The following is a 110,154-nucleotide window of genomic DNA, read 5'->3' as shown; positions in this document are numbered from 1 at the left end:
TGACATGCTGGGCCGCGGCTTCGGTCATGGTGATAGCCATCGACAAACCTCCTTAGAGCAGGCCTTTCTTCTCGCGATAGTCGCGCACGGCGGCCTTGATCGCGTCTTCGGCAAGTACCGAGCAGTGAATCTTCACTGGCGGCAGCGCCAGCTCTTCGGCGAGCTGGGTGTTCTTGATGGTTTCTGCCTCCTCCAGCGTCTTGCCCTTCATCCACTCGGTAGCGAGGGAGCTGGAGGCAATGGCCGAACCACAGCCATAGGTCTTGAACTTGGCGTCTTCGATGATGCCCTGCTCGTTGACCTTGATCTGCAACCGCATCACGTCGCCGCATGCCGGCGCACCGACCATGCCGGTGCCGATGTTCGGATCTTCGGCGTCGAACTTGCCGACGTTACGCGGATTTTCGTAGTGGTCGATGACCTTTTCACTGTAAGCCATGATGCAATCCTCTCTGAATCAAGCGTTGCGGAGCCGACGGCTCAGTGGGCCTGCCACTCGACCTTGGAAATGTCGACACCGTCTTTGAACATGTCCCACAGGGGAGACAGCTCACGCAATTTGGTTACCGCTTCGCTGACCTTCTGCGCTGCGTAATCGACCTCTTCCTCCGTGGTGAAACGTCCGAAGGTGAAGCGAATCGAGCTGTGCGCCAGTTCGTCGTTGCGCCCCAGGGCGCGCAGCACGTAAGAGGGCTCGAGCGAGGCGGAGGTACAGGCTGAACCGGAGGAAACCGCCAGGTCCTTGAGCGCCATGATCAGCGACTCGCCTTCTACATAGTTGAAGCTGAGGTTGAGGTTGTGCGGCACCCGCGCGGTCATGCTGCCATTCACATACAGCTCCTCCAGGTGCTCGACCTGCCTAAAGAAGCGGTCGCGCAAGGCGCGAATATGCTCGCGCTCCTGAACCATCTCCTCCTTGGCAATCCGGAAGGCTTCGCCCATCCCGACCAGCTGATGGGTCGCCAGCGTACCGGAACGCATGCCGCGCTCATGTCCACCACCATGCATCTGCGCCTCGAGACGCACACGCGGCTTGCGACGCACATAAAGCGCACCCACACCCTTCGGCCCATAGGTCTTGTGTGCCGAGAACGACATCAGATCGACCTTCATCGCCTCCAGATCGATCTCGACCTTACCAGTGGACTGCGCGGCATCGACATGGAACAGCACGCCGCGGGCACGGGTCAGCTCGCCGATGGCGGCGATATCGTTAATGGTGCCAATCTCGTTATTCACATGCATCACCGACACCAGGATGGTGTCCTCGCGCAACGCTGCTTCAACCATCGCCGGCGTGATGATGCCGTCCTCGCCCGGCTCGATGTAGGTCACCTCGAAGCCTTCGCGCTCGAGCTGGCGAGTGGTATCCAGAACTGCCTTGTGCTCGATCTTGGTGGTGACGATGTGCTTGCCCTTGCTGGCATAGAAATGCGCCACACCCTTGATCGCAAGGTTGTCGGACTCGGTAGCACCGGAGGTCCAGACGATTTCACGGGGATCGGCATTCACCAGCTCCGCCACCTGGCGACGAGCATTCTCCACCGCCTCTTCGGCGCGCCAGCCGAAGGCATGCGATCGGGAAGCCGGGTTACCGAAATTGCCGTCGATAGTCAGGCACTCGATCATCTTCGCGGCAACACGGGGATCAACTGGAGTGGTGGCGGAATAATCCAGGTAAATCGGCAGTTTCATTCGCTTGTCTCCTAATCAGGCGGTCGTCCGGCTCATTCGATGGCGGACGCTTCGATCTTATCCAGCTGCGGTGAGCCACCGTTGGCGCGCCGCATGTCCTGGCGCAACGCAACCTGCTGCACATCCTGGCGCTTGACCAGATCAGCCAGGCTGATGCTGCTTAGAAATTCATGTATCTGCTGACTCAGATCGCACCATAGGTGGTGAGTCAGACAGGTATCCCCGGAATGACAGCCTCCGAGCCCCTGGCAGCGAGTGGCATCAACCGACTCATTAACGGCATCGATTACCTGAGCGACCTGGATACCCGCCATGTCGCGCGAGAGCTGATAGCCGCCACCAGGTCCACGCACACTGGTGACCAGGCTGCCACGCCGCAACTTGGCGAACAGCTGTTCAAGATAGGAAAGCGAAATGCCCTGCCGCTCCGAAATATCGGCGAGGGAAACCGGTCCATGCTGCGCATGTAGCGCCAGATCGAGCATGGCGGTCACTGCATAACGGCCTTTAGTGGTCAATCGCATCGGCTTGCACCAAGCATCACGGTTTGGATGCGATTATGCTATTTCCGAGTATTTAGGTCAACTATATGCCCCATTAAATTACTCAGGAATTGGTTCTACGATCCGAGCGCGCGAAAAGTGGACCGAGCAGTCACGCCGGAAAGGCCGGCATGATAGCAGCTGCCCACCGGCGCACGCATCAAGAGCGCGGGACATCCTCTTCGGCCGCCTTGACCTCGGTGAAGTCCTCTTCGCGCAACTGCGGCAGGTCCTCAGCGCAATAGTCGCTCCCCAGCGCCTTAAGCGCCCCGCACATGCCTTCCAGGCGGTCTTCCACTGCCTGAACGTGATCGAGCAGCTGCCCGATCGCACGCGCAACAGGATCCGGCATGTCGCCGCTGACACCGTACGCATCGAAGCCGATTTTTTCCGCTATTGCCTTGCGCTTGGCTTCTTGCTCGTCATCCGACTTCACGATGATGCGGCCCGGAATGCCCACCGCGGTCGCCCCGGCCGGCACTGCCCGAGTTACCACGGCATTCGAGCCGATCTTGGCGCCAGCGCCCACCGTAAATGGCCCGAGAATCTTGGCGCCAGCACCGACGATCACCCCATCCTCCAACGTCGGATGGCGCTTGCCCTTGTTCCAGCTGGTACCACCTAGCGTGACGCCGTGATAGAGCGTGACATCGTCGCCGATCTCGGCTGTCTCGCCGATCACGATCCCCATGCCGTGATCAATGAAGAAGCGCCGACCGATACGTGCCCCCGGATGAATCTCGATGCCGGTCAGCCAACGCCCCAGGTTCGAGCTCATACGCGCCAGCAGCTTCCATTCGCGCACCCAAAGCCAGTGCGAAAAGCGGTGGATCCAGATCGCGTGCAGGCCCGGATAGCAGGTAACGACCTCCAGCGAGTTACGCGCAGCCGGGTCGCGATGAAATACGCTCTGGATGTCTTCGCGCATGCGTTCGAACATTTATTCCTGCCTCCGCTTGTGGGGCTCGCCGCGAACAGCCTTCTGTGTCTCGGTGAGAATACCGCGCAGAATATTCATTTCCAGCTTGCTGATGCCACTGCGCCCGTAAAGCCGACGCAGACGCGGCATCAGATGGCGAGGCTTGGCAGGGTCGAGGAAGCCGATCTCGATTAACGTCTGCTCTAGGTGACCGAAATAGTGCTCAAGCTCGTCCGCCGTTACAGGCTGGACATCGAGCATCGCCGTGGTTTCGAGCTTTTCCATCTTGGTGGGCTGCCCCTGCGCGGCGAGCCATGCCATGCGCACTTCATAGGTCAGCACCTGCACCGCGGCAGCCAGGTTCAGCGAGCTGAATTCCGGACTGGAGGGAATGTGCACATGGAAATGGCAGCGCTGCAGCTCCTCGTTGGTGAGCCCGGCATATTCACGACCGAATACCAGAGCCACCTCACCACCCCGCTCAGCCTGCTCAAGACTTGCTGTTGCGCATTCGCGCGGATCAAGCAGCGGCCAGGGGATACGGCGGTCGCGGGCGCTCGTTCCAAGCACCAGCGTACAGCCTACCAGCGCCTCCTCGAGTGTCGCCACGACCTGGGCGCCATCGAGGATGTCAGTAGCACCGGAGGCCCGGGCCACCGCATCCGAGCTGGGAAAATCCTCCGGATCGACCAGCACCAGACGTGACAGGCCCATGTTCTTCATGGCGCGAGCCGCACCCCCGATGTTGCCGGCATGACTGGTGTTGACCAGCACCACACGGATATTTTGCAGCGACACTGTGGTTTCTCGGCGCGAAAAAACGGACTCAAAGCTTACCGCAGCACGGCGCCAGCCATCCAGCAAACGCAGTACATCGCCCGCTACATGCGCGACGGCTTTCCTGATAGAATTTCCGGCTTTCTTTAAACGACCAGGTATTGATCCATGCAGCCCATGCTGAATATCGCGCTGCGCGCCGCCCGCAGCGCCGGCGAACTCATTGTCCGTTCCACCGAGCGCCTGGACGTCATTTCGGTCAGCGAAAAGGACAGCAAGGATTACGTCAGCGAGATCGATCGCGCTGCCGAACAGGTGATCGTCAATGCGCTGCGCAAGGCCTACCCGAACCACGGCATTCTCGCCGAAGAAAGCGGGCTGCTCGAAGGCAGCGGCGACGGCAGCGACTACCTGTGGATCGTCGATCCGCTGGACGGCACTACCAACTTCCTGCGCGGCGTTCCCCACTACGCCGTGAGCATCGCCTGCAAATACCGCGGGCGCTTGGAGCATGCCGTGGTGCTCGACCCGGTACGCCAGGAAGAATTCACCGCCAGCCGTGGCCGCGGCGCAGCACTCAATGGTCGCCGCCTGCGTGTCAGTTCGCGCAAAAGCCTGGAGGGCGCGCTGCTCGGAACCGGCTTTCCGTTCCGTGACGGCCAACTGGACAATATCGACAGCTACCTGAACATGTTCCGCAGCCTGGTCGGACAGACCGCCGGCCTGCGCCGCGCAGGTGCTGCAAGCCTGGACCTGGCCTATGTGGCGGCCGGCCGTTACGACGCGTTCTGGGAATTCGGTCTTTCCGAGTGGGACATGGCAGCCGGAGCCCTGCTGATCCAGGAAGCCGGCGGACTGGTCAGCGACTTCGCCGGCGGTCACGAATTCCTGGAAAAGGGCCAGATCGTGGCAGGCAACACCAAGTGCTTCAAGGCGGTACTGACCGCCATCCAGCCTCACCTGACGCCGTCGCTCAAACGCTGAGACGAATAAAAAACGCCCCGATTGGGGCGTTTTTTATTTCGGGCTAAACCTGAAATTACTGTTGCGACAATACCAACTGGCCATCGCGTACCGGGATGGTGTCGCCCGGCTCTCGATCCATACGGATCTGCCCCACCTCACCCGCCAGATCGTACTTAACGTCGTAGCCAACGATACGATCTTCAACGTCGGTCACGGTGTCGCAGCGCGTTTCAGTCGTCGTATAGGTGTCGCCAGCCTGCATGTTGCCCTGAATCTTGTTGCCTGCATAACCGCCGGCGGCCGCGCCAGCCACGGTGGCGATCTTCTTGCCATTGCCACCACCAATCTGGTTGCCCAGCAGACCACCAGCCACCGCACCGATTACCGTACCGGCGATCTTGTGCTGGTCCTGAACAGGGCGCTGCCGTGTCACCGCAACGTCCTTACAGACCTCGCGGGGTGTCTTGATGGACTCCGTTACAGCCTTGACCGCCAGGACCTTAGCAAACTCCGGCTCACGATCGACCAGACTATAGGTCGCTAACGCCCCACCCGCAGTCGCCACAACCGCACCCAGAATCGCCCCTGTCACCATTGACTTGTTCACTTCTTGCTCTCCTTCTGCAGAGCGCAGCCTGCCTGTGCCGATCAGACAGGCTGGAGCGCAAAAAGTTTCCTCAATGCAGGCGCGCTGCGTGCCGGATGCGTGGCGCGATCAGGGGCGCTCATCTATCTCGCTGGCAGCCGGTGGCATGAGGTCGGCGGCAGTCAGCTTCAGCCATACCAACACCGTTGCCCCGATATAAACAGACGAGTAGGTACCCACCACCACGCCGATCAGCAGGGCCAGCGCGAAGTTGGCGAGCGTGTCCCCACCGAAGACCAGCAACGCGATGAGCGCGAGCGCCGTGGAGAAAGAGGTCGCCATCGTCCGCAACAGCGTCTGGGTAACCGAGATATCGATGTTCTCGATCAGATCCGCCTTGCGCAGTACACGGAAATTCTCGCGAATCCGATCGTAAATGATGATCGTGTCGTTGAGCGAATAACCGATCATTGCCAGGACCGCCGCCAAAACCGTCAGGTCAAACGGAATCTCGAAAAACGCGAGAATACCCAAAGTCAGAATGGTGTCGTGCGCCAGCGAGGCGATCGCCCCGACCCCGAACTTCCATTGGAAGCGGAATGCGAGATAAACCATGATCCCGCCCAGTGCCAGGAGCATCGCCAGGCCACCCTGATCGCGCAGCTCCTCACCGACTTGGGGGCCGACGAATTCGACACGCTTTACCTCAAAACGGGCCGAAGGATCGATGGTCTTCAACGCCGCACTGATCTTGCTGCCCAGCTGCGGATCATCGCCGGCCAGGCGGATCAGTACATCTGTGGTCGCACCGAAACTCTGAACCACCGCATCGGCATACCCCGCCTGGCCCAGTTCACGCTTGATCACTTCCAAATCGGCCGGCTGCTCATACTGCAGCTCGATCAACGTACCGCCGGTAAAATCCAGGCCGAAGTTGAGGCCCTTGCCGATAAGCGCCACCAGGCCGACGACAGTCAGCAGTAGCGTGATGGCGAACGCGATATTGCGGATCGCCATGAAACGAATGGTGTTCTTGATCATGGCCGTGCCCTCAGATCCACAACTTCTTGACGTTACGACCGCCGAAAATCAGGTTGACCATACCCCGGGTAAACATGATGGCGGTGAACAGGGAGGTCAGAATCCCCAGCGACATCGTCACCGCAAAACCCTTGATCGGCCCCGAGCCCAGCGCAAACAGAATCCCGCCGACCAGCAGAGTGGTCAGGTTACTGTCGAGAATCGCCGAGTAGGCGCGGTCGAAGCCTTCATGAATGGCGCGCTGAACCGAGAGGCCATTTTTCAGCTCCTCGCGAATACGCGAGAAGATGAGCACGTTCGCATCCACCGCCATGCCAAGCGTCAGCACGATACCGGCGATACCAGGCAGCGTGAGCGTGGCGCCGATGATCGACATCAGACCGACCAGCAGCACCAGGTTGAACGCCAGTGCGACAGTCGCCAGCACACCGAAGAACTTGTAGATAAGGATGACGAAAATCGATACGAAGATCAGCGCCCACCACGTCGATTCGATACCCTTGTCGATGTTCTCGGCGCCCAGGCTCGGGCCGATGGTCCGCTCTTCGGCGAAATACATCGGCGCCGCGAGGCCACCGGCGCGCAGCAATAGCGCCAGTTCGGAGGATTCGCCCTGGCCATCCAGTCCGGTAATCCGGAACTGGCTGCCCAGCGGCGACTGGATAGTCGCCAGACTGATGATCTGCTTCTCTTCCTGGAAGCTCTGCAGCATGACTTCCTGCTCCACGCCGTCGACGTTCTGTCGTACATAGCGGGTAACCGGCTTCTGCTCGATAAAAATGACCGCCATGCTGCGCCCGACGTTATTGCGGGTGGCGCGGTTCATCAGATCACCGCCGTGACCATCAAGACGAATATTGACCTGAGGTCGGCCGTTTTCGTCATAGCTGGCCTGAGCGTCAGTCACCTGATCACCGGTAATGATCAGGCTGCGCTCAAGCGCTACCGCCGGGCGACCTGGCTCACGAAACTCGAAGGACTCGGTGGTCGCGCGCGGAGCGTCGGGCTCGGCGGCGAGACGAAATTCGAGGCTGGCCGTCTTGCCGAGGATGCGCTTGGCTTCGGCGGTATCCTGAACACCAGGCAGCTCGACCACGATTCGGTTAGCACCCTGACGCTGAACCAGCGGCTCGGACACGCCCAGTTCGTTGACCCTGTTGCGTACGGTCGTCAGGTTCTGCTTGATCGAATACTCGCGAATTTCTGCCAGCTTGGCCTGGGTCAACGCAACGTTCAGAACCTGCTGTCCGCTACGCTCGGTGCTGGTCAATTCGAAATCTGTGAAGTTCTTGCGTACCAGCGCCTGAACGCGCCCCAGGGTTTCGCTATCGGCGAAGCCCAACTGGAAGGCGTCGCCACGCAACGGCAGGCTGCGATAACGAATCCGCTCCTTGCGCAGCAGTGCTTTGACCTCGCCCTCATAGACCTGCATGCGAGCGGCAACGGCCTTCTCCATGTCAACTTCGAGGAGGAAATGCACGCCGCCGGACAGATCAAGCCCGAGCTTCATCGGACTGGCGCCCAGATTACGCAGCCACTGCGGAGTCGTCGGGGCCAGGTTCAGAGCGACCACGTAGTCGTCTCCCATGACCCGACGCACGGCTTCCTTGGCCGGCAGCTGATCCGACAGTCGTTCAAGACGCAGCAAGCCGCCGTTCTCGGCGACTTCGGCAGCTTTCACCGCAATGCCAGCCTGCTTCAACGCACCAACCGCACGGTCGAGCGCGGGCTGGTCAACCTTCAGCGTCGTGCTGGCGCCGGTAAGCTGAATTGCCGGGTCGTCGGGATAGAGATTAGGTGCGGAATAGACCAGGCCAATAGCCAGCACTGCCAGGATCAGCAGATATTTCCACAGGGGATACTTGTTCAGCATGATGCCGCCCACTTAAAGACGCGGGGCGCCTTGCGCGCCCCGTCGTGGTATTGAATGAAGTCAGCTCAGATGGCCTTCAGCGTGCCTTTTGGCAACGTCGCGGCGATCGCCACTTTCTGGAACTTCAGTTCGACATTATCAGACACCTCGACCACCACGAAGTCATCGGCAACCTTGGTGACCTTGCCAGCGATGCCACCGGAAGTGACAACTTCGTCACCCTTCTGCAGACCGCCAATCAAGTTCTTGTGCTCTTTGGCGCGCTTGGCCTGGGGACGCCAGATCATCAGATAGAAGATGACCAGAAAACCGACCAGGAAAACCCATTCGAAACCAGTACCGGCAGGACCAGCAGCAGCCTCCTGGGCATGGGCGACGGGGATCAGAAAGCTCATGTAGCACTCCTGTTGCTTAAGATGGATTCGAGGAAATTTGTCATGCAACCGGCGGCGTTGGCATACCGCGTCGGGCATAGAAGGCGTCGACAAAGGCCGCCAATGTACCTTGTTGAATAGCGTCGCGTAAACCAGCCATCAGCCGCTGATAATGTCGCAAATTGTGGATTGTATTCAGCATGCTACCGAGCATTTCACCGCACTTGTCCAGGTGATGCAGATAGGCGCGGGAGAAGTGCTGGCAGGTATAGCAATCACAACCGGCGTCCAGTGGCGAGTTGTCGTGCCGGTGGATCGCATTGCGAATCTTGATCACGCCCGTATCGGTAAAAAGATGACCATTGCGCGCGTTGCGGGTCGGCATCACGCAGTCGAACATATCGACACCACGACGAACGCCTTCGACGAGGTCCTCCGGCTTGCCGACCCCCATCAGGTAACGTGGCTTGTCGGCGGGCATGCGCGGCGGGAGGAAATCGAGCACGCGAATCATCTCTTCCTTCGGCTCGCCCACCGACAAACCACCGATCGCCAGGCCGTCGAAGCCGATTTCGCAAAGACCTTCCAGAGAACGCATGCGCAGCGATTCATGCATGCCACCCTGGACAATGCCGAACAACGCCGCCGGACTATCGCCATGAGCGGCTTTCGAACGCTTGGCCCAGCGCAGCGAAAGCTCCATTGACCGCCGCGCTGTTTCCTCGTCGGCCGGATACGGAGTGCACTCGTCAAAGATCATGACGATATCCGATCCCAATTCACGCTGGACCTGCATCGACTCTTCCGGCCCCATGAACACCTTGGCGCCATCGACAGGAGATGCGAAGTACACGCCCTCCTCCTTGATCTTGCGCATCGCCCCCAGGCTGAATACCTGAAAGCCACCGGAATCGGTCAGAATCGGCCCCTGCCATTGCATGAAATCGTGCAGATCGCCGTGCTGCCTGATCACTTCAGTGCCAGGACGCAGCCAGAGGTGAAACGTGTTGCCGAGTATGATCTGCGCGCCGATACCTTCGATGTCACGCGGCAGCATGCCCTTGACCGTGCCGTAGGTACCCACCGGCATAAACGCCGGCGTTTCAACCGTTCCGCGGGGAAACGTCAGTCGACCCCGACGCGCCTTGCCGTCGGTGGCAAGCAACTCGAACGACATGTGACAGATGCGATTCATTGGTTTTCCTCGGGTCCGCGCGCAGCCTTGTTGCGCGTTATGAACATGGCATCGCCGTAACTGAAGAAGCGATAGCCCTCCCGCACTGCCTCGGCATAGGCCGCCATCGTTTCGGGATAACCGGCAAAAGCCGCCACGAGCATCAGCAGTGTCGACTCTGGCAGGTGAAAATTGGTTACCAGCGCGTCCACGACATGAAAGGACTTGCCGGGATAAATGAAGATATCGGTGTCGCCACTGAACGGCCGCAGCTCGCCATCGCGCGCAGCCGTTTCCAGCGAACGCACGCTGGTGGTCCCAACCGCTATGACTCTGCCACCGCGCGCGCGACAGGCAGCCACCGCATCGACCACCGCCTGACTCACCTCCAGCCATTCCTGGTGCATGTGGTGATCTTCGATTCGCTCGACACGCACCGGCTGAAAGGTGCCTGCACCGACGTGCAGGGTGACGAACGCGGTTTGCACGCCCTTTTCCTGCAGCGCCGCCAGCAGCGCCGCATCAAAATGCAGACCGGCCGTAGGTGCGGCAACAGCTCCGGCGTGCTGTGCGTAAACGGTCTGGTAACGCTCCCGATCCGCCTGCTCATCGGCACGATCTATATAAGGAGGCAACGGCATGTGCCCAATCCGTTCGAGCAACGGCAACACTTCTTCACTGAAGCGCAGCTCGAACAGCGAATCATGTCGCGCCATCATCACCGCTTCGCCGCCACCGTCGAGAACGATAACGCCACCGACCTTGGGAGATTTGCTGGCCCGCACATGCGCGAGCACACGATGGCTGTCGAGCACGCGCTCGACGAGAATCTCGAGCTTGCCGCCAGTTGCCTTGCGCCCAAACAAACGGGCAGCAATCACCCGAGTATTGTTGAACACCATCAGATCGCCGGACTGCACATACTCGAGCAGATCGATAAAGCGGCGATGCGCCAGCTCACCCGTCTCTCCATCGAGCACCAGCAGGCGACTCGCGCGACGCTCCGCCAGCGGATGGCGCGCGATCAGAGAGTCCGGGAGTTGAAAAGAGAAATCAGAGACTTGCATGGTTTTGGCGGGATATTGGCGGGGCGCAAAGCTTAGCGGAAAGACCATCCAATCGCCACGTCGGCGATTGACCGCTCAACCGCTCATCCCTATACTGCGCCGCCACTGTGCCTCGATGGCGGAATCGGTAGACGCAGCGGATTCAAAATCCGCCGCTGGCGACAGCGTGAGAGTTCGAGTCTCTCTCGGGGCACCATTCATTGCCAACGACCGCGGGTCCTCGGCAGCATCATGTCATTCTGATCAACGGCAAGGCTTCTCGATAAGCGAACCAGCTGCATCGGAGGCAGAATGACAGCAAAACGATCGTTACGATCTGCATAGCTTCATCCGGACAGTAATACTGATCCGAAGCGTCACAAGTCGGCATTCACTCATGCTCTTCACACGCCAGATCCAGGCAAGATTGAAGGCAACAGCGCCGACTTGGCATCACTCTACAACGCATGAATATGCATCGCCGAAGAGGCACTTTCACATGACTTCGAGGGGTTGGCATTCCCCGACGAGTTATCGTAGAGTGTGCCCACTGTGTTTGCATGGGTCGCTGTTGAATCGTGACCTGGTGCAGTAGATCTTCAGATCCGCTCTCCGCTCGACTCTCTTACTCTTTGCAACCAGTTCCAGCTTTCCTGCGCCATGCAGGGGGCAATTCTACTTTTGAGTTTCAAGGATACAAAGACATGTCGAATCGTCAGAACGGTACCGTCAAGTGGTTTAACGACGAGAAAGGTTTTGGTTTCATCACTCCCGAGAGCGGTCCGGATCTGTTCGTGCACTTCCGCGCGATCGAAGGCAACGGCTTCAAGAGCCTGAAAGAAGGCCAGAAAGTCAGCTTCATCGCCGTGCAAGGTCAAAAGGGCATGCAGGCTGATCAGGTCCAGATTCTGGGCTGAGTCACCGCTCCGAAAAGCCCCTGATGGCAACATCAGGGGCTTTTTTATGCACGCAATTCCGTAGAATGCGCGCCTTGTACCAACCACCAGGATTCGAGATGAGCCGACACCTGCTCAGCCCGCAGGGCCAGTTCCCCGCTGCCAGTCTGATACGCCGCCTCGCCGCCATGTTCTACGACAGCCTGCTGTGCATCGCACTGATGATGGTGGTGACCCTGTTCTACCAACAGGTGCTGCTGCGAATGTTCTATGGCAGCCAACAGCTGAAGGCAGTGGCCGACGCCGGTGGCCTGGATATCGACCCGCTGCTTTCGACGCTGCTGATGTTCAGCCTGTTCGCCTTCTTCGCCAAGTTCTGGACTCACAACGGCCAGACACTCGGCATGCAGGTCTGGGGTATTCGCATTCAGAACAAGGACGGCACGGCCATCGACCTGTGGCAGGCGCTGCTGCGCTTCCTGATCGCGATCATGTCCTGGCTGAGCCTGGGACTGGGGCACCTATGGATGCTGTGGGATAAGGACAAACGCACCTGGCAGGACATTTACTCGGAAAGCCAGGCCGTACAATTGCCGAAAAATACCCACAAGAAGTAAGCAGAAGGCGGAAGAGGCTTCGACAGGTGTCGCCCTGCCGAAGCGAGCGGTTCCAAGCGGCGGAATCGCTCTGGTCATCAGCCCCATGCGCCGCAGCTTGAAACCGTTATCAACCCCTTATCCCGCCCGGCGCAACAGCCAGACACCGATCAGCGCACAGATTCCCGCCGGCAGCGCGACCGCCAGCAATGGCGAGAAGCCGAACACCTGACTCGCCGGCCCGAGCAGATCCTGAATGATGCGGAAGACGAATCCGACCACCACGCCGGTGAAGATGCGCTGACCCAGCGTCACCGAGCGCAACGGGCCGAAGATGAACGAAATTGCGAGCAGCACCAGTGCGACAGTCACGGCGGGCTGCAGCACCTTCGTCCAGAACGCCAGCCAGTAACGGCCGTTGTTGAGACCCTGATCCGCCAGGTAATGGATGTAGCGCCACAAACCAGTGATCGACAGCGACTCCGGCGCCACCACCACAATCCCCAGCAACTGCGGCGTCAGCTGGACATCCCAGCGTTCTTCGCTCGCCTGCGCTACTTCGGTGTGATCGCCGCGAAAATGCGTGGTCGCGATGTTGCTCAGCAACCAGTGATCATTCTGGTAGCTGGCGCGCTTGGCGAAACTGGCCGACAGCAACCGCCGCTCATCGTCGAAGCGGTAGCGCGTCACCCCAACCAGCACGCCTCCTGGCTGCACGGCGTTGACGTGCACAAACTCGTTTTCCTGCCGATGCCAAAGGCCGCGCTTGCTGCTCTGCGCCTCGCCCGCACCCTGCGCCAGCGAACGGCGGGCCTGGGCAATATCCTCGGCCCAAGGCGCCGCGTATTCACCGATCAGCACGCCGACCAGCAGTAGCACGAGTGTCGGCTTCATCACCGCCACGACGATGCGGCCGAGCGAAATACCGGCAGCGCGCATCACGGTCAACTCGCTGCTGCTGGCCAGCGTACCCAGACCGATCAGGCAGCCGATCAGCGCCGCCATCGGCAGCATCTCGTAGAGCCGCCGCGGTGATGTCAGCAGCACATATTCCAGCGCATCCGCCAGGCCGTACCCGCCCTCGACATCGCCCAACTCGTCGATGAAGGCGAACAGCAGGGCCAGGCCGACGATGATGCCCAGAACGGTCAGGATCGCCAGAAAGACATGGATCGCGATGTATCGATCGAGCTTAACCATGCGCCACCCCCGGCGCCGCGCGACGCTTCTTCAACCTCAGCATCAACGGCTCCCAGTACAACATCAGCAGACCTATCGCGAAAAACAGCCCGTGCACCCACCACAAACCGAGCGCCATCGGAATCCGTCCCTTGTCGAGCGCGCCGCGCACAGCGATGAGCAACGCCAGATATGTCATGTAAAGCAGGATCGCCGGCAGCAGCTTGAGGAAACGCCCCTGACGCGGATTGACGCGAGCCAGCGGCACAGCGAGCAGGGTCACGACAAACACCAGCACCGGCATGGACAGGCGCCACTGCAGTTCGGACCGATGACGCAGGTTGTCGCTGCCAAGCAGCTCCCGCGTCGGCATTGCCTCGCGCTCGCTCAGCTCGACGGCCACCTGCGGCTTGGGCAGCAGCACGCCGTAGGTGTCGTACTGGATGGCGCGGTAGTCGGCCTGGCCGGGATTGCCGTCGTAACGGAAGCCATTCTCCAGGATCAGGTAGCGACTGCCGTCAGGCTGGATCTCCTGTCGCCCACTTTCGGCCACCAGCACGGAAACCCCACGCGCCTTGCCGGAACGGGCCGATGTGTTGGTCTCGGAAATGAACACCCCTGCCAGCTCGCTGCGATCGGCCGAAAGCTCACGTGTATAGGTCACCCGTGAACCATCGCGCAGGTTCTGAAAGCGCCCCGGCACCAGCGTGTCGAACTCGGTCAGCGAATCCTGTTGATTAAGGATGCGGTCCACTTCGGCAATGCCCTGCGGTGCAAGTCCGAGGCTCAGCCAGCCGACCAGCGCAGCCACCAGGGCCGCTGGCGCGAGGCTGTAGAGCAGTAGACGACGCTGGCTCATCCCAGTGGCCGAGAGCACCGTCATCTCGCTATCGAGATACAGCCTTCCATAGGCCAACAGTATGCCGAGGAACAGGCCGAGCGGCAGAATCAACTGCAGGAAGCCTGGCAGACGGAATCCCATGATCAACAGCAGCACGCCCGGATCGAGCAACCCCTGCGCAGCCTGGGCCAGGTACTTGATGAAGCGCCCACTCATGATGATCACCAGCAGCACGGCGCTGACTGCGCTCACGGTGACCAAAAGCTCGCGGGACAGATAACGAAAGACGATCAAACCGGACACTCCAGGGTTGTCAGGCTCCGACGGCTACGCTCAAACTAGCCGCCAGTTGCCGGTTCGCCGAGCTAGACCATTGAAATGGCAGCACATCCGCCGTCAACAGCCGGCAGGCGAACCACCGGAAAAATTGGCCTGGCATTATCCTGCAAACCCAACTCTTTGTCTTGGGGACTCCCGTCATGGAATTCGTTGTAAAGACCGCGAAAGCATCCGCGCTGAAAACCGCCACGCTGGTTCTGCCAGTCGGTGAAGGGCGTACCCTCGGCGAAACGGCCCAAGCCGTCGATATCGCCAGTGGCGGTGTCATCGGCTCGATCCTCAAGCGCGGCGATCTCGACGGCAAGATCGGACAGACTCTGCTGCTCCACAGCCTGCCCAATCTGAAGGCCGAACGCGTGCTGCTGCTCGGCGTCGGCAAGAACAACGAGCTGGATACCCGCCAGTGGCGCAAGGCGCTCGGTGCCGCAGCCGGCGCACTGAATAGCCTCGGCGGTTCCGATGCCGCGTTCGCCGTGCAGGATGTGCAGGTCAAGGGCCGCGACACCTATGCCAAAGTTCGCCTGCTGGCGGAGCTGCTCGCTGACAGCGCCTATGTGTTCGAACGCTTCAAGAGCAAGAAAGCCGACCCGCGCGCACTGAAGAAAGTCGTCCTGCTCTGCGACAAGTCGCAGCAGGACGACATCGAGCGCGCCGTCCGTCACGCCTCGGCCATCGCCTCAGGCATGGCGTTGACCCGCGACCTCGGCAACCTGCCGCCGAATCTGTGCCACCCGAGCTTCATGGCCGAGCAGGCGCGACAGCTCGGCAAATCCTTCAAGGGCCTGAAGGTGGACGTGCTCGATGAGAAGAAGCTGCGGGACCTGGGCGCCGGTGCGTTCCTCGCCGTAGCCCAAGGCAGCGAGCAGCCGGGCTGCATCGTGGTCATGCAGTACAACGGCGGCGCCAAGGGCGAGCAGCCCTATGCGCTGGTCGGCAAGGGCATCACCTTCGACACCGGCGGCATCAGCCTCAAGCCGGGCCTGGGCATGGACGAGATGAAGTACGACATGTGCGGTGCCGCCAGCGTGCTCGGCACCTTCCGCGCAGTGCTCGAACTGCAGCTGCCGATCAACCTCGTCGGCCTGCTCGCCTGCGCCGAGAACATGCCCAGCGGCAAGGCCACCCGTCCCGGCGATATCGTCACCACCCTGAGCGGTCAGACCGTCGAGATCCTCAACACCGACGCCGAAGGCCGCCTGGTGCTGTGCGATACGCTGACCTATGCCGAGCGCTTCAAGCCGCGCGCGGTGATCGATGTCGCCACCCTCACCGGTGCCTGCATCGTCGCGCTTGGCAGCCATACCTCGGGCCTGCTCGGCAACGATCAGGAACTGGCGCAGCAGCTGCTCGGCGCCGGCGAACAGGCCGGCGACCGCGCCTGGCAGCTGCCGTTGTTCGACGAGTATCAGGAGCAGCTGGACAGCCCCTTCGCCGACATCGCCAACATCGGCGGGCCGAAGGCCGGCACCGTCACCGCGGCCTGCTTCCTGTCGCGCTTCACCAAGCAGTATCCCTGGGCGCATCTGGACATCGCCGGCACCGCCTGGATCAGCGGTGGCAAGGAAAAGGGCGCAACCGGCCGCCCGGTCCCGCTGCTGACGCAGTACCTGCTGGACAGGACCCTCTGAAATGCCCTGCCGCCCGCGTACGTCCACCTGCCGGAGCGGCTCGCCGCGCGCCGGCAGTGACGGAACGCGCCGATGACCCGCATCGAGTTCTACGTGCTGCCCGACGACAATCCGCTCGGGCGCCTGCGCGCGGCCTGCCAGCTGGCCGCCAAGGGCTGGCAGCACGGCCTGCCGGTGTTCATCCGCTGTCACGACGCCGCACAATGCCAGCAGCTCGACGAGCTGCTATGGAGTTTTCGCACGGAGCGCTTCATCCCTCACGAGCACTACGCGGACGATCCCCAGGCACCGGTGGTCCTCGGCCTCGAGCAGGCGCCGGCGCAGCCGCAAAGCCTGTTGATCAACCTGGCGACGACGCTGTCGCCGCACGTCGATCAGTTCAGCCGAATCATTGAGATCGTCAATCAGGAACCGGACCTGCTGACGGCCTGCCGGGACAACTTCCGCCTCTACCGACGGCACGGTTACGACCCCAGGCGGGTCGAACTGTAGACCGCTGGAAGCTCAAGCCCGGAATTCGCCATGACGCCCAAATCCCCCGACAAACCCGCTCAGTTACTCGACGACCTGGAGTCCATCCGCGCCCTGCTCGGCGACCAGGATCCGCCCCTGCTGACCGAACAGCTCGACCCAGCCAGCATTCCCTTGCTCTCGGATGTCGTAGCCCCCCCACCTGCACCTCAGCCTGTCACCGCGCCGCAGCCCGAACGGCGCGAACCGGCGGCACGGGCCGCGTTCCGCTCGCTGGCCGAACGACACCTAGACCACGAGTTGCGCATGGCGGCTAATCTCATTCTGCAGGAGGTGATCGACGATTTCGTCCCGCAGATCGAGGCCGAACTGAAGCGCCGCCTCGAACGTCGCGTGGACGAACTGGTGCGCACGCCCAAGAACTAGCGCGCGCCACGCCGCAACGATTCCTGCGCTGACGCCTAGCCCGGACGCGATTTGGCTTTATACTCGCCCGTTTTTCCGATCAGCCGTTCTAAGGGTCCCGCCGCATGGACAAGACCTACCAGCCGCACGCCATCGAGACTTCCTGGTACCAGACCTGGGAATCGAACAACTATTTCGCGCCGCAGGGTTCCGGCGAGCCCTACACCATCATGATCCCGCCGCCGAACGTCACCGGCAGCCTGCACATGGGGCACGGTTTCAACAACGCGATCATGGACGCGCTGATCCGCTGGCGCCGCATGCAGGGCCGCAACACCCTGTGGCAGCCGGGCACCGACCACGCGGGCATCGCCACGCAGATGGTGGTCGAGCGCCAACTGGGCGCGCAGGGCGTCAGCCGCCACGATCTGGGCCGCGCGAAATTCTTGGAAAAGGTCTGGCAGTGGAAGGAAGAGTCCGGCGGCAACATTACCCGGCAGATCCGTCGTCTGGGTTCTTCGGTGGACTGGTCGCGCGAGCGTTTCACCATGGACGAGGGCCTGTCCGAGGCGGTCAAGGAAGCCTTCGTGCGCCTGCACGAGGATGGCCTGATCTACCGCGGCAAGCGCCTGGTCAACTGGGACACCAAGTTGCACACCGCCATTTCCGATCTGGAAGTGGAGAACCACGACGAGAAGGGCCACCTCTGGCACCTGCGCTATCCGCTGGCTGACGGTGCGCGCACCGCCGACGGCAAGGATTACCTGGTAGTCGCCACCACCCGCCCGGAAACCATGCTCGGCGATGCGGCCATCGCCGTGCATCCCGAGGACGAGCGCTACAAGAGCCTGATCGGCCGTCACGTCATGCTGCCGCTGGTCAACCGGCTGATTCCGATCATCGCCGACGACTACGTCGACCTCGAGTTCGGCACCGGCTGCGTGAAGATCACCCCGGCTCATGACTTCAATGACTACGAGGTCGGCAAGCGCCACCACCTGCCGCTGATCAACATCTTCGACCAGAACGCCTGCGTACTGGCCCGCGCCCAGGCATTCGATATCGACGGCACAGTCAACGACAAGGTCGATGGCAGTCTGCCCGACGGTTATGCGCACATGGACCGCTTCGATGCGCGCAAGGCGATCGTCGCCGAGTTCGACGCGATGGGCCTGCTGGAGAAGATCGACGACCACGCATTGAAAGTGCCGCGCGGCGACCGCTCCGGCACCATCATCGAGCCGTGGCTGACCGACCAGTGGTACGTGTCCACCAAGCCGCTGGCCGAAAAGGCCATCGCTGCGGTGGAGAACGGCCAGATCCAGTTCGTGCCCAAGCAATACGAGAACATGTACTTCAGCTGGATGCGCGATATCCAGGATTGGTGCATCAGCCGCCAGCTGTGGTGGGGCCACCGCATCCCGGCCTGGTACGACGAGGCGGGCAACGTCTATGTCGGCCGTGACGAAACCGAAGTGCGCAAGCGCTACGAAATCCGCAACGACGAACCGCTGCGTCAGGACGAAGACGTACTGGACACCTGGTTCAGCTCCGGGTTGTGGACCTTCTCCACGCTCGGCTGGCCGCAGCAGACCGAATTCCTCAAGACCTTCCACCCCACCGACGTGCTGGTCACCGGTTTCGACATCATTTTCTTCTGGGTTGCCCGGATGATCATGCTCTCGACCCACCTGACCGGACAGATTCCGTTCAAGACCGTCTACGTCCACGGTCTGGTGCGCGACGGCCAGGGCCAGAAGATGTCCAAGTCCAAGGGCAACGTGCTCGACCCGCTGGATATCGTCGACGGCATCACCCTCGACGAACTGCTGCAAAAACGCACCAGCGGCATGATGCAGCCCAAGCTGGCCGAGAAGATCGCCAAGCAGACCCGCGCCGAGTTCCCCGAAGGGATCGCCAGCTACGGCACCGACGCGCTGCGCTTCACCTTCTGCTCGCTGGCCTCCACCGGCCGCGACATCAAGTTCGACATGGGCCGCGTCGAGGGCTACCGCAACTTCTGCAACAAGCTGTGGAACGCCGCCAACTTCGTCTTCGAGAACACCGAGGGCAAGGACACCGGCGTAAATGGCGAGCCCGTCGAGCTGTCGGCGGTGGACCGCTGGATCATCTCCACCCTGCAGCGCACCGAGGCCGAAGTCACCCGCCAGCTGGAAGCGTTCCGCTTCGACCTGGCTGCCCAGGCGCTGTATGAATTCATCTGGGACGAGTACTGCGCCTGGTACCTGGAGCTGGTCAAACCGCTGCTGTGGGACGAGACCGCCAGTATCGAACGCCAGCGTGGCACCCGCCGCACTCTGGTGCGCGTGCTGGAAACCGCGCTGCGCCTGGCGCATCCGTTCATGCCGTTCATCACCGAGGAAATCTGGCAGCGCGTCGCGCCGCTGGCGGGCAAATCGGGCCCGACATTGATGTTGCAGCCGTGGCCGGAGTTCGACCCGTCGCGCCTGGACGAAGATGCCGAAGGCGACATCGAGTGGATCAAGGCCTTCATGCTCGGCATCCGCCAGATTCGCGGCGAAATGAACATCTCGATGGCCAAGCGCATCGACGTGGTGCTGAGCAACGCCTCGCCGCTCGACCTGCGCCGACTGGCCGACAACGAGCCGCTGCTGAAGAAGCTGGCCAAGCTGGAAACCGTGCGCACCCTTGCAGCGGGCGAAGAAGCGCCACTGTCGGCCATCGCCCTGGTTGGCGATCTGCAGGTGCTGGTGCCGATGGCCGGGCTGATCGACAAGGACGCCGAACTGGCGCGGCTGGACAAGGAGATCGCGCGGCTGGACGGCGAGGTCAAGCGCGTCGGCGGCAAGCTGTCCAACGCCGGCTTCGTCGACAAGGCGCCGCCAGAAGTGATCGACAAGGAGCGCGCCAAGCTGGCCGAGGCCGAACAGGCCAAGGCCCGTCTGGTCGAGCAGCGCGAGCGCATCGCCACGCTGTAAAACACAAAGGCCGGCATCGATGCCGGCCTTTTGTTATCGATCATCTTGATTGATCGCAACGCATCGCCGGCGGCGAGCAGCCATCATGTCGCCGCCATATTCGAACAAAAACTGACAGAGCGCATAACGCTTCGCGTCAGCGAATCTCGCTTGTAACGCCAGCTTCGATTCCGATCGGTGCATGTCGTCTGCGTGCGTTGTTCAGCTGTATGAAGCCGCAGCCAAGCGTCTGTCGATGCTGTGCCGGTTTGCTCATTCGGCGACCGGTACCTTTTCCAGAGGGGAGCTTTTTGCGATGTACGCACTCATGGCTGTGGTATTCGTCATCGGTTATCTCTGCATAGCCTTCGAACATCCACTGAAGATCGACAAGGCCGCCGCCGCCTTGCTCACCGCGGTGCTGACCTGGACGGTGCTGGTACTGGGGGCCGACGAGATTCTGCCGCTGCTGCAGTCCGGTACCCATGATCCAGCGGATTCGTCAGCCATCGTGGTCGAAGCCCTGCGCCATCATCTCGGCGAAATCTCGGAGATCCTGTTCTTTCTGCTCGGCGCGATGACCATCGTCGAGCTGATCGACTCCCATGAAGGCTTCAAGGTCATCACCGACCGTATCCAGACACGCAAACGCGTGCACCTGCTGTGGATCGTCGGGCTGATCACCTTCTTTCTCTCCTCGGTGCTGGACAACCTCACCACCACCATCGTCATGGTCTCGCTGCTGCGCAAACTGATCCGCGGGCGCCCCGAGCGCTGGCTCTACGTCGGTATCGTGGTGATCGCCGCCAACGCCGGAGGCGCTTGGTCGCCGATCGGCGACGTGACCACCACGATGCTGTGGATCGGCACGCAGATCTCCGCAGGTGGCATCATCACCGGCCTGTTCGTGCCCAGCCTGGTCTGCCTGCTGGTGCCGTTGCTGATTCTCAGCTTTCGCCTGCGCGGCGAAGCTCCACGCCCACGACCCCGGGCACACCTGGCGGAGCAACAGCCCCCGGCCACCACGGCATTCGAACGCAATCTGGTATTGGCCCTGGGCCTTGGCTCGCTGCTATTCGTTCCGGTATTCAAGACCATTACCCATCTGCCGCCGTACATGGGCATTCTGTTCGGCCTCGGCCTGCTGTGGATCACCACCGAGTACATCCATCGCGGCAAGAACGATGAACACAAACACCCGCTTTCGGTGGTCGGCGTACTGCGCAAGGTCGACACACCCAGCGTGCTGTTCTTCCTCGGCATCCTGCTGGCGGTTTCCAGCCTCGCCACGGCTGGCCATCTGACCCAGGTCGCCGAAGGGCTGCGCCAATCGCTGGGCAACATCTATGCGATCAACTATGCCATCGGCCTGCTGTCGGCAATCGTCGATAACGTGCCGCTGGTGGCCGGTGCCATGAAAATGTACCCGCTGGTCAGCCCCGCGATGCTTGCCGCAGCCGCGCCGGATGAGTCCGGCTGGCTGTCGCAGTTCCTCACCGACGGCACCTTCTGGGAGTTGCTCGCCTACTGCGCAGGCACTGGCGGCAGCAGCCTGATCATTGGCTCTGCGGCGGGTGTCGCGGCGATGGGCATGGAGAAGATCAGCTTTACCTGGTATCTCAAGCGGGTCAGCCTGCTGGCGTTCCTCGGCTACACCGCCGGCGCGGTGACCTACATCGGCATGCTCGCGCTGACCTGACGGTCACTCGCGACCAACTCATCCGGGGCATTGCAACCCGCAGTGCCCCGGACAGGGGTTCTCCATGACCACCAGCAAGACCAGAACCAGCTTCTACCGCCGACTCTACGTCGCCTGGCTGATCGACAGTGGCGCCGCCACCAGCGTCCCGGCGCTGATGGCGGTCACCGGCATGCCGCGACGCACCGCGCAGGACACCCTCGCCGCGCTTGCCGAGCTGGATATCGACTGCCACTTCGCGCAGGACGACGGCGAACGACACAACGCCGGTCATTACAGCATCCGCGACTGGGGAGCCATCGACCGAAGCTGGATCGAGCGCAACCTGCCGCGCATCAAATCCGTTCTCGGCTATCCCTGACCACCCATGAACGGCGATCTGCTGCTGGTTCTGGGCCTGCTGGGCATTTGCGTCGGGCTGTTCATCGTCAACCGTCCGCGCATGGACGTGGTCGCGCTGCTGGCGATGGTCGCCCTGCCGCTGTCCGGCGTGCTGACCATCGACGAGGCGCTGGCCGGCTTCAGCGACCCCAGCGTGCTGCTGATCGCCGCGCTGTTCGTCATCGGCGACGGTCTGGTGCGTACCGGCATCGCCTATCGCCTGGGCGATTGGCTGATGCGCCGCGCCGGTAGCAGCGAGAGCCGGCTGCTGATCCTGCTGATGCTGGCGGTCGCGGGACTCGGCTCGGTGATGAGTTCCACCGGCGTGGTAGCGATCTTCATCCCCGTGACGCTCGGCATCGCCGCGCGCATGCAGCTGTCGCCGCGCCGGCTGATGATGCCGCTGGCATTCGCCGGCTTGATCAGCGGCATGCTGACGCTGGTCGCCACGCCGCCGAACATGGTGGTGCACAGCGAACTGCGTCGCGCCGGCCTGGACGGCTTCGCCTTCTTCGACTTCGCGCCCATCGGCCTCGCCATCCTGCTGCTCGGCATCGGCTACATGCTGCTGGCGCGCCGCTGGCTCGGCGGTAATGACCGGCATGAGCAGCCGCGCCCGCGCCTGACGCTGGCCGACTTGGCCCAGGCCTACTGCCTCGGCGAGCGTGAGCGGCGGCTACGCGTCAAACCCGGTTCAATCCTCGGCGACCGCGTGCTGGACGAGCTGGAACTGCGCAAGCAGTACGGCATCAACGTGATCGCCATCGAACGCCAGCATCGTTTTCGCAAGCTGTTGCTGGTGGCTACCGGCAATACCGAGCTGCTTGTCGGCGACGTGCTGCTGGTCGATCTGGCCAGCCCGGCGATCGGCCTGCTCGGTGCCTTCGACGAACTCGGTCTGGAGCCTCTGCAGCTGTCGCGTTCCTATTACGCCGATCATTCGCATGAGCTGGGCCTGGCCGAAGTCGCGCTACCGCCCGACTCCAGCCTGCCGGGCAAGACGATCCAGCAGCTGGGCTTTCGCAGTCATCACAAGCTCAACGTGGTCGGCCTGCGGCGCAATCACGAGGCGCTGCGCGGTCTGCTGGTGGACGAGAAACTCAAGCCGGCCGATACCCTGCTGGTCGCCGGCAGCTGGAAGCACATCCACCGTCTGCAGGGGCTGAGTCGCGATTTCCTGGTGCTCAGCCTGCCGGCGGAAGTGGATGACGTGGCGCCCGCCGCCCGCCGCGCGCCGCTCGCCCTGTTCAGCCTGGCGGCGATGGTGGCGCTGATGGTCAGCGGCCTGGTGCCGAACGTGCTGGCGGCGTTGATCGGCTGCCTCTTGATGGGACTGTTCCGCTGCATCGACATGGACAGCGCCTACAAGGCCATTCACTGGCAGAGCCTGATTCTGATCGTCGGCATGCTGCCCTTCGCCCAAGCGCTGCAGAAAACCGGTGGCATTGCTCTGGTCACCAGCGGTCTGATCGGCGTGCTGGGCGACGCCGGGCCGTATGCGCTGCTGGCGTGCCTGTTCGTACTCACCGCCGTGATCGGGCTGTTCATCTCCAACACGGCGACTGCCGTGCTGATGGCGCCGATCGCGCTGTCGGTGGCCGAACAGCTGGGAGCCTCGCCCTACCCCTTCGCCATGATCGTCGCGCTGGCCGCTTCGGCCGCCTTCATGACGCCCGTCTCTTCACCGGTGAACACCCTGGTGCTGAATCCCGGGCATTACCGCTTCACCGATTTCGTGCGCATCGGCGTGCCCTTCACGCTGCTGGTGATGCTGGTCTCGCTGCTGCTGGTGCCGCTGCTGTTCCCATTCCAGGGCTGACGGCCGGCAAAAGTGGCATGGTCGCCGGCGCCGCGGACGGTTACTCTCGGCCTCCCATACCAACAAGAAATTTCTCCATGCCGCACCGCCCTGCCCTGTTCCCGGTTCTGCTCGCCGGCGCCACGCTGCTGCTGGTCGTCCACGGCCTCGGCCGTTTCGTCTACACACCTCTGCTGCCCTGGCTGGTGGAAGATGGCCTGCTCAGCGTGCAACAGGGCGCCAGCATCGCCAGCTGGAACTACCTCGGTTACCTGATCGGCGCGCTGCTCGCGCTGCGCTGGCACCGCGTCGCGCAGATTCGCCGCAGCCTGCCCTGGGCACTGGCGCTGCATCTGCTCAGCGCTCTGCTGCAGACCCAGGCGCAATCGCCCGATGCGCTCGCCGCGCTGCGTCTGGCCAACGGCATCGCCAACGGTCTGGTGTTCGTGCAGGCGCCCTCGCTGATTCTCGAATGGCTGGTCCGTCACCAGCGCGCGTCGTCCAGCGGTCTCGTCTATCTCGGCGTCTGCGTCGGCCTGATCGTCTCCAGCCTGCTGGTCAGCCTAAGCGACGGTCTGCTGCAAGGTGCCGAGCGCTGGTGGCCGGCGGCGCTGCTGTCGCTGCCGCTGGCCTGGTGGGGCTGGCGCCAACTGGCGAAACTCGATCTGCCGAACGAAACATCGGCCGACGATCCGGCCACGGCGCCCAGCGGCCGGCTGTTCGACCGGGCCAGCACGCCGCTGTTCCTATCCTATGCCGGCGCCGGCATGGGCTACATCCTGCCGATGACCTTCCTACCGATGATCGCGAGACTGCAGGTCGAACCCGGCGATTTCCTCATCGATGGCAGCTGGCTGGTGGTCGCCCTGTCGACCCTGCCGTCGCCCTGGCTGTGGAACCGCCTGGGCGTGCGCCTCGGCGACGATATCGCGCTGCGCCTGAGCTATCTGGCGCAACTGCTCGGCGTGCTGGCGGTGCTGCTGTTGCCCGGCGCGAGCGGCATCCTGCTCTGCGCGGTGCTGGTCGGCGGCACTTTCCTCGGCACCGTGCTGCTGACCCAGCGACTGGCGCGCACGCTGCACCCGCACCAGGGGCCGCGCCTGTCCGCGGCGCTGATCGCCCTCTACGGCCTGACCCAGCTCGCCGCGCCCTGGCTGACCAGTCTCTGGATGGGTATCGGCGGCAGCCTGCACAGCGCCTTCTGGCTCGGCGCCGGCGCACTGCTCTGGGGCCTGCTGTGGATGTTGGCGGTGCCGCGCCGGCGGTGAAACCTGTGGGACAATGCGCGCCCCGTTCGCAGCGATCCGTACGCCCATGTCCGTCCGCAAACCCAAGGCCCCGGCCAGCGCCAAGCCCGACCGCCCGCTCCTGCATCCGCGCAACCGCCACAGTGGGCGCTACGATTTCCCTGCGCTGATCGCCGGCTGCCCGGCGCTGGCCGACTTCGTCATCGTCAATCCGTACGGCAAGCAGAGCATCGATTTCGCCGACCCGGCGGCGGTGAAGGTATTTAACCGCGCGCTGCTCAAGCAGTTCTACGGGATCGAGCATTGGGACATCCCAGCCGGCTACCTGTGCCCGCCGGTACCCGGACGCGCCGACTACCTACACGGTCTGGCCGACCTGCTGGCCGCCGACAACGCCGGCAGCATTCCGCGCGGCAGGCAGATCCGTGCGCTGGATATCGGCATCGGGGCCAACTGCATCTATCCGCTGATCGGCCACTGCGAGTACGGCTGGCGCTTCACCGGCTCGGATATCGACAGCGTCGCGCTGAACGCTGCGCAGGCGATCGTCACGGCTAACGGGCTGAGCGACGCCATCGAGCTGCGCCAGCAATCCGATCGCCGGCACATCTTCCACGGCCTGCTACAGGCGGACGAGCGCTTCGATCTCAGCCTGTGCAACCCGCCGTTTCACGCTTCGGCCAGCGAAGCGACGGCCGGCAGCCAGCGCAAATGGCGCAACCTCGGCAAGCTCGACCCCAAGCGCAAGCTGCCCGTGCTGAACTTCGGCGGACAAGCGGCGGAGCTGTGGTGCGAGGGCGGCGAGGCGGCGTTCATCGCCCGCTTGGCCGAGGAAAGCGTGGCAGTCAGCCAACAGATCTGCTGGTTCAGCACGCTGGTCTCCAAAGGCGGCAACGTCGCGCCACTGCAGGCCAGGCTGCGCAGGCTCGGGGCGCGGGAGGTACAGACGCTGGACATGGCCCAGGGCCAGAAGCGCAGCCGCTTCGTGGCATGGACCTTTCTCGACGTGGATCAGCGTGCGCAATGGCGCGCACGGCGCGGGTTACAACAACAGATCTGATCGCGCGGCGATCAGATCGCCAGATCCCAAAGCTGCTTGTTCTTCAGCGCCAGGGTCTGGATATAGCGCGGTTCACCGTTGATTTCTTCCAGCTCGGTCATGCCGGCCAGTTCGCCCACCACGCGATAGCGCTTGCCGGCTCGCTTGTCCTGCAAGGGATAGAGCTTGGCGATGTGCTGGGCGAGTTCGGTGAGGGTGGTCATGTGTGGGCTCCATAAAACTGCGTGCAGCAGCTTTTTACAGTGCTTTGATTACGGTTCTGCGACAAAGATTGCCGCCTCGCTCGTTGGAGCCCAGCAACGGCGATTTGATTCCGTACACGCAGCGATTTTTTCCGAACGGCGGCGAATCGCTCAGCAAATCCCCATTCCCAGCTGTAGCAGCGCCAGACCGCCGCGCTGCCAGCCGAGCCACGCCAGCAGGAGCAGACCGCCGAGCAGCGCGGCCAGCACGACGGCGAACCCCAGCCGACGCATCACCCACCCGCCTGCGCGGCGCGCAGTCGTGCCACCGGCTGCTCGCGGATCGGCCAGTTCAACGCCGCCGCCATCAGGCTGAGGGCGATCGCGATCTGCCAGACCAGGTCGTAGCTGCCGGTACGGTCGTACAGCCAACCGCCCAGCCAGCCACCGAAGAATGAACCGATCTGATGGAACAGGAAGGCAATCCCGCCGAGCATCGACAGATTGCGCACACCGAACATCGTCGCCACCGTGCCATTGGTCAGCGGCACCGTCGACAACCACAGCAGCCCCATCGCGATACCGAACGCATAGGCGCTCCACACGCTCAGCGGTGCCAGCAGGAACGCGCTGATCACCACTCCGCGAATCAGATACAAGGCCGCCAGCAGGCGCGGCTTGGAATAGCAGCTGCCCAGCCAGCCAGCGGTGTAGGTGCCGACGATATTGAACAGCCCGACCAGCGCCAGCACCGTGGTGCCGACCTGCGCCGGCAGGTGCTGATCGACCAGATAGGCCGGCAGATGCACGCCGATGAATACCACCTGGAAGCCGCAGACGAAGAACCCCAGCGCCAGCAGGCGAAACCCGGAATGCCCGACCGCCTCGCGCAGCGCTTCGCCGAGCGACTGCTGCGCGCCCGCCGGCACCGGCGCCTGGCGGTCGCCGCGCATCATCGCCGCCAGCGGCACGATCAGCGCGATCAGCAGCCCCAGCGCCAGCAGCGCCGACGACCAGCCCAGCCACTCGATCAGCCCGAGGCTGCCCGGCAGCATGATGAACTGGCCGAACGAACCGGCCGCGGCGGCGATGCCCATCGCCATGCTGCGCTTCTCCACCGGCACGGCACGCCCCACCGCCCCGAGGATCACCGAAAAGGAGGTTCCCGACAGCCCCAGGCCGATCAGTACGCCGGCACTCAGGCTCAGCGTTAGCGGCGTGTCGGCGCTCGCCATCAGCAGCAGGCCGATGGCATAGAGAATCCCGCCGATCAGTACTGCGCGGGCAACGCCGAAGCGATCGGCCAGTGCCCCGGTCACCGGCTGCGCCAGCCCCCAGATCAGATTCTGCAGCGCGATGGCAAAGGCGAACACCTCACGCCCCCAGCCGAACTCCGCGCTCATCGGCGGCAGGAACAGGCCAAAGCCATGCCGCACACCGAGCGACAGCGCGAGGATCAACGAGCTGCCGAGCAGCATCCAGCCGCAGGTACGCCATGCCGAAGTCATCAGTGTCATTCCTTGGGAAAAGACGGCCAGTTTACTCAGTGCTCCCCCCGGCGCCGCAACTGCTCATCGGACTGTCCCGCTCGGTTAAACTGCAGCTGTTCTGCCCATCCTGAATGAGTACCCCATGCCGATTCGCCACTGCATTGTTCATCTGATCGAGAAAAAGCCCGACGGCAGCCCTGCCGTGCTCCATGCACGCGACTCCGAGCTGGGCGCCTCGCAGGCGATGGAAAACCTGCTGGCCGACCTCAACGAGAGCTACAACGCCAAGCAGGGCAAGGCCTGGGGCTATTTCCACGAGGAGTCCGGCGCCTACCCGTTCAGTGGCTGGCTGGGCCAGTATCTGGATGGCGGCGAGAATTTCACCGCGTTCAGTCGCCAGGCTGTCGAGCACCTGCAGAAGCTGATGGAAGAATCCAACCTTTCCACCGGCGGCCACGTGCTCTTCGCCCACTACCAGCAAGGCATGACCGACTACCTGGCCATCGCCCTGCTGCATCACAGCGAAGGCGTGACCGTCACCGACGCGCTGGACGTGGCGCCAGCGCGCCACCTCGACCTTGGCCAGCTGCACCTCGCCGCACGCATCAACATTTCCGAGTGGCAGAACAACAAGCAGTCCCGGCAGTACATCTCTTTCATCAAGGGCAAGAATGGCAAGAAGGTTTCGGAGTACTTCCGCGACTTCATCGGCTGCCAGGAAGGCGTCGATGCGCCGGGCGAGACCCGCACGCTGCTCAAGGCGTTCAGCGATTTCGTCGAAAGCGAGGACCTGCCCGAAGAGCAGGCCCGCGAGAAAACCAGCGCACTGGTCGACTACGCCAGCACCCAGGCCAAGCTCGGTCAGCCGATGACCCTCGAAGAGCTTTCCGGGGTGATCGACGAGGAGCGTCCGAAGGCGTTCTACGACCACATCCGCAACAAGGACTATGGCCTGTCACCGGAGATTCCGCCGGACAAGCGCACCCTGAACCAGTTTCGCCGCTTCACCGGGCGCGCCGAGGGTCTGTCGATCAGCTTCGAGTCGCACCTGCTGGGCTCGAAGATCGAGTACGACGAGGCGCGCGACATGCTGATCATCCGCCAACTGCCCACGCAGCTGAAAGATCAGCTCAAACGCCGCAAGAACTGATCACCCGAGGCCCCCGCATGTCGCGCCTGCCCGATGCCGTTCTCGATGATTGTCTGTGCAACCCGGCGGCACCGCTGGCCGGCGACCCCGCACGCCAGTACGGCCTGGACAAGGCGCAGGCACAGGCGCAACTGCATACGCTCAAGGGCTGGCTGCGCGAACGGCTGACCATGCTCTGGGCCAACCGCCGCGAGGCCCTGCTGCTGGTGCTGCAGGGCCCCGACTGCGCCGGCAAGAATGGTGTCATCCGCCGCGTACTGAGCGGGCTCGACCCGCTGGCGCTGGCGGCCAGCAGCTTCCAGGCGCCGAACGCCGAGGAGCGCGCGCACGACTTCCTCTGGCGTTACTGGCGGCGCCTGCCCGCGCCCGGCACGCTCGGCGTCTTCGACCGCAGCTATTACGAGGCTCTGGTCAGCGACCTGCGCGACGGCCTGTGCGAGACGACCGATCTGGCGCCGCGGCAGGCCGCGATCCGCGCGCTGGAAGACCAACTGCCGAGCCTGCACATCCACCCGCTGAAGTGCTACCTGCAGATCTCCTGCGCCGAGCAGAAGCGTCGTCTGCATCAGCGTCTGGAGCAGCCGGACAAGCGCTGGAAGCTGAGCGCCAGCGATCTCGACGATCACCGCGATTTCGCCAATCGCCAGGCGCGCTGGGCTGAGGTGCTTGCCGCCAGCCATCGGCCGAACGCGCCCTGGTACGTGATCCCCGCCGATCATCGCTGGCTGCGCGACCTGCTCGTCGCCAGCCTGCTTGCCCGGGAGCTGGAACAGCTAGCACAGGATTGGCCGCAGCGGCCGGCGCCCTTCAGCGCCGACGATCTGCAAGGTATTGCGTGCGAACCGCCGCGCTGATCGCGCTGAGCTGGCTGCTGGCCGGCATCGTCGCCCCGGCTGCCGCGCAGCAGCAGGCGCCCGACCTGTCCGCGCAGGCGCTGCGCTTCACCGTGGCCAATGCCGAATTCACCCTGATGCACGAGATGGGACATCTGCTGATCAGTGAACTTGGCCTGCCCGTGCTCGGCCGCGAGGAGGACGCCGCCGACCAGCTCGGGTTCATGGGGCTGTTCCTGCTGCATGGCCGTCAGCACGACGCCACGTTCTACGCCAAGCTGATGGACGTCGCCGACTACTGGCGGCTGGAATGGCGCAACGGTGACGGCATCGCGCTCTGGGACAGCCATGCGCTGGATGCCCAGCGCTTCTACAACATCGCCTGCCTGGCCTACGGCAGCGACCCGGACCGGCTCGACTGGGTGCTCGACGTCAGTGGGCTGCCGGCCGAGCGCGCGCTCTACTGCCCCGAGGAATACCAGCAGGTGGCACATGCCGTGCGCTGGCTGCGCGAGCGCCTGCAACCCCCGGCGCCCGGCACGCCTCGGCATCGGATCGCCGTGGTCTACGACGATCCGCCAAGGCATCTGGCGGACGCAGCGGCGCTGCAACAAAAAATCCGCGCCAGCGGCGAACTGGAAGCGGTGGCGCGCAAGGCGAGCGAGGCGTTCGACCTGCCGCGCGACCTCACGCTGCGCATGACCACCTGCGGCGCGCCCGACGCCTGGTTCAACCGCATCAGCGGCGAGCTGACGCTGTGCTACGAGCGCGTCGCCTATTTCCGCGATCTGGCCGCCCAGCTGCCCGCCGAACGCGCGCCGCAACCCACTCGCTGACGCCCGTCAGCAGGCTTCGATGCGGTAGCCCAGCCGCGGGAAATGCACGTGGACCACGCCCGCGCGCGCATCTTCGCGGCGCAGGATCAGCTCTTCGCTGCCGGCGAACTGCAGCTCGCCCTCCACCGGATCGCTGCCGTAATCCACCGCACGAATCACCACGCGCTGCCCCTGGGCGAAGCCGTTCGGCTCGGCGAACGGCTCATCCGGCAAGGCCGCCGGCGTCGCCTCGCGGGCGATCTGCAACGCCTGCTCGGCCGGCAGTTCGCTGAACGAGCCATGCCCGACGCCCAGCACCTTGCCCAGCCAGGCGCGGATATCCGGGTAATCGTCCACCAGCGGCGCGGTCACCGGCGTCGCCCGCAGGAACCACAGGCAGTGCGCCACGGCGAAATCGGCCAGCGACGGCGCGGCACCGAACAGGAACTCGCCCTCGCTGCGCGCCAGCTGCTGCTGCAGCCGCGCCATGTAGGTCGGCCAGTCGTTCTTCGCCTGCGCCAGCGAAACGCGGCTGACGCTGCCGTTGCTGAACAGCTGCGCACGATCCTTGCCGAAGGTCTCGACGAACTCCTTGGGCACATTGGCAAAGCGCAACGCCATCGACTCCGGCTGGAACACCAGGCTCACCGCCGTGAGGAATAGCACCGAATCGGCCCATGCGGCGAGCACCGCGACGTTGAATTCCTGGCCCTCGGGAAACAGCTCGGGCGTGGCCTTCTCGGCTTCCAGGCGACGGGCGATCAGCGCGGTATCGCAGTACACGTCGGCACCTACCTGCAGCACCGGCGTACGCCGGTAGCCGCCGGTCAGCGCGGTCAGATCGGGCTTGGGCATCACCGGCGGAATCAGCACCGAGCGCCACGACAGCTGCTTGAAGCCCAGCAGCAGACGCGCCTTCTCGGCAAAGGGCGAGGTGGGATAGTGGTGCAGGATCAGCTCGTGCATGGACAGGCTCCGCCGGAGGAAGGAAAGAGCCTCAGCTTAGACGCTCGGCCGACGCCAGCCTACCGGCCGATTGATGCGTCATTCACGACGCCGGGGTTTCGGCCACCAGCCGCTCCTTGGCGCTCTTGCTCAGCCGCTTGATGGCGATTTCGCGCCGCAGCGCCGCGCTCTTGCCGGCACAAGCCTCGACATACACCAGCGCCATCGCCGGGCTGGAATGGAAGAACCTCGCGCCGCGCCCGCGCTGATGCTCGGTGAAGCGCCGCTGGGCGTCGTCGCTGATGCCGCAGTACAGCGCGCCATTGGCGGCACGCACCAGGTAGACATACCAGGGCTTTGAATCGACAACGGTCATGGGCGGCGAAGAACCTCGGTGGGGCGGCAGGCGCGCCACATTATGCCGTAGCCAGCCGCGTGCGGTGGGCGGAACGACGCTATCGTGCGCCGTTGCCCGGGCAAACGGGCGAAGCCCGCAGGCCCCGAAGGACGCGCGCTGCAGCGCCATTGCCGCTCTCCTGCCGCGGCACCGGAGCGGCGTGCTCGTAGCAGAGAGCCGTTTTGCTGTCCAGATATGGTGGCCGAACGCCTTTGCGTATACTGCGCCGATGTTTTCTCAAACTGCGTTCCGCATTCGCTGCGCCTACTGGCTGTTGGCGACCGGAGTCCTCCTGATGCTCGGCAGTTGCGCTGACAAGCCCAACGAACTCGAGCGGATACAGGAGGAAGGCGTGCTGCGCGTGATCACCCGCAACAGCCCCGCCACCTATTTCCAGGACCGCAACGGCGAGGCCGGCTTCGAGTACGAGCTGGTCAAGCGCTTCGCCACCGAGCTGGGCGTCGAGCTGGAAATCGAAACCGCCGACAACATCGATGAAATCTTCACCCGCCTCAATCGCCCCGGCGGTCCGGCACTGGCTGCCGCCGGAATGGTCGCCAGCGAAGGTCGCCAAGCGCTGGCGCGCTTCACCCATTCCTATCTGGATGTCACCACCCAGGTGGTCTACCGCAACGGTCAGCGCCGCCCGCGCAAACCCGAGGACCTGGTCGGCAAACGCATTCTGGTACTCAAGGGCAGCAGCCAGGCGGAAAAGCTCGCCGCCCTGCAGCGCGAACTGCCGGAGCTGCGCTACGAAGAATCCGCCGCGGTGGAAGTGGTCGACCTGCTGCGCATGGTCGACGAGGGGCAGATCGACCTGACCCTGGTCGAATCCAACGAGCTGTCGATGAACCAGGTGTATTTCACCAACATCCGCACCGGCTTCGACCTCGGCGAGCAGAACAGCCTGTCGTGGATTCTCGCCAAGGGCGAAGACGACAGCCTGCTGCAGGCGGCCAACCAGTTTCTCGACCAGGCGCAGACCAACGGCACGCTGCAGCGTCTGCGCGAACGCTACTACGGGCATGTCGACGTGCTCGGCTACGTCGGCGCCTATGCCTTCGCCACGCACCTGCAGCAGCGTCTGCCACGTTACGAGAAGACCTTCCGCGAAACCGCCAAGGAGCATGGCATCGACTGGCGGCTGCTCGCGGCGATCGGCTATCAGGAGTCGCACTGGCAACCCGATGCGACCTCCAAGACCGGCGTTCGCGGGCTGATGATGCTCACGCTCAACACCGCCAATGCGATGGGCGTGACCAACCGCCTGGACCCGAAACAGAGCATCCGCGGCGGCGGCAAATATCTGGTGCAGGTGCGCGACAGCCTGCCCGAGAGCATCGAGGAGCCGGATCGCACCTGGTTCGCGCTGGCCGCCTACAACGTCGGCGGCGGTCATCTGGAAGATGCCCGCAAGCTGGCCGAGGCCGAAGGCCTGAACCCGAACAAGTGGCTGGACGTGAAGCGGATGCTGCCACGCCTGGCGCAGAAGCAGTGGTACAGCAAGACGCGCTACGGCTATGCGCGTGGCGGCGAACCCGTGCATTTCGTCGCCAACATCCGCCGCTACTACGACATCCTCACCTGGGTGACCCAGCCGCAGCTCGAAGGGCAGAAGCTGGTACAGGGCAATCTGCACGTGCCCGGCATCTACGCCACCGAAATCGAAGAAAACCTCCCGCCGCTTTGATCCGCCGAGCCGCGCTCAGCCGCGACCGATCGGCGCGAAGACCGCGCGGGTCTGTTCGGCCAGCAGCGCGGGCGCCAGCTCGACTTCCAGCCCGCGCCGACCGGCACTGACATGGATGCTCGGCTGCGCCTGCGCCGAACTGTCGATGAAGGTACGCAGGCGCTTCTTCTGCCCCAGCGGGCTGATGCCGCCGAGCAGATAGCCGGTGGTGCGTTGCGCCACCTGCGGATCGGCCATCTCCACCTTCTTCACGCCGGCGGCCTGTGCCAGTGCCTTGAGGTCGAGCGTGCCGGCCACCGGCACCACCGCCACCAGCAACTCGTTCTTCTCGCTGCAGGCGAGCAGCGTCTTGAATACTCGCGCCGGGTCGAGGCCTAGCTTTTCCGCAGCTTCCAGCCCGTAGGAGGCCGTCTTCGGGTCGTGTTCGTAGCTATGCACGCGATGTTCGACGCGCGCTTTTTTCAGCAGATCGATGGCAGGTGTCATGTTCTGTAATGATGTGGCTGGCTGAATGCCTGTACCTTAGCAGGCAACGCATCCGCGGTGAGCATTCCATGCAGCATCCTCCCCTCGCGCCTGTCGCCGAAATCTACGATCTGGCCGTGGTCGGCGGCGGCATCAACGGTGTCGGCATCACCGCGGATGCCGCCGGGCGCGGCCTGTCGGTGTACCTCTGCGAGCAGGGCGACCTGGCGCAGCACACCTCCTCGGCCAGCAGCAAACTGGTGCATGGCGGCCTGCGCTATCTGGAACATTACGAACTGCGCCTGGTGCGCGAGGCCCTGGCCGAACGCGAAGTGCTGCTGAACATGGCGCCACACATCGTCGCGCCGCTGCGCTTCGTCCTGCCGTACCGTCCGCACCTGCGCCCGGCATGGATGATCCGCACCGGCCTGTTCCTCTATGACCACCTGGGCCGGCGCGAACGCCTGGCACCTTCGCGCAGCCTGCGGTTCGGCGCGGACAGCCCGCTCAAGGCCGAGATCACCCAGGGCTTCGAGTATTCGGACTGCTGGGTCGACGATGCGCGCCTGGTGGTGCTCAACGCCATGAGCGCCCGCGAGCGCGGCGCGCACATCCACACCCGCACCCGCTGCGTCAGCGCGCGGCACAGCAAGGGGCTCTGGCATCTGCATCTGGAACGGGCCGACGGCAGCCGCTACTCGCTGCGCGCCCGCGCACTGGTGAATGCCGCTGGGCCGTGGGTAACCGAGTTTCTACGCGAATCGCTGCGCCAGCGCCCGGCGCACGCCATCCGCCTGGTCCAGGGCAGCCACCTGATCGTGCCCAGGCTCTACGACGGCGAGCACGCCTACATTCTGCAGAACGACGACCGGCGCATCGTCTTCGTGATTCCCTATCTGGAGCGGTTCAGCCTGATCGGCACCACCGACCGCGAATACCGCGGCGATCCGGCCCAGGTGACGGTCACCGAGGAGGAAATCCAGTACCTGCTGGCGGTGGTCAATCGCCACTTCAAGCAGCAGCTGCAGGCCGAGGACATTCGCCACCGCTACGCCGGCGTGCGCCCGCTGTGCGACGACGAATCCGCCGATCCGTCGGCGATCACCCGCGACTACACCCTGGTGCTGAATGCCGAGGGCCAGGAGCCGCCCCTGCTGTCGGTGTTCGGCGGCAAGCTGACCACCTATCGCAAACTTGCCGAAGCAGCCCTGGCCGAACTCGCCCCCTGGTTCGCGCGGATGAAACCGGCCTGGACCCACGACGCGCGCCTGCCCGGCGGCGAAGACATGAGTACCCCGCGCGATCTCGCCGAGGCGCTGTGCACCGGCGCGCCCTGGTTGCCCGAGGCGCTGGCGCGGCGCTGGGCACACAGCTACGGCAGCCGCAGCTGGACGCTGCTGCACGGCTTGCACGGCCTGACCGATCTCGGCGAGCACTTCGGCAGCGGGCTGTATGCCCGCGAGGTGGATTATCTGATCGCCGTGGAATGGGCGCTGAGTACCGGGGACATTCTCTGGCGGCGCAGCAAGCTCGGCCTGTTCCTCGATGCCCAGGGTCAGGCGCGTCTGGACGAATACCTGCAACGGCAGACACCCGAGCGCCTGCCGCTGTTCGCCGCCCCCGACGCTACGCTGCGTCAGGCCTGAGCAGCGGCGACGGCGCGCGGCGGGCGAGCATGGCTGCGGCGCAACTGCCGCGCGGCGGCCACCATGTTCACCAGCGCCGCCTCGGTCTCCGCCCAAGCGCGGGTCTTCAGCCCGCAGTCGGGGTTGACCCACAAGCGCTCGGCGGGAATCCGCTCGGCGGCCTTCGTCAGCAGCTCGACCATCTCCGCGGTGTTCGGCACCCGCGGCGAGTGGATGTCGTAGACGCCCGGACCGATCTCGTTGGGATAGTCGAAGGCGCGGAACGCCTCCAGCAGCTCCATCTGCGAGCGTGAGGTCTCGATGGTGATGACGTCGGCGTCCATCGCCGCGATGGCCTCGATCACGTCGTTGAATTCGCTGTAGCACATGTGCGTGTGGATCTGCGTCTCGTCGCGCACGCCGCTGGCGCACAGGCGGAAGGCGTCCACCGCCCAGTCGAGATAGCCCTGCCACTGCGCGCGACGCAGCGGCAGGCCCTCGCGGAACGCCGCCTCGTCGATCTGCACGATGCGGATGCCGGCCGCCTCCAGATCGCAGACCTCGTCGCGGATGGCCAGCGCCAGCTGCCGTGCCTGCACCTCGCGGCTGACGTCCTCGCGCGGGAAGGACCACATCAGCATGGTCACCGGGCCGGTGAGCATGCCCTTCATGACCTTGCCGGTCTGCTGCTGGGCATAGCGGATCCACTCCACCGTCATCGGTCGCGGGCGGCTCAGGTCGCCGTAGATGATCGCCGGCTTCACGCAACGCGAACCGTAGCTCTGCACCCAGCCGAAACGGGTGAAGGCGTAGCCGTCGAGCTGCTCGGCGAAGTACTCGACCATGTCGTTGCGCTCGGCCTCGCCGTGCACCAGCACGTCCAGACCAAGCTGTTCTTGCACCGCCACCGCGTGCCGAATCTCCGCCTGCATGGCGGCGATGTACTCGGCTTCGCCAAGCCTGCCAAGCCGATGGGCCTTACGCGCCTGGCGGATCGCGGCCGTCTGCGGGAAGGAGCCGATGGTGGTGGTCGGAAACGCCGGCAGCTGCAGATGCGCGCGCTGCTTCGCGATGCGCTCGGCAAACGGCGATGCGCGGCGGCTGTCTGCGGGCGTGATGGCGGCTAGCCGCGCGCGCACCGCCGGGTTGTGGATGCGCGGCGAGGTCGCCCGCGCCTGCTGCACCGCGCGGCTTTCGGCCAGCGCGGCTTGCACCTCGGCGGCGTCCGGCTGATTGACCGCGCGGGCCAGCAGCGCTACTTCGGCGCATTTCTGCACGGCGAAGGCCAGCCAGCTCTTCAGCTCATCATCCAGCCGGTCCTCGCGTGCCAGGTCCACCGGGCTGTGCAGCAGCGAGCAGGATGGCGCCACCCACAGCCGCTCGCCCAGACGTTCGGCGGCGTGGCGCAGCACCGCCAGCGCCTTGTCCAGATCGCAGCGCCAAACGTTGCGTCCGTCGACCAGACCGAGCGAGAGCACCTTGTATGCCGGCAGCCGGTCGAGAATCACCGGGTACTGGTCCGGCGCACGCACCAGATCGATGTGCAGACCATCCACCGGCAGCACGGCCGCCAACCCGAGGTTGTCTTCCAGGCCGCCGAAATAGGTCGCTACCAGCTTCTTCAGCGGCGCGCGCTGCAGCACGTTGTAGGCGCGCTCGAAGGCGTTCTTCCAGTCCTGCGGCAGGTCCAGGGCGAGGATCGGCTCGTCTATCTGCACCCATTCCACGCCCTGCGCCGCCAGCCGCTCGAGCACCTGACCGTAGACCGGCAGCAGGCGTTCGAGCAGGTCCAGCTTGTCGAACTCCGCGCCCTTGGTCTTGCCCAGCCACAGGTAGCTCAGCGGACCGATCACCACCGGCTTGACCGCATGGCCCAATGCCAGCGCCTCGTCGACCTCCTCGAACAGCTGCGTCCAGCTCAGCTCGAACTGCTGCTGCGCATCGAACTCCGGCACCAGGTAGTGGTAGTTGGTATCGAACCACTTGGTCATCTCCTGCGCCTGGGCATCGCCGCCGCAGCAGCGCGGGCCGACACCGCGCGCCATCGCGAACAGCGTATCCAGGCCGATCGCGCTGCTGGCCAGGCGGAAGCGCGACGGGATCACGCCGAACATCAGCGAATGGCTCAGCACCTGGTCGTACCAGGCGAAATCGCCCACCGGCAGCAGCTGGATGCCGGCATCGGCCTGCAACTGCCAGTGCCGCGCGCGCAGCTGGCGACCGACCTGGCGCAGACCGGCTTCGTCCAGTTCGTGCTTCCAGTACGCCTCCAGGGCTTTTTTCAGTTCGCGGTCGCCGCCGATGCGGGGGAACCCCAGGGAGTGCGCTACGGCCATGACAATCTCCATTCAATTTTCAAAATTCAAGTGGAATTGTCGGGCAGCGCTTTCAGTGAAACAAACTCATGCTCTTAACGTTCATCATCAGGATTATTCATGTAGCAGAGCGGAACCAGCGGTTGGTGCAATCGCCCGCTCGACAGCCCCCGCCCCCTGCGCGAAACTGCGGCTCGATGAGCGCCGCTCATAGCGCTGCCGGCACCAGGGCAGCGGTTTCCTGTCAAACCAAGGACTGCCGACATGCTGGAAATTCGCCACCTGAAGACCCTTCATGCGCTGCGGGAAACCGACAGCCTGGTCGAAGCAGCCGAGCGACTGCACCTGACCCAGTCGGCGCTCTCCCACCAGTTCAAGGAGCTTGAGGAGCGTCTCGGCGTACAGCTGTTCGTACGCAAGACGCGTCCGGTGCGCTTCACCAGCGCCGGGCTGCGGCTACTGCAACTGGCCGACAGCCTGTTGCCGCAACTGCGCAGCGCCGAGCGCGATCTCGCGCGGCTGGCCGGCGGCACGGCAGGCCGGCTGCACATGGCGATCGAATGCCACAGCTGCTTTCAGTGGCTGATGCCGACCATCGACCAGTTCCGCGACGCCTGGCCGGAGGTCGAACTGGACCTGGCCTCGGGCTTCTCCTTCGCGCCGCTGCCGGCGCTGGCGCGCGGCGATCTGGATCTGGTCGTTACCTCCGACCCGATCGACCTGCCGGGCATCACCTACGTACCGCTGTTCACCTACGAGGCGCTGCTCGCCGTAGCCAACCAGCACCCGCTGGCCGCCCGCCCCTATGTGCGCCCGGAGGATCTGGCCAGCGAAACGTTGATCACCTATCCGGTGGAACGCGACCGCCTGGACATCTTCACGCGCTTCCTCGAACCGGCCGACGTCGAGCCGGCGCAGGTGCGCACCTCGGAACTGACGGTGATGATGATGCAGCTGGTGGCCTCCGGCCGTGGCGTGTGCTGCGTGCCGAACTGGGCGCTGCATGAATACAGCGCGCGCGGCTATGTCACCGCCAAGCGGCTGGGCGAGAAGGGATTGTTCGCCACGCTGTTCGCCGGCATCCGCTCGGACATGCTCGACTCGCCGTTCATGCGCGACTTCCTGCTGACCGCCAAGGACACCTCGTTCGCCACGCTGGAAGGCGTCAGCGCGGCGGCACGCGGCCGTTAAGCAAACGGGCCGCTAAACCATCTGCAGCGGCTGCGCACGCCGTGGCGGCGCAAAGGCAGCGTCGATCAGCGCCAGGTCTTCGGCAGTCAGGCGCAAATCGTGCGCCGCGGCATTGACGTGCACATGCGCCGGCTCGACGGCCTTCGGAATCACCAGCACACCGGGCTGACGCAGCGCCCAGGCGAGCGCCACCTGGGCGGGCTGCACGCCATGCGGTCGCGCGACTTCGAGCAGCGCCGCATGGTGCAGCAACGGGCCGCCCTGGCCGAGCGGACAGTAGGCCATCAGCGGCATGGCGTGCGCCTGGCACCAGGGCAGCAGATCGAATTCGATGCCACGCGCCTGCGGGTTGTAGAGCACCTGATTGACTGCGCAGGCCGCGCCGTCCGGCAGCTCCTGCAGGTCGGCCACGTCGAGATTGGACACGCCCCAGGCCCGAATCCGCCCGGCGGCCTTCAACTGCTCGAAGGCCTCGACGGTCTCGGCCAGCGGATATTCGCCGCGCCAGTGCAGCAGGTAGAGGTCCAGATAATCGCACCCCAGACGCCGCAGACTGCGTTCGCAGGCCAGCGGGATGCCACGTCGGCTGGCGTTGTGCGGATAGACCTTGCTGACCAGGAAAACCTGCTCGCGCCGGTTGGCGATGGCCTCGCCGACCACCGCCTCGGCCCCGCCCTCGCCGTACATCTCGGCGGTATCGATGAGCGTCATGCCCAGCTCGATGCCCAGGCGCAGCGCCGCCACTTCGCGCGCTCGCTCGGCGGGGCGCTCGCCCATGTGCCAGGTGCCCTGGCCGATCAGCGGCACCGTGCGGCCGTCATGCAGACGCAGCGTGCGCATCAGCTGTCCTCCGTTTTGGCCAGTTCGGCAGCGGCCGGATCGGCCCAGGGGTCGTAGGTGCCGAAGCTCCACAGATGACCCTCCGGATCACGGCAGGTGAAGCCGCGGCCGCCGTAGTCCTCGTCCTTCAGCTCGATGACGATCTGCGCGCCCGCCGCCTTGGCCTGGGTGTAGAGCGCGTCGGCGCTGTTGACCACGACATAGATGCCCTGGGTAGAAACGCCACCGAGCTGGTCGGGCTGGCGCAGCTGCTGACCGTAGGGCGAATCGACCACTGGCCCGAGCATCAGCATGCCGTTGCCGAAGCTCAGCTGCGCATGGATGACGCCAGCCAGCGGATCCTCGACGACCCGCTGGCGCTCGAAGTCGAACGCCTGGCACAGCCAGTCGAGCGCGCGCGGTACATCGCGATAGCGCAGGCAGGGGATCAGCGTGGCCGTGGTGTTCTTGCTCAGGCGTGACATTCGCGTACCTCCGACGGCGGCAACAGGGATAAGTCTCTGACCCGCAGCGGCCGCGGATGATTCCTGCCGCTAGAGCCGCTCGCTGAGCCCGAGGCGTACACCCAGGCCGACCAGTAGCGAACCCATCACGCGATCGAGCCAGCGGCCGACGGCCTGATGGCTGCGCAGCGCCTGACTCGCGCGCGTCGCCAGCAATACCAGCGTGCATTCGACGATGATCGCCACCAGCACCACCAGCACGCCGAGGATGAACAGCTGCAGCGCCACCGCACCGTGGTCGGGGCGGACGAACTGCGGCAGGAAGGCCATGAAGAAGATCGCCGCCTTGGGGTTGAGCACATCCACCAGCACGCCCTGGCGGAAGGCGCGCCAGGCCGAGACCGGCGCACGCGCCTCGATCCGCACGCCGCCGGTCGAGCGCAGCGCCTGGAACCCGAGGTAGATCAGATAGGCCGCGCCGACATACTTGACCACCGCGAATGCCGCCGCGGAGGTGGCCAGGATCGCCGACAGCCCCAGCGCTGCCGCAGCCACGTGTACCAGCGCGCCGGTGCAGACGCCGAGGATCGAGACCAGGCCCAGCCGGCGCCCGCCGGACAGGGTGCGCGACAGCACGTAGAGCAAATCCGGCCCCGGCGACAGGTTGAGCGCCAGCGCGGCGGAAAAGAACAACAGCCAGAACGACAGATCTTCCATCGGCAACCTCAGCGACGCTTGGGCAGGAAACGGGGCGGGATCAAGAGCATCCGGTACGCCGCGAGTCATGGCAAGACGCAACCGGGCCATCCGGCGGCCCTTCTGTAATCCGCGTCGGCGAGACGCAGACGCCTTTCAGATCTCCTTGCATCCGGGCGCAAATGCATTTCGTCGGAAATCTGTCGACCTATCATGCGAGCGACTTTTTATTGTCGCAACTCTGAACTAACCTGCCTTCCGTACTGTCACTACGCCACCCCGCGAATGTGCAGGGACATCGGAGACCATTCGGTCACATTCAGCAAAGGATCTGCGAATGAATGACAACGCCTCATCGGCCATCGCGCCGTTATCGCCACGTCTGATACTGCTCTCCCACAGCGAACTGCTCGACGGTGCGCTCCGCCAGCATCTGCTCGAACATCCACGCTGCAGCCTGCAGCGCACCTCGACGTTGCGTGCCGAGCACACCCAGTGCGAGCTGCTGCTGCTCGATCTCGGCAGCTTCAGCCACGAAGACAGCCTGCAACTGCTGCGCAAGGCCGGCGACACGCCCATCGCCCTGATCAACGCCCTGCCCGAACAGGCGCATCGGCTGGTCGAACTGCACCCCTGGATTCGCGGCGTGTTCTACCGCTCGACCCTGCGCAGCAACTTCATCAGCGGCATTAGCACCCTGCTCGCCGGCGGCGACTGGCTGCCACGCGCACTGATGGAAAAACTGCTGCTGCGCTACCGCCAGCTGACCCATGCCGACCATTGCATCGATGCGCTGACGCTGCGGGAAAAACAGATTCTCGCGCTTGCCGGCAAAGGCCTGTCGAACGCCGCGATCGGCGAGAAGCTGTACCTGAGCACCCACACCATCAAGAGCCACATCCATAACGCACTGCGCAAACTCGGCGCGAACAACCGCGCGCAGGGCGCGTCGATCGTCCTGGCTCACGTCTGCGAGCCGGAGCTATGAGACGCCTGGCCCTGCTCTGCCTGCTGGCGCTGGGGATCTGCGGCGCCGCAGCCGATGAAGCCGAACTCATGGGCTTCATCACCAACGGCACCATCTCGCGCTCCGGGCAGGAGTTCTACCTCAAGTTCTGCGAACGCCTGAACGACACCAGCCGCCTCGATTTCAACCTGGCCGTCAAGGAACGCCCCTCGGCACGCTGGGGCATCCTCGTCTGGGTCGAATACGAGGACAAGACGCTCTACCGCCGCTTTCTTCAGCCCAACGTCGCGGATATGGAAGACACCGCCTACGAGGCTGCCGATTTCGTACTGCAGGAAATCAACAGACGAAAGATCGAAGCGTTTTTCGAAGACCACACTGATCTAGCCAAGGACGAGTTATGAACAGGCACATTCCCAAGAACCTCGGCGTGCTGGCCGGCGCCCTGCTGCTCAGCGCCGGCGCCAGCGCCACCGAACTGGTGTACACCCCGATCAACCCCTCGTTCGGCGGCAGCCCGCTCAACGGCTCCTGGCTACTGGGCAACGCCCAGGCGCAGAACGACCACAAGGACCCCGACGCACCGAGCCGATCGGCAAGCAGCCTGTCGGCGCTGGATCGCTTCACCAGCCAGCTGGAGTCCCGGCTGTTGAGCGACCTGCTGGTGAACGTCGGCAACGGCGAGACGGGTTCGCTGACCACCGATGACTTCATCGTCGACGTTACCGAAAACGACTTGGGCGACCTGGTCATCGTCATCACCGATCGCGCCACTGGCGAAACGTCCGAAGTTGTCGTCGGACAAAACTGAACAGCAAGGAGAGCCAAGGCCATGAGAAGCCTGTTCATCGCCATCGGGATGATGGCTGTACTGCAAGGTTGCGCGGTGCGTGACCCGATGCCCGCGGATCAGAAGGCACCGACCCTGACCCCGCGCACCTCGACCTACCAGGACCTGCTGGCACTGCCGCGGCCCAAGGGCCAGCTGGTCGCCGCGGTGTACGGTTTCCGCGACCAGACCGGGCAATACAAACCCACCCCCGCCAGCTCCTTCTCCACCGCAGTGACCCAGGGTGCAGCCAGCATGCTGGTGGACGCCATGCAGGCCAGCGGCTGGTTCGTCGTGCTCGAGCGCGAAGGTCTGCAGAACGTGCTGACCGAACGCAAGATCATCCGCGCCTCGCAGGGCAAGCCGGATGTGGCGCCGAACATCCAGTCCGAACTGCCTTCGCTGCTGGCGGCCAACATCCTCATGGAGGGCGCCATCGTTGCCTACGAGACCAACGTGCGCAGCGGCGGCCTCGGCGCGCGCTACCTGGGCGTGGGCCTGTCGCAGGAATACCGGGTGGATCAGGTCACGGTGAACCTCAGAGCCATCGACGTGCGCAGCGGCCGGGTGCTGTCCAACGTGATGACCACCAAGACGATCTTCTCGATCGGGCGTAGCGCCAACGTCTACAAGTTCATCGAGTTCAAGGAACTGCTGGAGGCCGAGGCCGGCTATACCACCAACGAGCCGGCGCAGTTATGCGTGCTCTCGGCCATCGAAGCGGCCGTCGCCCACCTGGTCGCGCAGGGTGTGGATCGGCGCCTGTGGCAGACCGCCGAAGGCCACACCGGCGATCACCCGGCGCTGGCGAAGTACCTGGGCAAGCCCGAACCGATCTGAACCTCGCCCACCCCCAAAAGCCCTCCTCGGAGGGCTTTTTCTTGGCTCGACCGCGGCTCCTGGCGACAGCCCGCGCCCATTCACCGCCACACCACCTCGTTACACCCGCGACACCGCATGCACCGGAACGATGCATTTTCAATCATTGGATGGATTTCGCCTGCGCCGATCCGCAACCAAGATGATTCCAGTGCCAATTGACCAGGGACGAAGCGATGCAAACCACGCAAAGGATTGCCCAACAGCTCCTGCTGTCCGTACTGCTGACACTGGCCGCCGCTGCCAGCCATGCCGATCAAGACCTGGCTCCAAACGAACTGGCCTGGCAATCGGACAGCCTCACCTCGACCGCCGCCGCCAACCAGGCCGCGCTGGCTTCGATCCAGCAATCAGGCTCGGCACTGGTCGGCAACATCGCCCAGAGCGGCTCGGAGCTGGAGGCCTACATCCTCCAGGCCGGCTACGCCAATACCGCCGATATCAATCAGATCGGAACCGACAACGCAGCGCTGATCATGCAGTGGGGCGACTACAACCAGGCCCGTATCGACCAGGACGGTTCCGGCAACGTCGCCGCCATCGCACAGCAGGGCGCCAGCAACAACGCGCTCATCGAACAGACTGGCTCAGGGTTGAGCAGCAGCGTCAACCAGATGGGTCAGGGTCTGACGGTAGTGGTTCGCCAGTACCGGTGAAGGAAGTACCGCAGTACTTAAAACATCCATGGAGAGACAAATATGTTTAAGTTCACCCCCCTCGTAGCCGCAATGCTGGTTGCCTCTGCCCCGGTCCTGGCCGCCAACAACACCTCCGAGCAGAACCAGATCGGCATCGACAACGTCGCCGAAGTCCTGCAGAGCGGTGGTTCCGGTAACTTCGCCGAGCAGAATCAGGGCGGCTTCGCCAACGACGCGGCAATCGAACAGCTCAGCTCGTTCGGCAGCACCGCCGAACAGAACCAGTTCGGCAACTTCAACGATGCCGACGCCCAGCAGAGCTTCGCCGTCGACAGCACCTCCACGCAGAATCAGCGTGGCTGGGACAATACCGCCACCGTCACGCAGAACGGCACGCTCCATACCACCATCACGCAGACTCAGAACGGCTCCTACAACAGCGCCGACACCAGCCAGTCCGCGGCCTTTCACAGCGACGCGAGCACCAACCAGCTCGGCGATCTGAACGAAGCCAGCATCACCCAGGTGGCCAGCTCCTTCGACAAGGCAACCATCGACCAGGACGGCGATAACAACGACGCGCGCATCACCCAGCTGCTCAGCTCCGGGTCGATCGCGGAAGTCGAGCAGGTCGGCGTCGGCAATGACGCGCAGGTCGCACAGACCGGTCTCAACCAAGAGGCGTACGTCTACTCCAACGGGATCGGCAACAACGTCGACGTGGATCAGGACGGCAACGCGCAGAACGCCTTCGTCCTGCAGTACGGCGTGGCCAACGACTCGCGCATCGAGCAGACCAACGGCTGGATGGGCGGCAACAACACCGCAACCACCGAGCAGTTCGGCACCGGCAACAGCGCCGACGTGTTCCAGGACGGCCGCAACCAGACCGCCAAGACCACCCAGGTCGGCGCGTTCAACAGTGCCGATGTCGATCAGCAGGGCCGCGGCAACGAGCTGTACTTCGGCCAGAACGGCACGGGCAACGAGCTGACCGCGGTACAGGACGGCACCGACAACCAGATCGTCGGCCTGAGCGTCGGCTTCGGCAACAGCGTCGACGTTGCGCAGGATGGCCGCGACAACCTCGCCGGCATCCAGCAGAACGGCGTCGCCAACGAAGCCAGCCTGACCCAGACCGGTGCGGCGCACCTTGCCAGCGTCAACCAGACCGGCTGGGACAACAGCGCGGTGGCCACGCAGAGCGGCTACGGCAACGCGGCCTACATCAATCAGAACGGCTGGAACAACAGCGCCACGGTCACCCAGAACTGAGTGCACCGGCGTTATCAACTGCCGGCCTTCGGGCCGGCAGTTGCGTTTGTACGGGCCGCCGGCGTGCCCGGCACCACGCGCGCCGATGTACGCGTCGTCACCACGTTGCACGGCCGGATCGCCCCGCCATCGAGCCAGATGGTCGCGGCCGATTCGCTTCGGCTCCTCGATTCCGGCCTCCCTGGTAGAGCCGGTAGAGCCACCCGACCCGCCTCCACTGTCTTCGCGCCGACTCGTCACGGCTCGTCGTTTCAGGTTTGCGCATGGCGCCACAGGAATGGCCGCGGCTCGCGCAACAAGCGCAACGGCTGCGCCGAACGGCCAACTCGGGCAGAATCCATGCCATCGGCGTCAAGCCAAGTCCGCCGGATGCGCCACCTACGCGAGCCAGAACCATGAACGAGCACGACACCCCAGCCGTACCCGGCAAACCCGCCGGTCGCATCCGCCAGAAGAACGAGGAAACCATCCTCGCCGCCGCCGCAGCCGAGTTCGCCCGCTACGGCTTCAAGGGCACCAGCATGAACGCCATTGCCACCCGCGCCGGGCTGCCCAAGGCCAACCTGCACTATTACTTCAGCAGCAAGCTCGGGCTGTACGTCGAGGTGATGCGCCACATCCTCGAACTGTGGGACACCGCGTTCGACGACATGCACGCCGAGGATGATCCGGCGATCGCCCTGGCCAACTACATCCGCATGAAGATGGAATTCTCCCGGCGCCATCCGCAGGCCTCGAAGATCTTCGCGATGGAGGTCATCAGCGGCTCGGAGTGCCTTGCCGAGCATTTCGGCCAAGACTATCGCGACTGGTTCCGCGGTCGCACGGCCGTGTTCGAGGCGTGGATCGCCGCCGGCAAGATGGACCCGGTGGACCCCATGCACCTGATCTTCCTGATCTGGAGCAGCACGCAGCACTACGCCGATTTCTCCGACCAGATTCGCCGCATCGGCGGCAAGCGCATGACGCGCCAGGACTTCGCCGTGGCTACCGACAACCTCATCCAGATCATTCTCAAGGGCTGCGGCCTCACCCCGCCGGCTGCGACAACCGACTGAACAATCACGACCTCGACGACTCTACTTTTCCACGTCCGTCGTTCGTCGAGGAAACCGTATGCCCTTGCATCAACCCCATTCGCGCCGCCTGCTCTGCGGGCTCGCCTCGCTCCTCGTCTGGTTCAGCGCCACCGCGCTCGCCGATTCACGCCCGGTGCTGGGCTGGGTCGAGAAAGGCCTGATCCTGCCCGATGGCGTCGCGGTGAAATTCAAGCTCGATACCGGCGCGCTGACCTCCTCGATGCACGCCGAGAACATCGATCGCTTCGAGAAGGACGGCGAAAAGTGGGTGCGCTTCGATCTCGACATGAAGGACATCAACACCGATAAACGGGTCGATAGCCGGGTCGAACGCAAGATCGAGCGCGAGCTGACCGTACGCGGCGCGGCCGGCAAGGAAGATCGCCCGGTGGTCAAGATGAAGGTGTGTCTGGGCAAGCAGGTCTACGAGGAGGAATTCTCGCTCAACGACCGTGACGACATGCTTTATCCGGTGCTGCTCGGCCGCCGCACGCTGGAGAAGCTGGGTCCGGTGGATGCCTCGCGCACCTTCACCGCCGAGCCGGACTGCGCCGTCCAGGCCGGAAACGATTAGTCGCTGCGCGCGAACAGCAATGCCTTCAGCCCGCTGTCCGCGCTGATGTCGGGAAATTCCGGCGGGTTCTCCAGCCGCCGCACGAAGCGCAGTTGCGGCGCTTCGGCGGCCATCTCGTCAATGAGAAAGTCCGGGCCGATGTCCGGGTCGTTGATGCAGGCGAGCACCTCGCCGTGCGCATCGAGCAGTTCCGGCAGGCGCCGCAGTATCTTCCGGTAATCGGTACTCAGGACGAAGCTGCCCTTCTGGAACGACGGCGGGTCGATGATGATCAGGTCATACGGCCCGAGCTTCTTCACCTTGCCCCAGGACTTGAACAGTTCGTGGCCCAGGAAGCTCACCCGGGACAGGTCGTGTCCGTTCAGGCGGTGATTTTCGCGGCCGCGGGTCAGCGCCGCGCTGGCCATGTCCAGGTTGACCACGTGCTGCGCACCACCGGCAATTGCCGCGACGGAAAAGCCGCAGGTGTAGGCGAACAGGTTCAGCACGCGCCGCTCGCGCGCGTTCTCCTGCACCCAGCGGCGACCGTAACGCATGTCGAGAAACAGCCCATTGTTCTGCTTGCGGCCCAGATCCAGCTTGTAACGCAGACCGTTTTCGCGGATCAGCCACTCGGCCGGCAGCTCGCCCAGCAACGCCTCGGTGGGGCTGTCCGGCAGGTAGCGGTGCTGCAGCAACAGCGATTGCGCCTGGCTGCTTTGCCATGCCGGCGTTTGCCCCAACGCACGCAGCAGCTGCTTCAGTGCGTCCAGCTGCGCAGCCTCCGGCGCGCGGAACAACGCCACCAGCAGCACGCCCTGCAGCCAGTCGACCGTGATGTGTTCGAGGCCCGGCCAGCAACGCCCGCGGCCATGAAACAGCCGGCGCGTTTCCTCCGGCGCCGGGTCGAGGCCGTCTAACAGCAGTTTTTGCAGGGTGGCGAGCGCGTCGGCGTGCATGGATTCTCCGCGATGAAGGCATTATCGCGCGGCATTCTACCGCCCTCACAACGGCCGGCACGTGCCGTCGCCACGCCACGTTCACGCGCGCCAGCAGGAATGCGCACATCGGACGGCACATCGTGCGATGGCAATTTGCCGCAAAGATGAGAACGATTAGTATTTGAAATAGCGTTTGAGATTGCCTACCATGCTGCCGCCCTAGCCACCCGAGTGCGATGCAGATGGACGCTGATCGACAATCGAAAGCCGCCGTTCACCTGGCCATGCTGATCAACATGCTGTCGATCGGCAGCCTGATGATGGTGATGCCGCTCGGTCCGGATTTCGTGCGGGCGCTGGGCATGCAGGCCAGCCACGTCGGCTACCTCGCCGGCGGCGCCACGCTGGCCGCCGCGCTGAGCGCGGCACTGAGCGCCGCCTGGCTCGATCGCCTGGAGCGCAAGCGCGCGCTGATCGGCCTGCTGGCATTGCGTTTCGGCCTGTTGCTGGCTTGCGCGCTGGCCAGCGGGCCGCAGCAACTGATCGTGTTGTTCGTGCTGTCCGGCCTGGTTGCCGGCCCCATGGGCGCGGTGTTGATGGCGGCGATGCTCGACCTGATTCCGCCCGCCGAACGCGGTCGCAAGCTCGCCTACGTCGCCATGGGCTACTCGCTGGCGGCCATCGTGATCACGCCGCTGGCGCTGGAACTCGCCGCGCGCGGCGGTTGGCAGATGCCTTTCGTGCTGTTCGGCGGTGCCGGCGTGCTGCTCGCGTTGCTCTGCCTGCGACTGTTCCCCACGCCGCCGGCCCACGCGCGCAGCGCGACGCGCCTGTGGCCGCTGCTGCGCGCCCCGCTGTGCCAGGGCGCGCTGCTGATCGTGGCGCTGCAGATGTTCGGCCACTTCCTGCTGGTGCCGCACTTCTCCAACTACTTCCAGTTCAACCTGGATTTTCCGCGCCAGCACATCGGCCTGCTCTACCTGTGCGGCGGCCTCGCCAGCCTGGCGGCGATGCACCTGGGCGGCGTGCTGATCGACCGTGGCAACGCCGTAGCGGTGGTGCTGCTCAGCAGCGGCTGCCTGGCCGCCATCACCCTGCTTGGTTTCGCGCTGCCGCTCGGGCTATCGCTGTATCTGGTGTTCACCCTGTTCATGGCGCTCGGCGCGGTGCGCAGCAGCAGCACGCTGACCATCGCCGCCGCCATTCCACGGCCCGAGCAGCGCGCCGCCTTCATGGCGCTGCAGAGCACCGTATCGAACATAGCTGCCGGCCTCGGCAGCCTGTTCTCGGCGGCCTACCTCAGCGAAGACGCCGGGCGTCGCCTGGTCGGCTTCGAAGACCTGGCCTGGCTCTATGCCGGCGCCGGTACCACCGCTGGCATCGGCGTGCTGTTGCTGCTGCGCGCGATTCACGCACGCACAGCGGCCGCCGCCGGCAATACACAAGAAGGCAGGACCCAACCTGCCGGGGAATCGTGATCAGTCCGCGCTGTACAACAACTACTTGGCAACGGAGCCTGCACATGCAGCTTGTACGAAGAATCAGCCGCCCCCGTCATCTTTCTCTGACCCTGCTCGGCAGCCTGCTGCCGCTGGCAGCGCTGGCTGATACCCCGGTCACCCTGAAAAACGAAGTCATCACCGCCACCCAGACCGCCCACAGCGAACTCAGCGCACCGGCCAGCGTCTCGGTGGTCACCCGCGAGGAGCTAGACAAGCTGCCGGTCTACAATCTGGCCGATGCGGTCAAGTACCTGCCGGGCGTGCACATCAACCCGTCCTCCACCTATGGCCGCAAGGAAATCAAGCTGCGCGGCATGGATTCGGACTACACCCTGCTGCTGGTCAACGGCCGGCGCATCAACTCGCGCGATGCACTCTCCTCCAACTACGCCAATGACTTCGACCTGTCGTCGATCCCGATGGCCGCCATTGAGCGCATCGAAGTGGTCCGCGGGCCGATGTCCTCGCTGTACGGCGCCGATGCACTGGGCGGCGTGGTCAACGTGATCCTGCGTCAGGCGACCGACGAAACCCGCGCCGGCATCGCCTACACCTACGAACACCCCAGCGAGGGCGATTCCGGCGACAGCCACACTAGCAGCGGCTATGTCAGCGGCGCGCTGATCGACGGCAAACTGCGCGGCAATCTGTTCGTCGAGAAAACCGACCAGGCCGCCTGGCTGAGCGAGCAGACCGTCAACCCCGACACCGATGCCGTGGAGCAGCGGCAGAACGGCAGCGTTCTCGGCTCACTGAGCTGGCTGCTGGACGAGCGCCAGACCGTCGACCTCGATTTCACCCATCGCAAGGACGACCGCGAGGCCGACTGGAACAACTTCGGTGCCGTCGTCACCAACGTGCAGGAGATGGAGCGCTGGAGCTTCGGCCTCGGCCACAGCGGCAACTGGGACGGCTTCAACACCCGCGTACGCTACTACTACGAAGACGTCGATCTGATGGACGACTCGCAGATCATGACCAATCTGCGCGGCATGAAGGGCGATATCCAGCAGAAGAACCACACCGTCGACGGCCAGCTCAGCGCCTCTCTCGGCAGCCATCTGTTCACTGTCGGCAGCGAATGGCGGCGCACCGAGCTGGCGCATAACCAGAACCTCGGTGCGGACACCGAAGTCGACCAGAAGGCGCTCTACCTGCAGGACGAGTTCTCCCTCGGCGACCTGGACATTACCCTCGGCGGCCGCTGGGACGACCACGACACCTTCGGCGGCGAGTTCAGCCCACGCGCCTACGGCGTCTACAACCTCACCGACAACTGGGTGATCAAGGGCGGCGCCGGCAAGTCGTTCAAGGCGCCGAGCATCTACCAGTCGGACGAAACCTACGGCGTACTGGCCTGTCGCGGCATGTGCACGCTGATCGGCAACCCCGACCTCAAGCCGGAAACCGCGACCAGTTACGAGATCGGCACGCTCTACCAGGACGAGCGTCTGGAAGCCGGCATCATGTTCTTCCACAACGACATCGAAGACATGATCGTCACCGACACCTGGCGCGTCGGCTACCGTCCGCCGGTGATGACCTACAGCAACGTCAGCAAGGCGCGCGTGCAGGGCTACGAACTGCACGGTCGTTACGCACTGACCGACTCCATCGGCCTTCGCGGCAACTACACCTACTCGGATGCCGAGGATCGCGACACCGACGAAGCGATCCGCAACTCACCGCAGCATGTCGCCAACCTCGGCGTCGACTGGCAGGCTATGCCCAGACTCGGGCTGAACCTCGACTACCAGTACACCGGCAGCCAGCTGCTATACGTCTCGGCGGCCGAACCCAACGTCGAGAGCGGCGCCTTCCATCAGCTGAACCTGGGCGCCAAGTACCAGGCGACGCAGGAGCTGTCGCTGCGCGCGGGGATGAACAACCTGACCAACGAAAAACGCGACGACGTCGCCCAGTCGGTCGATAACATCCTCATGGGCCGCACCTTGTTCGTCGGTTTCAACTACGACATCTGACCCATCCCCGGCCCGGCGGCGACGCCGGGCTACCGGAGCCAATAGCGATGCACCATGCGAACTGATTCGACGATGCCGGTCTTCCAGAAGGCCACCCTCGGTGTCGGCGCTGCCCTTCTGCTGGTGTTGCTGGCCCTGTCGCTGGCCACCGGTGCCGGCGTGTATGGCGCCGACGCGGTGCTCGGCTACCTGCTCGGTGCGCCCGAGTACGTGGCGGACGACAAGCTGGCCATGGTCGTCGATACCCTGCGCCTGCCGCGCACCTTCGCCGCGCTGGTGGTGGGTGCGAGTCTGGCGATCGCCGCCTCGCTGCTGCAGAGCGCGACGCGCAACCCTCTGGCCGAACCCGGCCTGCTCGGCGTGAATGCCGGTGCGGTACTCGGGCTGGTGATCGGCCTGATCTATTTCGGCGTCGAGTCGACCCAGGGCTACCTGCTCTGGTCCGGGCTCGGCGCGCTGCTGGGCAATCTGGTGGTGCTCGGCGTCGGCCTGATGCTCGGCCAGGCCAGCCCGCTCAAACTGATTCTCGCCGGCGTGGCGCTGGGCGCCATCTTCGGCGGACTGGCGAACTACCTGCTGTTGTCCACCCGCGTGGCGCTCGAGCAGTTCCGTTTCTGGAACCTCGGCTCGCTGTCCGCCTCGCGCCTCGACGCGCTCGCCACCGTCGCCCCGCTCGCCGTGCTCGGGCTGATCCTCGCGGCACTGTTGTGCCGGCAGCTGACGCTGATGCAGATGGGCGACAGCCAGGCGCGTGCGCTGGGCATCCACACCAGTTGGGTGCGCCTCGGCGTGCTGGCAGCGTCCACCCTGCTCACCGCCTGCGCCATTTCGCTGGCCGGCCCGGTGGGCTTCGTCGGTTTCCTCGCCGCCTACTGCGCGCGGCTGCTCGAGCCGGTGGCGCTGTTGCGCCAGCTGCTGTTCTCCACGCTGTTCGGCATGCTCTTCCTGCTCGCCGCCGATGTGCTGGCGCGCTGGCTGCTGCAACCCTACGAGCTGCCGGTCGGCACGCTGCTGGCGGCACTCGGCGCGCCGGCGCTGATCGCCATCGTGCTGCGCGGCGGCTTCCGTTCCCTGCTGACGGTGAGGTAGCCGATGCTGCCCATTGCCAATCCTTCCGGCGTCTGGACGCTGCGCATCGGCGGCCTGAGCCTGCTGCTGCACCGGCGCAACTGGCTGATGTTCGGCCTGCTGTCGCTGCTGCTGGCCGCCCTCGCCGTGCTGGCGATCAGCCTGGGCAGCGGCAACCTCGGTGTGCGCGACGTGCTGGCCACGCTGACCGGCAACGGCAGCAAGCTGCAGGAGATCATGGTGTTCAAGCTGCGCCTGCCGCGGGTCGCGGCGGCCATCGTCGCCGGACTGGCCATGGGCATGGCCGGCTGCCTGATCCAGACCCTGGTGCGCAACCGCCTGGCCACGCCGGACATGATCGGCGTGAACGAGGGCGCCTCGCTCGCCGTGGTCGCCTTCGCCCTCTACCTGACGCTCGGCAACTGGCCCTGGTGGGCCTCGCCGCTCGGCGCTCTGCTGGCCGCCGCCGCGCTGTTCGCCCTATGCCGGCGTCCCGGCGAGCAGGGCTACCTGTTCATCGTCATCGGCATCGCACTGTCCGAGCTGCTCGGCGCCATCGGCGACTTCGCCATGTCGACTCAGCCGCTGGTACATCTGGGCAGCATCTACCTGTGGACGATGGGCCACTTCGCCGGCATCAGCTACCAGACGGTCAATCCCATCGCCGTGCTGCTGGCGCTGCTCTGCCCGCTGCTGGCGCTGGTCAACCGGCCGCTGGCGCTGCTGCGCTTCGGTGATGCCACCGCGCAGAACCTCGGCATCCGCGTGCCGGCGATCCAGCTTGGCGTGCTCGCCCTGGCGATTCTGGTGGCGGCCCTGGGCACGGCCATCGGCGGGCCGGTGGTGTTCATCGCCATGGCCGCGCCGATCCTCGCCTCGTGGCTGGCGCGCGACAACCTCGCACCGATCTGGCTGTCGGCGCTGTGCGGCGCGGTGCTGCTGCTCGGCAGCGATACGCTGGTGCGCGTGCTCGCCCAACCCGAAGAAATCCCCACCGGAATCATGACGCGCCTGCTCGGCGGCATCCTGCTGCTCGGCCTCTTGATCAAGGACAGACGAGGAGCTGACTGATGACTGCCCTGCGTGCAGAGAACCTGCATTTCGCCTATCAGGACAAGGTGGTGCTCGACGACGTGTCCTTCAGCCTGCCGCGCGGCAAGCTGATCGGCATCGTTGGTCCCAATGGCAGCGGCAAATCCACGCTGCTCAAACTGCTCGCCCGCCAGTTACCGCTGCAGCGCGGCACGGTGGAAATCCACGGCAAGCCACTGACGCACTATTCGCTCAAGGCGCTGGCGCGCGAGCTGGCCTTCCTGCCGCAACGGCCGGTGCTGGCCGAAGGCATCCGCGTCGAGCAACTGGTGCAGTACGGCCGCCACCCGCATCAGGGCTGGTTCAACCAGTGGAGCGAGGAAGACGCCCGCCAGGTCGCCCGCGCCCGCGAGGCGATGCAGCTCGACGCCATCTGGCAGCGCAGCGCCACCTCGCTCTCCGGCGGCCAGGCGCAACGGGCCTGGCTGGGGATGATCCTGGCGCAGAACACCGACCTGATCCTGCTCGACGAACCCACCAGCGCGCTGGACATCGGCCACCAGGCCGAGGTGATGGAGGCCGTGTACCGCATCGCAGCTGCCGGGCGCACGGTGCTCATCGTCATCCACGACCTGGGTATCGCCGCGCGCTATTGCGACGAGCTGATCGCCCTCGCCGACGGCCGCGTGCAGGCCATCGGCCCGGCACGGCAGGTGATGACCAAGGCGCTGGTCGACCGCCTCTACGACACCGATGTCGACATCCTCCACGCCCCCGGCGACGGCGCCCCGGTGATCGTGCCGCGCCGCCGCCAGGGCGCCGCCACACCGCAACCGCTGCGCCACGAACACCCCGAAAAGGAAGGCATGCAATGACCCTCAAGAGATCCTGGAGCCTCGCCGCCGCGCTGCTCGCCGGCCTGCTCGCCCTGCCGGCCCAGGCCGACGCTCGGCAGATGACCGATGCGCTCGGCAATACCGTCACGCTGCCGGACGCGCCCAAGCGGGTGATCACCCTCAGCGAGATCGACCTGGACACCGCACTGACCCTCGGCGTCACCCCGGTCGGCACCATCAACGGCCGCGGCCAGGCAGCGCCGCCACGCTATCTGGACGGCAAGCTGCCGGCCGGCATCGAGGTCGTCGGCGATATCGACAACCCGAATCTGGAGACGCTGCTGGAGCTGCAACCCGACCTGATCCTCACCGGCCCGGTGAAGCCGGAACAGCTGGCGATCCTCAACGAAATCGCGCCGACGGTGATCACCTTCAACTGGGCGCGCCCCTGGCAGGAAAGCATGCAGCGCACCGCGCAGGCGCTGAACAAGGAAGCCGAAGCCAAGGCCGTGCTGGAGCGCTATCGGGCACGCGTCGAAGAAGCACGCCAGCGCCTGCGCGAGCATCAGGGCGAGACGCTGAGCATCGTGCGCTGGAACCCCAAGGGGCCGTCGTACATGTTCAAGGATGCCTTCGCCAGTACCGTCGCCGAAGATGTCGGGCTGCGCCGCCCCGCCCACCAGCAGGACCGCGGTCACACCCACTCGATGGCGTTGAGCCTGGAATCGCTGGAACTGCTGGATGCCGACTGGCTGGTGATCGGCACGCTGGCGACCAGCGGCGAGGCGGTCGAGGCGATGAATCAGGCCGAGCAGACGCCGGCGTTCCGCCAGCTGTCGGCCATTCAGGCGAGGCGCTTCGGTGCGGTGGACGGGTCGTTGTGGACATCGCTTGGCGGGCCGATGGCGGCGCTGCAGGTGATCGAGGATATCGAGAATTTGTTGGGGAAGATGGATGCTGAGGTGGTAGTGAGGGACTGAGGATCGGGGCGGGATGGTCGGCGGCCCGACCGGGGCTTCGTTTGTACCTATGAAGTGCAGATTTGGGGCCAGCTCGTTTCGGTTTGCGTTGGAGGTTAAGGCGATTTCCGCGTGTGCTGATGCCTCTGGTTTCGACCCCCGGCCGCGTCACTTTCTTGTTGCTTGCGGATCGGCGCCCGGCCCAACAATAAAGTAGCCAAAGAAGAAGGGCACCCGACATCCGGGTCTGACCGCTTCGCGGCCAGACTCCCCTCCTTCCGATGCCGCTCCGGGGGCACGTCACGAAGGGACGTCCCTGCCTAGGCGGCCCCGTCCCTCGTGACTCGCTCGGCGTTCATGCCTCGCGTCCCCCCTCCTACTCGGCCTCCTGACGGGATCAGAGTCCGAGTCGCCTGGAAGATCGAGAAGCCGGCTTCGCTGTACTTGGCTTTGGCTTTCGCTTGGCTTTTCTCTGCACGGCCTGCCAGGCAGCACCCAATTCCCCTTCAGGAGGGTGAGCGGAGTCGCTGTGTAAGGGGTTGAGCCGCATGGATGCGGCGAAAGGCTTAAAGGGCCATGGATGGCCCTTGTAAGCCGACCCCTGGAGAGGCGACGGAGCGAACGAACCCTGCGCGCAGCGCAGGGCCGGATGCAGGGGCGCGCTTTCTTTTGCTTACTTTTCTTTGCGCCGGGCGGCGATCCGCGAGCAAAGAAAAGTGAGGCGCCGTGCAAGGCGCAACCTGTAGACCCAGCCGAGGAAAGCGCGGCGTCATCCACCGAGACACACGCCGGAACCTACCTCACAAGGTGGAAAACGCTGCGCGGTTTTCCACCCTACGGTTCTCGGCGAGCAACCAGATACGGAGCGTAGCGAAGTGACAGTCGCAGGATGGCCCGCAGCGCCACCTTCCTCACACCACCTCCAGCAACCGCTTGCGATCAATCTTCCCGCTGGCCGTTTTCGGCAAACACTCCAGCAGCACAATCCGCCCCGGCACCATGTAGTGCGGCAGACTGCGCTGCAGCTCGCGACGGATCGCCACCCGGCTCAGCGCCCCGGCCTCGCACAGCTCCACATAACCCACCAGACAGGCCTCATCGCCCTCGCCATGCAGTCGCACCGCGGCGTCCTGCACGCCGGCCAGCCGACGCAGACTGGCCTCGATCTCGCCCAGCTCGATACGAAAACCGCGCAGCTTGATCTGGTCGTCACGCCGTCCGCAGTACAGGTAGGCATCCTCGCCGACGCGTCGCGCCCGGTCGCCGGTGCGATACAGCCGCCTGCCGTGCCAGTTGATGAAGGCCTGCGCGGTGAGGTCGTCTCGCTGCCAGTAGCCATCGGCCAGCGACGGCCCCTCGATGCACAGCTCACCCTCGCCGCCCAGCGCGACCGCCTCACCGTGCTCGTCCAGCAGCCAGTGATGGTAGCCGTCCAGCGACTGGCGCAGCAGTACGCCGGCCTCTTCGAGCGGCAGTTCGATACGCGCCATCAGCGACCACACCGTGGCCTCGGTCGGTCCGTAGCAGTTCCACAATTCGCCCACGCAGCTGCCCAGACGGGTCGCCAGCGTGGCATCCAGCGCCTCGCCGCCGCACAGCGCCCGCAGTCCGGGCCGTCCTTGCCAGCCGGCCTTGAGCAGCATGCGCCAGAACGCCGGGGTGGCCTGCAGGGTGTTGAGATCGCTGCGCCGCTCGAGCACCTGCAGCAGCTCGACCGGGTCCTTGTGGGTCGGCGCGCAGATCACCTCGACATAGCCGCCGCTCCACAGCGGACCGAGCATCTCCAGCAGCGAGATATCGAACGCCGGGGTGGTGGTGAACAGCCAGCGCGTCGCCGGGCCGATGCCGAGCCGCGTGGTCGCCGCGGCGAGGAAGTTGGCCAGCGCGGCGCGGTTGATCACCACACCCTTGGGTCGGCCGGTGGAGCCGGAGGTGAACATCATGTAGGCCGGCAGGCGCTCGTCCTGCTCGGGCCATTCCAGCTCGCCGGCCAGTCCGGGACGCAGCTGCCAAGTCGGCTGCGCGAACGCCACCGGCCGGTCCTGCAGCACCAGGCTCAGCTGCGCATCGCTGGCAATGCCCTGCAGGCGTTCGTGCGGGAATTCCGGTTCCAGCGGCACGAAGCACAACCCTTCGCGCAGGCAGGCCAGCACGCTGGCGACCAGATCCGGCGAGCGTTGCAGGTGGATGCCGACCCGCTCACCCGCCCGCAGGCCGCACTGGCGCAGCTGCATGGCGATGGCCGCGACCCGCGCCTGCAGCTCGGCGTAGCTGAAGCTGTCGCCCAGACAGCCCAGCGCCGGGCGCACCGCGTGGCACTGGAACTGTTCGGTGAAATGCCGCTCAAGCGCATGCATGGCTGTCCTCCGTGTGCTCGGCCAGCGCCAGCAGATTGTCCTGCAGCAGAGTCAGCAGCTGATAGTTCAGCTCGGCGCGCAGATTGCCGATCTGCCGCAGGGTCAGGCGGCCGTCGAACACGCCGCCGTGCAGGCTGATCAGCTCCGCCGAGGGGTTGTCCGCCGCGCTCGGCCGGCCTGGAGCAATGGGCAGCGCCTGCCAGGCATCCGTGCCGCTCTGGTAAACGCCGAGGTAGTTGAGCGCCACCGCCGGCAACGGCAGCTGCGGCCGAAAGTCAGGATTGGCGCGCAGCGGCAGGTAGCCGACGCCCTTGTCCGGCACGCGCCGCAGCTGTTCGGCGGCGTGGCGCAGCAGCTGCGGCCAGTCCGCCTGATCGTGCAGCGCCAGCGGGAACATGCTGGTGAACCAGCCGACCGTGCGGCTGACATCCAGCACCGGGTCGATGGCTTCGCGGCCGTGACCTTCGAGCATGATCCACTGCCGCTCGCCCAGCCCGAGCCCGTGCAGCGCGCGGGTCAGTACAGCCAGCAGCAGCTCGCGCATGTCCACCGCGAAGTGCCGGGCGGTCTGCTGCAGCTGGCGCGTCAGTGCCTCGCTCAGTTCCAGCTTCTGTTCACGCGGCGCGCCGCTACCCGCCCAGCCCGCCGGCGGTGCCTCGGGCATGCCGGCCAGCTCGCCACGCCAGTACGGCAGCTGCGCCTCGGCGCGCCGCGCATAGGCGGCCAGACCCTCGCCCCACTGACGGTAGCTGCTGGTCTTGGCCGGCAGCGCCTCGCCGCGCGCGAGCCGGCGCAGGTCATCGACCAGGATGCGCCAGGACACCGCATCGATGGCCAGATGATGCACGGCGATGAACAACCCGCGCGCGTCGCCGGCCAGGTTGTCGATCAGCGCCCAGGCCAGGTGACGCCCCTGCGCCGGCTGCATACGCGCCTGCAGCTCGGTCAGCGCCTGCTGCAGGCCGTCCTCGCCGAGCGTTGCCGCATCCAGCCGCGCCGGTTCGCTCAACGGCAGATGCGCCAGATAGCGCTGGCCGCGCGCATCCACCGCCAGGCGCAGCGCGTCGTGATGACCCAGCAGCTGGCGCATGAAGTCCATCAACTGCGCCACCTCGATGTTGGCCGGCAGGCGCAGCACCACGCCCTGATTCCAGTGTTGCGGGCTGGCGAACGGCTGTTCGAAGAACCACTGCTGGATCGGTTGCAGGGCGAATGCCTCTCCCTCCAGCACGCCCTGCTCGGCGCGGATCGCCACGTGTTCGCGCGGCTGGCCGAGCACGCGACACAGGCGCCGCACAGTGCGCGCCTCGAATACTTCCCTGACCGTGCAGGCATGCCCGGCATCGCGCAGGCGGGTGGTCAGCTGGATGCTCAGGATCGAATCGCCGCCGAGGGCGAAGAAGTCGCTCTCGACCCCCAGCGGCTGCTCAAGTACGCCCTGCCAGATCGCCAGCACCGCCGCTTCCAGCTCGTCCGCCGGCGGCACCAGCACGGCGCTGTCGGCCAGTTCCACCGGCGGCAGACGTCGCAGGTCGAGCTTGCCGTTGGCGGTCAGCGGCATGCGCTCGAGCAGGATCAACCTCACCGGCAGCATGTATTCCGGCAGGCGTCGCGCCACGTCCTGCAGGATGGCGTCGGCGTCCGGCATGGCTTCACCCGCTTTGACCGAGGCGTAGGCCACCAGCGCCTGACGCTGGCCCTGGCGGGCGACGATGACCTTGATCTGTTGCAGCGCCGGGCAGCTGATGCCCAGCTGCGCCTCGATCTCGCCGGGTTCGATGCGATAGCCGCGCAGCTTGATCTGCTCGTCGATGCGGCCGAGGTACTGGTAGTCGCCGTTGGCCAGCAGGCGTGCGCGGTCGCCGGTGTGATACAGCCGCACCGTCACGCCGGCGATCTCATGCTCGCGGAACACCGCGGCGGTGCGCTCCGACTGGTTCAGGTAGCCGCGCGCCAGGCCCAGTCCGGCCAGGCACAGTTCGCCCGGTACGCCGACCGGGCAGAGCCGGCCGTGCGCGTCGAGTACCAGTGCCTGCATGCCGTCGATGGGCCGGCCGATGCTCGGCGTCGTGCCGGGTTCGATACGCTTGGTCAGCGCGGTGACGGTGGCCTCGGTCGGGCCGTACATGTCGATCAGGCGGAACTGCCGACCCCAGCGCTCGGCCAGCGCCGCCGGGCAGGCCTCGCCGCCGAAGCCCACCGCCTTCATCGCCGGCAGCGGCCGCGCCGGCAGCGTCGCCAGCAGCGCGGTGGCGAAGATCATGTGGGTAGTGCGCGTGCGCTCGATCTCGTCCAGCAGGCCCTCGCCGGGGTCGGCCCAGAGCAGGCAGGCGCCGTGGGTCAGCGGCAGCAGCGCGCACATGTTGCCGGCGTCGAACGACAGCGACATGCAGTCGAGCATGCGGTCGCCCGGGCCGATGGCCAGACGGCGGCCATGATCCAGCAGCAGGTTGGCCAGCGCGCCGTGCTCGACCATCACGCCCTTGGGCAGGCCGGTGGAACCGGAGGTGTAGATCACCTGCGCCAGCTGCTGCGGCTCGTCGCTGCGCGGCGGCGCCGCAGGCGACTGGGCATCCAGCTGCGCGCCCAGCTCGGGGTCGTTCAGATCGGCCCAGCGCAGCTCGCCCAGCGCGAACGGCGCGGCGCCGGCACCGAGCAGCAGGTCGAGCCCGGCATCACTGACGATATGGGCGATGCGCTCGGCCGGGTAATCCGGGTCCAGCGGCACGTAGGCGCAGCCGGCCTTCCACACCGCAAGCGCGGCGACCGCGAAGGCGTTCTCGCGCCGCGCCAGCAGGCCAACCAGCGCCCCCGGCCGGCAGCCCTCGGTTTGCAGCCAGTGCGCCAGCCGATTGGCCCGCGCATCCAGCTCGGCGTAGCTGATGTGGCCTGCGCCTTCATGCAGCGCCGCGGCCTGCGGCTGGTGGCGCGCCCAGTCCTCGAACAGCGACAGCGGCGTCAGCCCGTGCGGGTAGCCCGCCGGCAGCGCCGCCAACCGCTCGCCGGTGGCGCGCAGCAGTTCGTCATCGAGCAGTGGCAGTTGCCAGATGTCCTGCTCGGGGTCGGCGACCACCGCCTGCAACAGCCGCAGCAGGCGGCTGGCGTAACCTTCGACGGTGCTGCGCTCGAACAGCGCGGTGGCGTACAGCCAGTCGATGCGCACCGCATCCATCAGCTCAGTGACCTTCACCGAGATATCGGTCTTGGCCGGCAGCGCCGGCGAGGTTTCCTCCACCGCGGCGCACCCCGGGATCAGGTCGTTGAAATCGACCCGCGCCTGATACACCAGCATGATCTGGAAGATCGGGTTTATCGCCGTATGCCGCTCCATGCCCAGCGCCTCGCCGAGCGCCTCGAAGCGGTACAGCTGATGGTCGAAGGCCTCCAGATCGTCCTGCCGGCACTGGCGCAGGTAGTCGCTGAACGATTGCTGCTCGGGCAGCTGCGTGCGCAGCACCAGGGTGTTGACGAAGAAGCCCACCAGCGCCTCGATGTCCGGGCGTTCGCGGTAGGCCAACGGGGTGCCGACGACGATATCGCGCTCGCCGCTGTGACGCGCCAGCAGCAGCGCGAACAGCGCGTGCAGGCCGATGAACGGCGAAGCGCTGTGGCGCTGGCAGAGCTGCTTGAAGCGCGCCCACAAGCCGTTGTCGATGGTCGAGAACACCAGCGCGCCGCCGCTGGTCTGCTGCGCCGGGCGCGGCCGGTCGAGCGGCAGGCTGTGCACCTCGGGAATGCCGGCCAGGCGCTCGACCCAGAACGGCCTGTACTCGGCGTGGTAGTCGCGAAACAGCGGCGAGTTGAACCAGTGCGCGTAGTCGATGAACGTCAGCGGCGGCTCGCCCCAGTCCAGCGGCTGGCGATTCTGGTAGGCGAGGAAGGCGGTCTTGAGGTCGGCGAACATGTTCTTCACTGACCAGCCATCGGAAATGATGTGGTGCTGGTTGATCAGCAGCACGTGCTCGCGCGCGCCCAGGCGCAGCAGGTGCACGCGGGTCAGCGCGCCGCTGGCGAGATCGAACGGCCGCTCGATTTCCTCGCGCACCCGTGTGGCTACTCGCGCCTCGCGGGCTGATGCCTCCAGCCCGGTGAAGTCTTCATGGATCAGGGTGAAGCCGCGGTGGGCGAGAATCTGCTGCTCGCCCTTGCCCTCGGCGTTGCGCAAAAAACGCGTGCGCAGGCTGGCGTGGCGCCGCACCAGGGCGTCGAAGGCGAATTCCAGCGCCGCCACGTCCAGCTCGCCGCTGAGGCGGAAGAACACCGGCATGTTGTACAGGTGCGAATGCTCCTGGTACTGCTCGATGAACCACAGCCCGCTCTGCGACGAGGACAGCGGGCCGATCTCGGCGTGACGTGGCTCGATGGGCGCCTCGAACGCCTGCCGCGCGCGCAGGCAGCGGACGATGGCGTCGCGATTGGCGCGAATCAGCTGACCCAGCTCGGGCGTCAGCGCCTCCTGGCTCGACTGCGAAACCAGCTGGCCCTGGGCGTTGAGGGCCAGGTGTACGCCCTGCCCGGCGAGCTGCCGGAGCAGGCCGATGATGTTGTCGTGCATCTGCTACCTCTCAGGCTGCCAGGGTGGCACCGCCGTCGACGACGATGTCCTGCAGGGTGATGTGGCTGGCCAGGTCCGAGGCGAGGAACAGCACCGTATTGGCCACCTCCTCGGGCGTGGCAATCTTCTGCAGCGGGATGCCGAGCTTGAACTGCTCGGGCAGGCCGGCGATGGTCCGCGCGCGGCCGCTATCGTCGGCCCACATGCCGCGCTGCATGGCGGTATCGGTGGAACCCGGCGACACCAGGTTGCAGCGCACGCCGCAGCTCGCCAGCTCCAGCCCGGCGGTGCGGATCAGGCTGGTCAGCGCTGCCTTGGAAGCGGCATAGGCCGCCATCTGCATGCGCGGCACCCGGGTCGCATTGCTGCTCACCGCCACCACCGCGCCACGGCCTTGCGCGCGGAAGCGCGGCAGCAGCTCGCGCAGCAGGTAGAACGGCCCGGAGACGTTGACCCGCAGCGAGTCGTCCCAGTCGGCCAGGCTCAGCTCTTCGATCGCGCCGAGGCGCAGGATGCCGGCGACGCTGGCGAACACGTCGATGCCCTGCCCCGGCACCAGCAGCTCGGCGCAGACTTGACGCACGGCGCCAGCATCGCCCACATCGAGCACATGGGTGCGATAGCCGTAGTCGCACTCCGGGAACGCTCGGTCCAGCCCCACCACCTCACCGCCGAGCCGGGCAAAGCCCTCGGCCACCGCGCGGCCGATGCCCTGGCCAGCGCCGGTGACCCAGATGCGCCGCCCGAGAAAATCCATCTGCTGTGTCATCTGCATGTCCTCACCAGACCAGTTCCACCTGCGCTTCCCCCTGCCGCAGCCGGCTGTCGAGGAAGCGGCAGAAATCCGCCAGACAGGGGTTGTCGAACACATCCGAGACCTTCACCGCGGTGCCGAACTGGGCGGCCAGGCGGTTGACGATCTGGATGGTCTGCAACGACTGGCCACCGAGTTCGAAGAAGTTGTCCTGCGCCTGGATGCCGCCGACGCCGAGGATCTGCTGCCAGATGGCGCTGACCCGCTGCTGGGTCGCATCGTCCAGCGCCTGCGTCGTCGCACCCTGCAGGTACTCGGCCTGCAGACGCTTGCGGTCGAGCTTGTTGCTGCCGGTGCGCGGCAGCACGCGGTAGTGGCGGTAGTCGGTCGGCACCATCGCCGCCGGTAATACCTGGCCCAGCTCGCGGCGAATCGCCCGCAGGTCGTCACACGGGCCAGCGACGAAGGCCACCAGCCGGCGCAGGCCGCCGCCCAGCTCGAGGCCGAGCACGCAGGCCTCGTCGACGCCGTCCAGCGCCAGCAGGCGCGCCTCCACCTCGCCGGGCTGGATGCGGTAGCCGCTGATCTTGAATTCGTTGTCCAGCCGGCCGAGGTAGACCAGCTGACCGTCGACGCGGCGCACGCGGTCGCCGGTGCGATAGACGGTCTCCTCGTGCGCACCGATGCGCAGACGGGCGAAGGCCGCGGACGCGCTGTTGATATAGCCGCTGGCCAGCTGCGGGCCGCACAGCACCAGCTCACCCTCGGCGGCTGGACGGTCGCCGCGTTCGAGCACCAGCGCCTGCACCGTCGCCAGCGGCAGCCCGATGGGCAGGCGTTCGGCGCTGGCGTCGGCGCTCTGCAGATCGCAGCTGCTGGCGACCACCGTGGCCTCGGTCGGTCCATAGGTGTTGATCAGCCGCAGTTGCGGCCCGGCTACCCGTTGCCAGGCTGCCAGCTGTTCGGGAAATACCGCCTCGCCGCCGATGATCACCGTCTTCAACCCTGCTGGAATCCGCGCCTGGCCGCTGCGCAGCGCCACCACCCATTCGTTCCAGAACGCCGTCGGCAGGTCGACGATGCTGATCGCCTGCGCCTCGATGCCGTCGACGAAGGTATCGATCGACTGCAGCAGCGCATCGGTACGCAGCACCAGGGTCGCGCCGGCGCTCAGGCTGACGAAGACTTCCTCGATGCTCGCATCGAAGTTGAACGGCGCGAACTGCAGCATGCGGTCGTCCGCCGTCACGCCATACCGCAGGCGCGCCGCCGCGCTGAAGTGATCCAGCGCGCGATGGCTGATCTCCACGCCCTTCGGCGTGCCGGTGGAGCCGGAGGTGAACATCAGGTAGGCGGCCGCCTCGCCGCTGCGCGGCGCATGGCGGCGCTCATGGCTGGCGAGCTGGCCGACCAGCTGGATCGGTCCGGCGTAGCTGTCGGCCAGGCGATGCCGATAGGCCGCTTCGGTGATCACCAGCGCCAGTTCTGCGCTGGCGCAGATCAGTGTCTGCCGTTCGGCCGGCTGTTCGGCGTCCAGCGGCACGTAGACGGCGCCGGCCAGCAGCACGCCGAGCTGGGCGAGGATCGCCTCGGGCGAGCGCGCGAGCATGACGCCGACCCGCTCGCCGGGTTGCACGCCCTGCTCCGCCAGCGCCGCGGCGATCTCCTCGGCGCGCGCCAGTAGCGCGGCGTAGTTCAGCCTGCGCTCGCCCTGGCAGAGGGCGATGCGCTCCGGCTGGCGCTCGGCGTGAGCGCGGATCGCCGCCAGCACGCTGGTCACCTCGCCGAGCTGCGCCTGTTCCGTGGCCGGCGCGCTGAGGCGCTGGCGAAATCGGTAGTCGGCCATCCAGGCATCGAGGACCAGGTCGCGCGGCAGCTCGGGTGCCGCCAGCCAGCGGCGCAGCAGTTCGAACAGTTCTTCCTGCAACGCGCGCAGATGCTCGGCGCTGTAGCACGCCGGGTTGGCGTCGTAGTCCAGTTGAGGGATGCCATCGGCACCGACCTGCACCTCCAAGGTCAGGTCTTCCACCGGGCCGGCGCTGAGGTTGAGCGTGCGCGCCGCCAGCTCGCCGTAGGCCAGCGGGCGGTCGAACGGCATGATGTTGATCAGCGGGCCGAACAACCGCTGCTCGCCACCGACGCGGCCAAGGTCGCGGCGCAACGCTTCATAGCGGTAATGCTGATGCCTGCGGCTGGCGCGGCGCAGCTTGCCGATGGCCTTCGCAGAGGCGATCAGGCTGGCGTCGCCATCGGCCTGCAGGCACAGCGGCGCGATGTTCATCTGCATGCACGGCACGTTGAACGAAGCCGAGCCGATGCGATTCATCACCATCAGGCCGAACACCTGGGCATCGCTGCCGCTGACCTGGCGCAGCTGCGCGCTGAGCGCGGCCAGCAGCAGATCGGCCCAGCCGATGCCGTGGGCGTCGGCGGTGGCGCTCAGCAGCTGCCACAGCGGCGCCGGAAAGCGCGCGCCGTGCCGCACGAAGGTCGCCGAGATCGGCGCGCTACGCTCGCTGAAGCTGAGCGGCGCCGGCAGCCGCGAGAAGGTCTCCAGCCAGTAGCCGCGCGCCGCGGCAGTCTTGTTTTGCGCATCGCGCTCGGTGTCTTCGGCGAGCACATCGGCATAACGGCCGAAGCCGCAAGCCGGTGCCGGTTCGCCGCGCACAGCGGCGCCGTAGAGCTCGGCGATGCGCTGGTACAGCAAGTTGGTGCCATAGCCATCGAGGGCGATGTGGTGCACGCAGCTGTAGAGAAAATCCTGCCCCGCCGCGCGCAGCAGGACGAAGCGGCAGGCCAGCTCGCGCTCAAGGTCGAACGGCTGACGGATGTCGGCCATCGCCCAGTCGCGCACCCAGGCCTCGGCATCGGCGAACGCCGGTACCTCCAGCTGCGCCACCGTCAGCGGCAGCTCGCAGGGGTCGAAGCACACCGTTTCGCCGTCGGTCACATAGCGCCCGCTGAGTGCCTCGCACTCGCCCACCGCCTGCTGCACCGCGCCGATCAGCAGCGGCGCCTGCACCTTGCCGGCGAAGGCGATGCATTCGGCGGTGTTGAACATGGCGCGGTCTTCGTTGAGCAGGTAGCCGTACCACAGGCCCTGCTGCGCATTGCCCAGCGGCCTCATGCGGCACCTCCGTGCTGCTGGATCTGCGCCCACCAGCCATTGAGCGTCGGCGTCTTCGCCAGATCGGTGAAGCTCAATTCCAACCCCTGCTCGCGCCACTCGCTGAGCAGCGACATCACCTGGATCGAATCCAGGCCGTAGTCGAGCAGGTTCTCGTCCGGATCGAATGGCTCGTCGATCTCATCGAGCATCGCCAGCAGGCGCGCCTGCAGCGCGTCGCGGGTCAGCGCCAGGCGCGGCGCCCGGCCCAGTTCCAGTACCTCGCGGCATTCAATGACCCGCCCGCAGCGCGTGGCGACGTAGTTCAGCGCCATCTGGTGGTCGGCCTGAGTGAAGTCGGCGATGCCATCGGCCAGCAGGAACGGCTGGATGTCGCGCATGAACGCGTCGCAGGCAGTCATCAGGCAGCCGATGTGACCGTAGATGCCACCGATGATCAGCTGATCACGGCCCAGCTCGCGCAACAGGTGTTCCAGCGGCGAACGCTGGAAGGCGCTGTAACGCCATTTGACCAGCACCGTGTCGTCCGCCGCCGGCGCCAGGCCGGCGACGATGCCCTGGCGCGCCGGGTACTGGGTGATGCCCGGCCCCCACATGTCATTGAGCAGCGCCCGCTCGCCGTCGGCCTGCTGCCCCGGTTGCGCGGTGTAGACCACCGGGATGCCGAGCGCCTTGCAGCGCGCGCGCACGGCGGCCAGGCGCTCGACCAGCGCGGCGACGAAGGGACTGTCCTCGCCCCAGAAGTCGCAGAAGTAGTCCTGCATGTCATGGATCAGCAGCACCGCGCGCGCCGGCTCGACCGGCCACTGGACCTTGTTCACCGCCCATTCGCTGGGCAGTCGGTAGGGCGTGAGAGAGGGAATAGCCATGTGCGAAGTCCTTATTCGGTGACGGTCAGTTGTTCGGCGAGACGGCGGCGCAGACGGGTCTTGTCCACCTTGCCCACCGCCGTCATGGGCAGCGCCGCAACCCGCTCGATGCGGTCCGGCAGCTTGTAGTCGGCCAGCCCGAGGCCGCGCAGGTACTTGCGCAGGGCGACGCCCTTGAGCGTCGGGTCGCGGCTGACGATGAAGGCACAGCTCTTCTCGCCCATCGCCTCGTCGGGCATGGAAACCAGCGCCGCATGGGTGACGGCCGGATGCGCCATCAGCAGGTTTTCCACTTCTTCCGCGGCGATCTTTTCGCCGCCGCGGTTGATCTGGTCCTTGATGCGTCCGACCACCACCAGGTAGCCGTCCGCGCGCAGCTGCACCAGATCGCCGGAGCGGTAGAAACCCTCGGCATCGAAGGCCTGGGCGTTGTGTTCGGGGCTCTGGAAATAGCCGCGGATGGTGTAGGGCCCGCGGGTCAGCAGCGCGCCGACCTGCCCCGGCGCCACCGAACGCCCGTCGCGGTCGACCACCTTGACCTCGTCGTCCGGGCTCATCGGCCGGCCCTGGGTCAGGTAGACGTGCTCGTCGTCATCGTCCAGGCGGGTGTAGTTGACCAGCCCCTCGGCCATGCCGAAGACCTGCTGCAGACGACAGCCGAGCACCGTCGGGATGCGCCGCGCCAGTGCTTCCGGCAGCCGCGCGCCGCCGACCTGCAGTAGCCGCAGCGAGGCCAGCTCGGCCTCATGTCCCGGCGCCGCCTGCAGCCACAGCGACAGCGCCGGCGGCACCAGCGCGGCGACGTTGATCCGCTGCGCGGCGATCAGCGCAAAACAGCTGGCCGGGCCGGGATCGGCCGCCAGCACCACGCGGCCACCGGCGACGAACACGCCCAGCGCGCCGGGTGAGCTGAGCGGAAAGTTGTGCGCGGCCGGCAGTGCGCAGAGGTAACGCGTGTCACGGTCGAAACCGCACAGTTCCACGCTGCGCCGCACGCTGTAGTAGTAGTCGTCGTGGGTACGGGGGATCATCTTCGGCGTGCCGGTGCTGCCGCCGGAGAGCTGGAAGAACGCCACCTCGTCCGCCGGCGTCGGCGCAAACTCGCGCGCGGCGGCCACCGGTTGCAGCCAGGCCGCCAGGCTGCGCGCTGCCTGACCGTCGGCATGCAGCAAGGCGGTGTCGATGCCGGCCAGCTGCTGCAGTTCGGCGAGAAACAGGTCGTCGTTCTGGAACAGCGGATGCAAACGGCTGGCGATCAGCAGGCGCGGACGGATCTGCTCGGCATAGGCGCGCAGCTCCAGCCGACTATGGCTGAACAGCGCGTTGACTGGCGCAATGCCAGCCTTGAGCAGCGCGAAGAAGACGATGTACAGCTCGGCCTGGTTGCCCAGCTGCACCAGCGCCCGGTCGCCCTGACCGAGGCCGTGATTGGCCAGCCGCTGGGCCAGGTTGGTGGACAATGCATCCAGTTCGGCGTAGCTCAGCTCGCGCTCGCCGCAGACCACGGCAATGGCCTCCGGCTGCGTTTCGACCTGAACCGCGAGCATGTGGCTGAGCGGCTTGCCCAGCCAGTAACCGGCCTGGCGGTAGCGCTCGGCGAATGCGTCCGGCCAGCGGGTGAACGGAATCAGGCTCACACGGCCTCCTTGTCGAGACCGAAGGCGGCAAGCATGGTGCCGAGCTTGGTGCCAGTCTCGCGCCATTCCGCCTCCGGGCAGGACGCGCTGACCAGACCGGCGCCGGCGAACAGGCGCACGCGAGTCTGCTGGATGATTCCGCAACGGATCACCACCGCCCATTCGCCATTGCCGGCGGCATCGCACCAGCCGACGATGCCGCCGAACACGCCACGGTCGAATGGCTCCAGCTCGGCGATCACCTGTTTGGCGGCAGCGGTGGGAAAACCGCACAGCGCCGGCGTCGGGTGCAGCCGGCAGGCCAACTGCAAAGCCGATAACTCCTCGTTCAGCTCGCCGTCGATCGGCGTGGACAGATGCCAAAGTTTGGCGGTCTTGAGCAGCGTCGGCGCCGACGGGATGTTCAGCTTGCGGCACAGCGGTCGCAGCTGGCGATCGAGATCGTCGATGACCAGTCGATGCTCGTGCTGATCCTTGGCCGAATCGAGCAGCGCGTGGGCGGCATCCGCGTCGGTCCGCGGGTCGGGCGAACGCTTGGCCGAGCCCGCCAGCGGGTTGGTGCTGAACGCACGCCCGTGCTTGCGCAGCAGCAGCTCCGGACTGGCGCCGATCAGCACACCCTCGCCGGGCAGATCGACCGCAAAGTGGTAGGCCTCGGGGTTCTGCTGGCGCAGACCCTGGAAGATCGTCTGCGCGCAGGGCGGTTCGTCGAATTCGAGTTGCAGCAGACGCGACAGCACGGCCTTGTCGATGCGGCCTTCACGCAGCAGATCCAGTGCCTGATTGACCGCATCGCAGAAGCCAGCGCGCCCCGGCTGCTCGATGCAGCTGCGCGCGGCGCCGCAGGGCAATCCGCAGATCGCGGTGGGCGGCGCGCTGGGTGGCAGGAACGCCAGATGCCGCGGCACGAAGAGTCGTGATGGCTGCGCCTTGTCGAAGGGAATCACCCCGACTACCGCGGGATTGCTCAGCCCGGCCCGACGCGCATCGTCGAATGCCTGCTGCAGGCTGCGCTCGAGCGCCTGTCCATCGTCGCCGCAGGGCAGGGTGAGCGAAGCGAAACAGCCGCTCGCCTCGACTCCGCCAGTCGGCGAATAAAACCGGAAACCAGGGTCAAAGATACGGCTCTGGCGGGCGCCAGAGAGTACTGCCTGAGCCCATGCGTTCACCGCGACCTCCTTAGCCATTCTTAATCGGAATTATTATCATTTGCATAGAAGGCGACGAATCTAGCCACGCCGATCAGGTGCGTCAAATTATTTCGAGGGAATTTTTTGAATCGGCATGCATGCCAAAATGCCAGCACAAAGCGCGCGATCGAGCGCGAACTTCGGCAATCAACCGGCATCGAAACGGCGACATTCGATCGCTAAAGGAGTCGAAATGCGCGACAGATGGAGCCCCAACGCAATCCTGTGCAATGCCCTGCCAGGGACTGACGTGCGCCCCTCCGGCCGGCCGTGGCACCTGCGCGCCGGCGCGTTCGCGCTACTCGCCACGGTCGCCGCGCTGCCCGCCTGGGCGACGAACGGCACCTCGCTGGCCGAGCGTGACGCGCACAACAAACGCCTGAGCGAACAGTTGCAGCTGGCACCGAACGGGCAATCGGCGGCACCGACCGCGCGCTACAACCACATCATCACCTTCGGCCAGTCGCTCGCCTCGGCGGCCGAAGGCTGGCCGGCGCTGTCGACCGAGGCGCGCTACGACAATCTGATGCTCGGCCAGGCGGTGCGCTCGGCGACCTTCAGCGGCGCGTCCTTCGAACCCGTCGGCCAGACAGCCTTCAGCCCGCTGCGCGCGGTGGTGCAGCGCAAGAGCGATGCGCGGATCATTCTCGAACCGGCGCAGGTCGCCCAGCTCGAAGAACACGCCCAGGAGGAAGGTGAATCGGTGGATATCGGTGCGCTGAACATGGCGCGACGCCTGTATCTGCAAAAGCGCGGCAGCGACGCCGATCCGCAGCACCTGTTCCTTGCCAGCAACGCGGCAACCTCCGGGCGCTCCATCGCCCAGCTGTCGAAGACCGGCGGCACCCACGAATACCGCCGCGTGCCGCAAGCCATGGACCAGGCGAAGGCGCTCGCCGACGCGGAGAACGCCAGCTATGCCGTCAGCGCATTCTTCTGGATGCAGGGCGAGTTCGACTATTCCCACACCAACGGCGGGGTGAACGACAAAACGCGCTACAAGCAGCTGGCACGCCAGTTGCGCGACGACCTCTATGACGACACCCGCGCCATCACCGGGCAGTCACGAATGCCCGCGTTCATCAGCTATCAGACTGACGCCAAATCCTCGGTGAAGGACGGCTCGCTCGCGGTCGGCATGGCGCAATGGGAACTGGCCCAGGGGGAGCCCAACTGGTTTCTCGCCGGCCCGGTGTACCCGTACGTCGACAAGGGCGTGCACCTGTCGGCCAACGGCTATCGCTGGTTCGGCCAGATGCTCGGCAAGGTCTACCACCGGGTCGTCGTCGAGGGGCGCAAATGGCAGCCGCTGGCGCCGCGCCAGGCCACCGTCGCGGGGCGCGAGATTCTGCTAGATTTCCACGTTCCCGAGCCGCCGCTGCAGTTCGCCGAACCCTACCTCGGCCACGTCGCGCGGCCGGTGAAGAACAAGGGCTTCATGGTCTATGACGACAAAGGCGAAGTGCCGCTGACTGCGGTAGAGATCGCCGCCGACACCATCGTTCGCCTGCGCGCCGGGCGCGAACTGGCCGGACAGCCGCGCATCACCTACGCGAGTTTCCAGGTCGGCGGTGCCGGCCAGCTGCGCGACAGCGATGCCACGCAGGCCGATGCCAGCTACGAATACCTACCGGACCAGGGCATGCCCGCCGAGGCGAACATCCCGGCGTTGGACGGCAAGCCCTACCCGCTGCAGAACTGGAGCATCGCCTTCGAGCTACTGGCAAGCCCCGTTCAGGCGCCGTAGCGCTACCAGCCGAGGGTTTCTTTAAGGAAGGGAATGGTCAGCTTGCGCTGCGCCTGCAGCGACGCCTGGTCGAGGCGATCGAGCAGCTCGAACAGCGCGCTCATGCTGCGCGCGCCGCGGGTGAGGATGAAGCGGCCGACGTCATCCGGCAGATTCAGTCCGCGACGCGAGGCACGCAGCTGCAGCGCGCGCAGCTTGTCTTCGTCGGACAGCTGCTGCAGCTGGAACACCAGCGCCAGGCTCAGCCGCGATTTGAGGTCAGGCAACTGCACCGCCAGCTCACGCGGTGAGGCATCGGCGGCCAGCAGCAGGCGTCGGCCGCTGTCGCGCAGGCGATTGAACAGGTGGAACAACGCCTCCTCCCACACCGCATTGCCGGCGATCGCGTCGAGATCGTCGAGACAGACCAGTTCGCACTGCTCGAGGTTGTCGAGCAACGCCGGGCCATACTCGGCGACCTCGGCCAGCGGCAGATAGACGGCCTGCTCGCCACGCTCCTCGACACGCAGGCAGGCCGCCTGCAGCAGATGGCTGCGACCAACGCCGATACTGCCCCACAGATAGATCAGTTCGTCCGACCAGCCCGCTGCCGGCGAGCAGAGCCGCTCGACATAGCCGAGCGCCGCGGCGTTGGCGCCCGGATAGAAGTTGGCGAAGGTGGCATCGTCGCGCAGACGCACGCCGAGGGGCAGCTGGATGGGTTTCATGGCTCGGATGGTGGTTCGGCCGCGACGGCGGCAGGCTTTGCGTAAAGGTCCGAGAGTTTATAGAGATCATGCACATGGCGCAGCAGAACCATGATCACCGCCGCTACCGGCAGCGCCAGCAGCACGCCGGTGAAACCGAACAGCTGGCCACCGGCAAGCACCGCGAAGATCACCGCCACCGGGTGCAGTCCGATGCGATCCCCCACCAGCATCGGCGTCAGCAGCATGCCCTCGAGCAGCTGGCCGACCGTGAAGACGGCCGCGATGCCCAGCAGCGGATAAGGCTCCAGGCCGAACTGGAACAGCACGGCGATCACCGCTGCGGCGAAGCCGACGACGAAGCCCATGTACGGCACGATGCTGGCGAGACCGGCAAGCACGCCGATCAGCAAACCAAGCTCCAGGCCGACCAGCATCAGACCGCTGGCGTAGATCACCGCCAGCGCGAGCATCACCAGCAGTTGGCCGCGCAGGAACGCGCCGATCACTTCGTGGCATTCACCGATCAGCGTCATCACCACGTCCTCGCGGCGACGCGGCAGCAGGCTGCGCAGCTTGGCCATGATCAGGTCCCAGTCGCGCAGCAGATAGAAGCTCACCACCGGCACCAGCAGCAGGTTGCCGACCCATGCCAGCAACGCCAGGCTCGATGCCGTTGCCTGGCTGAGGATCACCCCGACGAGGTCGGTCGTGCTGCCCAGATGCCCGGACAGCGCCGCCTTCAGCTGGTCGAGTCGCCAGAAATCTTCCTCCAGGCCCAGCTGCTGTTGCAGCCAGGGCAGCGCCTGCTGCTGCAGCCAGTCCAGCGCCAGCGGCGCAAGTTGATAGAGATGCATCAGCTGCTTGCCGAGCATCGGCAGCAGTACCAGCAGGAGCAGCAACAGCAGCAGGCTGAACAGCGTGAACACGGCGATCACCGCCCAGGTGCGCGACAGTTTGCAGCGCTCCAGACGGTCGACCAGCGGATCGCCCAGGTAGGCCAGCAGGATGCCCACCAGGAACGGCGAGAGAATCGGCGTCAGCAGGTAGACCAACCAGCCGCACAGCAGCAGTCCGGCCAGCCACAGCCAGTGGTTGGAATCTTTCATGTTCATTGCGCGGCGCCTTGCGGTCAGGAGACTTGGATAGAGGGTTGTAGTAGCGCCTACCAGCGGTAGCGCAGCACCGTGTCGGGCGCAGGTTGCGCCGCCGGCGGTTGCTCCGGCGCTACCGGCGCCGCACTGGCATCAAGCGGTGCCGGCTCGGCCGGAACCTCTTGCAGATGCGCCAACTCCAGCTGGGCGCGCAACTGCTCGGGGCTGGCGGTCACGCGATAGACCAGACGGTCGCGTTCGACACTCAGCAGCGTGCCGCCGAGCGGCTGCAGCAGTTTGTCCAGCTCGGCGAAGCGGGTGATGTCTGCGCCGAGCACTTCCAGCGTCAGCTCCTTGGCTGCGCCCGGCGCAACGACATAGCGCGGCGCCAGGTATTGGCTCACCGCGAGCATCACTGCGTCGGCGACCGCCGCTTGGCTATCGCCCTTGGCCTGGCCGCTGCCGTGGGCATCGTTCAGCCAAAGGTTCCAGCGCGCCTGCCAGCCTTCCTCAGCCTCACGCGCATGCACCGTCAGCAACGCATCGGCGGCATAGCGTTCGGACGGTTCGCGCAGCGCCTGGGCGTCCGCGGCGGCGAGCGTTTCGGGCGTTGCCGCGAGCTGTTCCTGCAGATCGGCCAGCGGCAGACGCAACGGTAGGCCGCGATGCCGAGCCGCGGCCTGCAGCGTGGTCGCACCGTCCTGCGCATCGCCCAGCAGCTGGGTGCCATTGGCCGTCTCGCTCAACCACCACGCCAGCACCACCGGCCGATTGGCACCCCACAAGGCCAGGCCGGCCTCGCGCAGGGTGCGCTCGGTGGTGGCCGGATCGAACTCGACGACAATGCTGTCGCCCTCGTAGCCGTAACGGCTGATCAGCTTCTGCGGGGCCTTACGCAGTTCGGCCAGCGCCGATTTGCCGGCGCTGTCGGCATCGCCGGTCAGGCGCAGCAACAGCGTATCGAAGGCTCGCTGCAGCGCCTCGCCGCGCGCGTCGGCCTGCTGGCTGGGCACCGGCTCGCGCACCTGATAGAGCGTGCGCAGCGGTTCGGCGAACAGCGGCGACGCCGCGAGCGCGAGGCAGACGACGAGGAAACGGGAAACTAGGCGCATGGAGGGTTCTCGCGAGAGCGGCTGATCGCCGGCGGGGAACGGGAGCGCATACCTTAAACAGCCGCCGGATACCCGGCAACCGACACACGCCCGGCCTGTCGGCTGGGTCACCGCCGTGCCCGGTCGTAGCTGCCCACGCCCAGCGCCCCGGACGGGATGGTCGCTGCGTGGCAAGCCTGATAAAATCGCGCGCTTTCCGCAGACCGACTCCGACGCCCCACCGCGGGCCGGAAATCCTGCGCCAGCCGAAGGCATGCTTCCGCTGGCCGTCGCACGGTCGAAACCCGCACTCCTCTCACAGGCCCGGACTCTATGAGCAAGCAACCCTCCATTAGCTACAAGGACGCTGGCGTCGATATCGATGCAGGCGAAGCGCTGGTCGAACGCATCAAGGGCGTGGCCAAGCGCACCGCGCGCCCTGAAGTGATGGGCGGCCTGGGTGGCTTCGGCGCCCTTTGCGAGATTCCGGCCGGCTACAAGCAGCCTGTGCTGGTCTCCGGCACCGATGGCGTCGGCACCAAGCTGCGTCTGGCGCTGAACCTGAACAAGCACGACAGCATCGGCCAGGACCTGGTCGCCATGTGCGTCAATGACCTCGTCGTCTGCGGCGCCGAGCCGCTGTTCTTCCTCGACTACTACGCCACCGGCAAGCTCAACGTCGATGTGGCCGCCACCGTAGTCACCGGCATCGGCGCCGGCTGCGAACTGGCTGGTTGCTCGCTGGTCGGCGGCGAAACCGCCGAAATGCCCGGCATGTACGAGGGCGAGGACTACGACCTGGCCGGCTTCTGCGTCGGCGTGGTGGAGAAGAGCGAGATCATCGACGGCTCCAAGGTCGCCACTGGCGACGCGCTGATCGCCCTGCCCTCTTCCGGTCCGCACTCCAACGGTTACTCGCTGATTCGCAAGATCATCGAAGTCGCCGGCGCCGATATCGAGAACGTGCAGCTCGACGGCAAGCCGCTGGCCGATCTGCTGATGGCGCCGACGCGCATCTACGTCAAGCCGCTGCTGAAACTCATCAAGGAAACCGGCGCGGTGAAGGCCATGGCCCACATCACCGGCGGCGGCCTGCTCGACAACATCCCACGCGTATTGCCCGAAGGCGCTCAGGCGGTGATCGACGTGGCCAGCTGGAACCGCCCGGCGGTGTTCGACTGGCTGCAAGAAAAGGGCAACGTCGACGAGCACGAGATGCACCGCGTGCTGAACTGCGGCGTCGGCATGGTCATCTGCGTCGCTCAGGACCAAGTCGACGTGGCGCTGGCCAACCTGCGCGCCAGCGGTGAGCAACCGTGGGTGATCGGCCGGATCGCCGAGGCCGCCGAAGGCGCGGCGCAGGTCCAGCTGAACAACCTGAAAGCTCACTGATGCCCTGCAACGTCGTCGTCCTGATCTCCGGGTCCGGCAGCAACCTGCAGGCGCTGATCGACAGCCAGAGCGACAGCAACCCGGCACGCATCGGCGCGGTGATTTCCAACCGTGCCGATGCCTACGGACTGCAACGCGCCCAGGCCGCCGGCATTCTCACGCAGGTGCTGTCGCACCGTGAGTTCGCCGACCGCGAGGCTTTCGATGCGGCACTGATGGCCGCCATCGACGCGTTCCAGCCCGATCTGGTCGTGCTCGCCGGATTCATGCGCATCCTCACGCCCGGCTTCGTCCGCCATTATCAGGGACGTCTGCTGAACATCCACCCGTCGCTGTTGCCCCGCCACAAGGGGCTGGATACGCACAACCGCGCCGTGGCTGCCGGTGATGCCGAACACGGCTGCAGCGTGCACTTCGTCACCGAAGAGCTGGACGGCGGGCCGGTGGCGATCCAGGCGGCGATCCCGATCCGCCCGGATGAAAGCGTCGCGCAACTGACCGACCGCGTGCATGTCGAAGAACATCGCATCTACCCGCTCGCCGTTCGCTGGTTCGCCGAAGGGCGCTTGCGCCTCGGCGAGCAGGGCGCGATGCTGGACGGCGAAAAACTGCCGGTCTCCGGCCATCTGATACGAACCTAGGAGAGATTATGCGTCGCGCCTTGCTGCTCGCTCTCGCCGTGCTGGCCCTGCCGGCCCACGCGCTGGAGCTCAAGCCCTTCTCCGCCAGCTACACCGCCGACTGGACGCAGGTACCGGTCAGCGGCACCGCCGAACGCAGCCTGGCGAAAACGCAGGATGGCCGCTGGCAGCTCGATTTCGAGGCTTCGATGCTGGTTGCCAGCTTCAGCGAGCGCAGCACGTTTCGCGTCGAGGGTGACACCTTCCTGCCGGACAGCTATCGCCTCGAACGCGGCGGCCTGGGCAAGGGCAAGAAGATCAAGCACGACTTCGACTGGCAGGCCAAGCAGGTGGTCGGCAGCGACCGCGGCGATCCGGTCAAGCTGACGCTGCACCGCGGCCTGCTGGACAAGTCGACCTATCAGGTCGCTCTGCAGCAGGAAGTGGCGGAAGGCAAGCAGAGCATGAGTTATCAGGTGGTCGACGGCGACGAGATCGAAACCTACGACTTCCGCGTGCTCGGTGAGGAAAAGGTCGACACTCAGGCCGGCCAGGTCGACGCGATCAAGGTCGAGCGCGTGCGCGATCCGACGCAGAGCAAGCGCGAGACCATCCTCTGGTTCGCCAAGGACTGGAACTATCTGCTGGTGCGCCTGCATCAGGTGGAAAAGGATGGCAAGCAGTACCAGATCATGCTGCAGGAAGGCAGCGTCGACGGCCGCGCCGTCAAAGGCAACTGATCACTCGCGGCGCCGCTCTGCGGTGCCGCCCTCTCCCTGTCGAGTACCCCATGACCGCCGCTCGCGCCCTGTTGCTCGTCCTGCTGCCGCTGTTCGCTGGCTGCCAGTCGCTGTTTCACACCGAGGCGTCCGCGCCGGCCGGTGATCGTCTGCAGGGCATGCTGACGCGCCAGGGCGATGTCTGGCAGCTGCAGCCGTGCAGCCAGCTGCCGGCGCTGCGGTTACGCGACACCAAGGATGGCGAGCTGCTCGAGCAGGCCAGTGAGCTGATGGCGGACGGACAGGCGCAACTGTTCGCCGATGTACGCGGAGCGCTCGATCTGCAGCAAGCCACGCTGGCGGTGCATCGACTCTACCGCCTGCAGGGCGAGGGGCCCGGCTGCAACGATATGAATTTCCCACGCCTGATCCTGCGCGCCAGCGGCAACGAACCCGGCTGGAGCCTGATGATCACTGGCGACGGCTTGCTGCTCGAACGCCCGGACGAACCCGCGCTTGCCCTGCCCTATCTGGAAGAGCAGCTGCCCGAGGGCCAGCTGGCCTTCACCAGCGAAGCCAACCGGCAAAGGCTGCAGCTGTGGGTCACGCCAAAGCGCTGCCAGGACAGCGCCAGCGGCGCCTTCACGCACCTGAGCGCGCAGCTGCGCCTGGATGACGGCAAAGTCCTGCGCGGTTGCGCCTACTACGGCGGCGCCCGCAACGATTGAACCCAATGAGGCGCAGCGCGCCCCGCGACTGACAAGAACCAGAACCATGAACGACGCACTGTCCCTGCTGCAGCCCTACCCCTTCGAGAAACTGCGTGCCCTGCTCGCCGGCGTCGTGCCGCCAGCAGACAAGCGCCCGATCGCACTGTCGATCGGCGAGCCCAAGCATCGTTCGCCGGACTTCGTCGCCCAGGCGCTGAGGGACAACCTCGACCAGCTGGCGGTCTACCCGACCACCCTGGGCATCCCGGCGCTGCGCGAAGCAATTGCCGGCTGGTGCGAGCGGCGCTTCGGCCTGGCCGCGGGCGCGGTCGATCCGGCCCGTCAGGTGCTGCCGGTCAACGGCACGCGCGAAGCGCTGTTCGCCTTCACCCAGGCCATGGTCAGCCGCGCTGCCGACGGTCTGGTGATCAGCCCCAACCCGTTCTATCAGATCTACGAGGGCGCGGCGCTGCTGGCCGGTGCCACGCCGCACTATCTGCCGTGCCTGGCCGAGAACGGCTTCAATCCGGATTTCGATGCGGTGCCGAGCGAAGTCTGGCAACGCTGCCAGATCCTCTTCCTCTGCTCGCCGGGCAATCCCACCGGGGCACTGGTACCGCTGCCGACGCTGCAGAAACTCATCGCCCTGGCCGACGAGCACGACTTCGTGATCGCCGCCGACGAGTGCTACAGCGAACTCTACTTCGACGAGGCCAATCCGCCGGCCGGCCTGCTGAGCGCCTGCGCCGCCCTCGGTCGCCACGACTACAAGCGCTGCGTGGTGTTCCACAGCCTGTCCAAGCGCTCCAACCTGCCGGGGCTGCGCTCGGGTTTCGTCGCCGGCGATGCCGACATTCTCAAGGCCTTCCTGCTCTATCGCACCTACCACGGCTGCGCGATGCCGGTGCAGACCCAGCTGGCCAGCGTGGCAGCCTGGAACGACGAGATTCACGTGCGCGCCAACCGTGAGCTGTACCGGGCGAAGTTCGACGCCGCGCTGCAGATTCTCGCGCCGGTGCTCGACGTGCAGCGTCCCGATGGCGGCTTCTACCTGTGGGCGAAGACGCCAGGCGACGATCAGGCATTTACCCGCGAGCTGTTCGCCGAAGAGCACGTCACCGTGGTGCCGGGTTCCTACCTGTCGCGCGAGATCGACGGGCTCAACCCCGGCGCCGGTCGAGTGCGCATGGCGCTGGTGGCCCCGCTGGCCGAATGCAGCGAGGCCGCACAGCGCATCCGCGACTTCCTCGAACGTCGCTGAACCGGCCGCAGGGCCGCTGCAACCGCCCGCTGCGCTCAGTAGACGCCGGGCGGTATGGCGTCCTTGCCGTAGTTGCGCAGCTTCTTCAGATTTTCCGGCTTCATGTGTTCCGGCAGATCGGCCTCGCGCCGTTCCTCGTCCGGCTCCGTCCGCCCGGGCCGTTCCGGTTCGTGCTGCCTGTTCTGTTCGCTCATGTCAGCCTCCTCACCTCGGTGGAGCTACCCTTCCCAGATCGGTTCGCCATCGGCATCGATTTCGCGCAACTTGTTCAGCGCCGCCTCGGCGACGCTCTGCGCCTCGGATTGCAGATCGAACCGGCGCCCGTCCGCTACTTTGACTATATGCACGTGCTCGTCGCTGCCCCGCCGCTGTACGGCGATGATCGCCTGATAGCCATCCTCCAGCGGGATGGCCGAAGACAGCGCCTCGAAATGTTCGAAATGTCTGCGTGCCATGAAGTGCCCCGTCGTTGCGATTGTCACCAATGGACAACAAGACGCTGGTAAAAGATCGCCGACCCGGCCCGAACGCGCCCGTCGTGCCACGCTCTGAATACAACCATAGCCCTGCCGGAGAAGACCGATGACCATGACCGAAGAATATGCCGCGAGCGAACCCAGCCGCGCGGCGGTCGATGCCCTCGACGGGCTGACATTGCTGGAGTTCGGCGCGCCCTGGTGCGGTCATTGCCGTGCCGCCCAGCAGCCGCTGGCGCAGGTGCTGGCCGAGCGTCCGGCGCTGCGCCACCTGAAGATCGAGGATGGCCCCGGCCGTCCGCTCGGGCGCTCGTTTCGCGTCAAGCTATGGCCGACGCTGATCCTGCTGCGCCAGGGCGTCGAGATAGCCCGCGCGGTTCGCCCGACCACCGCCGATGCGATCGAGCAGATCCTCGGCGATGCCGGCCAGGCCTGAGCCGCGCGACATCTCCGGTCACAGCCGCGACGGCGCTCCGCGGCCGGCGCGCACCGACACATGACAGCCGGGCATGGCATAATCCGCCACCGGTTTTGCAGGAGTTTGGAGAGGCATCCATGCCCAATGACAACCAGGGAATTTGCCTGTACGGCATCAAGGCCTGCGACACGATGAAGAAGGCGCGCGCCTGGCTCGACGAGCAGCACGTGGACTATGCCTTCCATGACTACAAGAGTGCCGGCATCGACCGCGCTCACCTGCAGGCCTGGTGCGAGGAACATGGCTGGCAGACGGTGCTGAACCGCGCCGGCACGACCTTCCGCAAGCTGGATGACGCACAGAAAACCGATCTCGACCAGGACAAGGCCATCGAACTGATGCTGGCCCAGCCGTCGATGATCAAACGCCCGGTGCTCGACCTGGGCAGCCGGACCCTGATCGGCTTCAAGCCCGATCTCTACGCCGCCGCATTGGCGAACACGAACTGACAGCGGCCCGTCGGCACGGACCGCCACACGAAAAGGATTCTTTTATGTCTACCACTCTCTTCAGCCTGGCCTTCGGTGTCGGCACCCAGAATCGCCAGGGCGACTGGCTGGAAGTCTTCTACTCGCTGCCGCTGCTGCAACCGGCCGGCGAGCTGGTCGCGGCGATCAGCCCGATCCTCGGCTACACCGGCGGCAACCAGGCCATCGCCATCACCATCAACCAGGCCGCCGAGCTGGCCGATGCGGTCAAGCCGCTGGATGCCAAGCAGCACGCACTGCTCACGCGCCTGGCCGAGAGCCAGCGCCCGCTGGTGGTGACGCTGCTGGCCGAGGATGCCGCGCCGACCTCGACGCCCGAGGCCTACCTCAAACTGCACCTGCTCTCGCATCGCCAGGTCAAGCCGCACGGCCTCAACCTCTCCGGCATCTTCGCGCTGCTGCCCAACGTCGCCTGGACCAGCCAGGGCGCGGTAGATCTCGCCGAACTGGGCGAGCGCCAGCTGGAAGCCCGCCTGAAGGGTGAGCTGCTGGAAGTCTTCTCGGTGGACAAGTTCCCGAAGATGACCGACTACGTGGTTCCGACCGGTGTGCGCATCGCCGACAGCGCCCGCGTGCGCCTGGGCGCCTATGTCGGTGAAGGCACCACGGTGATGCACGAAGGCTTCATCAACTTCAATGCCGGCACCGCCGGTCCGGGGATGATCGAAGGCCGCGTGTCGGCCGGCGTATTCGTCGGCAAGGGCTCGGACCTCGGCGGCGGTTGTTCGACCATGGGCACCCTGTCCGGCGGCGGCAACATCGTGATTTCCGTGGGCGAAGGCTGTCTGATCGGCGCCAATGCCGGCATCGGTATCCCGCTGGGCGACCGCAACACCGTCGAATCCGGTCTGTACATCACCGCCGGGACCAAGGTCAGCCTGCTCGACGAAAACAGCCAGCTGGTGCAGGTGGTCAAGGCACGCGATCTGGCCGGTCAGCCGGACCTGCTGTTCCGCCGCAACTCGCAGACCGGCGCGGTGGAGTGCAAGACCCACAAGTCGGCGATCGAGCTGAACGAAGCACTGCACGCGCACAACTGAGCGCCGACCAGGGTTACCGGTGCGCTTGTCGCCCGGTAGCCCGCGCACCACGCCGAGGCCAGACATGATTTTGCATTCCCCCTGGCGTGCCGATTTCCCGGCCCTGGCCGTGCTCGAAGCCCAGGGCCAGACCTATCTCGACAGCGCCGCCACCGCACAGAAGCCGCAGGCGCTGATCGACGCGCTGACCGGTTACTACACCTGCGGCGCCGCCAACGTGCACCGCGCCCAGCACCAGCCGGCCGAACGCGCCACACGCGCCTTCGAGGACGCGCGGGTCAAGGTCGCGCGGTGGTTAAACGCCGCCGGCCCGACCGAGATCGTCTTTACCCGCAGCGCCACCGAGGCGCTGAACCTGCTGGCCTATGGGCTGGAGCATCTGCTGCAGGCAGACGACGAGGTCGTCATCAGTGCCCTGGAGCACCATGCCAATCTGCTGCCCTGGCAGCAGCTCGCCCTGCGCCGGGGTGCCCGCCTGGTGGTGCTGCCGCTGGATGCGCAAGGCCTCATCGACCTGCCGGCCGCTGCGGCACTGATCGGCCCGCGCACCCGCCTGCTCGCAGTGAGCCAGTTATCCAACGTGCTGGGCAGCTGGCAGCCGCTGCAGGCTGTGCTGTCGCTGGCCAGGGCGCAGGGCGCGCTGACCATCGTCGACGGCGCGCAGGGCGTGGTGCACGGTCGCCACGACCTGCAGGCGCTCGCCTGCGATTTCTACGTGATGTCCAGCCACAAGCTCTACGGGCCGGACGGCGTCGGCGTGCTCTATGGCCGTGGCGAGTCGTTGCTGCAGCTCAGGCACTGGCAGTTCGGCGGCGAGATGGTGCGCGTCGCCGAATACCACAGCGCCGAGTTCCATGCCGCGCCGCTCGGCTTCGAAGCGGGCACGCCGCCGATCGCCGGGGTGATCGGCCTGGGCGCCAGTCTGGATTACCTCGCCGGGCTGGACGCGGCAGCAGTCGAGACGCACGAACAGACGCTGCACCGCGGCCTGCTCGACGGCCTGCGCCAGCGCGAAGGCGTGCGCCTGCTCGGCGCGCCCAGCGTCGCGCTCGCCAGCTTCGTCGTCGACGGCGTGCATCATGCCGATCTGGCGCACCTGCTCACCGAGCAGGGCATCGCCGTGCGCAGCGGCAATCACTGCGCGATGCCGCTGATGAAGCAACTGGGCCTCACCGGCGCGATTCGCGTCTCGCTCGGCCTGTACAACGACGGCGGCGACCTGCAGCGCTTCTTCGAGGCGCTGGATCGCAGCCTGGAGCTGTTGCGATGAGCGCCCTGCCCCCGCGCGCCGAACAGGCGCTTGCCGCCTTCGGCGCCGCGCCGGGCTGGGAGCAGCGTGCGCGCCTGCTGATGCAATGGGGCGAACAGCTGGAACCGCTCGCCGACAGCGAGCGCTGCGAGGCGAATCGGGTCCATGGCTGCGAAAGTCAGGTCTGGCTGGTCGGCGAGCAGCGCGACGGCCGCTGGCATTTCCGCGCCAGCAGCGATGCACGCCTGTTACGCGGCCTGCTGGCGGTGCTGCTGGCCCGCATCGATGGACTGGATGGCGGCGAACTGGCGCGCGTGGACCCGAGCGAGTGGTTCAGCCAGCTCGGGCTAGCGCGTCAGCTGTCACCGTCGCGCAGCAACGGCATGCATGCCGTGCTGCAGCGGATGCGCGAGCTGACGGCCGGCTGAAGCCGCCGTCGGCAAAACTCAGCGCTTGCGCAGGATCACGCTGCCGATCGAGTAGCCGGCACCGAACGAGCTGAGCACCCCGAGGCTGCCGCTGGGCAGGTCATCCTGGTGCTTGTGGAAGGCGATCACCGAACCGGCCGAACTGGTGTTGGCGTAGGTATCGAGAATCACCGGCGCTTCCTGCTCGGTGGCATCGCGGCCCAGTAGCCGGCGCACGATCAGGTGGTTCATGTTGAGGTTGGCCTGGTGCAGCCAGAAGCGCTTGACTGTCTCCACGGCGATACCGTTTTCCTGCAGATGCGCGCCGATCAGCTCGGCGACCATCGGGCAGACTTCCTTGAACACCTTGCGGCCTTCCTGGATGAACAGCTTGTCCGCGTCGTCCTTGTGCTCTTCGGCAGCGCGGTTGAGGAAGCCGAAGTTGTTGCGAATGTTGTTGGAGAACTCGGTCACCAGCTTGGTGCTGACCACATCCCACTGGTGTTCGGAGGTCGCGAGATCGGCGCGCTCGATGATCACCGCGGTGCAGGCGTCGCCGAAGATGAAATGGCTGTCGCGGTCGCGGAAGTTCATGTGGCCGGTGCAGATTTCCGGGTTGACCATCAGGATCGCCCGCGCCTGACCGAGCTTGACGCTATTCACCGCGTTCTGGATGCCAAAGGTCGCCGAGGAACAGGCCACATTCATGTCGAAGCCGAAGCCCTTGATGCCCAGCGCGGCTTGCACTTCGATGGCGATGGCCGGATAGGGACGCTGCAGGTTGGAACAGGCGACGATCACGCCATCGATATCGGCGGCCGTCTTGCCGGCCCGCGCCAACGCCTCTTCTGCAGCCTTGACCGACATTTCGCAGAGGATCGACCACTCGTCGTTGCTGCGCTCGGGAATGCGCGGAACCATGCGCTCGGGATCGAGAATACCGGCCTTGTCGGTGACGTAACGGCTCTTGATGCCCGAGGCTTTTTCGATGAAGGCAACGCTCGACTCGGGCAGCGCCTGGACCTCACCGGCGGCGATGGCAGCCGCGTGGTCGCTGTTGAAGCGCTGCACGTAGGCGTTGAACGACGCCACCAGTTCTTCGTTGGAGATGCTGCTGGCAGGGGTGTAAAGGCCGGTACCGCTGATGACGACGTCGTACACAGTCGTTCCTCTTGAATGATTGGCTGATCGTTTCTCTAACGTTCGGAGCGCGTCGACCACGGCCGTACGAGTGCTCCCAGCGCCGGGTTAATGCCGGCTATTGTGCATTAAAAGGCAAAAGAATCCGCAACCTGGCAGCGAAACCAGAGGAAAAACCGATAATTTCGCAACGCCTAGGCGTGACCAATCGGTCGCAAAACAAAGAAGGCGTCTTGCGACGCCCTCTTTGTGTATAGACCAAACGGTCGGATTCACTTGATGCCCTGACCGAGCAGCACTCCATTGACCTCCTTGCCGTACAGATTCACCCCGTCGTTGGCGTGGTACTTGTCGCGGGTCTTCTCGATCGAACCCTCGATCAGCCGCGGATCCTGCGGGCGTTCATGGCTGTTCATGAAGGCGGCGACGTTCCACGCCTGCTCGTCGGTCAGCGAGCCACCCTTGCCCAGCGGCATGCTCTGCTTGATGAACGCCGCGGCGGTGTTGATGCGGTGCATCCCCGCGCCCCAGTTGAACGAGTCCCGGCCCCAGAGCGGCGGGAACACATAGTTGCCGCCCGCCTTCTGCCCCTCGCCATTGGCGCCGTGGCAAACCGCGCACTGCTCGGCATACACCTGCTTGCCCTGGGCGATGTCGTAACCCGCCTTCGGTTGCGGCACCTCGGGGTAGGCACGGCCGGGCAGTTCCTGGCCGGTCGGCGCGCCCGTCGACAGCCAGTACGAATAGGCCGTCAGCGCGTTGATCACATGGCTGTCGGCCGCCGGCGGCTTGCCGTTCATGCTGAACTGGAAGCAGCCCTGGACGCGTTCGGCGTAGCTGTTGACCTTGTCGTTCTTCTTGCGATACGCCGGGTACATCGGATACGCACCCCACAGCGGCGCGGAGTTGGCCTTGCGTCCCTGGTCGAGGTGGCAGTTGGTGCAGTTCATGCCATTGCCGACGTACTCGGCGGCGTACTTCTGGGTATCGATGAAGATGGCTCGGCCATCCTGCACCAGCTTGCCGAAGGCGTTGTCCGGCAGGTCTTTCTCGTGCGGCGGCTGGAAATACGCCTCGCTCGGCGCCTTGCTGGCGCTGGCAACCAGTTGCGACTGGTCATCCATGCCAATTTTTTCGGCAGCCTGCAGCGGCGCGGCAACGGCCAGAGCCAGGAGCGCTGGGATAAGAGTGTTCATCGGCAGTCTCCTCATGGCTGGCTCAGGTTGGCGAAATATTCCGAAACCGCCTGGACTTCGGCATCGGTCAGCCCGCGGGCAACATGGCCCATCAGGTCGTTCGGATCGTTCTTGCGCGTCCCCTGGCGCCAGGCCTGCAACTGGCCGGCAATGTATTGTGCGGGCTGCCCCGCCAGCGCCGGGAACGCGTCACCCACGCCGATGCCGCTCGGCCCGTGACAGGAAACACATTCGGGAATGTTGCGCGCCCAGGCGCCGCGTAGCGCGAGCTCTGCGCCGAGGTCATCGGCTTTTTCCACCCGCGTCACCAGTGGCACGTCGACGGCCGGCAGCGCAGCGAGCATTTCAGTTACCGCGGCGATTTCCTCATCCGTCAGCGCGGCCGCCAGGGGCTGCATCACGGGAGCGCTGCGCGCGCCGCTGCGGATGTCCTCCAGCTGCTTGCGCATGTAGGCGGCGGAAAGTCCTGCCAGGCGCGGGAAACCACCGGCCGCCATCCCTTCGCCATTGGCGCCATGACATGTCACACATGCCAGTGCAGCCGGATTGGCGCCCCCCTGGCTATAGATCTTCTGCCCATCGGCAGCGTGCACCTGCAACGCAAGTATCAGTGCACCGGCGCCGGCCAGCGCCCTGCTTGGAATTTTCATGCAAACCCTCATCAGCCTTTATTTTTTAATTTCTTCTGCGCCAGCGCCGTCAGGCAGTGCGGCAGTCTGTCGCAGCGACCCGAAGCTATCACACGCATAACCCTCCAGCCAGTAACGGAATAAGCTTAGAACCGTTGCGAATATATCGTTGCGCCCTATACCCCCAGGGGCATGCTCTCAGAGCAGCAGGCTCCGTCTCGGTTATGCTTGCGTCCCCTGACCAGGACTGCCCCATGAAAGACCAACTCGAAGAATTGCTTCGCCTGATCGGCTCTGGCTGCATGAGCGAAGAAGAAATAGCGCGGATCGCCGGCGAGGCCGCGCAGGCCTATGCCGACCCGGCGGCCTTTCTCGCCGCGAACCCGGACATCAACTATGACGACAACTTCCCCATCCCCCTGGGCGAATGGGTGGTCGTCGGTAGCCTGCCCGAAACCGTGCTGTTCCAGGCCGACGATTACCAGCAGCTGTTCGAGCGCATCGTCTCCTCGTTCGGCCCGCAGGTGTCGTTCGTGCTCAAGGCCAAGCAGCTGGCCAAGACCGAGCCGCTGAAGGCGCTTAATCGCATCCAGGTGCAGCTGAGCAGCCTCTACCCGGAGAAAGGCGGCTACGTGCTGGTGGATTTCAGCGAGCCGCTGGACGACGAACTGCAGGCCGTACTGGTCTACAGCTGCGATGTCGAACGGGTGATGCAGCTGGCGGTGGAAGTCGGCATCTATGCCGCGCCGGCGCTCGATGCGCTCAAGGCCGAACTCGAAGCGGAATGATCAGCGCCGGCGCAGCGGCTCGAGCAGCGGCTTGAGACCGTTGTGGTCGATCTCCTGCATCAGCGCCAGCAGGCGACCGATATCGCCGGGCGGAAAGCCAACCCGGGCGAACCAGTTGAGGTAGTGGCCGGGCAGATCGGCGATCACCCGGCCCTTGTACTTGCCGTAAGGCATGGTCTGGGTGACCAGACGCTGCAGGTCTTCGGGTTTCATCTGGGCGCTCGGCTTGGCGGGACGGCCATACTGCCACAGGACTGCGGCGCGCCGTTCGCTGGCCACTGGCCTTTTATCGATTCGGCATAAGCGCCGCCGCATAGGTCCGGCCGATAAATATGGCAGCACGCCATCCACCGCGGAAACCGCCGGAACAGACGGGTTGATCTCTGCCCGCCGAGGTTCCAGGCAATCCTTCAATCGGCGTCATAGGCATTGCCTATTTTTCGTTGCCCGCAAGTTGACCTAGGCCTTCAGACGGCTTTACCCGTCCACTTGCGGAGAACAATAAATGAACGCACCACTTACGCACGGCGGCCTCCTCGCGCTGGCCATGAGCCTCGCGCTGCCCGCCGTGCAGGCCGCCGAAACCGACAGCGTCCCCACCAGCTACTCGCCGGTGGTCATCACCGAACGCTTCGACGCGATCATGCAACGCATGGCCGGCGACAAGGCCGGGGTCATGCAGCGCCACCGTGAACTGCTCGAACAACGCTACGACCTTGCCGACAAGCCCGCCGATGGCGTGAAGATGACACGCGGCAAAGCGATCCAGAGCGGCGTGCGGGTCAAGCTGGCGGACGGCGCGAGCTGGGACGAACTGGCCGGGCTGAGCCCCGAGCAGATTCGCGAGCAGCAGCGCTTCCCCCTCGGCTTCATGCCCCTGCCACATCCCAATCATCCCGAAGGCGGCATGGTCTTCCCGCAGTTTCAGATCGACGAGGTGAAGAAGATCGAGAACCGCGACCTGACGCGCTTCGACCTGGATTTCGATCTGCCCGAGCATTTCCTGCCGGAGTTTCCGGCGCCGATCTTCCTCACCACTCGCCCCGACCTCGGCGACGTGTCCCAGGGCAAGCTGGTCAACATCCGCAACTACTTCGAGCTGTTCAACGGCATCCTCAATCCCAAGCAGCTCGAAGGCCTGCGGCTGCTGGTCACGACCTTTCCGCAGCAACAGTTCAACGCCACCGACGACCGTCGCAGCGAGCACCCGCACCCCGGCGTGGCCTGCCTGGACTGCCATGCCAACGGTCACACCAATGGCGCGACGCACCTGGCCGGCGACGTGCGGCCGCAGAAATTCCGCCACCGCATCGACACGCCGACCCTGCGCGGCGTCAACATCCAGCAGATCTTTGGCTCGCAGCGCGCGCTGAAGACGGTGGAGGACTTCACCGAGTTCGAGCAGCGCGCCGCCTATTTCGACGGGGACATCGTGACGGCCGCCAAGAAGGGCGTGAACGTGCTCGAACGCGGCAGCCAGGTGCATTTCATGGGCGAGTTCCAGGCGCTGCTGGATTTCCCGCCGGCTCCCAAGCTGAACGTCGAGGGTCGCCTCGATCCGGCCAAGGCCAGCGAGCAGGAGCTGCGCGGCGAGCAGATCTTTCACGGCAAGGGCGCCTGCGCCGGTTGCCACGTGCCGCCCTACTACACCGACAACCTGATGCACGACCTGCAGACCGAGCGCTTCTACACGCCGCAGGAATACAACGGCGTGATGGCCGTGGGCGACGGGCCGATCAAGACCTTCCCGCTGCGCGGCATCAAGGAGTCGCCGCCGTACCTGCATGACGGCCGCCTGCTGACCCTCGAAGACAGCGTGGAATTCTTCAACCTGGTCCTGCAGCGCCACCTCAGTCAGCAGGAGAAGGCCGATCTGGTCGCCTTCCTGCGCACGCTCTGAGGCACCACTTTATCCAGCGCCTCTCGCGGCGCTGGATAAAGCGCGGCTATCCACGGCATAGGCAGACTCCGCTGGCCGGCGCCGTAAGTGCGGCCGACAATGAGCGCCATCGCCCGCCGTGCCCCAGGAGCCGAACATGCAAGCGCCCAAGCCAACCCCCGAACTGGATGACGCCACCCTCGCGTTCGCCGAACAGGTCTTCGACTGCGCGCGCAAGGGCGACAGCGACCGGCTCGGCGAACTGCTCGCCCAAGGGCTGCCGGCCAACCTGCGCAACCATGCTGGCGACAGCCTGCTGATGCTCGCCAGCTACCACGGTCATCTCGACACCGTGCGCCTGTTGCTGCAGCACGGCGCCGATCCACAGCTGCGCAATGCGCGCGGCCAGACGCCGCTGGCGGGCGCCGCGTTCAAGGGTGACCTGCCGATGATCCGCCTGCTGCTGGAACACGGCGCCGACGTCGAGGGCGCCTCGCCCGACGGCCGCACCGCGCTAATGATCGCCGCGATGTTCAACCGTAGCGAGATCGTCGAATTCCTGATTGCCCAGGGGGCAGATCCACATGCCTGCGATGCGGGCGGTGCAACGGCGCTGGCCGCTGCGGCGATGATGGGCGCGACTGACACCCAGGCCCTGCTCGCCCGGCTGACCGGCTGACCGGCTGAGCCGCAGGCTCAGAGCGCGGCGACCAGCGGAGTCTCGTGCGATCGCAACGGCGGCGCGACGCAGATGCGATTGCGCCCGTCGTGCTTGGCCGCGTACAGCGCCTTGTCGGCGGCGGCGATCCACTCCAGCGCATCCTGCATGCCCGGTTCGAAGGCGGCGATACCGATGCTCAGGCTGGTCGACAGCTGTGGCGCGCTGTCGAAATCCAGCCGCGCGATGTCCTCGCGCAGCCGTTCCATCACCTCATACGCGAGGGCGCCATTGGCGCCGGGCAACAGCACGCAGAACTCATCCCCGCCATAGCGGCCGGACAGATCGCCGACCCGCAGGTTGCGCGCGATGCAGGCCCCCACCTGCCGCAGCACCACATCACCCAGCGGATGTCCGTAGCGGTCATTGATGTTCTTGAAATGATCGACGTCGATCAGCGCCAGCGCCGCGTCGCCGCCACGGGTCTGGCGATGGCTGAATTCCAGCCGGAACAACTCGTCCCAGTAGCTGCGATTGAACAGCCCGGTCAGCCCGTCGGTGCGGCTCAGTTCGCGCAGCGCCTGCTTGTGCCGGACCAGTTGCATGGCCAGCCGGTAAAGCACCATGCCGATCACCAGCGGATGGACGATCAGCATGGGAATGCTGGCGTAGATCTGCATCTGGCTGGTACGCGGCGCGAAACCGAAGCCCAGCAGCAGTCCGGCCAGCACCATGCCGACCATTTGCACCAGCAAACCACGCAGGACGAACGCAGCACCGCCGGTGGCGCAATTGTTCATCGCCATCATCGACAACAGCACCGCGCTGGGCAGCGTGTTGTACTGCACGGCGCCGATGAAGAAGCCGCCCAGCAGCGAATCGATCAGCACCTGACGGCGCTCGGCGCGCAGCGGCGACGGTGATCGACGGCTCAGCCAATAGGCAAGAAACGGCCACAGATAACAGAAGCCGACCAGCAGCATCCAGGCCCACACTGGCGTCGCCGGCCGCTCGATGAACACCGCGGCGACGCAGAAGAAACCCACGCCCAATCCAACGAAGCGTGGGTAGAACGCACGACGGGATACAGACGAACGGGTGGTCGCTTCCGTGAACGGATGGTCTGGCATCAGGCACCTGGGAGGAACGGCCAAACCTCAATATAGCCCATCGCCATTACAGCGAAACATCGCCGGACGACGGCGCTGCGCGGTCAGTCCAGCGCGTACTGGAAGGTGCTGACCACCCGCAGGCGCTTGCCGATGGTGCGGCCGCTTTCCATGTCGCTGCCGTCGTCGTCGATGACCCGGATCACGCCCTGGTTGGCATTGCGCAACTCGCCCAGCCGTGCGCCGGCATCGTCGGCGAAACGCGTCGCCTGCTCGCGGGCATTGGCGGTGGCCTGCTGCAGCAGAACGGGCTTGAGTTCGTTGAAGCCGCGCAGCTGGTAGCGCGGCCCCGTGGCGCCGCCGCTTTCGCTGTCCAGCTGTACGCCGGCCTGGATCAGCGGATCGAGCGCATTGGCGGCCGCCGCCACCGCATCGACCCGCGCGGTCTTGACCAGCACCTGACCCTGGCCGTTGAAACGCAGCGCCACTTCCTGCGAACCCCATTCGCGCGCCAGCAGATCCTGCACCTGCAGCGGTCGTATCTCGATCTCCGCCTCGTCGAAGCCCTGCTCGCGCAGGAAGGCAACCACCGCCTGGCGATCCCCGGCCAGCCGCTGTTGCAGCTCGGCAAAGTCATCGCCACCGCGACGAAAGCCGAGCGTCCAGACCGCGAAGTCGCTCTTCACGTCCATCTCCGCCAGGCCCTTGACCGTCACCGAGCGATCGGCGACGCGAAAACGCTCGACGCCCTGCCCCACCGACCACCCGGCAAACGCCACCGCCGCGGCGAGCAGCACCGCCGAAAAGAATCCCACACGTACCATGACGCTTCCTCCTGTTGGCCGCCTCGCCGCACCGGCAAAGCGCAACCGATCAACCTCGTCCCATTCGCTCCAATGCTTCCAGACGAACCGCCAGATGCTGTTCCAGCTCGCTCAGACGGCGCTGCAGCGCCGTGCGCTCGTCCTCCGTCAGCGTTTCCTGCAGCCGTTCGCGCAAGCGGACGCGCTCGTGCAGCAGATCGATTTCCCGTGGCGGTACGCCCGCGCTCTTCAGCACCTGGAACGGCAGGCGCAGCCCTTGGGGCGTCTGCAGCCAGGCGCTGTCGATCGGCAGCGGCGCGCCGCGGGAGGTGACGCCGCGCTGCCATTCGGCGACCTGCTGCGCGATCCGCCGCTCGATGTCCTGGTCGATGGTGCTCATCCGCGCTGCTCCGTCAAAACCTGTCGCAAGCCTATCGCAGCGCGCGCGGACTGCAACGGCCGACGGACTGAAAACCGCTGTAACCAATCGACGCTGACGAGTGCCGCAGCGGGATTTATTCTTGCGCTCCCTTTGTCCTGAAAGAGCTGCATGAACATTCCCTGTACCCAGCCGCGCTCGTCGGCCATGACGAACGCGGCGCCCGTCTCCGGCTTCGGCCGCGCCACCGCTTCATTCCCCGTCCGGGCAGCAGCTGCCTGGCACCGCGCACCCCGCGTGGGTTGTTTCCTCACCACACGAGATCCCATCGATGGAATGGCTCGCTGATCCCACGGCCTGGCTGGGCCTGCTCACGCTCATCGTCCTGGAAATCGTCCTGGGCATCGACAACCTGGTATTCATCGCGATCCTGGCGGACAAACTGCCGCCGGAGCAGCGCGACCGCGCGCGCGTCATCGGCCTGAGCCTGGCGCTGGTGATGCGCCTGGGCCTGCTGGCGAGCATCGCCTGGCTGGTCACGCTCACCGAACCGCTGTTCGAGATCTTCGGCAAGAGCTTCTCCGGGCGCGACCTGATCATGCTCGGCGGCGGCCTGTTCCTGCTGTTCAAGGCGACGATGGAGCTGCACGAGCGCCTCGAAGGACGCATGCAGCAGCACAGCGGCAGCAAGGCCTACGCACGGTTCTGGCCGGTGGTGGCGCAGATCATCGTGCTCGACGCGGTGTTCTCGCTCGATGCGGTGATCACCGCCGTCGGCATGGTCGAACACCTGCAGGTGATGATGATCGCCGTGGTCATCTCGATGACCCTGATGCTGCTGGCGAGCAAGCCGCTCACCGCATTCGTCAACGCGCGGCCGACGGTGATCATGCTGTGCCTGGGCTTTTTGATGATGATCGGCTTCAGCCTGACCGCCGAGGGTTTGGGTTATCACATTCCCAAGGGCTACCTGTACGCGGCCATCGGCTTCTCGATCGCCATCGAGTTCTTCAACCAGCTGGCCCGCGCGCGCCGCAAGCGCAGCCTGCAGGGCACCCGGCCGCTGCGCGAACGCACCGCGCATGCGGTGCTGCGCCTGCTCGGCGGCAAGCTGGAAGCCGACGAGGTGGACGACGAGATCGCCGACATGCTCGGCCCGGACGGCGCCGCCGCCACGCCGTTCAACCGCCGCGAGCGGGTGATGATCAGTGGCGTGCTGCACCTGGCCGAGCAGTCGGTCCGCACGGTGATGACCGATCGCATGGAGGTGGATCGCATCAACCTCGATGACGAACCGGCGAAGGTCCAGGCCGGACTGCTCAACTCGCCGCATTCGCGGCTGGTGGTCACCCGCGACGCCGCGCCGGACGAGCCGCTGGGCTACGTGCACAAGAAGGAACTGCTGCGCGCCCTGCTCAACGGCCAGACGCCGGACATCGAACCGCTGGTGCGCACACCGATCAACCTGCCAGACAGCTGCACGGTGCTCAGCGCCCTTGAGCAGATGCGTCAGGCCTCGACGCACATCGCCTTCGTGGTCAACGAATTCGGCGGCTTCGAGGGGTTGGTGACGCTGACCGACATCCTCGAAGCCATCGCCGGTGAACTGCCGGATGCCAGCGAAGTGGAAGGCCCGGACATCGAGCCGGCCGACGGCGGCTATCGCGTCAACGGCGCGGTCAACCTCGCGGTGCTGCGCGAGCGGCTGGGGTTCAGGGCGGCGGTCACCGACGATTACCAGACGCTGGCGGGGCTGGTGATGAGCCTGCTCGATCGGCTGCCGATGATCGGCGACCGGGTGGAACATGCCGACTGGCGGCTGCATGTCACCGAGGTGAAGGAGCGGCGGGTGACTGGGGTGCTGCTCAAGCGCATCGAGGCAGCCGACCACGTGGGGTGATTGGCGCCTCTGGCTCAGCGAAGGCCCGGCAGCCTGTTGTCGGGCCTTTTTTGTGGTGCATTTGCCCATATCCGGCGTGAGATCTTTCAGCCGACGAGATCGCCACGGGGCACAAAGGCCCATACCCGCCACCCCACCGCTCTGTATCATTCCCTTCCAGCGAACCGCGCCCCAAAGCACCGGTCTGCTCATCGGCAACAACAAGAAACGACAAGGACACCCCATGCCCAGTCTCAACCTGCAGATTCTCGTTGCCGCCTGCCTCGGCGTGCTGATCGGCTGGCTCGTTGGCGGCCAGCCCGAGGAAGCCGCCCTGCGTGAAGGCACGCTGTATGCCGCCGGACTGGTCTCCAGCGTGTTCATCGGCATGCTGAAGATGGTGCTGATCCCGCTGGTGTTCACCTCCATCGCCGTTGGCGTGGCCAGCCTGCAACAGCACCAGCAGGTCCACCGGGTGTGGCTGACCACGCTGATCTACTTCACCAGCACCACGGCGCTGGCGATGCTGCTGGCGCTGACGGTGGCGAACATCTTCAAGCCCGGCGCCGGGCTGTCGCTGGACCTGTTCGCCGATCAGCTGGCGGATTTCCAGGCAAGCCAGCTGACCCTGCCGGAATTCTTCCAGCACTTCTTCGCCGGGCTGTTCCAGAACCCGTTCGCCGCCTTCGCCGCGAACAACGTGCTGGCGGTGGTGGTCTTCGCGCTGTTCGTCGGCATCGCGCTGGTCGCCGGCGGCGAGCGCTACCGCAACATCCTCAACGTGCTGCAGGAATTCCTCGAGATGCTGCTGCGAATCGTGGGCTGGATCATGTGGCTGGCGCCGCTGGGCATCCTCGCGCTGCTGATCCGACTGGTCGCCGAGCAGGACGCCGCGCTGCTCTCGGCGGTGGGCGGCTTCGTCATGCTGATCTTCGCCACCACGCTGTTCCACGGCGCGGTGGTGCTGCCGCTGATTCTCTACTTCACCACCGGTCGCTCGCCGCTGTGGTTCTGGCGCGGCGCGCGGGATGCGCTGATCACCGCCTTCGCCACCAGCTCCAGCTCGGCAACGCTGCCAGTGTCGATCCGCTGCGCCGAGGAGAATCTCAAGGTAGAAAAACGCTACGCCGGCTTCGTTCTGCCGCTGGGCGCCACCATGAACATGGACGGCACCGCGCTGTATGAGGCCGCCGCGGCGCTGTTCGTCGCCAATCTGGTGGGCGTCGACCTGACGCTCGGTCAGCAGGCCGTGGTGTTCTTCACCGCGATGGTCGCCTCGGTCGGTGCGCCGGGGATTCCCAGCGCCGGCATGGTGACGATGGTGATGGTGCTGCAGGCGGTCGGTCTGCCGGCCGAGGCCATCGCCATTCTGCTGCCGATCGATCGCCTGCTGGACACCATTCGCACGGCGATCAACGTGCAGGGCGACATCACCGGCAGCGTGGTGGTCCAGCGCCTGGCCGGGGAACGGGCCTGACGATCATGAAGCGCCATAACCCGTTCCACTACGTCGTGCAGTACCCGTCCGCCGGCCTGCTACTGATTCAGCTGCTGGGCATCGTGCTCTACCCGTTCATGGAGGGGCTGCCCGAGCCGCGCGCATTCTTCGGCGCGTTCAGCGCCATCGTATTGGTCTCGGCGCTGCGCATGGTGCGTCGTGGCCCGACGCTGCAAGGCGTGGCCTTCGGTCTCGCAGCGCTGATCGTCACGCTGAACGTGGTCGGTGTGTTCGTCGAGCGGCCGGGGCTCGATCTGTGGCTGTTCGCTCTGGAGGCGGGCTTCTATTTCTATGCGACCGTCAGCCTGATCGGCTACATGAACGAAGACCAGCGCGCCACCACCGACGAACTGTTCGCCGTGGGCGCCACCTTCACGCTGCTGGCGTGGGCCTTCGCCTATGTCTTCATGGCCTGCCAGATGCTCTATCCCGGCAGTTTCACCGGCGCCGCGCAGCCGGATTCGCCACGCAGCTGGATGGAGATGCTGTTCCTCAGCGTCACCCTGCTCTCCGGCGTCGGCCTGGGTGACATCCTGCCCGTGACGCCGCAGGCGCGCGCCGTGGTGATGCTCGAGGAAATCGCCGGCGTGATGTACATCGCCCTGGTGGTGTCGCGCCTGATCGGCCTGACCATCGTGCGACGCTGAACGTCGCCGGCGCCGCTCGGCAGAGCCGGCGGCGCCGCGTAGTCAACTCGCCTTGAAGCGACTGACATTGTCCAGCAGCGTCCCGGCCAGGTCGCTCAGGCGGCTGGCGGTGTGGTGGTTGCTGCCGACCGCCTCGCCGTTTTCCTCGGCCATACGTGCGATGGTGCTGACCTGCTGGGCGATCTCCGCGGAAGCGGCGCTCTGCTCGCGCAGCGCATTGGAAATTTCCGCCACGGTGTCGAGCACCTGATTGGCCGCCTCGCGAATGCCGCCCATCGCCTCGCCGGCGCGCTGCGCACGGGCAACGCCTTCGTTGACGCGCACCACGCCCTGCTCCATGCCCTGCACAGCGCCCTCGGTGCCCTGCTGGATGGCGGCGACCATCTGCGAGATTTCCTTGGTCGACTGGGCGGTGCGCTCGGCCAGCTTGCGCACCTCGTCGGCGACCACCGCGAAGCCACGGCCCTGCTCGCCGGCGCGTGCGGCCTCGATCGCCGCATTCAGCGCCAGCAGGTTGGTCTGCGCGGCGATATCGCCGATCACCCCGACGATTGCCGATATCTGCCCGGAGCGCTCGCCCAGCTCGGCGACGGTGCGCGCCGAATCGCCCACCGACACCGCGATCTGGCTGATTTCCTCGACCACCGCCGCAACAATCTCGCCGCCCTGGCGCGACAGCTCGCCGGAACGGTGCGCCAGCGCATCGGCATCGCCGGCGTTGCGTGCGATGCTCTCGATGCCCACAGTCATCTGCTCGACCGCCGCCGCCATGCTCGCCGCGGCATCGCTCTGGCACTGCGAGGCGACATGAATCTGGCCCGACGCCGTGACCAGGCTGCGCGCTGAATCGGCGACATGGTCGGAGTTGTCCTTGATGTTGCCGATCAGCCGGCGCATGGCGTCGGCCATGTCGTTGAAGCTGCCGGCCACGTAGCGCAGCTCGTCGCGTGCCGCCAGCTGGATATGCGTGGTGAGGTCGCCGGCGGCGAGCTTCTCGCTGCCTTCGCGCAGGCTGCGGATGCTGGTCATCACCGACAGGTAGGCGCCGACCGACAGGTAGCCGATCACCGCGAGCACTCCGGCCAGCACGGCGAGGTTCAGGTACAGCACCTGGCGGGCATCGGCGATGCGCTGTTGCAGCAGCTGGTCGAGGGTCGGCAGCAGCACGTCGTGCATCTGGCTGTAGCCAATGCCGATGGCCTCGGTCGCCATGTCGAAGAACTGCACCGAGGTGGTGCTGGTGAAATCGCCCTCGAAGACCAGCGCATGCATGACGCGCTCGATGTTCTGCCCACGCTCGTCCATCGCCGTCACCGCCTCGGTGAGGCGCGTACGCAGTTCCGGGCGCAGCGCGACGACCTTGTCCAGGCTGTCGCGCATGTTGCCGGTGGCGCTCTTGATCTGCTCGCTCAGCACGATCAGCGCGGTGCGCCGCTGATCGTCGACGTTGCCCTGCGCCAGCGCGGCCGCGCCGCTGCCACGCAGCTGGCCGATGCGCTCGATCAGGCTGGGCATGTGATTCAGCGCGGCGGACATCAGGTAGAAGGTTTCCGCCTCGGGATCGAAGGTCAGGCCATAGGCATCGGCCAGCTGCGTCTGGAAGCTCAGCAGCTTGCCGATCAGCGCGGTGTGCGCCTGGAAGTTGCGGCTTTGCGGCCAGCTCAGGCCGTCACGACGAATCTCGCCCCAGGCCTGGCCGATCTCCTGCCACTGGCGCAGTGCGCGTTTGTCCTCGGCCAGCGTGCGTTCGAGCTGCGCCAGCGCCGCCTCGATATCCGTCTCGCGCTCGCTGCGGCGCGTGGCCAGCGCGCTGTTTCCGCCCAGCAGCATCGACGACATGCCGCGATGCTGCTGCACCAGTTCCACCAGTTTGGCCATCGGTCGCGACAGCGAAGAGGCGACCAGCTCGTTCTCCGAGCGCTCGATGGTGCGGTTGAGCTGGCCGGCCAGGCTCAGCATCAGGCTGGCAAAGACGGCGGTGACCAGCAGGCCGAGCAGGCCGAACTTGATCGGATAGCTGAGCCGGTTCATCAAGGCTTCGGCGGGCAGGAAGAGCGTTTTCATGGGGGCGTGTCCTGAAGGGGTCGCAGGCGCTGCACGAAGCCGCTCGAGCCCTGGGGGCTATGTGAGTCACCGGCAACTGCAGAACATCCAGTTTCAGGCGCCAAAATACGGACGTGACCAGGCAGTCTCCCTGACCGGAATCAAGGATGCAGGTCACAGTATGGCAATCGGCCATACTGTCTGTCCGATAGGTCAGAAATGCACAGCCAACATCACCGAAATGCGACCATCCAACCTTTTCGCCGATTGCGCCGAACTCCTGCGCGCCCCTGCAATCCATTCAGCCTGAGCCGGCGGCAGGCACGGCAACCAGAGCTTTACCACCACGCCAGCCGGTGAATAATGCCGGCCCTTTGCATTCGCTTCGAGGTGACCATGACGGCGCAAGCCACCGCAACGATGCCAGCCCTTTCCGCACGCGCCGTCCTGCTGATCGAACTGGCGCTGGCCATGGGGGGTTTCGCCATCGGCACCGGCGAGTTCGCCATCATGGGGCTGATGCCCGAGGTCGCCCGCGGCCTGGCCATCAGCGAGCCGCAGGTCGGCCATGTGATCAGCACCTATGCGCTCGGCGTGGTGGTCGGCGCGCCGTTGTTGGCGATCCTCGGTTCGCGGCTGTTCCGCCGTCACCTGCTGTTGCTGCTGATGGGCTTCTTCGCCCTGGGCAACTTCGCCAGCGCCCTGGCGCCGGACTATCACACGCTGATGGCCTTCCGCTTCGTCACCGGCTTGCCGCACGGCGCCTACTTCGGCGTGGCGATGCTGGTGGCTGCCTCGATGGTCGCGCCGGACAAGCGCGCCCAGGCCGTGGCCCGGGTGCTGATGGGCCTGACGGTGGCGATCCTGATCGGCAACCCGATCGCCACCTGGCTCGGCCAATGGCTGAGCTGGCGCTATGCCTTCGCCCTGGTCGGCGCCATCGCGTTGCTCACCGTGCTGCTGGTGGCGCTGTTCCTGCCACTCAATCACGACGAGCCGCGCAACAGCCCGCTGCACGAGATCCGCGCGTTCCATCGGCCGCAGGTCTGGCTGGCCCTGGCGATCAGCTCGATCGGTTTCGCCGGCATGTTCTGCGTGTTCAGCTACATGGCTCCGACGCTGCTGGAAGTCACCCGCGTCAATGCCGGCTGGATTCCCTTCGCCCTCGCTGCGTTCGGCCTTGGCGGTATCATCGGCAACGTGGTCGGCGGCTGGCTGTTCGACCGCCTGCGCTTTCAGGCCGTCGCCTGGCTGTTGCTGTGGAGCGCGCTGGTGCTGCTGGTATTCCCGCTCGCGGCGCATTCGACATGGACGATCTTTCCGGCGGTATTCGCGGTGGGAACCATGGTCTCGCTGTCACCGGCCTTGCAGACCCATCTGATGGACGTCGCCGCGGATGCCCAGACGCTTGCCGCGGCGTCCAACCACGCCGCCTTCAACATCGCCAATGCCCTCGGCCCCTGGCTCGGCGGCCTGGCGATCAGCGCCGGTTTCGGCTGGACCTCTACTGGCTACATCGGCGCCGCGACGGCCGTCGGCGGGCTGCTGGTATTCGCCTGGGCCTGGAAGCTCCAGGCGAACGCACAAACGAGCGGCGAACCGCGCACACCGTGTTGCGGCTGAGCGTAACGCGGCCGACGACGCTGCCCCACGCTAGCGCCGGCTGACGGGTATACCTCCGCAGCGCTATATACAAAACGATATAGCGCATTCCAGAATGCCACCTTTCCCAGTAGCTGCGGCTCACCCATGAGCCGTTCTTCAGGTGGCACAGGAGCGAACCGACGACCAGCCGGTTCGACGGAGCAAACGATGAGCGATGCACAGCTGCCCCTGCGGGTGGACGGCCAGCTCTGGTTCAACCGTGGCGACAAGGGCTATCTGGGCGGCAAACGCATCGACCTGCTGGAGCAGATCGAGGCCACTGGCTCCATCACCCGCGCCGCCAAGGCGATCAAGCTGAGCTACAAGGCCGCCTGGGATGCGGTGGATGCGATGAACAACCTGTCCGAACGGCCGCTGGTGATACGCGCCGCCGGCGGTGCCCAGGGTGGCGGCACGCAGCTGACCGATTTCGGCCGCGAGATGCTGCACGTCTGGCGGCGCATGCAGGCCGAGTACGAGCGCTTCCTCGCCCAGGTCGCCCAGGGCATCGAGGGTTTCGACGACATCGACCGATTGCTGAGGGCCATCGCCATGAAGACCAGCGCACGCAACCAGTTTCGCGGCCGCATCACCGCCGTCAGCAAGGGCGCCGTCAACGGCAGCCTGAGCCTGGACATCGGCGCCGGCCAGACCATTACCGCCACGCTGACCAACGACAGCATCGACGAGCTGCAACTCGAAGTCGGCAAGACCGCCATCGCGCTGATCAAGGCCAGCTTCGTGCTGCTCTCGCCCGATCCGCAGGTGCAGATCAGCGCGCGCAACCGCCTGACCGGCACCATCAGCGCGCTGCTGCCCGGCGCGGTGAACAGCGAGGTCAAGCTGCTGCTGCCGGGCGAGCGCACCCTCGGCGCGGTGATCACCAATGAAAGCGTCGAGGAGCTGGGCCTGGCGGTCGGCCAGCCATGCACCGCGCTGATCAAAGCCTCCCACGTCATCATCGCCATCGATTGAAAGGAGTCGACATGCGCCCCATGCGCCATCTATGCAGCGCCCTGCTGCTCTGCCTGTCCTTCACCGCCAGCGCCGACGAGGTGCAGGTGGCGGTAGCCGCCAACTTCACCGCGCCGATGCAGAAGATCGCCGAGGCCTTCGCTCGCGACACCGGTCACCGCGCCGTGCTGGCCTTCGGCGCCACCGGCAAGTTCTACGCGCAGATCAACAATGGCGCGCCGTTCGACGTGCTGCTGGCGGCCGACGAGCAGACCCCGCAGCGGCTCGAAGACGAAGGCCAGGGCGTGGCGGGCAGCCGCTTTACCTATGCCATCGGCAGCCTGGTGCTGTGGTCGGCGCGCGAGGGCTATGTCGATCCGCAGGGCCGCGTGCTCGCCGACGGCGACTTCCGTCACCTGGCGCTGGCCAACCCCAAGACCGCACCCTACGGCGCCGCAGCGCTGCAGGCGCTGGAGAAGCTGGGCCTGCGCGAACGCCTGCAAGCGCGCTTCGTGCAGGGCGAGAACATCGCCCAGACGCACCAGTTCGTCGCCAGCGGCAACGCCGAGCTGGGCTTCATCGCCCTCTCACAGGTGATCGAGGACGGGCGCATCGCCCGCGGCTCGGCCTGGCGGGTACCCGCCGACCAGCACCAGCCGATCCGCCAGGACGCCCTGCTGCTGCAACGTGGCGAACACAATCCGGCGGCACGCGCGCTGCTCGACTACCTCAAGGGCGCCAGCGCCGTCGCGCTGATCCGCGCCTACGGCTACGAGGTGCCATAAACCAATGATGCTCGACAGCGTCGATCTCGCCGCGATCTGGCTGACCATCAAGCTGGCCAGCACCACCACCGTGCTGCTGTTGCTGCTCGGCACACCGCTGGCGTGGTGGCTGGCGCGCACGCATTCCAGGTGGCGCGGGCCGATCGGCGCGGTGGTGGCGCTGCCGCTGGTGCTACCGCCGACCGTGCTGGGCTTCTATCTGCTGGTGGCGATGGGGCCGAACGGACTGCTCGGCCAGCTCACCCAGAGCCTGGGTCTGGGCCTGTTGCCGTTCAGCTTCGCCGGTCTGGTGGTCGGCTCGGTGCTGTACTCGATGCCCTTCGTCGTGCAGCCGCTGCAGAACGCCTTCGAGGCCATCGGCGATGCGCCGCTGGAGGCCGCCGCGACGCTGCGCGCCAGCCCGTGGGACTGTTTCTTCAGCGTGGTGCTGCCGCTGGCGCGCCCGGGCTTCGTCACCGCCAGCATCCTCGGCTTCGCCCATACCGTCGGCGAGTTCGGCGTGGTGCTGATGATCGGCGGCAACATTCCCGAGAAGACCCGCGTGGTCTCGGTGCAGATCTACGATCACGTCGAGGCGATGGAGTACGCCCAGGCGCACTGGCTGGCCGGCGGCATGCTGCTGTTCTCCTTCCTCGTGCTGCTGGCGCTGTATGGCAGCCGTCAGCGTCAAGGGTGGCGCGGATGAGCGGCGCCCAGGCAATTCGCGCCTGTCTGCGCGTGGACTACGCCGACTTCCGCCTGGACGTCGACCTGGCGCTGCCCGGGCGCGGCGTCACGGCGCTGTTCGGCCATTCCGGCTCCGGCAAGACCACGCTGCTGCGCTGTGTGGCCGGACTGGAACGCGGCGCCCGCGGGCAACTGGAGATCAACGGCGAATGCTGGCAGGACAGCGCCCGCGGGCTGTTCCTACCGCCGCACCGGCGCGCCATCGGCTACGTGTTCCAGGACGCCAACCTGTTCACGCACCTCTCGGTGCGGCGCAATCTGCAGTTCGGCATGAAGCGCGTGGCGGCGGCAGAACGGCGCGTGGCCTGGGATCAGGCAGTGGACCTGCTGGGCATCGGCCATCTGCTCGAACGCATGCCCGGGCGGCTGTCCGGCGGCGAGCGCCAGCGTGTCGGCATGGCCCGCGCGCTGCTCACCAGCCCGCGCCTGCTGCTGATGGACGAGCCGCTGGCGGCGCTGGACCTCAAGCGCAAGCACGAAATCCTGCCCTATCTCGAACGCCTGCACGACGAGCTGGACATCCCGGTGCTCTACGTCAGCCATTCGCCGGACGAGGTGGCGCGGCTGGCCGATCATCTGGTGCTGCTCGATCAGGGCCGTGCCATCGCCCAGGGCGAACTGCGCGAGACGCTGGCGCGGCTCGACCTGCCGACCGCCTTCAGCGACGACGCCGGCGTGGTGGTCGAAGGCGAGATCGCCGGGCACGACCCCGCCTATCACCTGACCCGGCTGGTATTTCCCGGCGGCGAAGTGCTGGTTTCACAACGCCCGCAGGCCATCGGCCAGCGCCTGCGTTTTCGCGTGCATGCGCGCGACGTCAGCCTGGCGCTGGAGCGTGCCGAAGGCAGCAGCATCAGCAACCTGCTGCCGGCCCGCGTCGAGGCACTGGCGGCGGCCGATACCCCGGCGCACGTGCTGGTGCGCCTGGATGCCGGCGGCACGCCACTGCTGGCGCGCATCACCCGGCGTTCGGCGGACCAGCTCGGCGTGGTTCCCGGCAAGGCGCTGTGGGCGCAGATCAAGACGGTGGCGCTGCTGGGCTGAGCCCGCTCAGACCGCCTCGGGCAGTTGGGCGATGACCTTGATCTCGAACTGGAAGCCGTAGAGCCAGGTCACCCCGACGGCCGTCAGCGTCGGATGCGGCGCCACGCCCCAGTACTGCGCCACGACCTGCCAGACGCGCTCGAAGATCGCCGGCGGATCGACCATGAACACCGTCACGTCGACCACATCCGCGAAGGTGCAGCCCGCGGCGTCGAGGATCGCGTTGAGGTTGTCGAACGCGCGTCGGACCTGCGCCTCCAGCTCCGGCTCCGGCGAACCGTCCTCGCGGCTGCCGACCTGCCCGGAGACGAACAGCAAGCCATTGGCGCGGATCGCTGGCGAATAGCGGTTGCGCTCGTACAGTGCCTGGCGCGCAGGCGGAAAAACGACGTCGCGGGTCATGACGCTCTCCTCCAGTGGGGCCGCTGCCGACCCGTCGATGAATACGCACCCACTGTAGGGTTGCCGCCTGGCTGGATAAACTCGCCAGCCCGACCAAGACTGTTCGCGAAAACCAAACAATCAGCGGAGCGCAGATGGACCGTTTCGATGCGATGCAGGCGTTCGCCCGCGTGGTGGAAACCGGCAGCTTCACCAAGGCGGCCGAAACGCTGCAGATCGGCAAGACCAGCGTCACCCAGATGATTCAACAGCTGGAGGCGCGGTTGCGGGTTCGCCTGCTCAACCGCACCACGCGCAAGGTCAACGTCACCGCCGATGGCGCTGCCTACTACGAGCGCGTGGTGCGCCTGCTGGCCGAGCTGGATGATGTCGAGACCAGCCTGTCCGGCGCAGCCACCGTACCCAGAGGACGCCTGCGCGTGGACGTGCCCAGCCCGCTGGCACGTATGATCCTGATCCCGGCGCTGCCGGCCTTCCATGCGCGCTACCCGGACATCCAGCTGGACATGGGCGTCAGCGACCGGCGGGTCGACCTGATCGACGAGAACGTCGATTGCGTGGTGCGCGGCGGCGAGCTGAGCGATCAATCGCTGATCGCCCGCCACGTCGGCGACCTGCGCCTGGCCGTGTATGCCGCACCTGGCTACCTGCAGCGCGCTGGCACCCCAACGCATCCCGGCGAACTGGAAAACACCCACCACCGGATCGTCGGTTTTCTCTGGGCGCGCACCGGCAAGCCCACGCCGTATGCGATGCACCGCCAGGGCGAGCGAGTGCAGGTACAGGGCCGCTACGTGCTCGCGGTGGATGACGGCAACGCCTACCTCGCTGCCGGACTGGCCGGAATGGGCGTCTTCTGGCTGCCCGACTACATGGCCGCCGAGCACCTGGCGAACGGTGAACTGGTGCGGCTGTTCGATGACTGGCAACTCGATCCGATGCCGCTGTACCTGGCCTTCGCGCCGAACCGCCACGTCAGCGCGAAGCTGCGGGTGTTCATCGACTGGATCGTCGCGCTGATGGCGCAACATGCGCCGGTGATCGCGCGGGCGCCAGGGCGAGGCTAGGCCTGCAGCGCCAGCCCCAGCAGCACGGCACATTCCACCAGTTCCAGCAGCGCGCCGGCGGTATCACCGGTGGTGCCGCCCAGACGACGACACATGGCGCGGCGCGCCAGCATGAAAGTCACCGCGGCGCACGCCAGGGCGAGCAACCCGCCGATGCCGAACGGCAGGCAGCCGATGACCACCACCGCCAGCACGCCGCGCGCGCGCTCGCGCGGCAGGTTCGCCGCCAGTGCCTGACCGAGACCGTTCGGCCGCACATAGGCGGTCGAGAGGAACAGCGCCAGCAGCGCCGCACGGCCGAGCAGCGGCGCCAGCAGCAGCGCCACAAGCTGCTGCGCCTGCAACAGCACCAGCAACGCGACGAACTTCAGCAACAGCAGCAGCACCAGCACCACCACGGCCACCGGGCCGCTGCGCGGGTCCTTCATGATTTCCAGCGTACGCGCGCGGTCGCCGAAGCCACCGAGCCAGGCGTCGGCACTGTCGGCCAGGCCATCGAGGTGCAGCGCGCCGCTCAGCGCGACCCACAGCGTGAGCACGAGTGCGGCCTGCAGCATCGGCGGTGCGCCGGCCAGCAGCAGCGCGGCCAGCCACAGCAGGGCGCCGAGCAGCAGGCCCACGCTCGGGTAGTGCAGCAGCGAGCGCCCCTGCTGCTGCGCGGTCGGCATGGCCGGCAGGCGAATCGGCAGGCTGGTGAGAAATTGCACGGCGATGAGCAACGGCAGCATGGGCATTCCAGGCAGGTTCAGGGGTTGGGCCAGACACGCTCCACCGGCCACGGCAGGCTCAGCGGCAGCAGTTCGCCATGCGCCACGCTGACCTCGAGCAGCCGCTCGCGCGGCAGGCCGCGGGCGCGCGCCAGCAGCAGCCGCATGACGCCGGCGTGGCCGATCAGCAGCAGCCGTTGCCCGGCGTATTCGTGCTGCAGGCGCTGCACGGCGGCGAACACCCGGTGCTGGAACTGCGCCAGCGGCTCGCCCGCCGGCGGGGTGAACCTGAAGGGGTCGGCCCAGAAGCGTCCCAGCGCCTCGGCGTCGGTCTGCATCAGCTCGGCGGCACTGCGGCCTTCCCAGTCGCCGAAATGCAGCTCGCGCAGGTCCGGCTCCAGCCGCAATGGCAGGCCACGCTGCGCGGCGAGCTGGCCGGCAAACGCGGCGCAGCGTTGCAGCGGCGAGCTGACCAGGGCATCCCACGGGCCGGCGGCGTGCAGCGCGGCGTGCATCTGCTGCCAGCCGCGCACCGTCAGCGCGTCGTCCAAGCTGCCGCGAAAGCCGCCGCCGCGCTCGGTCTCGCCGTGGCGCAGCAGGTCGATGCGCAGGCTCACACCGCCCCTTGCGCCACCGCCGCCTCGGCGAAGGTGGCCATCTCGTTGTGCAGCGCACAGGCCTGCTGCAGCAGCGGCACCGCCAGCGCCGCGCCGCTGCCCTCGCCCAGACGCAGGCCGAGGTCCAGCAGCGGTTCGGCTTCGAGCGCCTGCAGCACCGCCAGATGGCCCGGCTCGGCGGAGCGATGGGCGAACAGCAGCCACGGCCGGCAGGTCGGGTTCAGCCGCACCGCGCACAGGGCCGCGGCGCTGCAGATGAAACCGTCCACCAGTACGGGGATGCCCTGCTGCGCGCAGCCCAGGTAGGCGCCGGCCAGCGCCGCGACTTCGAAACCGCCGAGCCGGCGCAGTGTTTCCAACGGTTCGACGCAATGCCCGGCGTGCAGTCGCAGCGCGGTCTGCACCGCCGCCAGCTTGCGCCGCACGCCGTCGCCATCCAGGCCGGTGCCCGGTCCGACCAGGGTCAGTGGCGAATGTGGCAGCAGCGCCGCGGCCAGCGCGCTGGCGCAGGTGGTGTTGCCGATGCCCATCTCGCCGCCGATGAACAGCTGCGCCGCGCTGGCTGCCGCGCGGCTCGCCGTGTCGCGGCCGGCGCCAAGCGCCTGCTGCAACTGCTGGTCGCTCATCGCCGCCTCGCGGGTGAAGTTGGCGGTGCCCGGTCCCAGACGCAGGTGACTGACGCCGGCCAGCTGCAGCGGCTCGACGGTGCCCAGGTCGATCACTTCCAGCACCGAACCCAGCCGCCGCGCCAGCACCGCCAGTGCCGCGCCGCCCCCGACGAAGTTGCGCAGCATCTGCCCGGTCACCGCCTGCGGAAAGGCCGAAACGCCCTCCTCGACCACGCCGTGGTCGCCGGCGAACACGCTGACGTGCACGCGTTCGACCTGCGGCCGCTCACACCCCTGCAGCGCCGCCAGCTGCACCGCCAGCTCCTCCAGCCGGCCGAGCGCGCCACGCGGTTTGGTCAGCTGATCCTGCCGCGCCAGCGCGCGCTCGCGCATCACCGCATCCAGCGGCTGGCATGCTCCCTTCCACCACTCATCCATCATCGCGCTCCTTTGAGAATCATCGGCAGGCCGGCGACCATGAAGGTCACCCGCTCCGCCCGTTCGGCCACGGCCTGGTGCAGCCAGCCGGCTTCGTCCACATACCGCCGGGTCAGCTCGCCCAGTGGCACCACGCCAAGCCCGGTTTCGTTGCTAACCAGGATGACCCGCCCCGGCAGTTCACCCAGGCATTCGAGGAAGGCATCGCGTTCCGCGGCGAGGCGCGCCGGGTCCTCCAGCATCAGCAGATTGGTCAGCCACAGGGTCAGGCAGTCGACCAGCAGGCAGCGCTGTGCGCCGGCCTGCTCGCGCAACACCCGGGCCAGCTGCAGCGGCTCCTCGACCAGCGCCCAGTGCGCCGGGCGGCGCTGACGGTGGTGGACGATGCGCGCGGCCATCTCGCCGTCCAGCGCCTGGCTGGTGGCGATGTAGGTCACCGCCAGATCGCTGTCGGCAGCCAGCCGCTCGGCCAGCCGGCTCTTGCCGGACCGCGCGCCACCGAGAATCAGTTCGAGCATGTCCGGCCTCCCAGCCCGCAAAGTTCGCGTAGCCGTGCGGTGTCCAGATGCGCCTCGACCAGATCGGCCAGGCGCTCGATCTCGCGCTCGCGCAGTGCGTGGTAATCCACCGTGTCCACCGTGCCCAGACCGGCCCAGCGCAGCAGCGCGGCGCAGGCGGCCGGCCCCTCGAACAGGCCATGCAGGTAGGTGCCGAGCACCTGCCCGTCGGCGCTGAGCGCACCATCGCGGCGGCCATCGTCCAGCTCGACCGCGGCGCGCTCGAGCGCTGGCCCCGTGCTGACGCCGGCATGAATCTCGTAGCCGCTGACAGCCTCGCCCTCCAGCGCCAGTCGGCCCTGCACGTTGCACAGCTGCTTTTCGGCAGCGAGCTCGGTGGTGAAATCGAGCAGGCCCAGCCCGGCGCTTTCGCCCGGCGCACCTTCCAGGCCGAGCGGATCGGCGATACGCCTGCCGAGCATCTGCAGCCCGCCGCAGATACCCAGCAGCCGGCCGCCGTAACGCAGGTGCCGGCGGATCGCCGTCCCCCAGCCATTGGCACGCAGAAACGCGAGGTCGGCGCGCACGCTTTTCGAGCCGGGCAGGATCAGCAGGTCCGCCGGCGGAATCGGCTGACCGGGACCGACGAACTGCAGATCGACCTGCGGGTGCAGGCGCAGCGGGTCGAAATCGGTATGGTTGCTGATGCGCGGCAGCACCGGCACCACCACCTTCAGCGTCGCCGCAGCCTTGCCGGCCTGGCGCGTATCGATGGCGTCCTCGGCCTCCAGATGGAAGTCGGTCAGGTACGGCAGCACGCCCAGCACCGGCTTGCCGGTGCGCTGCTCCAGCCAGTCGAGCCCCGGTTGCAGCAGGGCGATATCGCCGCGAAAACGGTTGATGACGAAGCCGCGCACCCGCGCCTGCTCGGAAGCCGACAGCAGCTCCAGGGTGCCGACCAGATGGGCGAACACCCCACCGCGGTCGATATCGGCGATGAGGATCACCGGGCAGTCCACCGCCTCGGCGAAGCCCATGTTGGCGATGTCGCCGGCGCGCAGGTTGATTTCCGCGGGCGAGCCGGCGCCCTCGACCATCACCACCCGGTAGGCCGCGGACAACCGCCGATGCGAGTCGAGCACCGCCTGCATGGCGACACGCTTGTAGTCGTGATAGGCGACGGCATCCATGCTGGCGAGCGCGCGGCCGTGGATGATCACCTGGGCGCCGATGTCGCTGTTGGGCTTGAGCAGTACCGGATTCATGTCGGTGTGCGGTGCCAGATTGGCGGCCTGAGCCTGCACGGCCTGGGCACGGCCGATCTCGCCGCCATCCGCAGTGACCGCGCTGTTGAGCGCCATGTTCTGCGGCTTGAACGGCGCCACCGCGACGCCCTGGCGGGCCAGCCAGCGGCACAGCGCGGTCACCAAAGTGCTCTTGCCGGCATCGGAGGTGGTGCCCTGCACCATCAGCGTGGTCATGGAGATAGCGTCCTCAAGGCGGTTTCGAGACGTTGCCAACCGGCTTCATCGGGCGGCAGGCCGAAGCGCAGGCTTTCGGGCTGCGCGAACAGGCGGACCAGAATGCCGCGGCGCGCCAGTTGCTCGTGCAGCCAGGCCGCCCGCGGGTCGACGCACCACTGGAACAGCGCGCAGCCGCCCAGCGGCGCCAGCGCGTGCTGGGCCAGCAGCCTGGCAAGCCGCTGGCCATCGGCCTGCAGGCGCTGACGCTGGCGTTGCTGGGCGTCGCCATCGGCGAGCAGCGCGGTGCCAAGCAGGCGTGTCGGGCCGCCGACCGACCAGGGTCCGAGCAGCTCGTCGAGGGCCGCGAGCACCGCGCGCTCGGCCAGCACGAAGCCCAGCCGCGCGCCGGCCAGGCCGAAGAACTTGCCGACCGAACGCAGCACGATCAGCCCGCTGCGCCCGGCGTATCCGGCCAGGCTGTGCTGCGGCGTGCAGTCCATGAACGCCTCGTCGACCAC

107 protein-coding genes and 1 tRNA gene (2 of these 108 cut by a window edge) are annotated in these 110,154 nt (G+C 66.0%); 56 read left to right on the top strand and 52 right to left on the bottom strand.

What is annotated here, in order from left to right:
• From iscA to trmJ, 6 genes are all read right to left on the bottom strand, one after another.
• Positions 1-40: the beginning of an iron-sulfur cluster assembly protein IscA gene (gene iscA, locus AC0ZJQ_RS06445; RefSeq protein WP_008568054.1), read on the bottom strand. Its footprint begins 284 nt before the window's first position; the window shows 40 of its 324 coding nt (coding positions 1-40); the start codon lies at positions 38-40; the stop codon falls past the left edge of the window.
• 12 nt (positions 41-52) lie between these two features.
• Positions 53-439, bottom strand: a complete 387-nt coding sequence (gene iscU / locus AC0ZJQ_RS06440) for a Fe-S cluster assembly scaffold IscU (RefSeq protein WP_043296172.1) — start codon at positions 437-439, stop codon at positions 53-55.
• 41 nt (positions 440-480) lie between these two features.
• Complete coding sequence (locus tag AC0ZJQ_RS06435) at positions 481-1,695, bottom strand: IscS subfamily cysteine desulfurase (protein ID WP_043296170.1); 1,215 nt, start codon at positions 1,693-1,695, stop codon at positions 481-483.
• Positions 1,696-1,727: 32 nt separating this feature from the next.
• Complete coding sequence (gene iscR, locus AC0ZJQ_RS06430) at positions 1,728-2,219, bottom strand: Fe-S cluster assembly transcriptional regulator IscR (protein WP_008568057.1); 492 nt, start codon at positions 2,217-2,219, stop codon at positions 1,728-1,730.
• 178 nt (positions 2,220-2,397) lie between these two features.
• On the bottom strand, positions 2,398-3,177 hold the full coding sequence (gene cysE / locus AC0ZJQ_RS06425; protein WP_054093817.1) for a serine O-acetyltransferase: 780 nt from the start codon (positions 3,175-3,177) through the stop codon (positions 2,398-2,400).
• Positions 3,178-3,954, bottom strand: coding sequence for a tRNA (cytosine(32)/uridine(32)-2'-O)-methyltransferase TrmJ (gene trmJ, locus AC0ZJQ_RS06420; protein ID WP_165595193.1), 777 nt, complete (start codon positions 3,952-3,954; stop codon positions 3,178-3,180). It abuts the gene before it with no gap.
• Between the two features lie 147 nt (positions 3,955-4,101).
• Between trmJ and suhB the strand changes: the two genes are divergently transcribed.
• Positions 4,102-4,917: a type III secretion system regulator SuhB gene (gene suhB / locus AC0ZJQ_RS06415; protein WP_155552318.1), complete on the top strand. Its 816-nt coding sequence runs from the start codon at positions 4,102-4,104 to the stop codon at positions 4,915-4,917.
• A gap of 55 nt (positions 4,918-4,972) precedes the next feature.
• Here suhB and AC0ZJQ_RS06410 read toward each other — a convergent pair whose 3' ends face one another.
• The 6 genes from AC0ZJQ_RS06410 to queA all read right to left on the bottom strand — a co-directional run bounded on the left by AC0ZJQ_RS06410 (position 4,973) and on the right by queA (position 11,014).
• Positions 4,973-5,506: a glycine zipper 2TM domain-containing protein gene (locus AC0ZJQ_RS06410; protein WP_273526789.1), complete on the bottom strand. Its 534-nt coding sequence runs from the start codon at positions 5,504-5,506 to the stop codon at positions 4,973-4,975.
• Positions 5,507-5,614: 108 nt separating this feature from the next.
• Positions 5,615-6,523, bottom strand: coding sequence for a protein translocase subunit SecF (secF, locus tag AC0ZJQ_RS06405; protein ID WP_273526812.1), 909 nt, complete (start codon positions 6,521-6,523; stop codon positions 5,615-5,617).
• Positions 6,524-6,536: 13 nt separating this feature from the next.
• Positions 6,537-8,399, bottom strand: coding sequence for a protein translocase subunit SecD (gene secD, locus AC0ZJQ_RS06400; RefSeq protein WP_273526788.1), 1,863 nt, complete (start codon positions 8,397-8,399; stop codon positions 6,537-6,539).
• Positions 8,400-8,464: 65 nt separating this feature from the next.
• The gene (gene yajC / locus AC0ZJQ_RS06395; protein WP_008568065.1) at positions 8,465-8,794 is read right to left on the bottom strand and encodes a preprotein translocase subunit YajC; all 330 of its coding nucleotides are present in this window, start codon (positions 8,792-8,794) and stop codon (positions 8,465-8,467) included.
• 40 nt (positions 8,795-8,834) lie between these two features.
• Complete coding sequence (tgt, locus tag AC0ZJQ_RS06390) at positions 8,835-9,950, bottom strand: tRNA guanosine(34) transglycosylase Tgt (RefSeq protein ID WP_476477756.1); 1,116 nt, start codon at positions 9,948-9,950, stop codon at positions 8,835-8,837.
• Positions 9,951-9,964: 14 nt separating this feature from the next.
• Positions 9,965-11,014: a tRNA preQ1(34) S-adenosylmethionine ribosyltransferase-isomerase QueA gene (gene queA / locus AC0ZJQ_RS06385; RefSeq protein WP_155552310.1), complete on the bottom strand. Its 1,050-nt coding sequence runs from the start codon at positions 11,012-11,014 to the stop codon at positions 9,965-9,967.
• 109 nt (positions 11,015-11,123) lie between these two features.
• Between queA and AC0ZJQ_RS06380 the strand changes: the two genes are divergently transcribed.
• The 3 genes from AC0ZJQ_RS06380 (at position 11,124) to AC0ZJQ_RS06370 (ending at position 12,506) form a co-directional block, all read left to right on the top strand.
• Positions 11,124-11,210 (top strand) — tRNA-Leu (locus AC0ZJQ_RS06380).
• Between the two features lie 487 nt (positions 11,211-11,697).
• The gene (locus AC0ZJQ_RS06375; RefSeq protein ID WP_003246255.1) at positions 11,698-11,910 is read left to right on the top strand and encodes a cold-shock protein; all 213 of its coding nucleotides are present in this window, start codon (positions 11,698-11,700) and stop codon (positions 11,908-11,910) included.
• Between the two features lie 98 nt (positions 11,911-12,008).
• The gene (locus tag AC0ZJQ_RS06370; protein WP_008568069.1) at positions 12,009-12,506 is read left to right on the top strand and encodes an RDD family protein; all 498 of its coding nucleotides are present in this window, start codon (positions 12,009-12,011) and stop codon (positions 12,504-12,506) included.
• Between the two features lie 117 nt (positions 12,507-12,623).
• On the opposite strand, the gene lptG is transcribed toward AC0ZJQ_RS06370, so the two are convergent.
• Both lptG and lptF read right to left on the bottom strand, forming a co-directional pair.
• Positions 12,624-13,685: an LPS export ABC transporter permease LptG gene (gene lptG / locus AC0ZJQ_RS06365; RefSeq protein ID WP_213662968.1), complete on the bottom strand. Its 1,062-nt coding sequence runs from the start codon at positions 13,683-13,685 to the stop codon at positions 12,624-12,626.
• On the bottom strand, positions 13,678-14,799 hold the full coding sequence (gene lptF / locus AC0ZJQ_RS06360) for an LPS export ABC transporter permease LptF (RefSeq protein ID WP_314019883.1): 1,122 nt from the start codon (positions 14,797-14,799) through the stop codon (positions 13,678-13,680). Before lptF ends, lptG begins: the two co-directional genes overlap by 8 nt.
• Positions 14,800-14,984: 185 nt before the next feature.
• Between lptF and AC0ZJQ_RS06355 the strand changes: the two genes are divergently transcribed.
• The 9 genes from AC0ZJQ_RS06355 to rlmF all read left to right on the top strand — a co-directional run bounded on the left by AC0ZJQ_RS06355 (position 14,985) and on the right by rlmF (position 26,472).
• Positions 14,985-16,472, top strand: coding sequence for a leucyl aminopeptidase (locus AC0ZJQ_RS06355; protein WP_476477522.1), 1,488 nt, complete (start codon positions 14,985-14,987; stop codon positions 16,470-16,472).
• 72 nt (positions 16,473-16,544) lie between these two features.
• Positions 16,545-16,964, top strand: coding sequence for a DNA polymerase III subunit chi (locus AC0ZJQ_RS06350; RefSeq protein ID WP_008568077.1), 420 nt, complete (start codon positions 16,545-16,547; stop codon positions 16,962-16,964).
• 30 nt (positions 16,965-16,994) lie between these two features.
• Positions 16,995-17,369 (top strand): DNA polymerase III subunit chi, encoded by a 375-nt coding sequence (locus AC0ZJQ_RS06345; RefSeq protein WP_155552208.1) that lies wholly within the window; start codon positions 16,995-16,997, stop codon positions 17,367-17,369.
• Between the two features lie 104 nt (positions 17,370-17,473).
• Positions 17,474-20,308, top strand: coding sequence for a valine--tRNA ligase (locus tag AC0ZJQ_RS06340; RefSeq protein ID WP_167136459.1), 2,835 nt, complete (start codon positions 17,474-17,476; stop codon positions 20,306-20,308).
• Positions 20,309-20,603: 295 nt separating this feature from the next.
• Entirely contained in the window at positions 20,604-21,986 is a 1,383-nt protein-coding gene (gene nhaD / locus AC0ZJQ_RS06335; RefSeq protein WP_314019880.1) for a sodium:proton antiporter NhaD, read from the top strand.
• Between the two features lie 64 nt (positions 21,987-22,050).
• On the top strand, positions 22,051-22,347 hold the full coding sequence (locus tag AC0ZJQ_RS06330; RefSeq protein ID WP_008568081.1) for a winged helix-turn-helix domain-containing protein: 297 nt from the start codon (positions 22,051-22,053) through the stop codon (positions 22,345-22,347).
• A 6-nt stretch (positions 22,348-22,353) separates the two neighbouring features.
• Positions 22,354-24,186 carry an SLC13 family permease gene (locus AC0ZJQ_RS06325; RefSeq protein ID WP_314019879.1) on the top strand — a complete coding sequence of 611 codons (1,833 nt, stop codon included), beginning with the start codon at positions 22,354-22,356 and terminating at the stop codon, positions 24,184-24,186.
• A 77-nt stretch (positions 24,187-24,263) separates the two neighbouring features.
• The gene (locus AC0ZJQ_RS06320) at positions 24,264-25,433 is read left to right on the top strand and encodes a YbfB/YjiJ family MFS transporter (protein WP_167136451.1); all 1,170 of its coding nucleotides are present in this window, start codon (positions 24,264-24,266) and stop codon (positions 25,431-25,433) included.
• A gap of 46 nt (positions 25,434-25,479) precedes the next feature.
• Positions 25,480-26,472, top strand: coding sequence for a 23S rRNA (adenine(1618)-N(6))-methyltransferase RlmF (gene rlmF / locus AC0ZJQ_RS06315; protein ID WP_167136449.1), 993 nt, complete (start codon positions 25,480-25,482; stop codon positions 26,470-26,472).
• Between the two features lie 11 nt (positions 26,473-26,483).
• On the opposite strand, the gene AC0ZJQ_RS06310 is transcribed toward rlmF, so the two are convergent.
• The 3 genes from AC0ZJQ_RS06310 to AC0ZJQ_RS06300 form a co-directional block, all read right to left on the bottom strand.
• Positions 26,484-26,675, bottom strand: coding sequence for a hypothetical protein (locus AC0ZJQ_RS06310; protein WP_008568085.1), 192 nt, complete (start codon positions 26,673-26,675; stop codon positions 26,484-26,486).
• A gap of 150 nt (positions 26,676-26,825) precedes the next feature.
• The gene (locus AC0ZJQ_RS06305; protein WP_256055286.1) at positions 26,826-26,948 is read right to left on the bottom strand and encodes a hypothetical protein; all 123 of its coding nucleotides are present in this window, start codon (positions 26,946-26,948) and stop codon (positions 26,826-26,828) included.
• Complete coding sequence (locus AC0ZJQ_RS06300; RefSeq protein ID WP_314019877.1) at positions 26,948-28,162, bottom strand: MFS transporter; 1,215 nt, start codon at positions 28,160-28,162, stop codon at positions 26,948-26,950. The genes AC0ZJQ_RS06305 and AC0ZJQ_RS06300 overlap by 1 nt, the downstream gene beginning before the upstream one ends.
• Positions 28,163-28,286: 124 nt before the next feature.
• Between AC0ZJQ_RS06300 and yejK the strand changes: the two genes are divergently transcribed.
• Genes yejK through AC0ZJQ_RS06285 form a run of 3 tightly spaced genes read left to right on the top strand, consistent with a single transcriptional unit; the run spans position 28,287 to position 30,963 of the window.
• Positions 28,287-29,294, top strand: a complete 1,008-nt coding sequence (gene yejK / locus AC0ZJQ_RS06295) for a nucleoid-associated protein YejK (protein WP_476477521.1) — start codon at positions 28,287-28,289, stop codon at positions 29,292-29,294.
• Positions 29,295-29,311: 17 nt separating this feature from the next.
• The gene (locus AC0ZJQ_RS06290) at positions 29,312-30,148 is read left to right on the top strand and encodes a polyphosphate kinase 2 family protein (protein WP_155552194.1); all 837 of its coding nucleotides are present in this window, start codon (positions 29,312-29,314) and stop codon (positions 30,146-30,148) included.
• Complete coding sequence (locus AC0ZJQ_RS06285) at positions 30,130-30,963, top strand: DUF4344 domain-containing metallopeptidase (RefSeq protein ID WP_476477520.1); 834 nt, start codon at positions 30,130-30,132, stop codon at positions 30,961-30,963. Before AC0ZJQ_RS06290 ends, AC0ZJQ_RS06285 begins: the two co-directional genes overlap by 19 nt.
• A gap of 6 nt (positions 30,964-30,969) precedes the next feature.
• Here the strand turns inward: AC0ZJQ_RS06285 and AC0ZJQ_RS06280 are convergent, their stop codons facing one another.
• On the bottom strand, positions 30,970-31,908 hold the full coding sequence (locus AC0ZJQ_RS06280; protein WP_213662959.1) for a glutathione S-transferase family protein: 939 nt from the start codon (positions 31,906-31,908) through the stop codon (positions 30,970-30,972).
• A gap of 82 nt (positions 31,909-31,990) precedes the next feature.
• Positions 31,991-32,263 carry a GIY-YIG nuclease family protein gene (locus AC0ZJQ_RS06275; RefSeq protein WP_167136445.1) on the bottom strand — a complete coding sequence of 91 codons (273 nt, stop codon included), beginning with the start codon at positions 32,261-32,263 and terminating at the stop codon, positions 31,991-31,993.
• A 250-nt stretch (positions 32,264-32,513) separates the two neighbouring features.
• Here AC0ZJQ_RS06275 and mltF point away from each other — a divergent pair, with 250 nt between their 5' ends.
• A complete protein-coding gene (gene mltF, locus AC0ZJQ_RS06270; protein WP_213662958.1) occupies positions 32,514-33,974 on the top strand; it encodes a membrane-bound lytic murein transglycosylase MltF in 1,461 nt (486 codons plus the stop codon).
• A 15-nt stretch (positions 33,975-33,989) separates the two neighbouring features.
• On the opposite strand, the gene ybaK is transcribed toward mltF, so the two are convergent.
• Complete coding sequence (gene ybaK / locus AC0ZJQ_RS06265; protein ID WP_043296119.1) at positions 33,990-34,460, bottom strand: Cys-tRNA(Pro) deacylase; 471 nt, start codon at positions 34,458-34,460, stop codon at positions 33,990-33,992.
• A gap of 68 nt (positions 34,461-34,528) precedes the next feature.
• Between ybaK and glpD the strand changes: the two genes are divergently transcribed.
• Positions 34,529-36,085: a glycerol-3-phosphate dehydrogenase gene (gene glpD, locus AC0ZJQ_RS06260; RefSeq protein WP_476477519.1), complete on the top strand. Its 1,557-nt coding sequence runs from the start codon at positions 34,529-34,531 to the stop codon at positions 36,083-36,085.
• Here the strand turns inward: glpD and metE are convergent.
• Positions 36,076-38,400, bottom strand: a complete 2,325-nt coding sequence (gene metE / locus AC0ZJQ_RS06255) for a 5-methyltetrahydropteroyltriglutamate--homocysteine S-methyltransferase (protein WP_476477518.1) — start codon at positions 38,398-38,400, stop codon at positions 36,076-36,078. The two genes, glpD and metE, sit on opposite strands and share 10 nt — an antisense overlap.
• 243 nt (positions 38,401-38,643) lie before the next feature.
• On the opposite strand from metE, the gene metR reads away from it, so the two are divergent.
• Positions 38,644-39,570 carry a transcriptional regulator MetR gene (gene metR, locus AC0ZJQ_RS06250; protein ID WP_008568101.1) on the top strand — a complete coding sequence of 309 codons (927 nt, stop codon included), beginning with the start codon at positions 38,644-38,646 and terminating at the stop codon, positions 39,568-39,570.
• Positions 39,571-39,582: 12 nt separating this feature from the next.
• Here metR and AC0ZJQ_RS06245 read toward each other — a convergent pair whose 3' ends face one another.
• The 3 genes from AC0ZJQ_RS06245 to AC0ZJQ_RS06235 all read right to left on the bottom strand — a co-directional run bounded on the left by AC0ZJQ_RS06245 (position 39,583) and on the right by AC0ZJQ_RS06235 (position 41,570).
• Positions 39,583-40,410, bottom strand: a complete 828-nt coding sequence (locus tag AC0ZJQ_RS06245; protein ID WP_476477517.1) for an aldo/keto reductase — start codon at positions 40,408-40,410, stop codon at positions 39,583-39,585.
• Positions 40,410-40,874: a VOC family protein gene (locus AC0ZJQ_RS06240; protein ID WP_476477516.1), complete on the bottom strand. Its 465-nt coding sequence runs from the start codon at positions 40,872-40,874 to the stop codon at positions 40,410-40,412. The genes AC0ZJQ_RS06245 and AC0ZJQ_RS06240 overlap by 1 nt, the downstream gene beginning before the upstream one ends.
• 69 nt (positions 40,875-40,943) lie before the next feature.
• Positions 40,944-41,570: a LysE family translocator gene (locus tag AC0ZJQ_RS06235; RefSeq protein WP_476477515.1), complete on the bottom strand. Its 627-nt coding sequence runs from the start codon at positions 41,568-41,570 to the stop codon at positions 40,944-40,946.
• A 316-nt stretch (positions 41,571-41,886) separates the two neighbouring features.
• Here AC0ZJQ_RS06235 and AC0ZJQ_RS06230 point away from each other — a divergent pair, with 316 nt between their 5' ends.
• The 8 genes from AC0ZJQ_RS06230 to rloA3 all read left to right on the top strand — a co-directional run bounded on the left by AC0ZJQ_RS06230 (position 41,887) and on the right by rloA3 (position 47,790).
• Complete coding sequence (locus tag AC0ZJQ_RS06230) at positions 41,887-42,537, top strand: helix-turn-helix transcriptional regulator (protein ID WP_458989431.1); 651 nt, start codon at positions 41,887-41,889, stop codon at positions 42,535-42,537.
• Complete coding sequence (csgE, locus tag AC0ZJQ_RS06225) at positions 42,534-42,920, top strand: curli production assembly/transport protein CsgE (RefSeq protein WP_102827312.1); 387 nt, start codon at positions 42,534-42,536, stop codon at positions 42,918-42,920. The genes AC0ZJQ_RS06230 and csgE overlap by 4 nt, the downstream gene beginning before the upstream one ends.
• Positions 42,917-43,327 (top strand): curli assembly protein CsgF, encoded by a 411-nt coding sequence (locus tag AC0ZJQ_RS06220; RefSeq protein WP_043296105.1) that lies wholly within the window; start codon positions 42,917-42,919, stop codon positions 43,325-43,327. Before csgE ends, AC0ZJQ_RS06220 begins: the two co-directional genes overlap by 4 nt.
• Before the next feature lie 21 nt (positions 43,328-43,348).
• Positions 43,349-44,185 carry a CsgG/HfaB family protein gene (locus AC0ZJQ_RS06215; protein ID WP_008568108.1) on the top strand — a complete coding sequence of 279 codons (837 nt, stop codon included), beginning with the start codon at positions 43,349-43,351 and terminating at the stop codon, positions 44,183-44,185.
• 215 nt (positions 44,186-44,400) lie between these two features.
• Complete coding sequence (locus tag AC0ZJQ_RS06210) at positions 44,401-44,880, top strand: curli production assembly protein CsgB (RefSeq protein ID WP_476477514.1); 480 nt, start codon at positions 44,401-44,403, stop codon at positions 44,878-44,880.
• A 42-nt stretch (positions 44,881-44,922) separates the two neighbouring features.
• Positions 44,923-46,137 carry a hypothetical protein gene (locus AC0ZJQ_RS06205; RefSeq protein ID WP_476477513.1) on the top strand — a complete coding sequence of 405 codons (1,215 nt, stop codon included), beginning with the start codon at positions 44,923-44,925 and terminating at the stop codon, positions 46,135-46,137.
• A 395-nt stretch (positions 46,138-46,532) separates the two neighbouring features.
• Entirely contained in the window at positions 46,533-47,195 is a 663-nt protein-coding gene (locus AC0ZJQ_RS06200) for a TetR family transcriptional regulator C-terminal domain-containing protein (RefSeq protein WP_476477512.1), read from the top strand.
• A 58-nt stretch (positions 47,196-47,253) separates the two neighbouring features.
• Positions 47,254-47,790 (top strand): retropepsin-like aspartic peptidase RloA3, encoded by a 537-nt coding sequence (gene rloA3, locus AC0ZJQ_RS06195; RefSeq protein WP_476477511.1) that lies wholly within the window; start codon positions 47,254-47,256, stop codon positions 47,788-47,790.
• On the opposite strand, the gene AC0ZJQ_RS06190 is transcribed toward rloA3, so the two are convergent.
• The gene (locus AC0ZJQ_RS06190; RefSeq protein ID WP_476477510.1) at positions 47,787-48,728 is read right to left on the bottom strand and encodes a class I SAM-dependent methyltransferase; all 942 of its coding nucleotides are present in this window, start codon (positions 48,726-48,728) and stop codon (positions 47,787-47,789) included. The genes rloA3 and AC0ZJQ_RS06190 overlap by 4 nt on opposite strands.
• 224 nt (positions 48,729-48,952) lie before the next feature.
• Between AC0ZJQ_RS06190 and AC0ZJQ_RS06185 the strand changes: the two genes are divergently transcribed.
• The 6 genes from AC0ZJQ_RS06185 to AC0ZJQ_RS06160 are packed head-to-tail and all read left to right on the top strand — an operon-like array spanning position 48,953 to position 56,110.
• The gene (locus AC0ZJQ_RS06185) at positions 48,953-50,188 is read left to right on the top strand and encodes an MFS transporter (protein ID WP_476477509.1); all 1,236 of its coding nucleotides are present in this window, start codon (positions 48,953-48,955) and stop codon (positions 50,186-50,188) included.
• Positions 50,189-50,232: 44 nt separating this feature from the next.
• Entirely contained in the window at positions 50,233-52,194 is a 1,962-nt protein-coding gene (locus AC0ZJQ_RS06180; protein WP_476477508.1) for a TonB-dependent receptor domain-containing protein, read from the top strand.
• 54 nt (positions 52,195-52,248) lie between these two features.
• Positions 52,249-53,283, top strand: a complete 1,035-nt coding sequence (locus tag AC0ZJQ_RS06175) for a FecCD family ABC transporter permease (protein WP_476477507.1) — start codon at positions 52,249-52,251, stop codon at positions 53,281-53,283.
• A 3-nt stretch (positions 53,284-53,286) separates the two neighbouring features.
• The gene (locus AC0ZJQ_RS06170; protein WP_476477506.1) at positions 53,287-54,333 is read left to right on the top strand and encodes a FecCD family ABC transporter permease; all 1,047 of its coding nucleotides are present in this window, start codon (positions 53,287-53,289) and stop codon (positions 54,331-54,333) included.
• Positions 54,333-55,169 (top strand): ABC transporter ATP-binding protein, encoded by an 837-nt coding sequence (locus AC0ZJQ_RS06165; protein ID WP_476477505.1) that lies wholly within the window; start codon positions 54,333-54,335, stop codon positions 55,167-55,169. Before AC0ZJQ_RS06170 ends, AC0ZJQ_RS06165 begins: the two co-directional genes overlap by 1 nt.
• On the top strand, positions 55,166-56,110 hold the full coding sequence (locus AC0ZJQ_RS06160; protein WP_476477504.1) for an ABC transporter substrate-binding protein: 945 nt from the start codon (positions 55,166-55,168) through the stop codon (positions 56,108-56,110). The genes AC0ZJQ_RS06165 and AC0ZJQ_RS06160 overlap by 4 nt, the downstream gene beginning before the upstream one ends.
• Before the next feature lie 890 nt (positions 56,111-57,000).
• Here AC0ZJQ_RS06160 and AC0ZJQ_RS06155 read toward each other — a convergent pair.
• The 7 genes from AC0ZJQ_RS06155 to AC0ZJQ_RS06125 are packed head-to-tail and all read right to left on the bottom strand — an operon-like array spanning position 57,001 to position 70,557.
• The gene (locus AC0ZJQ_RS06155; RefSeq protein ID WP_476477503.1) at positions 57,001-58,446 is read right to left on the bottom strand and encodes an amino acid adenylation domain-containing protein; all 1,446 of its coding nucleotides are present in this window, start codon (positions 58,444-58,446) and stop codon (positions 57,001-57,003) included.
• Positions 58,433-63,001 carry an amino acid adenylation domain-containing protein gene (locus AC0ZJQ_RS06150; protein ID WP_476477502.1) on the bottom strand — a complete coding sequence of 1,523 codons (4,569 nt, stop codon included), beginning with the start codon at positions 62,999-63,001 and terminating at the stop codon, positions 58,433-58,435. The genes AC0ZJQ_RS06155 and AC0ZJQ_RS06150 overlap by 14 nt, the downstream gene beginning before the upstream one ends.
• A 10-nt stretch (positions 63,002-63,011) precedes the next feature.
• Positions 63,012-63,776 (bottom strand): 2,3-dihydro-2,3-dihydroxybenzoate dehydrogenase, encoded by a 765-nt coding sequence (gene dhbA / locus AC0ZJQ_RS06145; RefSeq protein ID WP_155552162.1) that lies wholly within the window; start codon positions 63,774-63,776, stop codon positions 63,012-63,014.
• Positions 63,777-63,780: 4 nt separating this feature from the next.
• On the bottom strand, positions 63,781-66,882 hold the full coding sequence (locus tag AC0ZJQ_RS06140) for an amino acid adenylation domain-containing protein (RefSeq protein WP_314019859.1): 3,102 nt from the start codon (positions 66,880-66,882) through the stop codon (positions 63,781-63,783).
• The gene (locus AC0ZJQ_RS06135; protein WP_237264623.1) at positions 66,879-67,751 is read right to left on the bottom strand and encodes an isochorismatase family protein; all 873 of its coding nucleotides are present in this window, start codon (positions 67,749-67,751) and stop codon (positions 66,879-66,881) included. Before AC0ZJQ_RS06135 ends, AC0ZJQ_RS06140 begins: the two co-directional genes overlap by 4 nt.
• Before the next feature lie 11 nt (positions 67,752-67,762).
• Positions 67,763-69,388, bottom strand: a complete 1,626-nt coding sequence (locus AC0ZJQ_RS06130) for a (2,3-dihydroxybenzoyl)adenylate synthase (protein ID WP_237264624.1) — start codon at positions 69,386-69,388, stop codon at positions 67,763-67,765.
• Positions 69,385-70,557 (bottom strand): isochorismate synthase, encoded by a 1,173-nt coding sequence (locus AC0ZJQ_RS06125; RefSeq protein ID WP_237264625.1) that lies wholly within the window; start codon positions 70,555-70,557, stop codon positions 69,385-69,387. The genes AC0ZJQ_RS06130 and AC0ZJQ_RS06125 overlap by 4 nt, the downstream gene beginning before the upstream one ends.
• Positions 70,558-70,771: 214 nt before the next feature.
• Between AC0ZJQ_RS06125 and AC0ZJQ_RS06120 the strand changes: the two genes are divergently transcribed.
• Complete coding sequence (locus AC0ZJQ_RS06120; protein ID WP_155552156.1) at positions 70,772-72,325, top strand: phosphate ABC transporter substrate-binding protein; 1,554 nt, start codon at positions 70,772-70,774, stop codon at positions 72,323-72,325.
• 2 nt (positions 72,326-72,327) lie between these two features.
• On the opposite strand, the gene hda is transcribed toward AC0ZJQ_RS06120, so the two are convergent.
• From hda to AC0ZJQ_RS06105, 3 genes are read right to left on the bottom strand one after another with little or no spacing between them, the layout of a single operon-like run.
• Positions 72,328-73,032 carry a DnaA regulatory inactivator Hda gene (gene hda / locus AC0ZJQ_RS06115; protein ID WP_008568131.1) on the bottom strand — a complete coding sequence of 235 codons (705 nt, stop codon included), beginning with the start codon at positions 73,030-73,032 and terminating at the stop codon, positions 72,328-72,330.
• Positions 73,029-74,126 (bottom strand): AI-2E family transporter, encoded by a 1,098-nt coding sequence (locus tag AC0ZJQ_RS06110; protein WP_178091740.1) that lies wholly within the window; start codon positions 74,124-74,126, stop codon positions 73,029-73,031. The genes hda and AC0ZJQ_RS06110 overlap by 4 nt, the downstream gene beginning before the upstream one ends.
• Positions 74,127-74,176: 50 nt before the next feature.
• On the bottom strand, positions 74,177-75,217 hold the full coding sequence (locus AC0ZJQ_RS06105; RefSeq protein WP_165595226.1) for a DUF2066 domain-containing protein: 1,041 nt from the start codon (positions 75,215-75,217) through the stop codon (positions 74,177-74,179).
• 312 nt (positions 75,218-75,529) lie between these two features.
• Here AC0ZJQ_RS06105 and purM point away from each other — a divergent pair, with 312 nt between their 5' ends.
• The 5 genes from purM to dapC are packed head-to-tail and all read left to right on the top strand — an operon-like array spanning position 75,530 to position 79,898.
• Positions 75,530-76,588, top strand: coding sequence for a phosphoribosylformylglycinamidine cyclo-ligase (gene purM / locus AC0ZJQ_RS06100; protein WP_165595227.1), 1,059 nt, complete (start codon positions 75,530-75,532; stop codon positions 76,586-76,588).
• On the top strand, positions 76,588-77,229 hold the full coding sequence (gene purN, locus AC0ZJQ_RS06095) for a phosphoribosylglycinamide formyltransferase (RefSeq protein ID WP_476477501.1): 642 nt from the start codon (positions 76,588-76,590) through the stop codon (positions 77,227-77,229). Before purM ends, purN begins: the two co-directional genes overlap by 1 nt.
• Before the next feature lie 8 nt (positions 77,230-77,237).
• Positions 77,238-77,948 carry a DUF3108 domain-containing protein gene (locus tag AC0ZJQ_RS06090; RefSeq protein ID WP_008568136.1) on the top strand — a complete coding sequence of 237 codons (711 nt, stop codon included), beginning with the start codon at positions 77,238-77,240 and terminating at the stop codon, positions 77,946-77,948.
• Positions 77,949-77,998: 50 nt separating this feature from the next.
• Positions 77,999-78,655 carry a COG3650 family protein gene (locus tag AC0ZJQ_RS06085; RefSeq protein WP_165595229.1) on the top strand — a complete coding sequence of 219 codons (657 nt, stop codon included), beginning with the start codon at positions 77,999-78,001 and terminating at the stop codon, positions 78,653-78,655.
• 46 nt (positions 78,656-78,701) lie between these two features.
• The gene (dapC, locus tag AC0ZJQ_RS06080) at positions 78,702-79,898 is read left to right on the top strand and encodes a succinyldiaminopimelate transaminase (protein WP_314019851.1); all 1,197 of its coding nucleotides are present in this window, start codon (positions 78,702-78,704) and stop codon (positions 79,896-79,898) included.
• Positions 79,899-79,933: 35 nt separating this feature from the next.
• Here dapC and AC0ZJQ_RS06075 read toward each other — a convergent pair whose 3' ends face one another.
• Both AC0ZJQ_RS06075 and AC0ZJQ_RS06070 read right to left on the bottom strand, forming a co-directional pair.
• Positions 79,934-80,092, bottom strand: a complete 159-nt coding sequence (locus tag AC0ZJQ_RS06075; protein WP_008568139.1) for a hypothetical protein — start codon at positions 80,090-80,092, stop codon at positions 79,934-79,936.
• A 24-nt stretch (positions 80,093-80,116) separates the two neighbouring features.
• Positions 80,117-80,353 carry a hypothetical protein gene (locus AC0ZJQ_RS06070; RefSeq protein WP_008568140.1) on the bottom strand — a complete coding sequence of 79 codons (237 nt, stop codon included), beginning with the start codon at positions 80,351-80,353 and terminating at the stop codon, positions 80,117-80,119.
• A gap of 127 nt (positions 80,354-80,480) precedes the next feature.
• Here AC0ZJQ_RS06070 and AC0ZJQ_RS06065 point away from each other — a divergent pair, with 127 nt between their 5' ends.
• The 5 genes from AC0ZJQ_RS06065 to AC0ZJQ_RS06045 all read left to right on the top strand — a co-directional run bounded on the left by AC0ZJQ_RS06065 (position 80,481) and on the right by AC0ZJQ_RS06045 (position 84,057).
• Positions 80,481-80,810, top strand: coding sequence for a thioredoxin family protein (locus AC0ZJQ_RS06065; RefSeq protein WP_008568141.1), 330 nt, complete (start codon positions 80,481-80,483; stop codon positions 80,808-80,810).
• Positions 80,811-80,929: 119 nt separating this feature from the next.
• Positions 80,930-81,301 carry an ArsC family reductase gene (locus AC0ZJQ_RS06060; protein WP_167136397.1) on the top strand — a complete coding sequence of 124 codons (372 nt, stop codon included), beginning with the start codon at positions 80,930-80,932 and terminating at the stop codon, positions 81,299-81,301.
• Between the two features lie 44 nt (positions 81,302-81,345).
• Positions 81,346-82,380, top strand: coding sequence for a 2,3,4,5-tetrahydropyridine-2,6-dicarboxylate N-succinyltransferase (gene dapD / locus AC0ZJQ_RS06055; protein ID WP_008568143.1), 1,035 nt, complete (start codon positions 81,346-81,348; stop codon positions 82,378-82,380).
• Between the two features lie 64 nt (positions 82,381-82,444).
• Positions 82,445-83,650 carry an aminotransferase class V-fold PLP-dependent enzyme gene (locus AC0ZJQ_RS06050; RefSeq protein WP_165595234.1) on the top strand — a complete coding sequence of 402 codons (1,206 nt, stop codon included), beginning with the start codon at positions 82,445-82,447 and terminating at the stop codon, positions 83,648-83,650.
• A complete protein-coding gene (locus AC0ZJQ_RS06045) occupies positions 83,647-84,057 on the top strand; it encodes a SufE family protein (protein WP_165595235.1) in 411 nt (136 codons plus the stop codon). The genes AC0ZJQ_RS06050 and AC0ZJQ_RS06045 overlap by 4 nt, the downstream gene beginning before the upstream one ends.
• Positions 84,058-84,075: 18 nt before the next feature.
• On the opposite strand, the gene AC0ZJQ_RS06040 is transcribed toward AC0ZJQ_RS06045, so the two are convergent.
• The 3 genes from AC0ZJQ_RS06040 to AC0ZJQ_RS06030 form a co-directional block, all read right to left on the bottom strand.
• A complete protein-coding gene (locus AC0ZJQ_RS06040; RefSeq protein WP_167136393.1) occupies positions 84,076-85,197 on the bottom strand; it encodes a beta-ketoacyl-ACP synthase III in 1,122 nt (373 codons plus the stop codon).
• A 251-nt stretch (positions 85,198-85,448) separates the two neighbouring features.
• Positions 85,449-86,372 (bottom strand): c-type cytochrome, encoded by a 924-nt coding sequence (locus AC0ZJQ_RS06035; RefSeq protein ID WP_165595236.1) that lies wholly within the window; start codon positions 86,370-86,372, stop codon positions 85,449-85,451.
• An 11-nt stretch (positions 86,373-86,383) separates the two neighbouring features.
• A complete protein-coding gene (locus tag AC0ZJQ_RS06030; RefSeq protein ID WP_165595237.1) occupies positions 86,384-87,022 on the bottom strand; it encodes a c-type cytochrome in 639 nt (212 codons plus the stop codon).
• A 233-nt stretch (positions 87,023-87,255) separates the two neighbouring features.
• Between AC0ZJQ_RS06030 and AC0ZJQ_RS06025 the strand changes: the two genes are divergently transcribed.
• Positions 87,256-87,789, top strand: a complete 534-nt coding sequence (locus AC0ZJQ_RS06025) for a hypothetical protein (protein WP_043296039.1) — start codon at positions 87,256-87,258, stop codon at positions 87,787-87,789.
• Here AC0ZJQ_RS06025 and AC0ZJQ_RS06020 read toward each other — a convergent pair whose 3' ends face one another.
• Positions 87,790-88,002: a DUF3820 family protein gene (locus AC0ZJQ_RS06020; RefSeq protein WP_043296386.1), complete on the bottom strand. Its 213-nt coding sequence runs from the start codon at positions 88,000-88,002 to the stop codon at positions 87,790-87,792.
• A 334-nt stretch (positions 88,003-88,336) separates the two neighbouring features.
• Here AC0ZJQ_RS06020 and AC0ZJQ_RS06015 point away from each other — a divergent pair, with 334 nt between their 5' ends.
• Positions 88,337-89,689 carry a cytochrome B6 gene (locus tag AC0ZJQ_RS06015; protein ID WP_237264727.1) on the top strand — a complete coding sequence of 451 codons (1,353 nt, stop codon included), beginning with the start codon at positions 88,337-88,339 and terminating at the stop codon, positions 89,687-89,689.
• 136 nt (positions 89,690-89,825) lie between these two features.
• Positions 89,826-90,347 (top strand): ankyrin repeat domain-containing protein, encoded by a 522-nt coding sequence (locus tag AC0ZJQ_RS06010; RefSeq protein ID WP_213662924.1) that lies wholly within the window; start codon positions 89,826-89,828, stop codon positions 90,345-90,347.
• 17 nt (positions 90,348-90,364) lie between these two features.
• Here the strand turns inward: AC0ZJQ_RS06010 and AC0ZJQ_RS06005 are convergent, their stop codons facing one another.
• The 3 genes from AC0ZJQ_RS06005 to AC0ZJQ_RS05995 all read right to left on the bottom strand — a co-directional run bounded on the left by AC0ZJQ_RS06005 (position 90,365) and on the right by AC0ZJQ_RS05995 (position 92,638).
• Entirely contained in the window at positions 90,365-91,456 is a 1,092-nt protein-coding gene (locus AC0ZJQ_RS06005; RefSeq protein ID WP_458989410.1) for a diguanylate cyclase, read from the bottom strand.
• A gap of 83 nt (positions 91,457-91,539) precedes the next feature.
• Positions 91,540-92,259: an SIMPL domain-containing protein gene (locus tag AC0ZJQ_RS06000; RefSeq protein WP_237264635.1), complete on the bottom strand. Its 720-nt coding sequence runs from the start codon at positions 92,257-92,259 to the stop codon at positions 91,540-91,542.
• Positions 92,260-92,308: 49 nt separating this feature from the next.
• Positions 92,309-92,638: a DUF1992 domain-containing protein gene (locus tag AC0ZJQ_RS05995; protein ID WP_165595241.1), complete on the bottom strand. Its 330-nt coding sequence runs from the start codon at positions 92,636-92,638 to the stop codon at positions 92,309-92,311.
• 310 nt (positions 92,639-92,948) lie between these two features.
• Here AC0ZJQ_RS05995 and AC0ZJQ_RS05990 point away from each other — a divergent pair, with 310 nt between their 5' ends.
• From AC0ZJQ_RS05990 to AC0ZJQ_RS05980, 3 genes are all read left to right on the top strand, one after another.
• The gene (locus AC0ZJQ_RS05990) at positions 92,949-94,517 is read left to right on the top strand and encodes a TerC family protein (RefSeq protein ID WP_237264636.1); all 1,569 of its coding nucleotides are present in this window, start codon (positions 92,949-92,951) and stop codon (positions 94,515-94,517) included.
• Positions 94,518-94,740: 223 nt separating this feature from the next.
• Positions 94,741-95,973 (top strand): dicarboxylate/amino acid:cation symporter, encoded by a 1,233-nt coding sequence (locus AC0ZJQ_RS05985; RefSeq protein ID WP_476477500.1) that lies wholly within the window; start codon positions 94,741-94,743, stop codon positions 95,971-95,973.
• Positions 95,974-95,978: 5 nt separating this feature from the next.
• Entirely contained in the window at positions 95,979-96,641 is a 663-nt protein-coding gene (locus AC0ZJQ_RS05980; protein ID WP_043296030.1) for a potassium channel family protein, read from the top strand.
• 42 nt (positions 96,642-96,683) lie between these two features.
• Here the strand turns inward: AC0ZJQ_RS05980 and AC0ZJQ_RS05975 are convergent, their stop codons facing one another.
• Complete coding sequence (locus AC0ZJQ_RS05975; protein WP_476477499.1) at positions 96,684-98,705, bottom strand: methyl-accepting chemotaxis protein; 2,022 nt, start codon at positions 98,703-98,705, stop codon at positions 96,684-96,686.
• Between the two features lie 375 nt (positions 98,706-99,080).
• On the opposite strand from AC0ZJQ_RS05975, the gene AC0ZJQ_RS05970 reads away from it, so the two are divergent.
• From AC0ZJQ_RS05970 to modC, 5 genes are all read left to right on the top strand, one after another.
• On the top strand, positions 99,081-100,307 hold the full coding sequence (locus AC0ZJQ_RS05970; protein WP_314019846.1) for an MFS transporter: 1,227 nt from the start codon (positions 99,081-99,083) through the stop codon (positions 100,305-100,307).
• Between the two features lie 189 nt (positions 100,308-100,496).
• Positions 100,497-101,303, top strand: a complete 807-nt coding sequence (locus AC0ZJQ_RS05965; RefSeq protein ID WP_476477498.1) for a TOBE domain-containing protein — start codon at positions 100,497-100,499, stop codon at positions 101,301-101,303.
• Positions 101,304-101,314: 11 nt separating this feature from the next.
• Entirely contained in the window at positions 101,315-102,067 is a 753-nt protein-coding gene (modA, locus tag AC0ZJQ_RS05960; protein WP_476477497.1) for a molybdate ABC transporter substrate-binding protein, read from the top strand.
• Positions 102,068-102,071: 4 nt separating this feature from the next.
• Positions 102,072-102,752: a molybdate ABC transporter permease subunit gene (modB, locus tag AC0ZJQ_RS05955; RefSeq protein WP_167136376.1), complete on the top strand. Its 681-nt coding sequence runs from the start codon at positions 102,072-102,074 to the stop codon at positions 102,750-102,752.
• Positions 102,749-103,837, top strand: coding sequence for a molybdenum ABC transporter ATP-binding protein (modC, locus tag AC0ZJQ_RS05950; RefSeq protein ID WP_476477496.1), 1,089 nt, complete (start codon positions 102,749-102,751; stop codon positions 103,835-103,837). The genes modB and modC overlap by 4 nt, the downstream gene beginning before the upstream one ends.
• A gap of 6 nt (positions 103,838-103,843) precedes the next feature.
• Here the strand turns inward: modC and AC0ZJQ_RS05945 are convergent, their stop codons facing one another.
• A complete protein-coding gene (locus AC0ZJQ_RS05945; protein WP_476477495.1) occupies positions 103,844-104,239 on the bottom strand; it encodes a RidA family protein in 396 nt (131 codons plus the stop codon).
• A 134-nt stretch (positions 104,240-104,373) separates the two neighbouring features.
• On the opposite strand from AC0ZJQ_RS05945, the gene AC0ZJQ_RS05940 reads away from it, so the two are divergent.
• Positions 104,374-105,306 carry a LysR family transcriptional regulator gene (locus AC0ZJQ_RS05940; protein WP_476477494.1) on the top strand — a complete coding sequence of 311 codons (933 nt, stop codon included), beginning with the start codon at positions 104,374-104,376 and terminating at the stop codon, positions 105,304-105,306.
• On the opposite strand, the gene AC0ZJQ_RS05935 is transcribed toward AC0ZJQ_RS05940, so the two are convergent.
• The 6 genes in view from AC0ZJQ_RS05935 to cobD are tightly spaced (at most 17 nt apart) and all read right to left on the bottom strand, a layout consistent with a single transcriptional unit that may run on beyond the window.
• Positions 105,303-106,034 carry an adenosylcobinamide-GDP ribazoletransferase gene (locus AC0ZJQ_RS05935; protein ID WP_476477493.1) on the bottom strand — a complete coding sequence of 244 codons (732 nt, stop codon included), beginning with the start codon at positions 106,032-106,034 and terminating at the stop codon, positions 105,303-105,305. The genes AC0ZJQ_RS05940 and AC0ZJQ_RS05935 overlap by 4 nt on opposite strands.
• A gap of 17 nt (positions 106,035-106,051) precedes the next feature.
• On the bottom strand, positions 106,052-106,630 hold the full coding sequence (cobC, locus tag AC0ZJQ_RS05930; RefSeq protein WP_476477492.1) for an alpha-ribazole phosphatase family protein: 579 nt from the start codon (positions 106,628-106,630) through the stop codon (positions 106,052-106,054).
• The gene (gene cobT, locus AC0ZJQ_RS05925) at positions 106,627-107,679 is read right to left on the bottom strand and encodes a nicotinate-nucleotide--dimethylbenzimidazole phosphoribosyltransferase (protein WP_476477491.1); all 1,053 of its coding nucleotides are present in this window, start codon (positions 107,677-107,679) and stop codon (positions 106,627-106,629) included. Before cobT ends, cobC begins: the two co-directional genes overlap by 4 nt.
• Positions 107,676-108,194, bottom strand: a complete 519-nt coding sequence (cobU, locus tag AC0ZJQ_RS05920; protein ID WP_476477490.1) for a bifunctional adenosylcobinamide kinase/adenosylcobinamide-phosphate guanylyltransferase — start codon at positions 108,192-108,194, stop codon at positions 107,676-107,678. The genes cobT and cobU overlap by 4 nt, the downstream gene beginning before the upstream one ends.
• Positions 108,182-109,654: a cobyric acid synthase gene (locus AC0ZJQ_RS05915; protein WP_476477489.1), complete on the bottom strand. Its 1,473-nt coding sequence runs from the start codon at positions 109,652-109,654 to the stop codon at positions 108,182-108,184. The genes cobU and AC0ZJQ_RS05915 overlap by 13 nt, the downstream gene beginning before the upstream one ends.
• Positions 109,651-110,154, bottom strand: partial view of a threonine-phosphate decarboxylase CobD gene (cobD, locus tag AC0ZJQ_RS05910; RefSeq protein WP_476477488.1) — the 3' portion only. The gene runs 480 nt beyond the window's last position; 504 of the gene's 984 nt are visible here — the last part of the coding sequence; its start codon lies off the right edge, out of view; the stop codon is at positions 109,651-109,653. Before cobD ends, AC0ZJQ_RS05915 begins: the two co-directional genes overlap by 4 nt.

This window comes from Stutzerimonas sp. 21-1 (assembly GCF_056336065.1).
The sequence above is the reverse complement of the archived record's forward strand: the minus strand, read 5'-3'. Positions and strand labels throughout refer to the sequence as shown.

What these genes read in the sequence shown, in the direction of transcription:
- iscU (WP_043296172.1), bottom strand. Translation starts at nt 439, where the DNA reads ATGGCTTACAGTGAAAAGGTCATCGACCACTACGAAAATCCGCGTAAC.
- AC0ZJQ_RS06435 (WP_043296170.1), bottom strand. Translation starts at nt 1,695, where the DNA reads ATGAAACTGCCGATTTACCTGGATTATTCCGCCACCACTCCAGTTGAT.
- iscR (WP_008568057.1), bottom strand. Translation starts at nt 2,219, where the DNA reads ATGCGATTGACCACTAAAGGCCGTTATGCAGTGACCGCCATGCTCGAT.
- cysE (WP_054093817.1), bottom strand. Translation starts at nt 3,177, where the DNA reads ATGTTCGAACGCATGCGCGAAGACATCCAGAGCGTATTTCATCGCGAC.
- suhB (WP_155552318.1), top strand. Translation starts at nt 4,102, where the DNA reads ATGCAGCCCATGCTGAATATCGCGCTGCGCGCCGCCCGCAGCGCCGGC.
- secD (WP_273526788.1), bottom strand. Translation starts at nt 8,399, where the DNA reads ATGCTGAACAAGTATCCCCTGTGGAAATATCTGCTGATCCTGGCAGTG.
- yajC (WP_008568065.1), bottom strand. Translation starts at nt 8,794, where the DNA reads ATGAGCTTTCTGATCCCCGTCGCCCATGCCCAGGAGGCTGCTGCTGGT.
- tgt (WP_476477756.1), bottom strand. Translation starts at nt 9,950, where the DNA reads ATGTCGTTCGAGTTGCTTGCCACCGACGGCAAGGCGCGTCGGGGTCGA.
- queA (WP_155552310.1), bottom strand. Translation starts at nt 11,014, where the DNA reads ATGCAAGTCTCTGATTTCTCTTTTCAACTCCCGGACTCTCTGATCGCG.
- AC0ZJQ_RS06375 (WP_003246255.1), top strand. Translation starts at nt 11,698, where the DNA reads ATGTCGAATCGTCAGAACGGTACCGTCAAGTGGTTTAACGACGAGAAA.
- AC0ZJQ_RS06370 (WP_008568069.1), top strand. Translation starts at nt 12,009, where the DNA reads ATGAGCCGACACCTGCTCAGCCCGCAGGGCCAGTTCCCCGCTGCCAGT.
- lptG (WP_213662968.1), bottom strand. Translation starts at nt 13,685, where the DNA reads ATGGTTAAGCTCGATCGATACATCGCGATCCATGTCTTTCTGGCGATC.
- AC0ZJQ_RS06355 (WP_476477522.1), top strand. Translation starts at nt 14,985, where the DNA reads ATGGAATTCGTTGTAAAGACCGCGAAAGCATCCGCGCTGAAAACCGCC.
- AC0ZJQ_RS06350 (WP_008568077.1), top strand. Translation starts at nt 16,545, where the DNA reads ATGACCCGCATCGAGTTCTACGTGCTGCCCGACGACAATCCGCTCGGG.
- AC0ZJQ_RS06345 (WP_155552208.1), top strand. Translation starts at nt 16,995, where the DNA reads ATGACGCCCAAATCCCCCGACAAACCCGCTCAGTTACTCGACGACCTG.
- AC0ZJQ_RS06340 (WP_167136459.1), top strand. Translation starts at nt 17,474, where the DNA reads ATGGACAAGACCTACCAGCCGCACGCCATCGAGACTTCCTGGTACCAG.
- nhaD (WP_314019880.1), top strand. Translation starts at nt 20,604, where the DNA reads ATGTACGCACTCATGGCTGTGGTATTCGTCATCGGTTATCTCTGCATA.
- AC0ZJQ_RS06330 (WP_008568081.1), top strand. Translation starts at nt 22,051, where the DNA reads ATGACCACCAGCAAGACCAGAACCAGCTTCTACCGCCGACTCTACGTC.
- AC0ZJQ_RS06325 (WP_314019879.1), top strand. Translation starts at nt 22,354, where the DNA reads ATGAACGGCGATCTGCTGCTGGTTCTGGGCCTGCTGGGCATTTGCGTC.
- AC0ZJQ_RS06320 (WP_167136451.1), top strand. Translation starts at nt 24,264, where the DNA reads ATGCCGCACCGCCCTGCCCTGTTCCCGGTTCTGCTCGCCGGCGCCACG.
- rlmF (WP_167136449.1), top strand. Translation starts at nt 25,480, where the DNA reads ATGTCCGTCCGCAAACCCAAGGCCCCGGCCAGCGCCAAGCCCGACCGC.
- AC0ZJQ_RS06310 (WP_008568085.1), bottom strand. Translation starts at nt 26,675, where the DNA reads ATGACCACCCTCACCGAACTCGCCCAGCACATCGCCAAGCTCTATCCC.
- AC0ZJQ_RS06305 (WP_256055286.1), bottom strand. Translation starts at nt 26,948, where the DNA reads ATGCGTCGGCTGGGGTTCGCCGTCGTGCTGGCCGCGCTGCTCGGCGGT.
- AC0ZJQ_RS06300 (WP_314019877.1), bottom strand. Translation starts at nt 28,162, where the DNA reads ATGACTTCGGCATGGCGTACCTGCGGCTGGATGCTGCTCGGCAGCTCG.
- yejK (WP_476477521.1), top strand. Translation starts at nt 28,287, where the DNA reads ATGCCGATTCGCCACTGCATTGTTCATCTGATCGAGAAAAAGCCCGAC.
- AC0ZJQ_RS06290 (WP_155552194.1), top strand. Translation starts at nt 29,312, where the DNA reads ATGTCGCGCCTGCCCGATGCCGTTCTCGATGATTGTCTGTGCAACCCG.
- AC0ZJQ_RS06280 (WP_213662959.1), bottom strand. Translation starts at nt 31,908, where the DNA reads ATGCACGAGCTGATCCTGCACCACTATCCCACCTCGCCCTTTGCCGAG.
- AC0ZJQ_RS06275 (WP_167136445.1), bottom strand. Translation starts at nt 32,263, where the DNA reads ATGACCGTTGTCGATTCAAAGCCCTGGTATGTCTACCTGGTGCGTGCC.
- mltF (WP_213662958.1), top strand. Translation starts at nt 32,514, where the DNA reads ATGTTTTCTCAAACTGCGTTCCGCATTCGCTGCGCCTACTGGCTGTTG.
- ybaK (WP_043296119.1), bottom strand. Translation starts at nt 34,460, where the DNA reads ATGACACCTGCCATCGATCTGCTGAAAAAAGCGCGCGTCGAACATCGC.
- glpD (WP_476477519.1), top strand. Translation starts at nt 34,529, where the DNA reads ATGCAGCATCCTCCCCTCGCGCCTGTCGCCGAAATCTACGATCTGGCC.
- metE (WP_476477518.1), bottom strand. Translation starts at nt 38,400, where the DNA reads ATGGCCGTAGCGCACTCCCTGGGGTTCCCCCGCATCGGCGGCGACCGC.
- metR (WP_008568101.1), top strand. Translation starts at nt 38,644, where the DNA reads ATGCTGGAAATTCGCCACCTGAAGACCCTTCATGCGCTGCGGGAAACC.
- AC0ZJQ_RS06245 (WP_476477517.1), bottom strand. Translation starts at nt 40,410, where the DNA reads ATGCGCACGCTGCGTCTGCATGACGGCCGCACGGTGCCGCTGATCGGC.
- AC0ZJQ_RS06240 (WP_476477516.1), bottom strand. Translation starts at nt 40,874, where the DNA reads ATGTCACGCCTGAGCAAGAACACCACGGCCACGCTGATCCCCTGCCTG.
- AC0ZJQ_RS06235 (WP_476477515.1), bottom strand. Translation starts at nt 41,570, where the DNA reads ATGGAAGATCTGTCGTTCTGGCTGTTGTTCTTTTCCGCCGCGCTGGCG.
- AC0ZJQ_RS06230 (WP_458989431.1), top strand. Translation starts at nt 41,887, where the DNA reads ATGAATGACAACGCCTCATCGGCCATCGCGCCGTTATCGCCACGTCTG.
- csgE (WP_102827312.1), top strand. Translation starts at nt 42,534, where the DNA reads ATGAGACGCCTGGCCCTGCTCTGCCTGCTGGCGCTGGGGATCTGCGGC.
- AC0ZJQ_RS06220 (WP_043296105.1), top strand. Translation starts at nt 42,917, where the DNA reads ATGAACAGGCACATTCCCAAGAACCTCGGCGTGCTGGCCGGCGCCCTG.
- AC0ZJQ_RS06215 (WP_008568108.1), top strand. Translation starts at nt 43,349, where the DNA reads ATGAGAAGCCTGTTCATCGCCATCGGGATGATGGCTGTACTGCAAGGT.
- AC0ZJQ_RS06210 (WP_476477514.1), top strand. Translation starts at nt 44,401, where the DNA reads ATGCAAACCACGCAAAGGATTGCCCAACAGCTCCTGCTGTCCGTACTG.
- AC0ZJQ_RS06205 (WP_476477513.1), top strand. Translation starts at nt 44,923, where the DNA reads ATGTTTAAGTTCACCCCCCTCGTAGCCGCAATGCTGGTTGCCTCTGCC.
- AC0ZJQ_RS06200 (WP_476477512.1), top strand. Translation starts at nt 46,533, where the DNA reads ATGAACGAGCACGACACCCCAGCCGTACCCGGCAAACCCGCCGGTCGC.
- rloA3 (WP_476477511.1), top strand. Translation starts at nt 47,254, where the DNA reads ATGCCCTTGCATCAACCCCATTCGCGCCGCCTGCTCTGCGGGCTCGCC.
- AC0ZJQ_RS06190 (WP_476477510.1), bottom strand. Translation starts at nt 48,728, where the DNA reads ATGCACGCCGACGCGCTCGCCACCCTGCAAAAACTGCTGTTAGACGGC.
- AC0ZJQ_RS06185 (WP_476477509.1), top strand. Translation starts at nt 48,953, where the DNA reads ATGGACGCTGATCGACAATCGAAAGCCGCCGTTCACCTGGCCATGCTG.
- AC0ZJQ_RS06180 (WP_476477508.1), top strand. Translation starts at nt 50,233, where the DNA reads ATGCAGCTTGTACGAAGAATCAGCCGCCCCCGTCATCTTTCTCTGACC.
- AC0ZJQ_RS06175 (WP_476477507.1), top strand. Translation starts at nt 52,249, where the DNA reads ATGCGAACTGATTCGACGATGCCGGTCTTCCAGAAGGCCACCCTCGGT.
- AC0ZJQ_RS06170 (WP_476477506.1), top strand. Translation starts at nt 53,287, where the DNA reads ATGCTGCCCATTGCCAATCCTTCCGGCGTCTGGACGCTGCGCATCGGC.
- AC0ZJQ_RS06165 (WP_476477505.1), top strand. Translation starts at nt 54,333, where the DNA reads ATGACTGCCCTGCGTGCAGAGAACCTGCATTTCGCCTATCAGGACAAG.
- AC0ZJQ_RS06160 (WP_476477504.1), top strand. Translation starts at nt 55,166, where the DNA reads ATGACCCTCAAGAGATCCTGGAGCCTCGCCGCCGCGCTGCTCGCCGGC.
- AC0ZJQ_RS06155 (WP_476477503.1), bottom strand. Translation starts at nt 58,446, where the DNA reads ATGCATGCGCTTGAGCGGCATTTCACCGAACAGTTCCAGTGCCACGCG.
- AC0ZJQ_RS06150 (WP_476477502.1), bottom strand. Translation starts at nt 63,001, where the DNA reads ATGCACGACAACATCATCGGCCTGCTCCGGCAGCTCGCCGGGCAGGGC.
- dhbA (WP_155552162.1), bottom strand. Translation starts at nt 63,776, where the DNA reads ATGCAGATGACACAGCAGATGGATTTTCTCGGGCGGCGCATCTGGGTC.
- AC0ZJQ_RS06140 (WP_314019859.1), bottom strand. Translation starts at nt 66,882, where the DNA reads ATGAGGCCGCTGGGCAATGCGCAGCAGGGCCTGTGGTACGGCTACCTG.
- AC0ZJQ_RS06135 (WP_237264623.1), bottom strand. Translation starts at nt 67,751, where the DNA reads ATGGCTATTCCCTCTCTCACGCCCTACCGACTGCCCAGCGAATGGGCG.
- AC0ZJQ_RS06120 (WP_155552156.1), top strand. Translation starts at nt 70,772, where the DNA reads ATGCGCGACAGATGGAGCCCCAACGCAATCCTGTGCAATGCCCTGCCA.
- hda (WP_008568131.1), bottom strand. Translation starts at nt 73,032, where the DNA reads ATGAAACCCATCCAGCTGCCCCTCGGCGTGCGTCTGCGCGACGATGCC.
- AC0ZJQ_RS06110 (WP_178091740.1), bottom strand. Translation starts at nt 74,126, where the DNA reads ATGAACATGAAAGATTCCAACCACTGGCTGTGGCTGGCCGGACTGCTG.
- AC0ZJQ_RS06105 (WP_165595226.1), bottom strand. Translation starts at nt 75,217, where the DNA reads ATGCGCCTAGTTTCCCGTTTCCTCGTCGTCTGCCTCGCGCTCGCGGCG.
- purM (WP_165595227.1), top strand. Translation starts at nt 75,530, where the DNA reads ATGAGCAAGCAACCCTCCATTAGCTACAAGGACGCTGGCGTCGATATC.
- purN (WP_476477501.1), top strand. Translation starts at nt 76,588, where the DNA reads ATGCCCTGCAACGTCGTCGTCCTGATCTCCGGGTCCGGCAGCAACCTG.
- AC0ZJQ_RS06090 (WP_008568136.1), top strand. Translation starts at nt 77,238, where the DNA reads ATGCGTCGCGCCTTGCTGCTCGCTCTCGCCGTGCTGGCCCTGCCGGCC.
- AC0ZJQ_RS06085 (WP_165595229.1), top strand. Translation starts at nt 77,999, where the DNA reads ATGACCGCCGCTCGCGCCCTGTTGCTCGTCCTGCTGCCGCTGTTCGCT.
- dapC (WP_314019851.1), top strand. Translation starts at nt 78,702, where the DNA reads ATGAACGACGCACTGTCCCTGCTGCAGCCCTACCCCTTCGAGAAACTG.
- AC0ZJQ_RS06075 (WP_008568139.1), bottom strand. Translation starts at nt 80,092, where the DNA reads ATGAGCGAACAGAACAGGCAGCACGAACCGGAACGGCCCGGGCGGACG.
- AC0ZJQ_RS06070 (WP_008568140.1), bottom strand. Translation starts at nt 80,353, where the DNA reads ATGGCACGCAGACATTTCGAACATTTCGAGGCGCTGTCTTCGGCCATC.
- AC0ZJQ_RS06065 (WP_008568141.1), top strand. Translation starts at nt 80,481, where the DNA reads ATGACCATGACCGAAGAATATGCCGCGAGCGAACCCAGCCGCGCGGCG.
- AC0ZJQ_RS06060 (WP_167136397.1), top strand. Translation starts at nt 80,930, where the DNA reads ATGCCCAATGACAACCAGGGAATTTGCCTGTACGGCATCAAGGCCTGC.
- dapD (WP_008568143.1), top strand. Translation starts at nt 81,346, where the DNA reads ATGTCTACCACTCTCTTCAGCCTGGCCTTCGGTGTCGGCACCCAGAAT.
- AC0ZJQ_RS06050 (WP_165595234.1), top strand. Translation starts at nt 82,445, where the DNA reads ATGATTTTGCATTCCCCCTGGCGTGCCGATTTCCCGGCCCTGGCCGTG.
- AC0ZJQ_RS06045 (WP_165595235.1), top strand. Translation starts at nt 83,647, where the DNA reads ATGAGCGCCCTGCCCCCGCGCGCCGAACAGGCGCTTGCCGCCTTCGGC.
- AC0ZJQ_RS06035 (WP_165595236.1), bottom strand. Translation starts at nt 86,372, where the DNA reads ATGAACACTCTTATCCCAGCGCTCCTGGCTCTGGCCGTTGCCGCGCCG.
- AC0ZJQ_RS06030 (WP_165595237.1), bottom strand. Translation starts at nt 87,022, where the DNA reads ATGAAAATTCCAAGCAGGGCGCTGGCCGGCGCCGGTGCACTGATACTT.
- AC0ZJQ_RS06025 (WP_043296039.1), top strand. Translation starts at nt 87,256, where the DNA reads ATGAAAGACCAACTCGAAGAATTGCTTCGCCTGATCGGCTCTGGCTGC.
- AC0ZJQ_RS06020 (WP_043296386.1), bottom strand. Translation starts at nt 88,002, where the DNA reads ATGAAACCCGAAGACCTGCAGCGTCTGGTCACCCAGACCATGCCTTAC.
- AC0ZJQ_RS06015 (WP_237264727.1), top strand. Translation starts at nt 88,337, where the DNA reads ATGAGCCTCGCGCTGCCCGCCGTGCAGGCCGCCGAAACCGACAGCGTC.
- AC0ZJQ_RS06010 (WP_213662924.1), top strand. Translation starts at nt 89,826, where the DNA reads ATGCAAGCGCCCAAGCCAACCCCCGAACTGGATGACGCCACCCTCGCG.
- AC0ZJQ_RS06005 (WP_458989410.1), bottom strand. Translation starts at nt 91,456, where the DNA reads ATGCCAGACCATCCGTTCACGGAAGCGACCACCCGTTCGTCTGTATCC.
- AC0ZJQ_RS06000 (WP_237264635.1), bottom strand. Translation starts at nt 92,259, where the DNA reads ATGGTACGTGTGGGATTCTTTTCGGCGGTGCTGCTCGCCGCGGCGGTG.
- AC0ZJQ_RS05995 (WP_165595241.1), bottom strand. Translation starts at nt 92,638, where the DNA reads ATGAGCACCATCGACCAGGACATCGAGCGGCGGATCGCGCAGCAGGTC.
- AC0ZJQ_RS05990 (WP_237264636.1), top strand. Translation starts at nt 92,949, where the DNA reads ATGGAATGGCTCGCTGATCCCACGGCCTGGCTGGGCCTGCTCACGCTC.
- AC0ZJQ_RS05985 (WP_476477500.1), top strand. Translation starts at nt 94,741, where the DNA reads ATGCCCAGTCTCAACCTGCAGATTCTCGTTGCCGCCTGCCTCGGCGTG.
- AC0ZJQ_RS05980 (WP_043296030.1), top strand. Translation starts at nt 95,979, where the DNA reads ATGAAGCGCCATAACCCGTTCCACTACGTCGTGCAGTACCCGTCCGCC.
- AC0ZJQ_RS05975 (WP_476477499.1), bottom strand. Translation starts at nt 98,705, where the DNA reads ATGAAAACGCTCTTCCTGCCCGCCGAAGCCTTGATGAACCGGCTCAGC.
- AC0ZJQ_RS05970 (WP_314019846.1), top strand. Translation starts at nt 99,081, where the DNA reads ATGACGGCGCAAGCCACCGCAACGATGCCAGCCCTTTCCGCACGCGCC.
- AC0ZJQ_RS05965 (WP_476477498.1), top strand. Translation starts at nt 100,497, where the DNA reads ATGAGCGATGCACAGCTGCCCCTGCGGGTGGACGGCCAGCTCTGGTTC.
- modA (WP_476477497.1), top strand. Translation starts at nt 101,315, where the DNA reads ATGCGCCCCATGCGCCATCTATGCAGCGCCCTGCTGCTCTGCCTGTCC.
- modB (WP_167136376.1), top strand. Translation starts at nt 102,072, where the DNA reads ATGATGCTCGACAGCGTCGATCTCGCCGCGATCTGGCTGACCATCAAG.
- modC (WP_476477496.1), top strand. Translation starts at nt 102,749, where the DNA reads ATGAGCGGCGCCCAGGCAATTCGCGCCTGTCTGCGCGTGGACTACGCC.
- AC0ZJQ_RS05945 (WP_476477495.1), bottom strand. Translation starts at nt 104,239, where the DNA reads ATGACCCGCGACGTCGTTTTTCCGCCTGCGCGCCAGGCACTGTACGAG.
- AC0ZJQ_RS05940 (WP_476477494.1), top strand. Translation starts at nt 104,374, where the DNA reads ATGGACCGTTTCGATGCGATGCAGGCGTTCGCCCGCGTGGTGGAAACC.
- AC0ZJQ_RS05935 (WP_476477493.1), bottom strand. Translation starts at nt 106,034, where the DNA reads ATGCTGCCGTTGCTCATCGCCGTGCAATTTCTCACCAGCCTGCCGATT.
- cobT (WP_476477491.1), bottom strand. Translation starts at nt 107,679, where the DNA reads ATGATGGATGAGTGGTGGAAGGGAGCATGCCAGCCGCTGGATGCGGTG.
- cobU (WP_476477490.1), bottom strand. Translation starts at nt 108,194, where the DNA reads ATGCTCGAACTGATTCTCGGTGGCGCGCGGTCCGGCAAGAGCCGGCTG.
- AC0ZJQ_RS05915 (WP_476477489.1), bottom strand. Translation starts at nt 109,654, where the DNA reads ATGACCACGCTGATGGTGCAGGGCACCACCTCCGATGCCGGCAAGAGC.